The organism is Polyangiaceae bacterium (assembly GCA_015075635.1).
Classification (GTDB): Bacteria; Myxococcota_A; Polyangia; order Polyangiales; family Polyangiaceae; genus JADJKB01.
In genome coordinates, this window is record JABTUA010000003.1 from 857,208 (window position 1) to 972,550 (window position 115,343).

Here is a 115,343-nt window from a genome sequence, read left to right on the forward strand (position 1 = left end):
GGGGAGCATGCAGGGAAGGGAGGCTACGCCGTCGTGGTGCGGCGGACCGGGATGATCTGCACCCGGCGGCTCGCGCCTTCGCCGTCGCTCTTCGTGACCACACCCTCGAACTTGGCGAGGGCCAGGTGCACGACGCGGCGGTCCCGGGGGTTCATCGGCTCGAAGGTGATGATCTTGCCCTGCTCCACCGCTTGCTTGCCCAGGCGTCGCGCCATGCTGGCGAGGGAGTTGTCGCGGCGGCTGCGGTAGCCCTCGGCGTCCACCAGCACGTGCCGCTTCTCGAGCCCCGAGCGGTTGACCACGCGGTGGGTCAAGAATTGCAGGGCCATCAAGACCTGACCCTTCTTGCCGATGATGCGGCCGGCGTCGGGTCCCGCGATCTCGATGGAGATCTCGGGGCTCTCGTCGTCGTCCTTGGGGCGACGCAGACGGACTCGGCAGTCCATCTCCATCTCCTTGACGACCTGCGCCACGAACTCGAGCGCCTGCATGGCGCGCTCATCGTCCTCGGGAAGGTAGTCCGGCTCGCCGTTTCCGCGAGCCCTGCGCCGCCGACGTGGGGCGCCTTCGCCCTCCGCGGAGGCTTCCGCCCCGTCCGCTTCGTCGCCTTCGCCTTCGCCGTCGCCGTCGTCGCCGTCGGCATCTTCCTGATCGTCCGCCCACTCTTGGTCGAGCTCTTGCTCCGAGTCGCTCATTTGACTGGCCTTTCCATGGAGAGTGAAACGAGAGCCTCAGCTACTCGCTTCCTCCTTGATCTTCACGCCGATCTCCCGGCTTTTTTTTTCCGCTTCGCTCTTCAGCGTTTGGCGCTTCACGTAAGACTCGACGATCTGCTGCTGCGCGATGGTCAAGAGGCCGTTGGTGAACATGTAGACACCGAGGCCCGACGGCAGGAACAGCATGAAGACCGTGAACATCGCCGGCATGAAGTACAGCATCATCTTCTGCTGCATCGGGTCGCCCTGCATCGGCATCAGCTTCTGCTGAGCGAAGTTGGTGGCGCCGATGATGAAGGGCAGAATGAAGAAGCGATCCGGCTGCGACAGGTCCGGGAACCAGAGGAACGGGATGTTGAACAGCTCCACGGCGGTCTGCAGCGTCGTGTAGAGCGCGAACCAGACCGGCATGCTCGCGAGCTGGGGCAGGCAGCCCTTCAGCGGGTTCACGTTGTGCTTCCGCCAGAGCTCCATCTGCGCCAGGCCCTTGGCCTGGGCGTCGTCCTTGAACTTCTCGGTGATGGCGTCGAGCTCGGGCTTCAGCTCGCGCATCTTGATCATGCTCTTGATGCTGGGCACGGCCAGCGGGAACAGGAGCACGCGCGCCGCGAGAGTCAGCAGGATGATGGCGATGCCCCAGTTCGGCAGGATCGAGTGGACCTTGAGCAGGAACGCCACGAGCACCTTGGCGATGACGCTGAAGAAGCCGAGGTCGATCAGCTCGGTCAGGTCCCGCTTGCCGCCGCCGACTCCCGCCAGGACGTCGCGCTCCTTCGGGCCCACGTAGGTCAGCACCGCGTAGCGCGCGCTCTCCTTGGGGCCGAGCTCGACCGGCGCCCAAGCGAGGCGCGCTCGGTACATCGCACCGGCGCCCGGGTCCGAGCTCTTGGCCTTGAACCGAGAGACGTCCCAGCGGTCCTCGATCTGGAGCTGGCAGGTGGGCTTCGCGTCCCCCGGCGCCGCGACGGGCGCGATGGCATGGGAGAAGTAGGCGTTCGAGACGGCGGCGTATGCCGGGGGCTCCTTGGTCTCGTACCAGTCCCCCTGGTTCAATGGGCCCGAGAAGCCCTCGCCCTTGAAGCTGTCCGGCTCGAAATCCGGCGGGCGCATCCGGGTCGCCTTGTTCGCCTCCGACACGCACTCGACGTGCGTGATGAAGGGGCTCACGGCGAACATGCCGCTCTCGACTTCCTTGTTGGTACGCCAGGCGTCGGTGTGCACGGTCAGCGCGTGCTTGAGCTTCTTGTCCGCGAGGTTGGTGACGGTGGCCTCGGCCTCGAGCTCGTACGGATGCTCGGTGGCGCGCACGACGCGCCGGACCTCGACCTTCGCGTCGCGGTACACCAGCTCGCAGCTCTTGCCGTCCGCCTTCACCAGCTCGTAGTCGACCTCGTCGAAATCCAGCTGCCAGTCGTCGGCCGGGTGGAAGCGCTCGTTGCGGAAGTGGAAGCGGAGCTGCCGGCGGAGCTCCACGTCCGGCGTGGTGGAGAGATCGATCGACTTGCCCTTCTGCCGGTACTTGGCGGTGACCAGGTAGAAGTGCTTCAGCGAGGCGCCTTGGGTGGTCACCTGCGCGTGGAAGCGCGGCCCCCAGATGTCACACAGCTGCTCGGGCTTGCGCTCCGCCGGCAGCGCCGTACCCTCGAACTTCAGCGGCTGCTGCTCGGACGACCCTTCGCCGAACAGCTTCGGCAAGAAGGTGACCGCCAAGAGCACGGTGAGGCCGATGAACAGCCACCGCGCGATACCGCTTCGTTCCATGGAGTGCTCGGGGGGCGAGGGAGTTCTTCGGGAGCTCAGGCGGAATCAGCCGCTTGATCGCGCCTTTCGGGCGCGCCGCTGCCGGTCGGGTCGGCGGGAGGGAGTGCCGCATCGGGGTGGCCCTCCGGCAGAGGCGGCGGATCGTATCCACCCGGATGGAACGGATGGCAACGGGAAAGGCGCCGGAGGGTGAGCCAGCTGCCCTTGGCCGCCCCGTGCAGCTCGATGCAGCGCAGGCCGTAGCGCGAGCAGGACGGGTGGAAGCGGCAGACGTTGCCGAGCAGCGGCGAAAGCGTGAGCTGGTAGGCGCGGATCAGCAGGATCAGGAACCGCGCGATCATGGGCCCCGGGAGTCTCGCGCCTTTTCGCGGGCTCCGCCAGCCTCGGAGCCCGGGGCGGAGGGAGCAGCGGCGCGGCGCGCTCGGTCGGCGCGGGCGTCCTCCGTGCGCTTTTGGAGCACTCGGGCGACGGCCTGCCACTCGGCCACGACGTCGGCCAGCACTGCGTCGCCGGTGCTTCGCTTGACGATCACCACGACGTCGAGGTCGGCGCCGAAGAGCTCCGGCGTGGCGCGAAAAGCCTCGCGAATCAGCCGCTTCGCGCGGTTTCGTACCACCGCGCAGCCGACCTTGCGCGAGACCACGATGCCGAGTCGGGCGCCGTCCTGCTCGGCGCGCGCGCTCAGCAGCAGCACGAACCCAGGCGTGGAGACTCGCCGCGCCGTGCGCTGGATCTCCTGGTACTCCGCTCGCTTGCGCACCCGGCGGGTGGGCGGGACCCGACCTCGGGGTCGGAGCACTACTTCTTGTAGGTGGAGACGGCGAGACGCCACCGCCCCTTGCGACGGCGGCTCTTGAGAACGTCGCGCCCGCCCTTGGTGCTGTTGCGCTTGCGGAACCCGTGAGTTCGGGCGCGGCTGGTGTTGCTCGGCTGGAAAGTGCGCTTCATGGCGATACCCGCTTGGCTGCGGTGGGAGTCTGCCCCGGCTGGCCGGGCTGGGCCCGGAGGTCGAGGGGCCGGGAGTCAGCCACGCGCCCGGCTCCTAGTCAAGCCTGTCGCGAGACCCCTGGATTTCTGCGCAGGACCGCACGGTCCGCTTGCCCCGTCCTCAGCCGGGTGATAGTCCGTCGCCTCCCATGCGCGACAACATCCGCCTCGTGTCATCGGCCGGCACCGGTTTCACCTATTACACCACCAAGAACAAGCGCACGCAGACCGCGAAGCTCGAGCTGAAGAAGTACGACCCGGTCGCGCGCAAGCACGTGGTGTTCAAAGAAGCCAAGATGCCGCCTCACTCGAAGTGAGCGCGCGTCGAACCCAGAGCTAGCCCTACGGTTCGAGGGGCGCGCGCAGCCCGGTCGGATCCGGTGAGCGCCGCGCCCCCGCCAAGTCCGCCCGGACGGCCGCAGAAGAAATGCGCCACGGCGCCACGAACGCACGGCGCCCGACTTCTTTCGTTGGACCTGACGGGGACCCTCCGACCTAGAAGTCCTGAGCAGGTCCTGGGATCAACGCTCGGTGGAACAGGAGCATCGCAGCGGGCGAGGCGCTCTCGGGGTCTGACACCAAGATCTTCTTGTTCTTCTTCATTCGTGGCGTCCGTGGCGTCGTTGCGTCGTGGCGCAAATTCTCAGGTACCGAGACGCGTCAGAGCGCGCGCGCCCCGCCGGGACGCGCGCGCCGTTCGGCTCGGCCCGAGCTACTCGCCGCTCAGGATCTTGAACTCCACGCGCCGGTTCTTCGCGCGGGCTTCTTTGCTGTCGTTCGGGACCAAGGGCTTCGTCTCACCGAAGCCCTCGCTCTCGAGCCGCGACTGCGCGATGCCCTTGCCGGTCAAGTAGCGCATGCAGCTGGCCGCGCGGTCCTTGCTGAGCTTCATGTTCATGGCGTCGGCGCCGACGTCGTCGGTGTGACCGTACACGCCGATCTTGAGCGCGGGCCGCGCCTTCATCAGCGCCACGACCTCGTCGAGGATCGGGAAGCTCACCGCCTTGATGACGGCCTTGCCGGTCTCGAACTGGATGGGCTCGAGCAGCGCGACCTCGCCGTCCTCGGTGACTTTGGTCAGGCCGGGGCAGCCGTTCTTCTCTGCGATCTTGTTCTTGAGACCGGGCTCGAGCGGGCAGCGATCCTCGGTGTCGGGGATCTTGTCGTTGTCCGCGTCGTCCTCCGGGCAACCGTCGCTGTCGGCGATGCCGTCCTTGTCCTCGGGGTTGTCCGGGCAGGCGTCCGCCGTGTCGGGGATGCCGTCGTTGTCGCGATCGGAGCCCGCGGGGCAGCCGTCGCTCGGCTCCGGCGGCTTGCCGTCCTCCGGCACGTCCGGGCACTTGTCGATGTCGTCCGGATAGCCGTCCTTGTCGCGGTCCGAGGCGTAGTCGTCGACGTCCGGCCGGACGCGCACCTTCTTGTCCGGCGACTTCGGCTCGAAGTCGCTGATGTTCAAGTAGTGGCCGATGGAGACGAGCACGCGCAGATCCGGCGCGCCGTAGCCGCCGGTGAAGCGCGTGCCGGCGCCCATCATGGCCCAGGTCTTCTGCTTCTCACCCAGGCCGAATCGTGCCTGCGCCAGCCACTCGAACGCGGTGTTGTGCGCGCTCATGAAGGTGCTCTCGCCACCGGCCTTGGCGATGCCCGTGGTGCCGAAGATCTCGCCGCCCAGCCGGACGCGCCCGCTCCTGAGCGGGAAGTAGATGCCGCCGGCGAGCCTCATCTCGCTGGCCAGGTAGAGGTCGCCTTCCTGGCCGCCGATCGAGCGCTCGGGGCGGAAGTGCGGGCCCAGGTGGCCGGCGATCAGGAACTTGCCGGCGTCGTACTCCGTGGAGCCGAAGATCCAGCCCGTGGTCTGGTCGTCGCTGGTGAACGACTGCGGATCACCGGTGGGGGCCCAGAGGGCGCCGCCGAAGCCCAGGCGGAACTTGCGGTTGTTCGACTCGTAGGCCTTCACGCGCGCGTCGAGGCGAAGATCGTGGATGGTGAGCTTGCGCACGTCGAGGCCGTCGCTGGAGACTCCCCGCGTGGACGGGTCTTCGCCGGTGAACTGGTAAAAGGCGATGGGGAGCGCGACGTTGAAGCTGGCGCGGCCTGCGAGCTCCATGCCCACGCTCAGGTAGTCGATGATCTGGCCCTGGACCGGGTTCTGGATGCGCTCCTGCACCGTGCCGTTGTCGGTGACGGAGGTGTCGCGCAGCGGATTGAGCGTGTAGCCGAGGGCCATCATCCCGTAGAAGCGCGAGCGCTCCGCCATGTACGGGCGCCAGACCATGAAGCCGTCGTCCGGCGCGCCGGAGATCTGCGCGCGGTCGAGGTACCAGGTCCGGGTCTGGGCGGCCGCGGGGGCAGCCGTTGCCAGGGTTGCGAGCCCGGCCAAGAGGGCCAAGCCCTGCTTCGCGAAACGGGAGCCGGGAACAGCGAGAGTATGGAGGAAATCCAGCATGCGCACCCCGGCGGAAGCTACTCCGAGGGGCCGGCCATTGAAAGGAAGAATGCCCAGCCAGGCGGTTTTCCACGCGGGTTTTCAGCGCAGATCGGCGAAGACCTCGGTGACCCAGACGCCGTCGGGTCCGGTCACCGCGGCGATGCCCACCGAGTCGTAGCGACGCTCGAGCAGGTTCCCGCGGTGCGACGGGCTGGCCCAGATCGCTCGGTGCGCTCGCTCGGGGCTGGCCGCCCGGGCGACGTTCTCGCCGAATGCGGAGGGCTCGAGGCCCAGCGCTTCGAGGCGGGTCTTCACCGTCCCCTTGCCCACGTCGTGCCCGAGTGTCCGCTTGTCGCGCATCGCCTCGGCGTGCTCTCGGGCCGCCCGGTCCAGGTCCGCGTTCCGGGTCAACACGCCCACCCCTTCGGAGCGGCGCGCCGCGTTGACCATGGCGAACAGCGCTGCTGCAGGGTCCGCGACGCCGCGCCCAGCGTCCTCACCGGGAGCTCGGCTCGCGTGGAAGGCGGCTGGTGGGGTCGTGTCGGCGTGGATCAATGCCTCCAGCACGGGCCGCGGACCCTTGTCGATCTCCGCGAGCACCTGTACGAGCCAGGTGCCGGGGCTGCTCGGCGCGAAGCGCGCGCGGATCACCTTTCCGTCCAGCGAGGTCGGGAGCGCGCGGGGGGCGCCGTGGGGGCCGAGCACGACCACCTTGGCGTCGTGTGCAGTGACCAACATGCTGGCGGTCACGTCCACCCACTGGCCGGTGCGCGCGCGCACGGGGAGACGCTCCAGGTCGGCGAGCGCGTCGACGGCGACCAGGGTCACCGCCTCCTTTCCGGCTGCCTCGACGTGGGCGGCCCCGCAGCTGCGCTGGCCGCCGTCGCCGAAGCCGGCGAGCCAGCGCTGAGCGCGAGCACGCGTGTCCGCGGCGTCGAGCGCCGGTCCCGAATACGACCACGAGCGCGGCCATACATGCGGTGAGCCCGCGGTTCTGAGCTGATGGGCGAGCTCCGCTGGCTCCAGGGCGGGCTCGGTTTCGGCGCGCTCCGCCAGCCGCTGGGCGACCCGATCGAGCGCCGCGTCTTGGCGCGCGCAGAGCTCACCCAGCGTCCGAGCGAGGCCTTGGGCAGCGCTCGGCTCGGGCGAAAGCGTCACTTCTTGCCATCCCCCGCTGGCGCTGGCCGGTCCTGCATCGGACGCACGTGCGCCGGCCTGGTCGAGGTCCGGCGCCTCGAGCGCTGGCAGCGCAGGTTCTCTGGGCGCGCAGGCCCCGAGCCCGGTGAGGACGCAGAGGACGAGCCCGACGACGCGCACGCCCGAGAGCCTAGCCGGGCTCGCCGCCGGGCGGCGGATCTCGGCGGAAATTGCCGTGAAGTCGACCCCAAAGGGGCCCCCTGGTACGCTGGAAGCTGCCCGGGCGCGCATGAATCGGTTCTCGACAGCGGCGAAGGTTGGGGTGTTCGCGATCGTGACCGTGATCGCGAGCGTCTTCATCTACCGCTTCGTGAGCAAGCAGACCGCCGGCTCCGGGGGCTACGTCGTCTGGGCGCTGCTCAACGACGCGACCGGCATCCCGAAGAACTCCCAGGTCAAGGTCGCGGGCATTCCCATCGGGCAGGTCGAGAGCATTCGGCTCCAGGACGGCAAGGCGCGCATCGACATCCGCGTGCGCCCCGACGTTCCGCTCTACGAGGACGCCGCTGTCGCCAAGACCAGCTCCAGCCTGCTCGGCGAGTACTTCCTCGCCGTGGCGCCGGGCACCGAGGGCAAGCCGCAGCTCCAGAACGGAGACCGGATCAACGCGGTCATCGAGGCGGCGACCACCGATCAAATCCTGAAGGACGTCGCCGACATCACCAAGCAGGTGAAGAAGGTCGCCGACAGCCTGGCCGGCTCCATCGGCACCAAGAAGGGCGAGGAGAACCTCAAGGACACGCTGCAGAACCTGGCGGAGGTCACCGAGGCGCTCAACCAGACGGTGCGAGAGAACCGCGGCACCATCAAGAGCATCCTGAACAACGTCGAGCGCATAACCGCCAAGGGCGAGCCGGAGATCGATCGCATTCTGGAGAACGTTCGGGTCACCACCAAGGACGTGCGCGAGCTCCTGCAGAAGGGTGAAGAAGGCAAGGCTTCCCCGGGAGAAGTCCGTCAGATCATCGAGCGCGTGAACAACGCCAGCGTGAACCTGGAGAAGAGCCTCTCCAACATCGAGAAGGTCAGCGGCCGGCTCGAGCGCGGCGAGGGCACCCTCGGCCGCTTGACCAAGGACGAGAAGCTGATCGATGAGGTCGAAGGCGTCGTCGAAGGTGTCGGGGAGTTCGTGGGTGGCGTCAACCGCCTGCAGACCATCGTCGCGCTGCGCACCGACTACCAGTTCCTCTCCAGCACGGTGAAGAGCTACGTCGAGCTGCGCCTGCAGCCGCGCGAGGACAAGTACTACTCGATCGAGGTGGTGAACGACCCCCGCGGGCTCACGCGCTTCGAGCAGATCGACGTGGACACCACCAACCCGAACGACCCACCGCACTACCGCGAGGTCCGCACCGTCACCACCAACTCGTTCCGCTTCTCGCTGCAGTTCGCCCAGCGCATGGGTCCGTTCGTCGGGCGCTTCGGCATCAAGGAGTCCACCGGTGGCGTCGGCCTCGACACGCTGCTGTTCGACGACCGGTTCGAGCTGCGCCAGGACTTGTTCGGCTTCGGTGAGGTCATCTTGCCGCGCTGGCGCGTCTCGCTCGGCTACGAGTTCGTCTCGCGCCTCTGGCTCTTGGCCGGCATCGACGACATCTTGAGCCCCGACCGGCGCGACTACTTCATCGGCCTGCAGCTGAAGTTCAACGACGAGGATCTCAAGACGATCCTGCCGTTTGCGCCGGGACCGTGAGACCTCTTTAGCGCCGGCGCGTCCTCTGCCGCCGGCTCAATCCAGGGTCAAGCTCAGGCCCAGCATCGGAATGAACGTGTGCACCGTCGCCTCGACGTCCGTCTCCCTCACGCTGAGCGGTGCGTACATGAGCCTCGCTACGAGACCCAAGCTGAGCTCCTTGCCGACGAAGCGATCGTAGCCCACACCGATCAGGTAGCCGAAACCGCTGGGATCGGGCGACGGGTCGCCGCCGTCGTAGCCTTCGGCGCTCTCGCCGTCCTTGTCGACGTTGAGCTCCGAGGGGCCTGCGGCGAAGAACACTCGGGGGCCTTCGCCACGGGTCAGGTAGCAGTCGATGTGCGGTCCCCAGAACACCTGGTCGATGTCGACACCAGTCATGTCGATCGGACCGGATCGCTCGTCGCGCGCGGCGACGGCGTGGGCTCGGTCGATGGCCAGCATGCCGCCGAGCGTGCACGTCTCGGTGATTGCGCCGCCGGCCGCGAAGGACCACGACAACGTCGTCGCGCTGACGCGCCGATCGCTCCTGCCCTCGGCGCGTCCGTAGGCGGCGAGCCGGCCGATCCCGAGGTCGAAGCGCCCGCGAAACCCCTCGTGGTGGTAGGCGGAGGCGCGACGCTGCTCCTGCTTCGCGGCTCGGGTCTCCACCGCCCACGCGGACTCGGGCTGAACGAGCCCGAGCAGGATCGACAGCGCGAGCCCGCGCTTCATTCGGGGCGCGTCCTGCGCCGCGAGCCACGGCGCCCGAGCCAGAGGCCGAACAGCGAGCCGAAGGCCAAGGCCGTGTTCGAGCCCGTGAAGAGCGGGCCGCGGCAGGGAGGGTTCACGCTGTTCTCGGTCGAGAGCTGGTTCACGACGGTGGTCTGGGTCGCGTGCGGCGCGAGCTTCCTGTCGACCTTCAACGCGTTCTGCGACAGCTCGAGCTCGAGCCGGGTCAGCCAGACGTCTCCCGGCGCCATTCCGACCAGCGCAGCCGCGAGATCCGTCCACTTTTCGCACTCGAGCTCCTGCTTGGACACCTGCGCGGCGTTCAGCGGGTCGCACTTCGTGGGGTCCACGGGGTCGCAGTCGTCGATCACCTCGAGGCCGTAGTCGAGGGCGGCGAGCGCCGCCACGCAGCTCGTCGGAGAGTCCTCGTTCGCTCTGGCTTGTGCGAAGTAGAGCTCGCCGAGGCGCTGGACGCCGCCGCCCCAGTACGACGGTTGGTCGCCCGCGTTGAACGACGCCGTGCCGCTGCTCGGCGTTTGCAGCGTGATCCTGAACGCATCCCTCGCGGCGAAGGGCGTGATGTAAGAGGCGCCCTCGGCCTTGGCGAGGGTCGCGCCGCGCAGCGCGGCGTAGTTCGAGCTCCCGGCCGCGTAGTCCCAGACCAGTTGCTCGGTCGGCACAACGAGCTCCTGCAAGCTCGGGATCGCGTAGCGGGCCGTTCCGATGACGTACAGGGTCATCGGCACGCGCTCGCCGGCACCGGTGCCCGCGAGCCGCATGGGCAGCTCTGGATCGCCGCCGGGCGTGATCACGCGCACGGGTGTCATGGCTTCTGCGCCCGCGCCGGGCAAGAGCCGCAGCGCGATGAAGTCGAAGCCCTCGGCGACGTAGTCCGCGATGATCGGGCGTACCGCGTCCGGGACGACGTAGCCGTGCTTCTCGAGCCAGCTCTCCAGCGCCTTCGGATCCGTCGAGGACAGCGTCACGGTCTCGTAGGGGCCGACACTTCCGTGGTGGACCACCGTCACCGTCGGCGGAGCGACCTGGCCGCCGCCCGCCGAGACCTCGCTGCTGCTGTCCGAGGAGCAGCCGCTCTCGTCTGGCTCCGCCTCTGCGCACACGGGCTCGATCTCGTAGACGCGGGTCGAGGTGAAGGCGTCGAGGGCCTCGAACCAGGCGTCGGTGCTGCTCTCGAGGTACGCGCCCTTCTTCACTGGCAACACCCAGGAGAACTCGCCGGGTGGACCGTCGAAGGCGAGCTGGTGCCAGAGCACGGTGCGTTCGGGGCTGATCGCAAAGGCCACCTTGTGGCCGCTCACCGTCGTCTTGTCGCTGGTTGGCCCGTAGAACGGCGCGGCGCACGCCTGGGCGGCGCGCGGCGCGAGGGCGGGTACCAGCGAGATTCCGGCAGCGAGAAGGATCGGGGCGAATCGCATGAGCTCCTCCGAGTGGAGCGGGGAGCAACGACCGTGCCGGAGCGGCGTCGGCAGCGCTTGCCCGACTCTAGCCCTGTTTCCGTCGGTTTGTGCCAGCTTGTGTCGCCGCCGAGCGCGCGTGGAGCGATCCCGTGACAGCCCTGCCGGAGTGACGGCGCTGCCGCCTGACGCGCTTGGCGGTCGGGGCGGACTCGCGCAGCGCCCGCAAGAGCTGGGGTCCCGGCGCGCCGGGCATCGAGCGATCGAGCAGGATGACGTCAGCCGGCTCGCGCGCCAGCTCCGCGAGCGCAGCCGCGCCGTCGCTCGCGGTGCGTACCCGATGCTGCGCCGAGAGGACGGACGGTCCGCTCGCCGCGTCGGGCACCGGTCGAGCTGCGGGCCCAGCGCCTCGGATCTGGCAGACTACGGGGGTGGGCCCCAGCAGAGTCTCGTGCGCTGCACTGTCGTTGCTCTTGCTGAGCGCCGCGTGCGGAGACGACTCCGCGCTACCCACTCAGTCCACCAAGTGTCGAGCGCTCGGCTGGATCGCGGAGACGGACGCCGAAATCGGCGTTGATTCGCTGGTCATGCTGGATGCCGCCGGCGAGCTCGCCGCCCGGACGGCGACGAGCGAGGTCATCGCGGCGCGCAAGGCCGACGTGTCGGCGAGCGAGCTCGCGGTCTACGGCCTGCTGCTCGAACAGGCCAAGCCCCCGTTCGCAGCGGCGTCGCTCGAGGGCGTGCTGCCAAACGCCGGCACGCCCGACCCGAAGATGCCTGCGCCAATGAACCCGAGCGGCGGCAGCCTGATCGAAGCCTGCCTGCAGGCGGCCCTCGACTGCCAGACTCCGCCCGAGTGCGAGAGCTACGCGAGCGCCACCGACAGCTGGGGCTTCGTGCTCACACACCAGGCGGTTTGGCTCCTGTTCGCGCATTGGCGCTCGTGCTCCGTGCCGGTGGACCTGGAGGCTCGGCGCCGATCGGTGGCGGCGAGCATCGTCAAAGAGGCGGCCATGGACCCCACCCCGGGAGACCTGTACGCCGAGCGGCTGGCGGTGCTGGGGCACCTGGGCTTCGGCCAGAGTTACGACCCCACGTGGATCACCTCGCTCCGCGCGCAGGCTCAGCCCTCGGGGTGCATCCGCGCGGTGGAGCACGGTGAATGCAGCACCCACACCACCTCGCTCGCCGTGCTGGCGCTGACACACGCCGGCGACATCGAGGAGTGCCGCTGACGCAACGCCCACACACGCGGACCGCGAACCCTCGCGAGAGCACGGTGCGCTCTTGCGGCTCGATCCGGCTCCCGAGCCTCACGTGACGACGCTGTAACTTTTCGCTCAGCTCGGAAAGCGCTGCCGGCCGCGAGACCGATGTCGGTTGTTGAGTGACAGCGTGTGTGCCGCACGGGTACTGTAGTCAAAGCTGGGCCGCGTTTTGTCGGCCTGTGCCGTGACCCCGGAGGGCCCGAAATGGCGAGAAAGACCAAGCGGAGCGCGAAGGCCGTCCTGGCGCTGGCCGTGTCCCTGGCGACGGGGTTGTACGCAGGTTGCACAGGCACCATCACCGAGCCCGGAGCGCGGGACGGCGAGGTCGGGCCCGGCGGCACGCCCGCCAGCAAGGACCAAGACGCCGTCGCGCCCGCGGCCCGCGTGTCGCGGCTGACCCACCAGCAGTGGCAGAACAGCGTACGGGATCTGTTCGGCATCCCGGCCTCGACGCCCATCGAGGCCGAGCTGCCGCAAGACCCGAAGACCGCGGGCTACCTTTTCGACAACGACGCTCAGTCGCTGAGCGTCGACCAGGCACTCTGGGGCGCCTATCAGCGCGGGGCCGACGCGGTGGTGGAGCTGGTCGTGGGCGACGCGGCGCTGTTCGCGAAGCTCCTTCCTCCAGACACCGGTGATCCCGATCAGAGGGCTCGCACGTTGATCGACGAGCTCGGCAGCCGGGCCTATCGACGACCGCTCGCGCAGGCCGAGAAGGACGAGCTGTTCGAGGTCTACCAGGGCGCTGCGGCGCTCTTTTCTGGAGTACCGGCGCTCGAGGCCGGCGTGCGACTGGTGCTGCAGGCGCTCTTGCAGTCGCCGTTCTTCTTGTACCGCATCGAGTCGAGCACGAAGGTGGTGAACGGCGTCGTGCCGCTGGACGGCTACGAGATGGCCAGCCGGCTCTCGTACACGCTCCTCGACACCATGCCGGATGCGAAGCTGTTCGCCGCGGCAGCCGCCGGCGAGCTGTCGAGCGTCGCCAACGTCGAGGCGCAGGCGCGCCGGCTGCTCGACGATCCGCGCGCGGCAAACGTGATCGCCGCGTTCCACCACGCGCTGTTCGACGGGGACAAGATCGAGAGCATCAAGCCGCTGCCAGCGCTCTTCCCGGACGTCTCGACGGAGCTCGCCGCCGCGGCGATCGAGGAGAACGAGCGCTTCGTGCGCGACCAATTCGCGCAGGGTGGAGGCTTCCGCGAGCTCCTGACCTCGACGACGACGTTCGTGAACGCCGACCTGGCCCAGATCTACGGCCTCAGCGGCGGCTTCGGCCCGAGCTTCCAGAAGGTGGAGCTCGACCCCAAGAAGCGCCGCGGGATCTTCACCCAGATCGGCTTCTTGGCCGCCAACGCCACCTCCGCCGATCCCGATCCGATTCACCGGGGGGCCTACCTGGCGCGGCGCATCGCCTGCCTGCCGGTCAGCGCGCCGCCCGAGGCGGTCGAGCCGCTGCCGGCGGCGGCCGAGGGCACCACCAACCGCGAGAACGTCGCGTCCTACACCGAGAAGGAGGGCAGCGTCTGTGCTGGTTGTCACAAGGACCACATCAACCCGTTCGGGTTCGCCTTCGAGAGCTACGACGCGGTGGGGGCGTGGCGCGACCAAGACAACGGCCACCCCGTCGACTCGTCCGCCTCGCCGCTGATCGACGAGATCCCCACGTCCGTCTCCGGCGCCGTCGAGCTGGCCGAGAAGCTGGCGGCCAGCCCAGGCGTGCACGAGTGCTACGCGAAACACTGGCTCGAGTACGCCTTCGGGCGCAAGCGCACGGTGGGCGATCAGAAGACGATTCGAGACGTCGGCGAGCTCAGCCGCAGCGGTGGCAGCATCAAGGACGTCATCGCGAAGCTGACCGTCAGCCGAGCGTTCATGAATCGCAGCAAGGAGGAGCTCCCATGAAGATCTCGCGCCGACTTCTGCTGAAGGGTCTGGGCGGCGTCGCCCTCACGCTCCCGGTCCTCGAGTCGCTGGGCGGTCGGGAGGCCAAGGCGGCCAACGAGGTGCTGCCGTTCGCCATCTTCCTGCGCCAGGCGAACGGAGTCGCGGCCGCGACGTCGAGCGGTGTCCTGGGCGCGGAGCCCGAGCGCTTCTGGCCCAAGAACCTCGGGGCGCTCACGGCGGAGAACGTGAGCGGTCGCGCGCTCGAGGAGCTCGAGCCGTATCTGGACCGATTGCTGGTGGTCAAGAACGTCAACATGAAGGGCTACGACTTCGGCGACGGTCATGCCCGTGGAGCGCTTCAGGGTTTGACCGCACGCGGGCCGACGGTCGACGGGGCAGCCGGCGACTCCGAAGCGGCCGGCGAGAGCATCGACCACCGCATCGGGCGCGAGCTGAACCCGGGCGGCCGCGACTCGCTGTTCCTGTACTCCGGCAAGAGCGGCGGCTGGCTCGGCGGTCCGTGCATCTCCTACCGCGGCCCGGCGCAGCGGCGTTCCGCGCTGCACAACCCGTGGACCGCCTACCAGACCATCGTCGGCGGAGACACCAGCCTGTCGCCGGAGGCCCGCGCCGAGATCGTCGGGCGGCAGAAGAGCGTGAACGACCTGGTGCGCGGCCAGCTCCAGAGCCTCATGGCCCGGCCGGAGCTGTCGTCGAACGACAAGCAGCGCCTGCAACTGCACTTCGACAGCGTGCGCGACCTGGAGGTCGCGCTCACCTGCCGCCTGACCAAGGACAAGGAGCTCCTGCTCCAGGGTGAGTCCGCCGGCTACGACAGCGCAGACGGCAACGAGGTGCTGTCGACCGCCCGCCTGCACATCGACATCGCCGCGCTGGCGCTCGCCTGCGGCTACACGCGCTCGGTCGCCATTCAGATCGGCAGCGGCAACGACGGCAGCACGCGCTATCCCGACCCGGACAGCGGTGGGCTGATGGCGGACAACTTCCACTACATCTCGCATCGGCGCAAATCCCACGACTCGAGCGGGACCGTCATCGACGGCTCGGATCTGCTGCACAGCAAGGTCGACCGTCACTTCGCGCAGCTCTTCAAGTACCTGCTCGACCGGCTGAGTGCGTACGACATGCCGAGCGGCAAGCCGCTCCTGCACCACGGAGTCGCGGTCTGGTACAACGACAACTCCGCTGGTCCGTCTCACGGCGCGACGAACGTGCCCTTCGTGCTGGCCGGCAGCGCGGGCGGATTCCTGAAGCAGGGCCAGTACCTCGAGGCCGACAGCGACCCGAAGAGCTTGAACCACGCGCGGATGCTCGGCACCATCGGCAGCGCTGCGGGCCTGCGCAAGCAGAGCGGCGACCTGATCGACGACTTCGGCGACCCCGCGCTCCCGCGCGGTGTGCTCCCCGCCTTGATCGCCTAGGAGGCTTTTTCGCGCATCCCGGGATTCGGCTTGACAGGTGCGCCGCTCGGGGCCACCGATTGAGGCTCAGGGATGTCGGAGATCGACCGCGAGAGCCTGAAGGAGCGGGTGGGGACCGTGCTCCGGCAGAGGTACACCCTGGACGGTCTGCTCGACGTCGGCGGCATGGCCGCGGTCTACGTGGGGACGCACCGCAACGGACGGCGCGTCGCCATCAAGATCTTGCACGGGAAGTTCGCGGCGAGCTCCGACATCTGTCAGCGCTTCCTGCGCGAGGGCTACGTGGCCAACGCCGTCGAGCACCCGGGGGCCGTGGCCGTGCTCGACGACGACAAGGCCGAGGACGGCGCGCCGTTCCTTGTGATGGAGCTCCTGAAGGGGGTCACCCTCCAGGAGCGCATCGAGGAGGTCGGCGCCTTGCCCCCGGAAGAGGCGCTCTACGTGGTGGACCAGGTGCTCGACGTGCTCGCTGCCGCTCACGAGAAGGGCATCGTGCACCGCGACATCAAGCCCGCGAACGTGTTCTTGACCCGCGACGGTCCGATCAAGGTGCTCGACTTCGGCCTCGCCCGGATGCGTCGCGAGTCCTTCTCCGTGGATCCGACTCGCGACGGGCTCGTGCTCGGCACGCCGAGCTTCATCGCGCCGGAGCAGGCCAGAGGTCAGAACGACCTGGTGGACTGGCGCACGGACATCTGGTCCGTCGGCGCCATCGCCTACACCTCGCTCACCGGTCGTTACGTGCACGAGGAGTCGACCAGCGTGAAGCGGTTGGTCGCGGCAGCGACCAAGCCGGCGCCCAGCATCGCGGCGGCGCTCCCCGATCTGGCCAGGCACGTCGTCGGGCTGGTGGACACCGCGCTGGCGTTCGACAAGGAGCAGCGCTTCCAGACCGCGCGGCTGATGCAACGGGCGACGCGCGCTGCTTACCAGGCCATGATGAGCGGACCGGTCAGCGACGAAGGCATCAGCACCAAGCCCTCCTGGGCGGATGGTCCGTCCACCGATCCGGAGCGGCGCATCGGCGGGCTCGCCAGCGTGACCCTGATCTCGGAGCAGCCGGCCGACGCCGGCGCTCACTCCATCGACGTCAGCTTCGAGGAGGCGATCCCGCTGGTCTCGCCCCAGAAGCCCAAGGTGTCGCCGGAGCCCACGCTGATCTCCGGCAACCCCGACGCGGACGTGGTCACCGACAGCATGATCGCCAGCGCAGAGGTCGTCACCGAGAGCATGCTCGTGGACTCCGGCGTGATGAAGTCCACCGACCCGGGCGGGCCGGTGTTCGAGGACTCGAAGAAAGAGTCCAAGTAGCGACTACTTCTCGCGCGGGCCCGGGCCACCGAACGTGCTGTGCCCGGCACACAGCGCCTTCGAGTAGGCGAGGCGCTTGGCCTCCTCCGGGCCGAAGGTCTGCGCGAGATCCGCCTCGAAGGCGCCCATCTCCCCGGTCAGGCCCCAGAACAGGTCGAACACGGCGTGTTGTTCCTTGCCCGGGACGGGGGGCGGCTTCTGGCCGGCGCGGATCTCGGAGACGAGTCGCATCGCCTCGCTCACGCTGGCGCCCTCTTGCTTTCGCATCGCGTCCACTACCACGTGCGTGCAGGTGTCCGGTCCCAACACGTCCACCACGTCGGCGTTGCCGATGGCCTTGGCGCAAAGCGGCCGAATGGTCTTCCAGATGCGCTCGTAGGAGCGCTTGTAGGCGGCGTCGATGGGCTCGACGTCGTCGGGCGCGAGCCCCAGCTCCTCCAGCCGCTCCGGACCGGGCTTCCAGCCGTCCGGCTTGAAGCACGGATGGCGGTATTTGATGGTGCCGTCCTTGGCGAGCTCGCTCCAGTCTTGCTGGTCCAGATCGAACTCGTGGCGACCGCGGGCCGCGCCGCCGTCGGTGCGCTTGGCCAGCTCGCGCTCGGCGCTCGAGAGCTGCTCCTCCAGCTTCGTCTTCTCCTTCTCGATGCCCTTCAGGCGCCGGTTCAGCTCGGAGATGTCGCGCGCCAGGTTCTCGTTGGCGGTCGCCAGCGCTCCGCCCGCCGAGCCCTCGAGGCTCTCTTCGGCGTCGGCCAGCTCCTCCGGGCTCACCTTCTTGGCCCCGGGTCCGAGCTTGCCGGCCTCCCCCGCAGAGAGCCCGACGCGCTCCCCGGCGTGGGAGAGCTGCACCTTGCCTTCGTACACCGTCACCACCGCCACCGCCGCGAGCGCTGCGCTGCCCGCCGCCACCGCCAAGTCCCTGCGCTTCATCTCGTGCTCTCCCTTCGGGGCCGCCGTGCCCACGCGCACCCGGAAACAGGTGCCCAGGACGCTGACGTCGCCTGCAGGGGTTTTCACGACGAACGGGCCGCCGGGTTCCACGCGGTAGAACACTTCGCCGGCGGCCTGGCTGATTTCACGCCCGCGCCAGTCGATCTTGGCGCCGGCCTCCAATACGGCCGTGGCCTCGTTGCCGAGCCGGAGCTCGGTGCGCTCGCGGGCCAGGTGGCCGCCGCTGCTCACCGGGCGCATCGAGAACCAGAGCAGCACCGCCGCCGCTGCCGCGACGAGCACGCTGGCGACGGCCAGGGTCGGGCCGCGGCGGCGCCGCGGGGCCCGCTCCTCGAGCGCGCGCTCGACGACGCGCTCCGCGAATCCCTGCGGCGGCTCGTCGACGGGCCAGGCCTCCTCCAAGCGGTCGCGGTCCATCAGCGGTCCTCCTTGAAATCCGCGAGGGCTCCTTGGAGCTTCTCGCGCGCGCGAAACACGCGGGTCTTGATCGTCCCGACCGGAGCGCCCAGCGCCTCGGCGATGTCTTTCAGCGAAAAGTCGTGGAACTCCGCCAGCACGAAGGCCGCGCGCTGATCGTCGGGCAGCGCTTCGATGGCCCGCGCCAGAGCAGCTCGGAGCTCTAGCTGGCGCGCCAGACGCTCCGGCGAGCTCGTGTCGCTGGCGACGTCGGGGACCACCGGCTCGGGTCGCCTCTTCTTCCTGGCGTCGAGGGCCAGCCGGGTCGCGATGGTGAGCAGCCAGGTCGAGACCCGCGCCGGACCGTCCGGGTCGAAGCCCGGCAGGGCACGGAAGGCCCGGAGGAAGGTCTCCTGGGCGAGATCTTCGACCTCCCGGCCGCGGCCCATGAGCCGGGAGAGCAGCGCGAAGACCGGGCGCTCGTAGCGCACCACGAAGGCGCGGAAGGCGATCGGGTCCCCGTTCCGCGCTCGGGCCAGCGTGGCCGGATCGAGCTCGCGCCCTGGCACCGCCGGCGCTGCCTCGCCCGAGAGAGCCATGGCCGCCATCATCCCGCCGTTCCACGAGCCGGGGCGGGAAAGGTTCCGGCCCTCAGTAATCGGCCCAGCCGAGCACCTTCGCTGCGACCAGGGCCGCCTGGGCCTCCTTGTCGCCGACCGCGCGCTCGGCCGGGCGGGGCGCGGTGATGCGCGAGAGCGCCTGGCCGACCGTCACGCGGTCGGCCGCCAGCGCCGGTACCATGCGCAGTGAGACGGGGACGGTGCCGACCTCGATGGGATCGAAGGCGGTGTAGTGCCGGGGCCCTGGCGCCAGCGGGGTCTCGGCAATCGGCAAGAGCGCGCGCGGCTCCCCCCCCGCCTGCACGATGGCGCCGGCCATGATCGGGCTCGCCAGGTCGAGATCGAGCGGGAACTCCACGTGCCCAGGATCCGTGCCCCGGTAGAACACCGCCGACCCCCGCTTCCAGCCGCAGAGCGCCGCCACGCGGTCGCGTCCCTGGTCGCGGATGGCTCGGAACACGTCGACGGCCTCGACGTAGCCCAGGCCGACGACGGTGTCGCCGAGGCGCCCGCCGAAGCGTGACAGCGAGCCGAGGGCGGTGTCGAGCTGCTCCCGGCTGATCGCTCGCCGGCGGACCAGGTACTCGCCGAGCAACTCGCTCCGATCGGTGGAGGCGACGTGGTGCAGGCGACCCGCGCGGAGGTAGAGCTCCTTGCGTTGCGGGGCGCCCGTGCGGTCGGCGCGCTCGACGAACAGCGCGCCCGTCTCGCGCTCGCGGCGCATCTGTGCCAGGACCTCCATCATCGGAGTGTCGCCGAGCAACGCGCGGTAGTCCGGCGTGCCGGGAGCGTGCAGGTCGCGCGTGGTCTGCGTGGTCGAGGGCAAGAGGTGGCGCGCCAGCTCGACGTGCTCGCGGATCCTGCAGAAGGGACCGTCGCCGAATGCGACCTCGTCGTCTCCCATCAGCTCGCCGGTCGCGACCAGCTCCAAGAGGCGCGGCAGGCTCAGGGCCTCGAGCACGCGTCCGTCGGTGCGCCGGACCCGCGACACCTCGACGTTTTGGGCTGGGCGAGCGGGCGCTGCGCCCAGGCGCGGGGCAATGGGCGGGGTGCGCCGCCCGGAGACCGGAACCGGGGGAACGGACTCGGGCATCTTCTCCGGGCTGGGCGTGGCCCGGCGCGCGACGGCGCGCATGCGATCGACGCTGTCCTTGATCTGGCGCGCGAGCCGCTTCGAGTCACCCGCCTCGCGGACCAGGTTGGCGAGCTCGAAGCGGAGTTCCTTCGCGCTGGGGAGCTCATAGGGCCCGAGCGCTTCGGCGAGCTCGTCCCCCGTCGCGAAGCGATCCGAGGGCGCGCGCGCCAGCGCGCGCTCGCAGACCGCGAACAGCCCGGGGGGCATCAGCGCCGACTGGCTGCGGAGCGGCTCGATGTTCGCGTCGCGGATGGCGAGCAGCACCGCCAGCTGCCCGCTGCCCGGGAAGACGCGCTCGCCGAGTAGCATCTCGCCCAGGATGGCCGCCAGCGCGAACAAGTCCGCTCGATGGTCGAAGGGCTCGCCGGCGATCTGCTCCGGCGCCAGGTAGCCGAACTTGCCCTTCAGGCCCGGATCGCCCGACGGCGGGCGGACCTGCTCGCTCACCCGCGCGATGCCGAAATCGCCGAGCTTCACCTCGCCGTCGATCGACAGGTACACGTTCGACGGAGTCACGTCCCGGTGCACGATGCCCAAGGGGATGCCGTCGGCGTTCTGAGCGGCGTGGACCGCGGACAGCGCCGCCGCCAGGCAGCGCGTGATGTAGACCGAAACGCCGAGCGGGAGGCGTCGCTGCTCGCTCTCGGCGTGCCGGAGCAGGCGATACAGATCGACGCCCTCGACGTACTCCATGGCCAGATAGGGCTCGTTGCCAACCATGCCGGCGCCGAACACCGTGACCACGTTCTGGTGGGAGATGGCGCGATTGAGCTCGGCTTCGTGGTCCAGCACGTCGAACTGGCTCTCGTTCCGCCCCGCGAGCAGGCGCTTCACCACCAGCTTGGGTGCCGGCAAGAGGCCCGTCTTCGGACGCGCCAGGAACACCTCCGCGCTGCCCCCGACGGCGATGCGCCGCTCGAGCACGAAGGGGCCGAACGGCGTGGCAGGCTCTCGGGCGTCCCCGCTCATGCTCGCGAGCCATTATGCGGTCTCCCAGGCCTTGGGCGCCACCCGTGTTTTGCGCTAGAGATCGCCCCTGTGTCGCGTCTTTTCGCACTGCTGGCTCCCATCGCGCTCGCGGCAGTGACTCACTTCGCGACGACGAGCTGCAAGCGCGCCCCCGCGGCGCCGTCCGGGCCGCCAACGACACCGACCTTGCGCGTGTTCGTGGTGACCAGCCTCGCCGGCGCGCTGGAGCCCTGCGGCTGCGTGAAGGACATGCTGGGCGGCATCGATCACGCCGCCGCGTTGACCCGGGCGAAGCGCGACTCGGCCTCGTCGACGCTCTTCGTCGGCGCGGGCCCGACGCTGTTCATCGACCCCGCGTTGAAGGACGACCAGCGCACGCAGACCATGTGGAAGGCCGAGGCCATCGCGGAGTCGCTCAGGGACATGGGGCTCAGCGCTTGGGCGCCCGGCGCCAACGACTGGGCCGCCGGCGCGGCCGAGCTCGACCGCCTGCGCCGCACTGCGGGCGCGGCACTGCTCGCTGCGAACCTGGCCGGCCAGAGCGGAGGCGCCCAGAGCGTGAAGGTCGTCGAAGCCGGCGGCCACAAGGTCGGCATCGTCGGCGTATCGCTCCCCTTGCAGTCCGGTGTCGCGCCCGCGGGTGTCGAGGTCATGGACGCGAAGACGGCGCTCGAGGAGGCCAGGAAGTCGCTGGACGCGCAGGGCGCGCAGATCCGCATCGCGCTGGTCGCCATGCCACGCGGCGAGGCGCTGCGGCTCATCGAGACGGTGGGCGGATTCCAGCTGCTGGTGGTCGGTAAGCCCGTGGACCGCGGCGAGGTCAACGACGGCCCCGTGCCGCCCGCGGTGCTGGGCGAGACGCTGGTCGTGCAGACGCCGAACCACCTGCAAGGCGTGGCCATCGTGGACCTGTTCGTGCGCGGTGACGATGTTCGCTTCAAGGACGGCTCGGGCCTGGCGGAGGCGGAGAAGCGCGACAATCTTCGCCGGCGCCTCGGAGATCTGGACCGCCTGATCGCCGAGGCGGAGAAGCCGGGCAGCGCGGTGCGTGCAGAGGATCTCGCCGCGCGGCGCAAGGACCGCGAGGCCCTGCGGCGCGAGCTCGAGCAGCACAAGGCTCCCGAGGTGCCGGCAGAGGGCAGCTTCTTCCGCTACGAGCTCGCGGAGGTTCGCGAGAGCCTCGGTGAAGACGCCGCCGTGGCCGCGCGCCTGAAGGCCTACTACAAGCGGGTGAACGACCACAACAAGACGGCGTTCGCCGATCGCAGACCGGCGCCGGTGGCGGAGGGCAAGAGCGGCTACCTGGGCGCCGAAAAGTGCGTCAACTGCCATGGCGAAGAGCACAAGTTCTGGTCGAGCACGCCCCACGCGACGGCCTACGCGCCGCTCGAGCGCCAGGACAAGCAGTTCAATCTGGATTGCGTCGGCTGTCACGTGACCGGCTACGACAAGCCGGGCGGCTCCACGGTCACGCACGTCGAGGGCCTGAAGAACATCCAGTGCGAGGTGTGCCACGGCCCGAGCTCTCGTCACGCGGACTCGCCCAACGACAAGAGCCTGATCATCCGGGCGCCCGCCAAGACCTTCTGCGCCACGGAGTGTCACCACCCGCCGCACGTCGGGAGCGACTGGAAAGTGGAGCACGCCTGGCCGCGCATCATCGGCCCCGGCCACGGCATGTGATCAGAGCGCCGCGGTCTCCAAGAACCGACCCCGACGGTAGCTCAGCACGTAGACCGCCGCGAAGGCCACGTAGGTCCAGGCGATGACCTGCCACAAGCGAGCGAGCGGAAGGCCCAGGCCGAACACGACGAGCCACGCCGCGGGCAGCTGGAAGGCGAAGACGACGGCGCTGTCGAGGCCCAGGGTCTGCTTGGTCGCTCCCGCTCCCTGGATGGCAGCTCCGAGCACGATGCCGATCCCGAGCCCGACGTAGCTGAACCCGACGGCGGCGACGTAGCTCTGTCCGACGTCGATGACCCGCGCGTCGCGATCGAAGAAGGCGATGATGTCGTGGCCGAACGCGCGATAGGCGAGGGCGAGCAGCGCCATCATGGTGGCGTTGTAGAGCGCGGCGTACCAGCCGCTCTGCCGGGCGCGCTCCGGAGTGCCCGCGCCAAGGTTCTGGCCGACGAAGGTCTGCGCCGCGCTGCCCCAGCCCAGGCCGACGAACAGCGCCATTGTCTCGAGCCGGAATACGATGCCGAGGGCGGTGGTGGCGGACTGATCGCTGGAGGTCGTGTACGCCCTGGCCACCAGCGAGTGCATGACCAGCATGGCCGCGATGCGCACGACCAGCTGAGTGCTCGAGGGCCAACCCACCCTCCACAGCGAGCTCATCGCGGGCAAGTCCGGCCGAGCTCGGGAGTCTTTGCCGAACAGACCGAAGCGGCGGGTCAGGATCAACCAGAGCGGGATCAGCACCACGACGCGGGCGAGCACGGTCGCCCAGGCGGCGCCCATCAGCTCCAAGCGCGGCAGGCCCAGCGCGCGCGCGATGGGCGGGCCCCAGCTGAACACGGCGGGCGCCTCGCCCGGGCCGTAGACCAGGAGCACCGCGAACAGGAAGTTCAGGACGTTGGCAGCCACCAGGAGCGAGGCCGGAGTCTTGCTGCTGCCGAGCGCGCGTTGCAGCGTGGTCAGGTGCAAGAGCAGGAAGATGGTGAAGCTCCCCCCGAGCATCACGCTCAGGTACTCGGCTCCCAGCTCCGCTACGCGCCCCTTCGCGCCCACGACGTCGGCCAAGAGGAAGCGCGCGCCGAGCACTCCGGCGAGCGCGAACGCCAGGCTCAGGCCGAGCACCAGGAGCAGCGACTGCCACGCCGCGGCGCGTACGCCGGCCACGTCGCCTGCGCCTTGCCTGCGGCTGACGATCGCGCCGGTGGCGACGCTCAGCCCGTAGCTCACGATGGTGCCGAGCGCAGCGAGCTGATCGCAGATCCCGATGGCGCCCAGGGCTGGGCCGGCGGTCTCGTGCGGCAAGCGCGAGATCAGGTAGGCGTCCACCAGGTTGAACGTGACCTGGAGTCCCATGCCCAGCGCCAGAGGCGCGCCGAAGCGCGCGACCTCGAAGGGGATGGCCCCTTTCCGGATGCGCTCGCCACCGTCAGTCATCGCAAGTCCTGGCTCGCTCGAAGCAGGTGTCGGGGACTCGCCGTCGTTTGCGCAGGAGCGCCGTCTCTTCGACGAAACGCGTGGTGACCGGGTCGTGGTAGCCGCTCGGGGCTGCTTCCCGCCCGAGGCCGTACCAGCGCGACACCCGCGCCATGAGCAGCTCGCGCACCCACTTGCCGAGGAGCGACGCGAGCATGACCAGCGGATCGTGGGCGTCAGCGTCCTGCACGAAGTGGAGCTCTCCGACGCCTGGGAAGCGATAGGCGCTGCGCGCGCGCTCCTGCTCGAGCACCACGTGCAGGTAGCCCGCGAGGGGGCCGAAGAAGCGGGAGTAGTCGCCCATGCCGCCGACCTTGCCGCACACCGCGAACACGTCGGCGCCGGCGCGCTCTCGGTGGGCCAGAACGAGCTCCTCCATCGCGTGCAGGTCGCAGTGGAAGCGGTTCTTGCCCGCGTCTTTGGCCACGTTCAGCCGCTCCGTGCAGATGACGCTGCTCTTCGCCGAGATCAGCTTCACGCCCCGACGTTCGAGCTGACCCAGCACTCGTGACGCGCTCGACACGAGCTCGGCGTCGGCGACGAACGCTTCGCTCTCGAAGGCCCAACACTGGCTCTCCACGTGAGACGGGCACGGCGCGCGCAAGCGCGACTGCCCTTCCAGCGAGAGCTCCTCGAACAGCGCATTCGGTCCGGTGGCCCCGGGGTGGAGCGCCCGCGCCCACGCCTCGCCCAGCGCGACGTCGGCGTGCGACATGCGCTCCTTGCTGTCGCCGATCAGCTCGGCGATGGCCTTCGGCAGCTTGCGCCCGAGCAGGCGCTCGCCGCGCTCGTCCACCTCCGCCAGGACGGCGGTGACCACCAGCGGCCCGAGCCGCGCGCCCAGCCCGTTCTCGTCGGTGCCGATGCGAAACCGGGCAGCCACGGGGGCGGAGTGTATGTCAGCGCGCCCTCACTTGCATGCTTCGTAGCAGCAGGCCCGGGGCTCGCTGGAGCGCTCGGTCTTGGTGCGCTTGGAGCTGAATGCGGCGTTCGGCGTGCGGCCCGGAGGTTTGAGGCGCTTGCCTTCCGGTCGTGGGTTGAGAGGCGACCGCAGTGATGCGCGAACACTTACATTGACGAAGACGGAACTTCGTGGAGAATCGACAACGATGGGGGCGCGTTTGCGCATCCGCTGGAGGGAGCCATGCATGAGCCGCAGAGCCGCAGAGCCGCAGAGCCGCAGAATGGCCGATGGGTCCTCGCCGCCGTCATCGTTCTGATGGTGGCGCTCGCGCCTTCTCGTGCTCTCGGGCAGATCAACGTCGCGCTGACCGAACCCGGCGGGTGGACAGTTCGATTGGGGCGCGTTCCGTATCAACGTCGATGCCATCCGCAACATCCAGCCGGGGCTCTTGCCGCACCAGTCCCTCCCGGGAGCGGCGATCGACGCGCTGGACCTCAGCACCCACGAGTACTTCCACGCCCTGCAGGTCGCGTGGGGGCGAGAGGTCCCGACCAGCAACGTCCACATCAACGGCTTCATCAGCGAGGGGCTCACCTCGTCCGTCGAGCACAACCTCTGCCTCGCCGGCTTCCCCGGCGCGAGTGGCTACCCGGCGACGGACGTCCGCCGTACCTGTGTCTCGGCGGGGAAGCTGGAGACGAAGCCGAAATCCCGGGGGCCTTACACCAGCGACGAGCTGTTCACGATCCCCGCGCTGGACATGCTGAAACGCGAGTACGAGTCGGCGCTGTTCTGGCGGTACCTGCAGGAGCAGTTCTCGTACACGGTGGGGCAGCCTCCTCATCCGTCGGGACCCCCCTCTGGAATCGAGCGCAAGACCTCGACGCTCGACCAGCGCTCATCGGACGAAGGTATCGATCTGGTCGGCCAGATGTTCCTCGGTTTCGCGGAGCAGTCCTCCGCCAAGCTCTCGACACCCACGGCCATCAACAAGGTGCTCACCGGTCTCCTGGGCCGGAGCCTCGGCGATGCCATGTTCGACTTCCACACCGCGCTGGTGCTCAAGGAGTACACGGACACCGACCCGCGCTGGCGCTTCGAGTGGACGCACGGCTACGGGTTCCACAGCGCCATCCCGCTCTCGGACGGTAAGCCGTTCGTGATCGGTCCGCAGCTCACCAACAACACCTGCGACGTTGCCCTCAACGACCCCTGCGACAATTTGCCGCGAGCGTTCCGAATCATCGACACCTGGCAGCCCGGGCCGACGAAGAAGGAGCTCCCGGCGGGTGCCGGCGTCTCGAGCGTTCAGCCGGCCGGCGTCGGAGCGCGCGGTGCCGCGTTCCTGTCGGTGCGACCTGCGCCGGGTTGGGTCGGCAAGAAGCTCTACTTCCGGCGGAGGTGCTCCCGGAGTCCAACGGGCCTCGCATCCGGGTGTTTCTGAATCGACCGCCAGTCGTCCACCCAGCTCGTCCCCAAGCCGGTTTGTCAGCTCGGATCGGACGGCGAGTGTCCAGGGTGCAGCTCTCGACCGGCTCGCTCTTCTTCGGCGTCCCGGTGACGGTCGGGGCGAGCACGGAGGAAGTCGTCGGGTGGTCAGCGGCGGCTGGGGTCCGTCGAACTTCACCTGGTCGTTCGGCCCGGTCTCGGAGCAGCTCGCCATCGTCGATCCCGTTCAGGCGACTCCGGCGTTCGCGGGCAACAAGTTCGCGCGCAAGAAGTTCCTGGTGAAGCTGAGCTACCGCGATGCGGAGAACCACCCCATCCCGCTGCAGAACGTGTCCCCGAGGACTATGACGTCAGCGTGCCCAACTGCGCGGCGGCTGGCACGACGGGCTGCAAGCTGGAGCCGTGGGTGGACTTCTACCCGTTTCGCTGACGGGCGGGAACGTGCTGATGGTCACGTCGCTGCCGGCGGCGTTCTACCCGGCAGTCGCGAGCGATCTGGACCTCCAGGTATCCATCAACGGCACCAAGGCGTCGGCGCCCGGAGCGATCAAGATCGGGCTCGGGTCGGAGGCCGTCGTGTTGGCCCTCGACCGGAGCGGCAGCATGCTGGGCGATCGACTCGAAGCGGCCAAGGTCGCTGCACAGGTTCTGGTCGACTCCTTCGCCCCTGCGAGCGGATTCCCGACCACTTCCGCGGGCGTCGTCACGTACGGGAACGACGCCACCACGCTGCCGATCGGGCCGAGTGGCATGGAGTTCGTCGGGGTCGGCAACGTGGCCGCGATCAAGTCGGAGATCGGGAAGGTCTCCGCATTTGGCGCGACCAGCATCGGCGACGGGCTGCTCGAGGCGCAGTCCCTGTTGGCGCTCCGCTACGACCCGCCCGCGACGCTGACCGCGGACCGCCATCTGATCGTCGTGCTGTCTGACGGCAAGAACCCGCCGCCGCCGATCCAGCTGCATACCACCTCGCAGCCCAACCACCCGCGGGCGACGGCAACGGTCCGTGGCCGAGTCTCCCCTGGGCAGGAAGCCGCGCGGCGGAGTGCCCGGCCTCCGGCTCCCCGTCGTTTCGAGCATCGCCTTCGGACAGGACGCCGACCTCTCGGAGCTCGATCACCTGGCGCGGCTCACCGACGGTACCCTGGTGTACGCGCCGAATCCGCCGACGTCGCTCGCGCTCGCGACCCTCGATGTCTCCGACGCGATGCTCTCGGCCTACGGAACCAGCTCCTGTTTCGAGCGGGTCGTGTCGCGGCGCGCGGTTGGCGGGCGGCTCCGTTGTCTTTCCCGTCGATGCTGGCGCGCACGAGCTGCGGGTGACCGTCGTCTCGACGGAGGCCGAGGTCGCAAAGGCAAGCTCGTCTCGCCGTCAGGCAACGAGTACGTGCCACTGCTGGTGAACGCCGCCGAATCCACGGCGACCTACCGTGTCCCAGATCCGGAAGCAGGGTCGGATGGCCTTCACTCGACCGGGGGAGAGACGTCGGAGCCGAACGTGCTGGTCGAAGCCAGCCTCGACTCCGAGGCGCAGATGTTCGCGACCGTGGACGTGGCAGACGTCTTGCCTCTTGGTGACGCGGGCGGCGCGGGTGAGCTCACCGCATGGGTGGGCTTGGACGTGGCGCTGCGCGCCGTGGTCATCGACCAAGCGCCCCTCACTCGCTGTGTCGTCGACGCGACGGTGACGCTCCCGACGAGGTGACGCGTGTCGCGCTGCGTCTCCACGACGACGGCAAGCACGAAGATGGCCGTGTCGGAGATGGCATCTTCGGAGTGCCGTTCCACCAGACCAGCCTCCCGGGCATGTACGCGGTTCGGCTCTTCGCCACCTGCGCAGTGGAGCCGGGCGACGCTCGAGTCGTTCGAGAGCGGCAGCAGGCGTTCGTGCTGGCGCGGCTGCCGGATCTCGACGCCGACGGCCTCCCGGATCGCTGGCAGCTCCGCTACGGGCCAGCGGTGGAAGCGGACTCGGACGTGGACCGGGATGGCCTGACAGCGGCCGGCGAGTTCCAGGCCGCAACGAACCCGCCCCTCAGCGACACTGACGGCGGCGGTGAAGCGGATGGGTCCGAGGTCGCAGCGGGCAGGATCCGCGCGATCCGTCCGACGACGCGATTGACTCGCCGGTCGTTGACCCACGAGCAGGGAACGGGTGGTGTTCCTTCCCGCGGGCATGGGCGCGGCGGAGACCGCCCTGACCGTCGAGCGTGCCGGGGACGAGCGTGGCCCCTTCGTTCCGGTCCTTGGCGCTCGAGATGGAGAGTCGCCGTTCGTGGTGGTCCCCGCGCCGAACGGTCAGCGCGTCTGCTATCGCATGCGCGCCGAGCGTGGACCCGTGATCAGCGGCTGGTCGGACGTCGAGTGCGCGACGCCCAACGTCGATCCGGTCCCGCCGGTCGTGCGCGTCACGAGCGGCCGGGTAGTGTCTCGAACCCGCGACGTGAGCCTGGAGCTCGAGCTCGAGGATCCCAGCTCGGCTACCCACGTCCACCTGACCGTCGAGCTCGGAACCGTGGTCTCCGGCGTGGTCGAGCTGCGCTACTCGTTCGCCGGCACGCCCATCGACAGCGTGGCGTGGCAACCGGCGGTAGCCCACTTGGACCTCCGCCTACCAGACGTCCCGGCAGGAGAGATCCACGTGCAAGCGCGCGACCTCGCCGGAAACGTCAGCAAGGTAGTGAGGATCGGGTTCCGCCGCTTGCTCGACAGCCGCGTCGATCGGGCGATCGCCGACGAGGAACGCGCCGAAGACCAGCTCGATGCCGGCGATCTTGCTGCAGCCAAGGCAGAGATCGTGGCCTCGCTGCTGAAGCTCGACGAAGCCGTGTTGGCCTCCCTCGCGCGGCTGTCCCAGTCGAAAGGCGCGAACCTGGACGAGGTGCACGTGCTCACGAGACTGGTGAAGGTGAAGACGCTGAAGCTGACCTGTGTCGCGCTGCTGAAGGCAAAGACCCTTCACCTCGCCAACCAGCGACTCCAGGAGGCGCTCGCCCTCGAGCTCGAGCTCGCCGAGTTTGCCGAGGAGCGGGGCTGCCGCTGTGAGACGTTGGGCGTGTCTCGGCACCGCAACCGCGCTCGCGTGCCTGAGCTGCGGCGAATCGGCCGACAGTAACGGCGATGGCGGAACTGGCGGCGCGCCGCCGAGTTGCTTCGATCTGGTGTTGACACCGGCGGTGCTGGTGAGCCTGGCCGTTGGCACTGGGTTTCGGACGCGCTCCCTGCCGCGCTCTTCTCCAGCCCCGGCGGCCTGAGCGTCGCATGGGTCGCGTATCGCTTCCAGCCGGAAGGGAAGACAGGCAAGTATACCTCGGAAGCGACGGAGCAACTCGTACTTCACGACCGTCGCTCCTGACGGTGCCGTATCGCATGAGACCTACGCGCTGCTGCCTGACAGCGCCCTGTTCCCCGAGGGCGAGATCAGCTCGGTCGCCGCGAGTCCCGACGGAACACTCGCGGTGGGATACGGGTTCCGAGAGGCAGGGATCTGGCGTCAAGAGGTAGCCTTGCTTCGAGCTGGTGAGGGCGAGCCCTTCGCGCGCGTGAAACTCCCGACCGCAAGCGCGGCAGACGACGTGGGCTTCCAAACGCACGCCGCCTGGGATGGCGAAGCGTTCGCGATGCACGCCTACGGCATCCCGCCGCAGTTCAGCCTGTTCGTGGCGAGGGTCAGCGCCGAAGGAGAGTTGCTGCTCCCGTTCACGCGCTACGGGGAGACCGTCAACGTCGGCTACGGCCCGCTGGGGCACAAGACGGCTACCAGCGCGGAGAGCGGGCGGAGCTATGTCCTCGATGGTGGGTACTCGGTCTTGCTGAGTGGGCACCTCCGCGATGGTGACCGGCTGCCCGGAACCGAGGGCGGCGCGAAGGTGGTCGACATCGAAGACGTCTTCGTGGGTGGCACGACTCCCGTGGCGGTTGCGGCGGACCCGACGGGCGCGTGGCTTTCGGCCAAAGCGGGAGGTGCTGAGCTGGCCATCCCCGTTCAGCGCACGAACCTGGACGGCGCTCCGCAAGGTCCACCGCTCTTGCTCGACCCATTCGTTGGCGGCGGGATCGTGAGTATGGCGATGCTCCCGCTGTCAGATTCGTTGGTCTTGTTGCTGGGGTCGGGGACCAACATTCATCGACAAGATCTCGCGGGCGGCAAGCTGAGCAAGCCCGTGGCGCTTCTCGACGGGACCAAGTGGGGGGACATCGACATCCGCCAGATGTCCGCCGTCCAGTGGAACGGCGAGACCTGGCTCACTTATCACCAGGCATCGTACGCGATCCACGTCCGTCTGCTGAAGGCCACGCCAGGATGCGTGTACGTCGCCGAGCCGCCCGGCTTGCCCGACGGGACTTGACCGATTGCACGCCTTTCGCCGCGGGTGTTCGTCGATGCGACGCGCCCCAACTCGGAGCGACGCGAGGGAAGCGATGCGCCGGAAAAGACCGGCAGAGGTCCGGTCGAGACGTCCCACGCCGCTCGGGCGGTCGTTGCGGGCGCTGCCCGCGCTATGTCAGCGCGCCCTCACTTGCATGCTTCGTAGCAGCAGGCCCGGGGCTCGCTGGAGCGCTCGGTCTTGGTGCGCTTGGAGCTGAACGCGGCGTTCGGCGTGGCCTTGCGGCGCCCTTTCGCGGGCGTCTTCTTCAGGCCCATCGGGCACTCGGCGAACGGCGGCGGCGCCGCGTGGGAGATCGAGGTCGGGGCCTCGAAGCAGAACAACGGCTCCGCGTTCTGGCAGGGGACCGGGGGGGAGGCTGACGGGACCTTGGCGCACCAGGCGTAGCAGCACTGCCTCACGCTGGCTTCGAGCGAGGGATCGCGCTTGGCGCCTTTGGGCGGCGCCTCGAACGCCCCGGCCTCCCTGGCCTCCGGGCGCCGCGGCAGCTTGTCTGGGCAGCTCTTGGCGCCGAGCTCCGAGAGCGCGATGCACAGGGCCTCGCGCGTCAGATCGCGACCGTTGCACTTGACCGCCGGCGCTCCCGACTTCGCCTTGGCGGGTGCTTGGTCCAGGTCTTCGACGGACTCGTCCTTGCTCTTGGCCTTCGGCTTCGGCTGCTCCTCGGGTTCGGGCTCTCTTCGGGCCGCTTCCTTCGGCTCCCACTCGAGCCACTCGCCCTCCGGTGGTGGGTTGACCCGGCGCTCCGAGGTGCAGGCGAGCGCCACGAGCAAGAGCCCCGAGCTCCATCGACTGGCGCTGCTCTGCCTCACACCTCGGGCCACGTCTCGGACTCTCTCGCGACAATCGCAGCAAATCAACCGGGTGCTGATCTTCCCACGTCATCCGGCGCTCGCGATCCCCGGCAAGGGCGCGACCGCCCGCGGGCGCCGAGGTTCTTCCTGACTGGGTCCAGCGCGCGGAAGCTCCGACGGGAGCAAGCCAACCTCCTGCCGGGCCGGGTCAACACCTACAGTTTGGGACCGCTCACGCTGAGCGAGATCGGGGATGATCTCGACGAGTAGCGCTTGCTCTCCACAAGGGCGCTGCCGGACATCTACGCGACGCGCGACGAGCTCGAGCGGAAGAAGACCTTGCGCTCCTACGTCTCGAGTTACTCGAGGGAAGAGGTGCAAGCCGAAGCGCTGACGCGCAACGTGGAAGGCTTCGCGCGCTTTCTGCGAGTTGCCGCGGTCGACTCGGGGCACTTCTTGGACCCAAATCGCCGGCCGCCGTTCCGCGCTCGACGGTCCAGCGTTTCTTCGTCACAGGCCCTGTCCTGGTAGAAACGGACCTCGAACTGCGCGTTTCCCGTGCCTTGCACGAGGGAAGCTTGAAGATCGACTTCGTCCCCGGCGGCCGCCTTCTCGTTCACGACGAAGAAGTCCTCCTCCGTGGTACAGAGCTGACCCTCGATCGGGCGGTGGGAGTTCGAGTCCGCCGCGATGAGATTCGCCGCCGCGCTGTTGCCCAGGAGATTCAGCTTCGTCGGGTCGTTGGGCTCACCTGGCCGGTGGAGTGGACTGTCCGTGCAAGTTGCCGCCCCAGCACGCCACGCTGCCGTCCGCGCGGACTGCGCAGGCGTGATCCAGGCCGATGTCCATCTGCACGAAGCGACCGGAGGGCGGCTGGCGAAGCTGCGGGTAGCGCCCCGTACACTCGAGGGTCCCGTCGCGGTGGATGACACAAGTGGAAGTATCCCCGCAGTGGACCTCTTGGGCGATCTGATTGTGGAGGTGGCCGAAGGTGTCCGGCGCACCCCAGCAGGCCACGACGTCGTCCACGTTGCGCGCGCACGAGTGCTGCGTCCCGCTCGCAACGGAGACGAAAGCGCCGGGGGGCGGCGTCGCTTGCCCGTCGCCGTTCAGCCCCCAGCAGGCCAGCGTGCCGTCTCGCCGGATGGCACAAGCATGTGTCCCCGAGAGCGCGACCTCGCGGAACTTGCCCTGCGGCGGATCCGTCATCCCGTAGCTCGGCTCGCCCCAGCAGGCGAGCGCGCCGTCGAGTCGAACGGCGCAGGCGTTCCCGCCCCACACGGAGACGCGCGAATACCGTCCCGCCGGGAACGCGCCGACCCCCATCAGCTCTTCCTTGGGCCAGCAGGTGAGCGTCCCGTCGCGCTCGAGCCCGCAGGCCGAGGTCGACACGTCCACGTCGGCAAACACCTTGTCCGGAATGATGTCGCTGATCGGCATGATGTTGCCCCAGCAGCTCAGGTGCCCGGCTGCGTCCAGCAAGCACGATTTTCCGGCGCCCGCTGACACCCGCGGGTAGCCCGAGTACGGGGGCCCGGAGTCCACACGCCCGTCGTCGATGGGGCTGCGGCTGCACGCGACTCCGGCCGCTGCCAGCAGGCACACGAGAATGGTCCTGGATGCCATCATTCGACTCCTTTGTTCCCCGGAGCGCGGGACTTGTACTTGACTGTCAGCTTGTATTTCGACTTGCAGGTGCCGCCGGGCTTCATGCGGATCCCCACGAACAGGCGCCGGTACTTGGGGTCGGGGCACGGGGCCGTGCAGCCGCCTCCACCGGGAATGGAGAAGGTAAAGGTGTCGGATTGCAGGGCCTGTTCTGGAGGCGTGTTCAGCGGTGGGTAGACCTGCCGGCTCGGTGCGCAGGTCTGGATCTGCCCTTCTTCGAAGTCACAGGCCTTGTCCTGGTAGAAACGGACCTCGAACTGCGCGTTTCCGCCCGTGAGTTCCGCCTGAAAATCGACTTCGTCCCCGGCAGCCGCCTTCTCGTTCACGACGAAGAAGTCCTCCTCGGTGGTACAGAGCCCTCCCTCGATCGGGCGGTGGAAGTTCGAGCCCGCCGCGATGAGATTCGCGGCCGCGCTGTTGCCCAGGAGATTCAGCTTCGTCGGGTCGTTGGGCTCCAGCTCGCTGCCCCGGCCGAAGCCGTACTCACCGAAGGCACGTCGCACCTTCTCGTCGATCTCCAGGCTGGTCGCGGGCCACTCGGTCTTCGCGAGCTGTTTGGCGTTGCCGGCCAGGATCTCGATGAAGTCATGGAAGGTCTTGGCGTGATTCTTCGAGTCGATCAGGGTGTAGAGCAAGAGCCTCCTCAGCCGCTCGAATCCCACCCGCTCCTTGTCCTTCTGCGGCACGCCCACTGGGTCGTACAGGGCGTCCTTCGGGCTCCCGCCGGCCGTCTCTGCGACGTTCGTCTTGGCCCAGGAGTGGCCACCCGTCACCAGCAGCCGGCAGACCGCCCCGACGAGCGTGCTCTTCTCCTCGTAGTCGTCATCGGTCGGCCGTAGGCCGGACCAGTGGGAGAAGCGGAACGGCTTGACCGGCCAGTCCGTGGGCGAGCTCTCCTTGGGGTTGAAGAGGTTCGGGTACCCAGGCTTCGTGAGATTCAACGCGTCCTTGTAACTGCCTGCCCAGAACGAGAACTCGGGGTGGCCCATGACCGGGTCGCTGTAGCCGAGGTGCGGCGGGTGGTTGACCGGATCGGCCTCCCACTCGTCCTTCATGTCGCGCAGCGCGGCTGCCGCGAAGCAGTCGGCGATGCCCTCGCCGATGGACTTCTCCTCGGTCTGGTTCGCTGCGTGAGGAAGAGTGTCGCGGTACACGGAATGACCGAACTCGTGGGCGAGCACCATCGGGTCGGCAGCGGTCTTGAAGTGCGGGCCACCGCTCATGACGAAGATGACGCCGTTCTCGTCTCCCATCGGCGTCTTCAGCTTGCTGAAGGCAGCCCCCACGGTTGCTCCGCCAGGGTCCTTGGTCGTGCGCCAGGCAACGAACCTCGCCGGCTGGCCGCTGCCCTCGCGGGTGGCGTAGCCGGCCTTCTTGAAGAACCGCAGCGTGCGCTCGCCCCAATAGTGGATGTTCACGGCTTCCGGCACGAGCGGATCGGTCCCGACCCAGACGTTGTCGTCGTCGATGAAGGTCCTGCCCGCGTCGAATCCCGGCCCGACCGTCGGGTCATCGCGGAACGTCACGATGTCGTTCGCGTTCACCATGCGATCCCCGAGCCACTCGTTGCACGAGACCATCGCGAAGAACGACGGAGAGTGGAGCGGGAAGTGCGTCGTCGAGAAGCGTCGCAAGATCAGATCGGTGTCCGGCCCCTGTCCATCCTCAGCTCCGCACATCACGGCCTGCATGATCGCTTCGCCGACGAACAGACTGGGAGTGGCGAGCTCGTGTGGCACGAGTCCCACGTGAAGAGTCGGGATCTTGCCGAAGGGGATGACCTCCACCGGCTCTCCCGTCGCTGCGTCCACCAGGACTTCCGCCAGCTCTCGCTGCACGGCGTCGTTGGTGACGACCCGGACGGAATAGGCGATGCGGTCGTTGCCCCGTCGAACCTCTGACGCGCGGCGCGCTCCGCTGATGAACCCGGGGAGTCGTAGGACGACCAAGGGGACCGGATCGTCGGGAGCGAGGACCGGAACCGCGACCTGATCGGCCAGGGCCGACAGCGCGGTCTCGATGGCTTCGGCCGGCGCGATCTCCACCTCGGGCGGCTCCAGATCGGGTTGGAAGGTGCTGACCACCCTGCTGATTGCAGTGCCGCTCGCGTCCAGGTGGATGGACACGCGGCCGCCGCGCACCACGGCGGTGACTCCTCGCGTGAAGCGTTGCTCGAACGCCATCACCCGTCGCCGCAGATCGCCGTCCAGCGGCTCGAGCAGGTCGCGGGCGGGCTCGACCCCGAGGAGCGCCGAGAGCTCGGCGCTGGCGGCGAAGTGGCGGATCAGGCGCGCCCGCTCCGCGTAGAGGCGCGTGGCGATCGCGGGAGGGATGGGACGCGCCGCGGCTCGCCCGAGCCACAGGCTCGCCCACCGGCTCAGCCCAGGGATGGGAACCGGCGGCTCCCACTCGATGGTGCGGACGTTGTCACCCGTCTGATCTGCCGTGGCGGGGGGGGGGGGTAGCGGACGCCGGGCGCACGGCCAGGAGCGGGACGAACAGACCAGCGCCAACCCACGCCCAACGTCCATGCTTCATCGCCGCCTCCGATGTCAATCCGCCCTGGAGTGGGAGTGTAGCGCCCGAGCTGGCTCTCGATCCATGTGCGAATTCGCACACGCTGTGGTCGGCTGTGGCAGCTACCGCGTTTCTCGCTCGCAGAGGCGCTCTCCGGAGCTGTGATCGGCGACCGACTCGCGGGGCCTCACCCTGCGGAGCAGCCAGCCCGCGCGCGGCAAGTCGGCTGGTGCCCGCGCGGGCGGCGACTCCGTTCCACGAGCTTCTCGCGCTCCTGCTTGCGCTTGCGCTCATCCTCGACCTTCTCGGCGCGGAGCTCCGCCTGCGCCTCTTTTCCGGCCGCCTCCCAGAGCCGCCAGATATCCTCCTTCTCGAGCTCCGCGACGCCCGGCACGAGCTCCGCTCCCGTGACCTTCTCGTAGACCTTGGTGAGCTCGATGGCGCGCTTCAGCGCCTGCTGCCGCCTCGCTGCGCTCGGGCCGTCCACGCGCTCGGAGTGACTCTGGTCGAGCTCCTTTCTCAGCACCGTCAAGGCAACCGTCCGCAGCGCGTCCTTGTGCCGCTGCACGGCGGGAGGCACGCGGCGACCGAGGTCGCGGGCGACGCAGATCAGATCGACTCGCGCGATGCAGTCCGCGAGCTCGAGGAGCTGCACCAAGGCGCGGGCGTACTCGCGGCTCTGGGCGTCACCTGGGGAGGTGGGAGACGCCAAGCGCTCCAGCTCGAAGCGGGCGCCCTTGGCGTAGGCCTGATCCGCCGCCGCGAGCACCGCCCGCGTGAGCGCGGCCTGCGCGTTCAGCCGGGCCTCTTCGGTCTGCCAGGGCTCGGCCACGACGCTGGCCAGCTCGTCCAGCCCCTGGCTCCGGGTCACCCGGCGCCGGTGGAGCTCGTCCAAGAGCTCTCGGGCAGCGCCTGCGCTCGAGTCCAGGCGAATCAGCGCCTGGGCCTCGGAGCGCGCGTCGGCCTCGCGCCCGGCGGCGAGCAGCGTCACGGCGCGGTCGATGCTGGGCGCCTTGGCGCCCCACGAGAGGCCCATGCCGAGCAGCGCCGCCAGCGCCGTGCCGAAGGCGAGCGCCAGGCGGCGAGGGTTTCGCGCCGGGGCGAGCAGCGTGAGCTCCGCCGTGCCGACGCCGGCGGCGACGGCCGCCCCGAGCGCCAGCGGGCCGAGCAGGGGCAGGTTGCCATGGGCGATGAACCAGGCGTCGCGGCTGGCATACACCAAGAGCGTGACGAAACCCAAGGCGCCGGTGGTGGCTCCGGCGCCGAAGCTGAGCCAACGCCGCCGCGCGATGGGCTCGAAGTCGCTGTGCTCGAGCACGTGGCCGTCGTGGACCGACACGTCCACGAAGCCCGGGCGCTGCGCGAGCGAATAGGCGACGCGCACCACCGAGCTCGCGAGCTTCTGCACGCGGATCGACTCGATGCGATCGAGCCGGGTGTCGACTGGCGCCAGGAGCTTCGCGGGGCAGGCCTCCGGCGCGAGCTCCGAGTCCGACTCGAGCTCGCCCGGCAGGCTCACGTTCGGCGCGTCGAAGTCGGCAGGCTCGAGCAGCCTCGCGTAGGTGTCGGGGCCACGCGGATCGTCGCTGACGACCGCCTGGCGGAGCTCGCTCGTGACGGTCAGGCGGGCGAGCACGCGGCCGCTGCCGTTGCACGTCGGGCAGCCGATCCCGTGACCTTCACAGCCGGCGCACGGGCTCTCACGGCGAGACGCCGCCTCGAGCTCGCTCGGGTCCTCTGCCCACACCTCGGCGAGGCTCGGGTCGGGCAGCGGAGACAGGAAGGAGCTCGCGCCCGGGATCGCCGGCTCGGTGACCAGCACCGCCTGCCGCCGGCGGATGCGGTTGAGCGCTCGCACCAGCGTCCGCCGCTCGAGGGTCGTGCCGGTCACGCAGGCCCGAAACGCCGCGCCCGAGAGCCCGCGGCGGCTCGCGGCCTCGGCCGCCCGATCGACGGCGACCCCGACGTTCACCGGGGCCTCGAGCTCGTGAGGTGCCCGGTACGGACTCGTGGGTCGTCCGCCACCCATGGCAGAGAGCTTAGCCCACTGCCTCGACGCGTTCAGCCGCCGGCGACCGGCGGGATCACCGCGACGACGTCGCCGGCAGAAATCGGGTCACCGGCGTCGGCGAAGGTCTCGTTGATGGCGAAGCGAACGCCCGTCAGTCGCCCCTCGAGCTCGGGGCGGGCGGTCAGCAGGCAGCGCACGAAGCCGCTGAGGTCGCGCACGCCGTCGGCGAGCGCGAGCTCCTCTTCGGCCCGTCCCACCAGGTCGCGCACGCCGGCGAAGTAGAGCACGCGCACCGTGTTCATCGCTTCTGCTCGAGGTACCGGCGGAGCCCGTCGCTGACGCTGAGCAGGTTCGGGGTGATCTTCTTCACCAGGATGTCCTCCACCGCGGACGCGACCCGCTTGGACAGGAGCTTCGGCACGCCCTTGAGCTTCGCGCCGTCGATGACGAGCTCGCCGCGGATCTCGAGCCGCGTCTTGCCGTCGGACTCCACGAAGTGGTTCTTGCCCGCGCAGGACACGGCCTCGGTGAAGGCGTGGGTCTCGATGCGCCAGCTGCAGGTCCAGTCGTCCTCGTTCCAGCTGGCGTAGTCCGACCAGCTCAGCATGCTCTCGCTCAGGAAGGCGCGGGCGGCCGCAGGGATCTCGCCGCCGCCGTGCCACTCGTTCAGGAGCTCGGTGCGCTTGCCCTCGTCCTTCCGGGTCTTGACCTCGATGCGGCGGATGTTCGGCAGAAACTCCACCAGATCGACCAGGTGGTCGCGGTAGGTCGCGAAGACCAGAGGGCGCGGATACGAGAGGCTGGCGTCGGCGCTGAGGAGCATTCACAGGCCGTAGGCGAATCCGAGCGACGGCGCAATCACCGGCGCGAAGTCCGGCAGCATGGCGCGGCCGGCGACCTCGATGACCATCGCCGCCTCCGGCGACACGGCATAGTGCACGCCGACACCCGCGCCCGCGAAGAACTGCCCGCTGGTCTTGTAGACGTCGAGCTTGTGCTTGCGCCGGCCGCCGACCCCGTCGTCCTCGAGCACCTCGGTCGAGAGGCGGGCGGACACCTCCGCCAGGCCGCCGTTCGCCAGCACGTAGGGGCGGACGCCTGCTCGTGCGAAGGGATCGTTCCCGAGCCAATAAGCGCCTCGCGCCTCGGCGTGGAAGGGCATGTACTTCTTGCCGCCGGCCCGCTCCGGGGTTCCGGCGAAGGCGTAGCCGACCCGCGCGCCGAGCGTCAGCGCGGTGCCGATCAGGCGATCGTACCCGGCCAGCACTCGCATCGAGCCGAGCCCGACGCCGCCCTTCAGGGTGTTGCCGTCGCCGGCGAGCGGCGTCCCAGTGTAGGGCACGTCACCCTTGAAGTAGCAGGCCAGCGTGCCCTCCTGCTGGGCCTTCGGGCTGCAAGCGTCCGACACGTTGGAGAGCACGGTGAGGTCCGGCGAGAAGCCGAGCGACAGCCAGTTTCGCTTGCGCGGCTTGTCGTCCTTCGGCTCCTCGTCTTCCTTCGGCTTCTCCAGGCTGGATTCGTCCACGCAGGCGAGGTTCACGCAGACCTTGGCGCCGGGGCAGTCGTCGTTGGTCTCGCAGGAGAGTCCCTGCACCGGCCGCGGGCAACCCTCCGGCGGAACGCTGCCGGGCAGCGACGGCTGGCGCCCGCTGATGGCGGCCTTGAGCTTCACCTTGCGCGGCTCGGCCTCCGAGCCCGCGCTGGCGACGCGGTCCAGGTTCGAGTCGAACGCGGTCACGAAGTAGACGAGCTCGCCCTCCTTCTCCACCGCCGCGCAAGGGATGAGCCCGCCGAACCCGCCCTTGTGCTTGGCGATGGGCAGCTCCCGCCACTCCGAGTCGGCCGGGCTCTTGTAGCGAACCACGACACGCGACACCTTCACACCGCTCGGCACCTTCACGTAGACCGGGACCGGGTGAAACGTCGCCTGCTCGCTCCACGGCTGCTCCTCGAGCACGGCGACGCTGGCGCTGCCGGCTGGCGCGGGCGCCTCGCCCGCGCCTTTCGTCTCGGCTTTGGCCCTGTCGAAGGCCTTCTGGACGTCGGCGGTCAGGTAGGCGCTCTGCGGCTTGGCCTTGGGGTCCGCCTCCAACATCTTCTTGAACGCGGCGACCGCGTCTTCGTGAGCCGACAGCCCGGCGGAGTACACCGTGCCCAGCGCCCCGTAGATCGCCGCGAAGGTGTCCTTGCTGCACTTGCCCTTTTCGCAGCTCTCCAGCGCGCTGCGCAGCTTCGCCACGGCGGTGCTCATGTTGGTGGCGAGGTAGTCCTCCTCCATCGCCTCGCGGATGACCTTCTTGGCTTGATCGTCGGCCTTGGCCGCGAGGCACAGTGGAGCTAGCAGGAAGCAAGCGGCGAGGACGGATCGGGCCAGTCGCGCCGAGGCAGGGGCAGACATTTTCTGGCGAATGCTAGCCTCGACTCGGGCGGTCTTGCCATGATCAGACGACCCTTGGGTGTCACCATCATCGATGGCTGGCGAAAACCCACGGAAACTGCCGGCGGGACCGGCGGATGCCTCCTCATTCCGAGCCCCACATCGCCCATGGTAGAAGCACGCTCTCTCGGAGGGCGTCGATGTCGGACGAAAAGCACAAGCTCGGTAAGGACGTGTACATCGCCTTGGCGGCCGTGGGCTGGGCGGACGGAAACCTGGACTCGGAAGAGGCGGATGCCATCGTCCGGACCGCCATGGACGAGGGGCTCGGGCTGGCCGAGGTCGAGGAGATCGAGAAGGCCACGAAGTTCCCGGTGGAGCTCGGCGAGATCGACCGCCGCGGCATGTCCAAGGAGGACAAGCTCTTCGTCTACGCGGTGGCTTCGTGGATGACCTGGCTCGACGGTGACGTGAGCGAGGCGGAGGTCGCCGCGCTGGCGAAGCTCGGCGACGCGCTGAAGATCCCCGAGAAGCCCCGGGAGCACGCCGACGCCATCATGCGCGAGGTCGCGCACCAGTCCGAGGACATCCGCCCGATGCGCTACGACCTCGGTGCGCTCCGGCGCATCATCCACGAGCGCCTGGAGGGGGCGCGCGCCGCCCGGGGCGGCGAGCAGCAGAGCGAGGGCTGAGCTGGTGCGTCCGAAGCTCCTGGCTGCGTCTCTTTTGGCGGCAGCGGCGTGCGCTGGCTGCAAGAAGGAGCCGGCTCCTCCTGCGCCGCCGTCAAGCGCGTCGTCGTCGGCGGCGCTCCCAGCGCCGAGCGCGTCGGCTCCCAGCGCGGCCACCCCCGCGGGAGACAGCGCCGGCGTGGTGCGCCTCCCGGCGGAAGTCGGCGCCGGCGACGAGCTCGGCTACTCGGTGGGCAGTGTGGGCGATCGCGTGGTGGTCACCTCGTTCAAGCGCAGAGGAAAGACCGAGGACTCCCACCCGGGCTCGGTGTTCGTGTTCAAGGACAGCGGAGGAAAGCTCGAGCTCGAGGCCGAGCTCGTCGCTCCTGGCTCGCACCAGCTCGGCAACGCCGTGGCCTTCGACGGCAGCGTGATCCTGGCCGGAGCCCTCTACGACGACGGCAAGAGCAAGGAGACGGGTGCCGCCTACGTGTTTTCCCGGGATGACAAGGGCTGGTCCAAGGGCGAAAAGCTCAGCGCGAGTGACGCGAAGAAGGACGACTCTTTCGGCATCGGCGTGGCGCTCGCCGGCTCGACGCTGGTCGTCGGCAACAGCCGCGAGGCGGGCGGCGCGCTCTACGGCTTCGAGCGCGGGAAAGCCGGCTTCGGGTTGAAGCAGACGCTGCCCTTCAAGCACCAGAACGGCCCGGCGGAGGTGATCTCCGCGTCCGGGGACCTGGTGGTGGTGGGCGCACCCTACTCGGGCAAGCTGAACGAGCAGGGCTTGGTGATCGTCTACCGGCGCGGCAAGGCCGGCTTCGAGCAGGTCGCCGAGCTCGTCGAGACGGAGGCCGCGGAGACGCAGCACTTCGGCAGCACCGTGACGGTGGCGGGAACGACCCTGGCCGCGACCAGCGACAAGCAGATCAGCCTGTTCAGCGAGACCGACGGGGCCTGGAAGGAGAGCGCGCGCTTCACGCCGCCGCTCACCACCGGGCTCGCCGACGCCGCTCTGGCCCTCGGCGACGGCCTCTTGGCCGTGGGCTTCCCGCTGGTCGAGGCGGGACGCGTGCTGCTCTACAAGAAGCGGGACGGCGGCTGGAAGCTCGAGCGGACCGTCACGGCGCCGGACGGCAAGAACGAGGACTGGTTCGGCTACTCGTTGGCGATCTCGAACGAGCGCCTGGTGATCGGCGCGCCGCTCGTCGCCGAGCGTACGGGCGCGGCCTACGTGCTGAGGCTGTGAGTCGGGCCTTCTGATTCGGGTCGAGCCCGGGTCAGTTGCAGCGCCAGATGTAGCTGGTCAGAAAGCTCGACTGCGAGCAGGTCTGGCCGCTGGTCGTGCAGGTGCCGTTCGGCTTGCAGATCTCGCGCTCCCACTGGCCACCGCACGTGCTCTGGCACTTGAGCGTGGTGTAGGCGTTGGCCTGCTGCGAGAAGGTGCCGCAGCAGATCTGACCACCGCTGCAGTCCTCGGGCCCGTCGCAGCTGACGGTGGTGGCGTCGCAGTTGGCGCCGGTGCACGCGCAGGGCGTGGCCTTCGGCGTGCAGTACTCCTGCCCCGGGTTCAAGAGGCAGCAGTTTTGTGCGGCCGAGCAGACGATGACGTTGGGACTGTTGTCGCAGTAGACCTCGCCCGGAATGCCGCCGTCGGCGCTGACGCCGCCGGTGCCGCCCACGCTCGCATCGGTGATGCCGCCGGTGCCGCCGGCCGCAGTGCCGCCCGTTCCACCGCTGCCGCCGGCCGCAGTGCCGCCGGTGCCGCCACCGCCGGTGCCGCCGGTGCCGGTGCCGCCGCATTTCGTGGGCGTGCCCACGCCGAACTGCGAGGGATCGACGCAGCCCACGCCGATGAAGGTGTCGAGGACGCCGCACATGCCGCTCGGCTTGCAGCAGCCTTGCAGGGTCAGGCCCTGGACGGTCTGCGGCGGGCAGGTCGGATCGAGCTTGCCCTCCTGTCCGAGCTCGATGCACTGCCCACCGATGAAGCTCGAGCTGATGCCGCACTTGTCGCCGACGCAGCACGAGTCGACCTGGCCGATGGGGACGCTGGGGGGCGGGCAGAGCTCGCCGCCGCAGACCACGCCCGTTCCACCCGTCGCGCCGGTGCCGGCGACGTTGCCCGTGCCGCCCGTCGGCCCAGTGCCGGCGACGTTACCAGTTCCACCCATGTTGCCGCTGCCGCCGTCGGTGATGCCGCCGCCGGTGCCGCCGATGATGGTGCCGCCGGCGCCGCTCGAACCGCCGGCGCTGGCGTCCGGCCCCTGGTAGTCGATGTCGGTGACGCCGCCGCAGGCCACGAAGACCGCGAACGGAAGTGAGAACAGGGAGAATCGCAGGGCACGCATCTCGGCTCCATGCGAGCGGGGAGGGCGCGCTCGCGGCCGGAAGACTACGCCAAAAGCTCGGTCTTCGCGACGGGGTAGCCGCTGGGACGCTGGACCGCGTAGGAAAGCGCCAAAATCTCGATCAGGACCACGCGGTACACTTGGTGGACGTCGTCCACGTCCACTTCGTCGGCGTGCGCTTCCAGGGTGGCGTCCACGTGCTCGTGGACGAACTCCACCAGGTCCGGCTGCTCCATGCCGATGACGTCGTCGCTGTCGAGCGCCTCCGCCGGATCCGCCCGCCGCAGCTCCTCGTCCAGGGTCAGGAGCTCCTCGGTGGCCGTGAGCTCGTCTTCGCGGATCTCCGAGACGTGCTCGCCGTGGATCTTCTCGAACGAGAGCCACACCGCCAGGGCCAGGAAGTAGCCCAGCGCCAGCGCAGTCTCGTCCAGCGGCTTGCCCAGCGTCTCCGCGACGCGCGCTGCGAGCGCCGGCTGGCTGCGCTCGAAGCGCTCGAACGCCGCGTCGAGCTGCTCACGCGCCGCGTCGTCGTCGTCCGCCAAGCTCTCGCGCACGGAGTCGAGCGCGTGAGTCGGAACCCGCGCGTACGAGGGGACGGGACGGATGGCTGAGCTACGGACCCACACTCTACGGCTCGTTCTAGCACGCCGACCGGCGCCGCAACCCCAAATTTGCTCGCCTCACACTTGTCTTCGACCTGTCGCTGGCCGAGATTCCGTGCGCTTCGCCGAGACTTGACGCGTGGTGCCGAACGAAGAGAACCAGGGGCCCGAGGGGACGCCCGAGGGTGACGCAGCCGAGCCGCCCGTGCGGGCTCTGCGGCGCGTGCGGCGGTGGATGCTCTGGGCGCTGGCGCTCTTGCCGGTCTTCCTGCTCGGCGCATACTTCCTCGATCGCGCGCGCCACTCCGAACGCGCGCTCCGCGGTGTCATGCTCGGGGAGACCCACGTAGGCGGCATGTCGGCGGCCGAGGTGGAGCGCGTGGCCGGCGAGCTGGGCGTGAAGCTCGGCGAGCACCCGCTTCGGATCCGCGTGCGCGGCGCAGAGCTCGAGCTCGAGCCGAAGAAGCTCGCGCTCCGGATCGACGCCCCGGAGACCGCGCGCCGAGCGCTCGCTCTCGGAAGGGGCGCGGGGTTCTGGTCGGAGCTTCGCTTCTGGGTCGCGCGTTGGTCCGCGCCCGCTCACCTGACCCCCGCTGCCGAAGTCGACCGGAGCGCGCTCTTGGCGTCTTTCGACGAGTGGGAGCGGCGTCATGTGGACCTGCCGTTCAGCGGCGGTGTGCGCGTGGAGGGCGGCGCGGTGGTCGCCGATCCACCGCGCAAGGGCCACGTCATCGACCGCGAGCGCGCGACGGAGGAGCTGGTGACCGCACTCGCGACCTGGCCGCGAGGCATGCTGGAGCTCCCGCTCGCGGAGCGGGAGGCGTTCACGGTCGCCGGCGCCGTCGAGGCCGCAGTGACGCGAGCCTCCGGGCTGGTGAGCGAAGCCATCACCCTGACCGCGGAGGGTGAGCTCTCGTTTCGCTTCGAGAAGGACGACGCCCTACGCGCGCTGAGGAGCGGCGAGCCGACGCCCGCCGAGCCGCGCGTAGCGCTCGGCTTCGACGCCGGCGTCGTCGAGGAGAAGCTCGCCCCGCTCAGGGCCAAGCTGGAGGCGCCGCCCCAGGACGCGCGCTTCGTGGTCGAAGGGCAGGACCGCGTGCGCATCGACCCGGGAAAGAACGGCACGCTGCTCAGCTCGGCGAAGGTGGCTCGGGCGCTGCTCGAAGCCGCCGCGACGCCCACGCGCAGCGGGCCTTTGCCGCTGGACAAGGGCGCCCCTCCCGAGGTGACGACGGAGGCGCTCGAGGCCCTGAAGATCACCAAGCTGGTGGGCCGATTCACCACGCATCATCCTTGCTGCCAGCCGCGCGTGGACAACATCCACCGCATCGCGGACATGCTGCGGGGCCAGGTGGTGAAGCCCGGCGACAGCTTCAGCGTGAACGCTCTGGTTGGGCCCCGGACCGCGAAGAACGGCTTCAAGCCCGCGCCCACCATCGAAGAGGGGGAGATGGTGGACTCGCTGGGCGGTGGCGTGAGCCAGTTCGCGACGACGCTCTTCAACGCGCTCTTCCTGGCGGGCTACGACATCCTGGAGCGAGCTCCCCACACCTTCTGGTTCGCGCGCTACCCCATGGGCAGGGACGCGACGCTCTCATGGCCCAAGCCCGACGTGGCGTTCCGGAACGACACCGAAGCCGGCGCGTTGATCTGGACGGAGTACGGCGACGACCACATCACGGTGAAGATCTTCGGCGACACCGGCGGGCGCAAGGTCCGCTTCAAGGTGAGCCCCCAGCAGAACCTGGTGAAGCCCCCCATCGAGTACATCCCGGACCTGACCCAGCCACCGGAGAAGGACAAGACGATGGAGGCAGGTCAGATCGGCTGGACCGTATTCGTCACCCGCGAGATCGAGCTCGGGGACGGGACCAAGAAGGAAGAGAAGCGGAAGGTCGTCTACAAGCCGCGCACGCGCCGCGTGATCGTGCATCCGTGCAAGGTGCCGAAGGGCGAGCCGGGGCACACCGGCGAGAAGTGCCCGGAGCCGGACGGGGGAGAGGCGCCCGCCGAGCCGGCCGAGTGAGTCACTCCACGACGACCAGCTCGAGCTCGAGCGTCACGCGCTCGGCGCCGCGGAGGAGCACGACCTTCACGCGCTCGCCCGGCTTGCGGCCGTCCAGCAGGTTGTAGAGATCGTCGTAGTCCTTGACGGGCTCGTCGGCGACTCCCACCACCACGTCGCCGAGCGTGAGCCCGTCGGCGCTGCGTCCCAGCCCGCGCACTCCTGCCTTGTCGGCGGGGGACCCCGGGATCACGGCGAGCACGACCACGCCCGGCAAGCCCAGCCGGCGCTCGATGCGGCGCTGCGGGTCGATCTGCACGCCGAGCCCCACCTGCTCGACTCGTCCCTTCTCGACGAGCTGTGGCACGACGCGCCGGATGGTCTCCACCGGTACGGCGAAGCCGATGCCCGCCGAGGCCCCGCTCTTGGAGAAGATCATGGTGTTCATGCCGATCAGGCGCCCGGCGCTGTCGAGGAGCGGTCCGCCGGAGTTACCGGGGTTGATGGCGGCGTCGGTCTGGATCATGTCGCGGATGGTCACGCCCCCGACGCCCTCGACCTCGCGGCCCAAGGCGCTCACGACACCGGTGGTGAGCGTGTGATCGAGGCCGAACGGATTGCCGATGGCGATGGCCTTCTGACCCACGCGCAGCTTGCTCGCGGGCGGCGGGAGCACGATGGGCGTGAGCTCTGGCGCCGGCGCTTGGATGCGCAACACGGCGATGTCCTTGCGCGGCTCGCTGCCCACGACCTGCGCCGCATAGGTCTTCTGGCTCTGGAGGGTGACCGTGAGAGCGCGCGCGTTGGCCACCACATGGAAGTTCGTCACGATGTGCCCCTTCGTGTCCCACACGAAGCCGGTGCCGGCGCCGGAAGGCACTTCGGTCGCGCGTCCCGCCCAGTAGTCCACGACGAGCTGCTTCTGAGTCACGAACACCGCGCTCGGAGAGACGCGTTCGAACACCTCGATGCTGTTGCGCTCGTCTTCGGTGCGGAAGTCGGCCGGCAAAGCTGGCGCCGGGGGCGGGACTGACGCTGGCGGAGGCGGGGGCGGGGCGGCCGTGGCGGGCTCGGAGGGTGAGCTCGTGGCCGCCTCGCCCGACGAACGGCAGCTCGGAGCGAGGCAGAGCGCGAAGGCGATGACCAAGCCGGCTCGAATGCTGGGGCTCATGGCGGCGGATGATAGTTGGGCTCGCGCCGTTCGGCTCGCTCGGATTGACGCGACCCCGCCGCGGAACGACCCTCGGGTCTTGCCCCGCAACGTCATCTTCGTCGCCCCGTTCCCGTCGCCCGCGACGATGCGCTTCGTGCGCGCCGTGTCCCGGCTCGACGACGTGCGCCTGCTCGGGATCGTGCACACGCCGCCGCCCGCCGAGGAAGGCCCCGTCTACCACGACATGGTTCGGGTGACCGAGCCGACCAGCTTGAGCGACGTGCTCGAAGGCGTCGAGATCCTGAGCCGGAGGCACGGCGCTCCGTTCCGCATCGTCGGCATCCTGGAGATGATGTTGGTGACGCTGGCGCACGCCCGCGCGCGCTACGGAGTGGCCGGCACCGACCCGAAGACGGCGCAGCTGTTCCGCGAGAAGGCACGGATGAAGGACGCGCTCCGCGCGGCCGGCCTGCCCGTGGCGCGCCACCGGCTGCTCGGCTCGGAAGAGGGCGCCCGGGACTTCGCGGCCGAGGTCGGTTTTCCCATGATCCTGAAGCCGCCCGCGGGCATGGGCGCGAAGGCGACGTTCCGGGTCTCGTCGTGGGACGAGCTCTTGCGCGCGCTCCAGGGGCTCGGCGTCGGGCCCGGCTCACCCGTGCTCGCCGAGGAGATGCTGCGAGGCAGCGAGCACAGCTTCGAGACCATCACCATCGGCGGCGAGCCGCGGGTGTTCTCGATCTCGAATTACCAGCCGGGCTGCCTCGAGGTGCTGGAGACGCCGTGGATCCAGTGGGCCTGCGTGCTGCCGCGAGAGGTGGACACGCCGCTCGCGGCGCGCGCCAAGGAGCTGGGCTTCGCTGCCGTGCGCGCCCTGGGTCTCGAAGACGGCATGACCCACATGGAGTGGTTCCAGCGCAGCGACGGCTCGCTGGCCATCGGCGAGATCGCGGCCCGCCCGCCGGGCGCGCAGCTGTTGCACATGACCGGGGTCGTCCACGACATCGACGTGTACCGCGCCTGGGCGCGGGCGGTCGTGGACGGGGAGCTGGACGCTCCCTGGGAGCGCAGGTGGGCAGCCGGCTGCGCCTACGTGCGGGGCATGGGTCGCGGGCGCGTGGTGGCGGTCACCGGCGTGCACGAGACCCACGAGGCGGTCGGAAAGTACCTGGTCGAAGCCAGGCTCCCGAGCATCGGCGCCCAGAAGAACGACAGCTACGAAGGCGACGGCTACGTGATCGTGCGCCACGAGAGCACTGCGAAGGTCCAGGAGCTGATCGCGACCATCCTCCGGACCTTGAAGATCCACTACGCGGATTGAGCGCGCCCTTCACGAACGCCAAGGCTTCGCCGTCGCGGTGAAGCCGTACCAAAGCTGCTCGTGTTCGGCGAAGCCGCGCTCCGCGGCGAGGGCCTGGAGCTCGACGCCGTACGAGAGCTGCCGGAGCTCCGCAGCCTGGAACAGCGTCCAGGCTTCGTGTCGGTCGAACCAGGTCCCGTGGTGCGAGCAAACGTCGAGTCGCACGCGGACGCCGTGCTGGTCTTCGGTCGTCATCAGGGCCACGAGCTCGGCCGCGCAGTCCGGACACTCGAGGCGCGGGTCGTTGGTCACCGAGGCCGGCGCTCGATAAGCGGGGCCCGTCGCCGCGGTGGAGAGCTGCTCCGCTCCCGCGTCGAGCGCGAGGAGGGTCTGGCGCGCGAGCTCGGAGAGCGTGCCTCGGATGAGCGACTGGCAGCCGCGATTGTCGAGCCAGATCCCAGAGCAGCGCGGGCACTCGCGGATCGCCATGTCCGGTGCCTGGCGAAGGCAGAGCGCCACGCGACAACGAGGGCAAGCAGTGGAGCCGATCACGCTCCTCACGAGAGCGCGATTTCGCGGGCTGAGCAACCTTGGCTCCTGGTTCAGCCCCGCCGATCGTGCGAAGCTCGGGCGCCGGATGAGCTCCCGAGCGTTGACGGATGGGGCGCGATCCTTCGGTTTGACCGAGGTCGCGGGGCGCATCGCCGGGGTGCGCTGGCGCTGCTGCTCCGCGGGCAGCGCGTCGCGCTCCGACGCCCCATCGTCGCCGAGTCCGAGCGCGGCCACCGGGCCATGCTGTTCGACGACGGGCTCAAGCCGACGACCGGCTGCACACGCTCGAGCTCTTCGACTTGGGCGCCGACCCGGGTGAGAACGAGAACCTCGCCGACTCCCGCCCCGCGGACGCGGCCGAGCGTCGCGCTCGGCTCGATGCGTTCTTCGCGGCGCGGCGCTCGAGGCGGTAGTCGGCGCCCGCGCTCGAGCACGGGCAAGGCGGTCCGAGTCACCCCGACACCAGCGGACTTCGGGTGGAAACCTACATCGTCCTCGTGTCATCCTTCTCGTGTGCGGGACGGGAGGAGTTCGATGCCATCGAAGCTCAGGATCCATTCGCTCGTCATCTCTTCCGTGGCTGCGGCAGCCTTCTTCGCCGGCGCGTGCGGGTCTGACGGGGGAAAAGCCAATGACACTGGCAAGTGCACCCAAGGCGACACGCGCGCTTGCCTCGGCCCCGGCCAGTGCAACGGCGCGCAGAGCTGCGTCACGAACGGGGTTTGGAGCGCGTGTGACTGCGGGGGCGTGGGCGGCGCCGCGGGAGTTGGCGGCGGAGCGACAGGCGGTGCTGCTGGGGGCGGCGGTGCAGGTGGTAGCGCGGGCACCAGCGCGGGAGGCAGCTCCGGCGATTCCGGGACAGGATGCACGAGCGGCCCGAACGATGACATGGACCAAGACGGCTTCACGGTCGCTGCAGGTGACTGCAACGACTGCGACGACGAAGTGGGGCCTGGCGCCATCGAGGTCGGCGGCAACGCGAAGGACGACGACTGCAACGGTCAGATCGACGAAGCGTTCGTGCCCTGCGACGACACGGTTGCCCTCGACGAGAAGGACTCGCTCACGGCGGCGAAGAGCATCGAGCTCTGCAAGAAGGCCACGGGGCAGAAGGATTGGGGCCTGGTGAGCGCGAAGTGGGTGCTGCCGGACGGCATCGCGGTCCCGACGACGAACGAGGCGGAGTTCCATCTCGGACACGGCGTGCTCGGCGCGTTCGGAGCGAGCGGCAAGGTGCAGGCAGGCAAGAAGCTGCTTGCTCTGTCGAGCGGCACCGCGCGCCAGCCGAGCGACGCTGGCTACCTCAGCCCTTCCGGCTGGGACAAAGGCATCACCTCGGGCAGCCCCGCGGGTTTCCCGAAGGAGTCACCCGCGTGCCCGGCCGTGATCCCGGGCGCTCCACACGACGGAGTCGCGCTGGAGGTCGAGGTGCGGGTGCCGACGAACGCCGTCGGCTTCAGCTTCGACTCGGCCTTCTACACGTTCGAGTGGCCCGATTACGTGTGTGGCACGTATGGCGACTTCTTCCTCGCGCTCCTGTCCCCGATCCCGAGCGGGCAGAAGGATGCCAATGTGCTGTTCGATGCGCAGGGCAACCCGATGAGCGTGAACTCGGTGCTGATCGACGTGTGCTCCTGTACGGGCGGCCCGCCCTGCACCGCGGGCGGCAAGACCTACTCCTGCGCGCAGGGGGCGACCTTGCTCGCCGGCACTGGCTTCGAGGGTCATGCCGCGACGGGCTGGATGGTCACGACCGTTCCGGCGAGCGGCGGCACGACGGTGACCATGCGCTTCACGGTCTACGACTCGGGCGACGGGCTGCTCGACTCGACTGCACTCGTCGACAACTGGACCTGGATCACCTCGGGTCCGGCACCCGCCGGGCCGACGACGAAGGTCAAGCCCTGAGAAGCGGCGGGTAGATGAGCTGGGATCGCTGAACCTGCGAGCAGACCGGCGCTCAGCTCGACAACTGCGGCTGGTGCTTCGTCGATCCGTCGCAAGGTGTCGGCACCCCGGCGCTCGTCGAGAGCTGCTCTCCGCCGCGTCAGCTGATCTTCAGCGGTATCGACGCCCCGAAGTCGGGCGCCACGCTCTCTGGCGTGCGTCGACGCGCCGTGAGTTGGATCCGGAACCGCGCCTCGCGCCCCCGACAGCACCCGGACGAAGCCCTCGCGCCCAGGGCGCGAACGTGAGCCTTGCAGCACCCGAAGCTCAGGTGTATGTCGAACGTATGTCGCAGAAGCAGTCGACCACGGTGCGGTTGGATGCGGAGGACGTGGAGGCGCTGGCACGTGCGCGAGCGGATGGCCTCTCGTCCTCCGAGCTGATCCGGCGCGGCCTGCGCCTGGTCGCGGCGAAGTACTACCGGGGCAAGCGGAGACCACCTTCCACGGGGCTCTTCGTCTCGACCTCTGAGAGCCTCGGTGGCGAAGCTCTGCTGTTCAAAAAGACCCGGCGCTGATGGCGCGCGCGCTCGTCGCGGACACGGGAGGGCTATTGCGTGCGCTGGCCAAGAGGCCGGACGGCAAGCCGACGTGGCCGAAGTTCGAGGTGGCGCTGCGAAGCGCATCCCGCGTAGTCGTGCCGGCGCTGGTGCTCGCGGAGGTCGATCATTTCCTTCGCGACCACCGGCCCGCGATGCACCGCTTGCTGGAGGAGATCTTCGATCCGGCGACCGCGTACGAGTACGAACCGCCGGACATTCACGACATCCTGCGCGCGCTGGTGTTCGATCGGAAGTTCGCGAGCCTGGAGCTGGGCATCGTGGACGCGAGCGTAGCCGTGGTGGCCGAGCGGCGGCGCATCTATCGCGTGCTCACCATCGACCGCGACGACTTCGGACCGCTGAGAGTGGGTGACCGCTTCGAGCTCGAGCTCGAGCTAGTGCCGTGATCGCGCGTGCGGCGTCGGACGCACCGTAGCGGCCCGCTGCGCCTCATCCAGCTTCCCCTCGCCGGTCGCGCGCCCCGGCCCAAAGTGTTCCCCGCGAGTTGACCCGACCGACGCGACCTCGAGCCGGCCACCCGGCTTCAGCCGCGCTCTGCACGCGCCGCCGGGGCTACCCGCCGTCGGCCGTGCCGCCGTCAGCTGGCGGCGGCCAGTCTATCGAAACCAAGTACGCGCTGTTCGAACCACCATCTGGTTTGAGCACCCAAATTCCAACGATGCCCTTCGTGATCGGTTGCGCGTACAGCACCCAGTCCACCGGTTGGCGAAGGCGCTGGATTGCGCCGCCTGCCTTCTGAAACCAGACGGGTGCTGACGCTTGCCACGCTAGGTCTGTGTCTGGCGTGGGAGTGCTTGTTTCTTGAAAAGAATGCCAAAGCACGACGTCGCCGACAGCCCGCGTGAAGGTCTTCAGACCCGGCTTAGTGGGGGAGTCGAACGTGACACGGGTCTCTTTCCCGGACGCGACGTCGAGTCGGTAGATCTCACTGCCCGCGATAGGCTGGAAGAAAGTGCTCTTTTCACCGCCCGGTCCCGGGTGGCGAAGATCCGACCACACGATGGTCTTGCCGTCGTCCGAGATCCCTCCCATCGCCGCTCCGTTCTGCGTGTCGCCGACGGGGCTGATCTGGCCCTTGTCGAAGTCGATGAGGTCAATCCACCCTTCGCCGGCGCAAGTGGCGAACCCGGTTTCGCTGCCCTCCATGAAGAAGCAGCCACCGCCCGACACCATCTTCAGCTCGCCGTTCCGAACGTCGAACCGATAGAAGCGGCTCGGGGGCGCGTGGTCCCAGTACAGGTACGGTCCAGCGAAAGCTGTCGTGCCCGAACCGTCGCCTGCCTGGAGCTTCGGTGCCGCCCAAACCAGCTTGCGTTCTCCCGTCGTGAGGTCCCGCACGACCATGATTGTCTGATCAGGCTTCGAGATTGCATAGAACGTCCGCTTGCCGGCGAGAGAAGGGAGTGCGGCGCCGAATGAGCCTGGCCAGTCCTGGCCGTCGTCAACGAGATACTCGACGCCGGATGCTAGGTGGACGGCCTGCACGCGCCCAGGAGCCACCTGAAAGACGGCCCAGTCATCGTTGGCGCGCGGGCGCCGTGGCGAGATGCCGTCGGGCTCCGAGCTCGAGATCACCTTGCAGCGCACTCCGCAGTCGACCTTCAGCGCCGGGCCGGGCGGAAGCACCGGGAAGCTCGCCGGTGTGGTCTTATGCCAGACCGGGTCCCACGGTGGCACCGGGTTGTCGCCGGGCGCATCGCCGGGCGCGCCACCGGTGGCAAGCACGTCAGCGTCGGCGTCCGCGGCCGCGTCCGGCTCGTGGCTCTCGACTCGCTGGTTGCCGCACGCACCGAAGCTCGTGAGTGCCACGTACACTGCTGCCGCGCCGCCAGCGGCTGCAAGGAGCTTCTTCACGGCCCGACCCACGCGATCTCGACTCGTCCGCCGGGCTTCAGCCGCGCTCGGAATGGTCCGCTCTGCTCGCTGAGGACCCAGTCGCCGACATCGTGCTTGCCCGCGGGCGTCAGCGTGGCCCCAAGCGACACCGCGTCTTCCTTGTTCCCCAAGAGGCCGCCAGGGACGAGGTAGGACACGCTGCCGGTCGACTTGACGCCCCGAATCACGCCTTGAGCCTTCAGGCTGTCGTGTACGGCCAGCACTCCGTCGCCGTTCCACCGGAGCCGTATCAACGCGAGCCCGCGCGCGAGCTCGATCTCTCGACCGTCGAAGGCGAGCCTGCGCGGGAGGTCCGGCCCGCAGAATGCGCCGCAACCGGCCTTGTCGAGCACCGCGCACTTCTTGGAGTGCGCCGCCGAGGTGCTGCGCGGCACCAGAGTCCACCCGCTCGGGGTCGACTCGAGGAAGCCCTCGCTCGCGATTTCGAGAACGCCCTCCGAGCTCGTCCGGAGCAGAGCGGCCCCCGCCGTCGTCGCGACGACCCACTGGCCTTCGCCGACGCCCACCAAGTCCGGGGGCACGCCGCAGACATCCACGGGTGCGCCCAGCGCGGTCGATGAGGCGGTTCCCCCGAGCATCCTGCTGATCCCGGCGTCCGTGGCCGCTGCGAGCAGCCCATCTTGCTCCGCGAGCGCCCGGACTGGAGAGCCCAGCGGAATCGAGGTGATCTTCTCGGCCTTGCCGGAGAGCAGCGTCCAAAGGTCCACGTCATTGCCCCGCGCCACCCAGAGCGAGGAGCCTTCGAGAGCGATGTCGCTCGCTCCGGTGCCCGGGAGCTGGGCGAGCGCGGCCGACGTCTCGGACAGCCTCGCGCGGCACGTGCTGTCGCAGAGCGCGCCGGGCGCCCGCCACCACTCGGTTCCCGTGGCGCAGCGGCGCGCCTCCGTCCCGTCCTCGCAGCGAGGGAAGGACGCTGCGAGCGTCCTGGGGTCAGCATCGACCCAGCCGCCGCCTTCGGCGATGCGCACGCTGTGCGTTACCTGATCCGATGCTCCGATCTGGCCGACGGTCCACCACAGCGCCTGGCCGCTGGCGCCGCTGGCCAGCAACATGGAACCGCGGTCAATCGCCTGGCTTCCCGGCGGGAGCGCCACGTCGCGCGCGATGCGAGAGGCATCGCTGACGCCCACGCGCAAGGACCAGACGTCGCTGTGCGCGACGCCCCACGCGTCGGCGCCGCCTGCGTAGATCAGCCCAGCGCCCTGAGCATCCCATCCGAGAAACGGTCCCGAGCGACGCGGGAACGGCTCGCCTGTCAGCCCCGTGTCTGCAATCGTCCCGCTGCGCCAGTCGATCGCCACGACGTCGCCGCGCAGCTCCGTACCGTCATGGCCCCCAGCTCTGTACAGGGCGGTGTCGAAGAGCGCGTAGCCCGCGCCGCTGCGCCCTGGCAGGGAAGGATCCACGGGGAGCTCGGTCCACTCGAAGGTCTCGAGGTCGAGGACACGGAGCCACGCCGCTGTTTCAGCGTCCGGCTCGCCAAACGCGACAATGGCGTTGCTCCCGGTCTCCAGGAACACGTCGGCGAGCGCAGTACCCGGCAGAGCGGTGCCCGTCCGGGTCACGACATAGCGCGCTCGCGCCCCCGTCGTGCTCGCGGCGCTCAGTGCCCACAGCCGGTCGGCTCGTCCCGTCGCGCCGGATCCGGCCACGAGCACGAGCCCCGGACGCGCGCCGTGACGCGCGCCGCCCGCGGCCTCGGGGGCGAGCACCGCGAGGCGCCAGGGAACGGGTCCAGAGGCGATGGCCGCCCCTGCGGGCGCTGCTCCGCCGGCCGCGATGCCGAGCCCGCCGCAGTCCCCTGAAACCAGGCAGTCCAGCCCGCCGAGGATGCTCCCGTCCGGCGACGTGACCTGAATCGGCTGAGCTCGCCCGCCGGCTCCGAAGCGAAGCAGCGCCGCGAGCGTCAGGTCGCCGGCGCGCACGAGCACGGAGTCGCGGTCCAGCGACTGGAAGCAAATCCAGGGCGGCCAGCAGCCAGGGCCATACGCCATGTGGATGGCGTCCGACGCCGGTGAAGCGTTCACGAAATCCGGGCAGGTCGGATCCTGGTTGATGGCCAGGTGGGGCTCGATTGGCTGGATGAAGCGCTCCGTGAAGGTGGTGCGGAGGTTCCCGGCCCGTTCGTTGCCGACTTGAAGCGGCACTGTCGCGCCTGTAGTGGACTCGCGATCCGGGTTCGGATCCGCCTGATTGCCGACCACGCGGGTGAGCTGGGGGTGAGCCGGGTAACGGTGCGGCTTCGCGTCGGTGTCGACGGGCTTTCCATCCGCGCCGGTCAAGCTCAGGAACGTCCGCGTCGCGAACGTGAAGCGCAGCCCCGGCTTCGTTTTCAGGTATGGCTTCTTGGTGACGATGTCGATCCCGGTACTGAGCCAGTCGGAGGGGAAGTGTGCAGGGTACGTCTTCGCTTCCTGCACCCAGGCCCACGACATGTCGTAGGGCTTGGGCCAGAACGCCGGGTCTGACGGCGGACAGCTCGCGGAGGGCCCGATCGGGCAGATGACTGGTGGCGGAACCCCCGCGCGCGCCGGAAGCGGTCGACAATACGGTTGGCCCGCGAGCGTCTCGTGCGCGCAGCCTTTCCGTTCGACCCGTAGCCACTGCCTTCCAGTGTCGGGAAAGGAAGGCAGCGGCGACACCTGCCTGCAAGAGCCAGTCTCTCGGTCCAAACAGGCCGCCTTCCCTGTAGAACCAAACTCGGGGCAACCGCAGCGCCGGGCATCGAGCAGCACGGGCTGAGCTTGCTCGAGCGTTGCCTTCAACCGGTCGACGTAAGTGGAGCTCGTGCCGGTGAGCGCCGGATCGTTCGCGCTCACTCCGCGCGCGGGCGTGACTGACAGGAACACCTCGTTCTTGCCGAACAAGCCGAGGGGTGGACAGGGGTCACCCTGGACCTCGTCGGGTTCGGTCGTGTCCTCCTTCATCGCCGAGGCTTCGTACGGATCGCACAGCGTGCCTCGCGTCAGGAAGCCAGGGTTCTTCTCGCTCGGCGTGTAGCTGCCGAGGAGCGGGTCGTTCTGCTGGGCGTAGCTCGCGAATGCAGGCGAACCGGTTCCCGGGAAGCTCGCCCTTTCGCCCCATTCGTTCACGTTCGCGAACTTCTCCGCCACGACGCCGGGCGTGGAAGGGCAGAAGTCGGCGCCGTTCAGCTGGCCGTCCGAGTCCGTGTCGGCCCAACCGCGCCGCTTGTAGTCCACCGCAAAGCCTGGCCCGGATTGGTACCCGGTCGCGGCCAAGGCGGGGAAGCCTTTGCCGCCCACATACAGGTCCCGCAGCTCCGAGGGATCGCAGTCGTTGCCCGCGCCGTCGCCGTCGCTGTCGAGGTGAGCTCCCAGGAAGAATGGCGGCTTCTTTCCCGGGCATAGGTCGCTGTGGTTCGGAACGCCGTCGCCGTCGGAGTCCAGCGTGGTGCTGTCCAGGCCCGCCATGATGTGCCGCAACGGGCTCGAACACCCGGGCGAGCTGCAACCCGGAGGGAGATTGCCCGCCAGCCCCTGGCCCGTCCCGCAGAAGTTGCTCCCGCTCTGAATGGAAGCTCCCGGGTACAACTGACCAATCGAGCCGATGAACTTCGACGGCCCGCTCGTGTTCTTTCGCGCAAGGCATGCACTCGCGGGCGGCGAGTCCGCAGATGGCGGAGGATTGCAGTTGATGTCCCGCAGGCTCTTGACCGTCGGGCACGCGGTCGGGTCGGAGGGTGCAGCGGCGCAGGCCGGGAATGCCGTCGGGTCGCAGGCGCACACCGCGGCGTACATGGCGGTGTAGCCCTGGCACAGCTCATCCCTGTCGGAAACGAGCGGGTTGGCCGACGGGTCGATGACCGCACCCACGTTGGTTGGGACTGGCTTGTCCTGGGCGGTGGGGTAGGCCCAGTGGAGCACGGGGTTGACGACGAGTGCCCCCGTCTTGGTGGTCTTCTCAACGGCCTCGTAGACGTCAACCCAACCGGAGCAGCCGAAGAGCGCGCAGATCGCCCCTGCGATTGGGTCTAGGACTTGACCCTTCTGCCTTCCCCAGGTTCCGTCTGGCGGGTTCAGGTAGTAGTGGTGCTTTCCCCACGACGCGAACACGATGGGGTGCGTAGCGGAGCCGTTCACCGTGCCGAGTCGGAGGGTCTCGACTTGGGCGGGGGGCCTGCACTCGATCAAGCGGAAGTATGGGAAGAGAACTTGGTCTATCAGGTCGGTTGCGACCGAGCACGAAAGCGCCGAGCTGTCGGTGCCCGCAAGGTCCCGGTGCCAGCCTTCGACACGAAGGAGCTGCGCCTCGGTGCGCCCGTCCGACCCGGTGACCAACTCCACTTCGACCTCGATGGACATCGAGTCCCCATCGTGCTTGTTCTCGCCTTGTCCGCAGTAGCCGATCGGCACGGGTACGTTGGGGATGTACACGACATTGTCGAAGTAGCCGCCATCCTTGCCGAAGAACGTTCCGTACTTGATGTGCACCACGTTCGGGTTCGCGCCGTCGGGATAGGCGTTGAACACGGTGAATGGCTCGCGTCCGCCTGGAAACTTGATGTCGACGGCCAGCGCCGGCTCATCGGGCGTGAAGTGAAGCTGCGGCGCAAAGCAATCCGCGAGCGCCGACTCGATCTCGTCGTCGAGACCGTCGTCGTCCTCGTCGATGCTGCACTCCCACGGCTGCGGCGTTGCACGGTGGGGAACCCAAGGAGAATGGTGTAGGGGACATACCCCGTTTCCGCCCAGGAGCTTCCCGGCCCGCGCGACGCCCGGTGTCAGGACCGCAAGCACGGCGGCGGCCAGGGCAAGCCAAACCAGCAGGCGCCGCAAGCGTGCTGCGTGCTGCGTGCTGCGTGCTGCGTGCTGCGTGCTGCGTGCTGCGTGCTGCGTGCTGCGTGCTGCGTGCTGCGTGCTGCGTGAGCATGAGCCGACCCTCCCGGTTGGTACGATCGACGCTATCGAGTCGAGCGCGCGCCGGTCAAGCTGGGCACGCTCGCATGTCCGCGCGGGTGCGCGCTTCCCCGACATGACCTTGCGTCATGTTCGTCCCCGCACTTGCGTAGCCCTCGCGGTACGTTGGGCAGCGGAGCGCGCAGCCTGTCGAGCCGCGCGAGGTAGGCTCGCGTCCGCCGGTCGACGCGCCCTGAGTTGGACCCCGAGCGCGCCTCACGCCCCCGACAACACCCGGAGCTGCGAGCTCTCCACCCAGGCCTCCGTCGAGCCCCACTCCACGCGCACCAGCTGGCCGCGGCGCTCGCGCACGAAGAGGCTCGTGCCCTCGGGCATGGAGACGTGCTCGGGCACGCCGCCCTTCTGCACCAGCGGCTTGCCGGTCTCGTCCAGCAGGCGCGCATCGCCGACCACCACCACGGCGGGGCGCGAGCTCAGGCGGAAGTGCCGCGCGCCGAGCGCGAGCGAGCCGCACACGCAGAGCAGCATTGCGCCGGCGCTGGCCACGATGGTCGCGGCCAGGCGGCGCCGCTCGACGCGATAGGCAAAGCGCGCGCCGAGGCCCAGCGAGGCCAGGAGCGAGCCGAGGGCGGCGAGCGCGGCCCACGCGCTCTCCGGCAAGAGCGCGACCAGCGCGCGGGAGAGCGTGGTCTTGGCGATCACGGGCTCGGCGCCCTCGCGGGCGCGGCGCCGGGCGATCTCGCCGCGCACGCGCTCCAGGGCACGCTCGGCGTCGGCGTCGTCCGGACGCAAGAGCAGGCTCTCCTCGAGCGCAGCGACGGCGCGGCCCAGATCGCCGGGGCGCGCGACCGGCGAGCGCGCGCGGGCCACGTAGGCGGCGGCTCGGTTGTAGCTGGCGTCGGCGTGGCTGAAGCCGCTGTCCGCCAGCGACTCCAGGCGATCGATGGCGTCGTCGTAGGCGCCGCGCTCCAGGCTCTGCACCGCCTCGGCGAAGGCCTTCTCCTGAGCTGCGTCGGCTCGGCCCGGCGACGGTGAGCAGAGCAGCGCGCCGGCGAGCACCAAAGCGATCGCTCGCCCTCTCATGCGCCGCGCCCCAGCGCCTTCACGATCTTCGCGGCGCGCTCGACTAGCTCTTCGGCGCCCGTCGCCTCGGCGGCGCCGGTGAAGCGCAGGTCGTCGCAGCGCTCGAGCAGGGTCACGACGTTCTCGCAGAGGCCCGCGTCGAGGCCGCGCGCTTCGAGCTCGTTCGCGAGCTCGGCCTTCAGCACCGCGCGAGCGCCGAGACCGGTCGCGCCCTCCACGGCGAGCAGCACGGCCTTCTCGGCCTGGCTGGCGGCGCGGCCCGCGTCGCCCTGCCCGAGGGCGGCGCGCGCGTCGGCGAGGGCGCGCGCAGCCAGCGAGCCGTGGCTCTGCTTCTGCTCTCGCCAGCGCGTGCTCAGGCGCTTGCTCAGCTGTCGGCCGGCACCGGCCATCACCACGCCGAGGGGCGCCAGGAACACCACCGGCCAGAACCAGCCCGCGTCCGTCAGCGGCGCTCGCGCTGCCGGTGCGCCGCCCAGCACCTTGCGCGGCGCGAGGGCACCAGCCAGTGCGTCGTCAGCCGCCGGCTCGACCGGTGCTTTGCCCGGACGAACCTTGATGCTTCCGAGCGCTGCCTTCGCGATGTCGTAGGACTCCCTCTCGGGGTCCCAATACGGAAGCGTGAGCTCGCCGAGATCGACGTCGCCCGGAGTGTCGATGCGCACGACGTAGGTGTACTTGCGCCAGCCGCCGACGCGCGAGCCGCGGGGCTCGATCTCCTCCACCGTCGTGGGCTCGAGCCAGGTCACCCCGGTCTGCTGCGGCGTCTTGAGCGCGAGCGGCAGGTTGCCGGTGCCCTCGAGCTTGGCCACCACGCTGACGGCGTCTCCGGCCGCGATCTCCCGGGGCTCGATGTTGGCGGAGAGCGCGAAGCGCCCGACGTCACCCGGCTTGTAGCCGGCTGGGCGTCCCTGAAGCGGGGGCTCGACCACGTCGATGGCGATGGGGACGCTCGTGCGAACCAGGCCTTTGTGCGCGCCAGAGCTGGGGTAGCCGCGCCCCTCGAAGCCCATGCGCATGGCGCCGATGGTCAGCCTGCCGGTGCGGATGGGGAACAGCGCGAGCTCGCGGATCTTCTTCGCGTGCCAGATCTCGTCGCCGATGGGCACGCGGTGCATCGTCTCTGCGTAGGAGCTCTCCAGGATGGTCTGGGCCAGGAACGCCTCGCGGCTCGGCTCCGAGGTGTTGGTCTCGCGAAACGGTCCGCGGCCGCCGTAGGCGAAGATCTTCAGCGTGATCTGCTCGCCGACGACGGCTCGGGTCGGCGTGGCGACGGCGCGCAGGAACGCAACCGGCTCTTCGGGCTGCATCACCCTGAGCTCCTCGGGGAAGGGCGGCAGGTCCTGCGGCGGCGGGTCGTCGCCGAGCAGCCCCGGGATCTGAGGCAAGCCGAAGCCGAAGGGATCGAGCGGATCGCGGTGGCGCGGGCGCGGTGACGTGCCCGGCGGCACGATCTGGACTTCGATCACGTCGCCGCTCGAGCGCTGGGTGCCGATGAGGACACTCGGTGGTCCGATGCGGAAGCGGCCGGTCTTCGACCCCGTGAGGGTCCAGGTGGCGCTGATACCGAAGCGTTGCAGGAAGCTGCCGCCCTGAAGCGTGACCTGCTGCTGCATCGCGACGCTGGGACCGTGGACGGTGAAGCCTGACGGCACGGGCAGCGACGGACTCTGCGGCAGCGTGGAGCCCTTGTCCGTCATCGCCGTCAGGGTGACGGTGAAGGTCTCGCCGGCCTCGACGTGTCGGCTCGAGATCTGGGTCTTCAGCGTCGCGGTGGCCTGAGCCAGCCCGCTCTGCGAGAGCGCGAGCAGCGCGACCAGGAGGCAGAGCGAGACGAAGAGCCTCACTTGTCCTCCATTCCCGTCCGCGTCTGGCGCTGAAGCGCGCGGTTCCGCGCCGCCTGCTGCTGCAAGGTCGGCGCGCGCTCGAGCATGTCGAGCATGCGCTCGTCCTGGTTGATGCTGGAGCTCTCCTGCTGATCCGGCGGCGCTCCCGCGTCGGGCTGATCCTGCGGCCCCGCGCCCGAGTCGTTGCCGGCCTCCTGACCGCCGTCCTGATCGGCGCTCTGGCTCTGGCCGTCGTCGCCGGAGTCGCGTCCGCTGTCGCTGCCGCCGTCTGGGCCGCCGCCGTCGTCGCTCGCGTCGTCACCCGCGTCCGGCGAGCTGCCGTCGCCGCCCTCCGGGTTCTGGTCCTCGCTCGCGTCGCTCGAGTCGGGCTCGGCCTCTTGGCTCGCGTCCTGCTTCGCCTCCTCGTCCTCGGCGCGGCGCAGCGCGATGGCGCGGTTCCAGGCGGCGTCCCGCCCGATGCCGTCGCCGGCGTCGTCCGGCAGACCCGGGATCAGCTTCAGCGCGCGGTCGTAATGGTTGACCGCGACGCGGTAGCGACGGCGCAGGAACTCCAGGTTGCCGGCCAGGTAGTGGGCGCGGGCGCGGAGATCGATCGCCACCTTCTGATCGAGCGCGACCAGCTCCACGATTTTCAGCGCGCAGTCCACCTGGTCGCTGCGCTCGGCCAGCGCTGCTTCTTCTGCCGGCGTGAGCCCGGCGTCGCCCGCGGACTCCTCGTCGCCGAAGCGCTTGCCGAACGTCTCCGCGATCTCGAACAAACCCAGGGCCAGATCGAAGCTCGCGTTCGAGCGCTGGCGGAGCCCGTCGTTAGTGCCGATCTGCCCCTGCTCGCACTTGCCGGTCGCCAGGTACTCCGCGAGCAGGCCCACGGCGGCCTGCGCGTCGCCGGCGTCGAGGGCGGCGATGGCCTCGTCCACCCGAGGCGCGTTGCGCTCGAAGAGACGATCGACTCCGCCGTCGCAGCCCAGGGGCAGAGCGAGGGGAAGCGCCGCTCCCGCCGCGACGGCCGCCAGGGTCTTGCGCTTGCGCTTCACCCGGGTCTTGTGCGGCGGCGGCGGCACCTGGGTCGGACGCGGGCGCCGCGGCGTCTCGGGGATGAACGTCTCGGCGAGCAGCAGGCCGAGCGAGAGCAGGAGCGGCCACAGATAGACGTCGGCGTACACCGTCTCCACGCGCTCGCTGAGCTCGCCGGTCATCATCTTGCGCAGCGAGGCGGCGATGGCGCGGATGCCGGTGGCGCCGGCCTCGCTCCGGGCGACGTTGCCGCCGCTCGCCGCGGCGATCTTGCCGAGCTGGGCCTCTCCCGCCGCGGAGAGCTGCGTGGTCACCGGCTTGCCTTCGGAGTCGGTGCGCCAGCCGCTGATCTCGCCGGCCTCGTTCACCTCCGGCAGCGGCTCGGGAGTGCGCCCGCCGATCTGGACGACGTGGACGGTGACCCCGTCCTGCGCCGCGGCCTGCGCCACGCTCACCGGATCGCCCTCGAGGTCCTCGCCGTCCGTGACCAGGACGATCACCTTCTTGTGGGAGCGCGACAGCGGGTCCCGACCGAACAGCTCCCGCGCGGACTCCAGCGCGCGGGCGATGGCGGTCCCACCCACCGGCATGTCGTTCGGCGTGAGCTGCCGGAAGAACTGCGCGACCGCGCTGCCGTCGCTGGTCATCGGGAAGGCCATGGGCTCGCCGGCGAAGGCCACCGCTGCGAAGCGGGCGCCCGGCAGGTCGGCGATCAGCTGCGCCACCTCGGTCTTGGCCCGAGCGATGCGCGACGGCTTCACGTCGCGCGCGTGCATGCTCTTCGAGTAGTCGAGCACAACGATCACGTCGAGGTTGGTCGCCGGGATGATGCGCGTGCCACGGCCGTATTGCGGTTGCGCGGCCGCGAAGAACCCGAACGCGACCGCCAGCACGAGGAGCGCGCCCTTGAAGGCGCGACGCGCGCTGGGCTTGGCGGTGAGCAGGCCCTCGACCAGCTTCTCGTCGCCGAAGCGGCGCACCGAGCGGATCAGGAGCAGCCCGCCGGTCACCAGGAGCACCGCCACCACGACCGCGAGGCCGGTCCCGAACAGCCAGAGCGGCTGGGCGAACTTCACGGGAACCTCCTGAGCAGCAGCGCGCGCAGGATGGCGTCCAGGGCGATCAGGAGCACGCCGGGCAGGAGCAGGAACCGGTACATGTCCTCGAAGCTGGCGATGCTGGCCTCGAAGCGCGTCTTCTCCAGCTTGTCGAGCACGTCGTGGAAGCTCTCCTGGAGCTTGGTCGCATCGCTGGCCACGTAGGTCTCGCCACCGGTCTCCTCCGCGAGCTTCTTCAAGAGCTCGGGGTTCACCGGGAAGGGCACCGTGACGTAGCGCGGCTGGCCGAACAGATCGAAGCCGTCCTGCACCTCGGCGACCTCGCCGCTGCCGATCTGGATGGTGAAGAGCTTCGCGCCGACCAGCTTGGCCAGGTGAGCCGAGTACTCTGGCGAGATCTGCCCTGCGTTGTTGTCGCCGTCGGTCAGCAGCATGACCGCCTTGCTGCGGGCCTGGCTGCGGCGCAGCCGCGCGACCGCGACGCCGGTCGCGTCGCCGATGGCCGTGGCGCTGCCGTCGATGAGCTTGAGCGCCATCTTGGAGACCAGCGCGTCGAGCAGGTGGTAGTCCAGCGTGGGAGGCGAGAGCACGTAGGCTTCTTTGCCGAACACCACCACGCCGATGCGATCGGTCTTGCGCCGCGAGATGAAGTCGCGGATGACGGCCTTCGCCACGTCCAGGCGGGTCGGACGGATGCGCCGATCGCGCTCCCGCGGCATGAACTTCTGCAAGTTCTCGGGCACGTTGTCGATCACGGCCTGCATCGACCCGGACAGATCCAGGACCAGCACGATGTCGATGCCGCGCTCGTCGGTGATCTCCGGGTGCAACGTGTTGATGGGCCGGGCGAGCGCCAGGATGAACAACCCGACGCCGACGGAGCGGAACACGCCCGGCACGTCGCGCAGCCACACGTGCCAGCCCACCGGGCCTAGGGTGAAGGGCAAGAGCGTCCCCACCCGGAGCCGCGGCGTGCGCCGGTCCTCTCCCCAGGTGGCGCGCCAGAACACCAATGGCACCAGGACCAGGAGCGGCAAGAACCACCAGTTCTGCCAGCTCGCGTTCAAGAGCTCCGGCCCTCGCGCGATGGCGGGGTAGGCGATGCCCGCGCCGAGCGCGCCGATCAGCGCCAGCGTCACCACGCCGATGCGCTGCCACAGGCGCGAGCGCGGACCCGGCGCGCGGGGCCCAGGACGGCGCGGCGACGGCGGAGCCTTGGGCGGCGTCATGGCGCACCAGCTCCTTGTCCAGGCTGCGCCTCGGGCGGAGGCGGCGGGGTAGCGCTGGGCGGCGGCAGCGGCGGTTCGGTGATCAGCGGGACCGTGCGCCGAACGATTTGCTCGGCGCGCGCCAGAGCCTCCTCGCACTCCTCGGCGCTGGGCGTGAGGCGGGCGAACTTCACCAGATCTGCGTGGCGCAGCGAGGCCTCGATCTCCGGCAGCACCACGATGGGTGGCACCACCCGGCGCAGCACGCTCATCATCTCGCGGGTCGTGCTCTCCAGCCCGTCGAAGCCATAGCGATCGCCGCAGTACTTGCGCACGATGTGGGAGACGCGGGCGTAGTGCTCGGCGTAGCGCTCGTTCTTGATCAGCTCGCGTGCGCGCAGATCACCCAGCTCCTCGAAGGCCACCTCCCACGGGGGGCGCGGCGGCGGCGGCGGCGGGACGGGCTTCGGCCGGGCGCGCCAGCGGCCGATGAGCCACGCCACCAGCGCACCGACGAGCAGAGCCACCAGCGCCGCGAGCGTGACCTGCTTGGCCGCGGTCCAGACCTCGCGCTCCGGACGCGGCGGCGGGTTGTCCTTGGGCTGAGCGTCGGGCGTGCTCGCGATGGGGTCGTCGATCACGATGCTGTGCGGTGCGGTGCACAGCGTGACGAGCTCGCCGCTGGCGCGAGCGATGGCGATGGGCAACGGCGGCAGCTCCAGCACGCTGCGGCCTGGCTTCGGTGGCAGGGCCACGACCGGCACCTTCACCGTGCTCTTCGCCGTGTCCCCGCTGGGCGTGACCTGGATGCTCGGTCCCGCGCCGCCGTCCGCGTCCGGGATGGCGAAGCCCGCGCGCTCGAGCGCCCGGGCGGCGTCGCTCTCCAGCTCGATACGAAAGCCGTTCGGCAGGACGGTCTCGCCCTTGCCGTGCTCGACCACCACCTCGAGGGTGGCGGCCCAGCCGCTGGTGCCCTTGTCCGGGAAGCGCTCCTCCAGCTTCGGACGAGGCTTGCCCTCCGGCCAGCGCTCGATGCAGGTCGCCGTCACGCGCTCCGGCGCGCCCGTGCCGGCGTCCGCCAGCCCGTGCGACGACCACGCGCACAAGGCCCAGAGCAGGCGCCGAGCTCTCACGGGCGGGGCTGCCTCCGGCGGGGTGCGCTCTCTCCGTTCATCCCTGCGAAGCTCCTCGGAAAAACCGGCGCTTGCTATAGCTCGACCCGCTTCGGGGAGACAATCTCGGCGCCATGCGTATTCCGACGCGCGGGATCGACCGGGGGTTTAGCATGGGCGCATGGCTGGGCGCCTGCGCACACGGCTCGAGCAGCTGGGTTTCCGGCTGCGCGAGCCCGTCGGCAACTTCGCCCTGCTCGGCCTGATCCGCGAGGCGCCGTTCGCGCTGCCGTCGGCCTATCTCGACCTGCTCCGGGCCACCAACGGCGGGGCCGGGAGCGTGCGCGGGCTGCCGGTGCCGGGTCTTGGCGCCATCTACCTGACTCCGGCCGAGCAGGTGCTCTCGGAGCACCGCGGCTGGGGCGTGGACGAGCACGCGCCGGATCAGCTCCTGTTCGCGACGGACGGAGAAGGCCGCTTCTACCTGTTTGACGACAGCCCCGCCGGTCGCGTGCGGATCTGCCGCAGCGCCGAGGTGCCGAACCCGGCGTCGTGGCAGGTCGCCTGCGAGAGCTTCGACGAGCTCGTCGCCGCGCTCGGGGCGCCGCCGGAGCCGGAGGCCCCGTGAATTCGAGCGCGCGTCAGAGGCACGGCCCGGGGTTGCACGAGCAGTAGTTGCCGGCGCAGTGGCCGCCCGCACAGGGACACTCCCCCGCCAGGCCGCAATTGGCCGTGCAGCTCACCGTTCCGCCGCACCCGTCCGACGCCGTGCCAGCGCACTGGCTCGAGGGGCAAGGATCGGGGTTCGGCACGCAGGCGGTACACACGTTGTTGGTACAGGTGCTCGGCGCGGTGCAGGTGCCGCAGTTGAGCGTTCCCCCGCAGCCGTTGGGGATGCTGCCGCAGTTCTTGCCTTGAGCGGCGCAGCTGGTCGGCGTGCAGCCGCAGACGTTGGCGGTGCCGCCGCCGCCGCAGGTGTTGGGGCTCGTGCAGGTGCCGCAGCTCAGGTTGCCGCCGCAGCCGTTGGAGATGGTGCCGCAGTTCTTGCCCTGGGCCGCGCAGCTGGTCGGCGTGCAGCCGCAGACGTTGGCGGTGCCACCGCCGCCGCAGGTGTTGGGGCTGGTGCAGCTGCCGCAGCTCAGGTTGCCGCCGCAGCCGTTGGGAATGCTGCCGCAATTCTTGCCTTGCGCGGAGCAGGTCGTGGCCGTGCAACCGCAGACGTTGGCGGTGCCGCCGCCGCCGCAGGTGTTGGGGCTGGTGCAAGTGCCGCAGCTCAGGTTGCCGCCGCAACCGTTGGGAATGCTGCCGCAGTTCTTGCCTTCGGCCGCGCAGCTGGTCGGCGTGCAACCGCAGACATTCGCCGTTCCGCCGCCGCCACAGGTGTCCGGGCTGGAGCAGCTGCCGCAGGAGAGCGTCTTGCCGCAGCCGTCGGAGATGGTGCCGCAGTTCTTGCCCGCGGCGGCGCACGACGTCGGCACGCAAGGGTTCGAGCCGCACTTGTTGGCGCCGCCGCCGCCGCACGACTGGCCGCTGGGGCAGGAGCCGCAGCTCACGGTGCCGCCACAGCCGTCGGAGATCGTGCCGCAGTCCGCGCCGACGTCCGCGCACTTGGTTGGCGTGCAGCCGCACTGGTTGTTGGTGCACACCTGCGGCAGCTGGCAGCTGCCGCACACGATGTTGTTGCCGCAGCCGTCGGAGATGGTGCCGCAGGCGGCGCCCTGCTGGGCGCAGGTCTTGGGCGTGCAGCCGCAGGCGTTGGCCGCGCCGCCGCCGCCGCACGTCTCCGGCGCCGTGCAGGTCCCGCAGTCGAGGACTTTGTCGCATCCGTCGGACACCGTTCCGCAGCTCGCCGCCAGATCGGCGCAGGTCTTCGGCAGGCAGGGCGTGGTCCCGCAGCGGTTCGGCCCGCTCCCGCCGCAGAACAGCCCCGGCTCGCACTCGCCGCAGTCGAGGCTGTCGCCGCAGCCGTCCGGGATGCTGCCGCACTCGGCGTTCGTGGCCTTGCAGCTCACGGGTACGCAGCCGCCGGCGTCGCCGCCGTCGGTGGAGATCTGCCCGTCCGTGCCCGCGTCGCCGCTCTGCCCGGCGTCGTTCTGCCCGCTCGGCGAGCCCTTGAGGTCGTCCAGGGACGAGAGGCTGCACGAGGCCGCGAGCACGGCGGCGAAAGTGGACGCGAGCGCTCCGAGCACGACGCGCTTCGACGACGAACCCATCCGGACATACTACGCCGCGGCGAGCACGTTGGCCAGTTGCTCAGCGCCGCAGTCGCCGCGCGCGCCGCGCGAACAGATCGCGCAGCGGCTTCACGTACGGTTGATCGGTGCGGATCACCACGTGATCGAGGCCGAGCTTCCGGAACAGCTTGACGTGCTCCGCGCGCATGGCGCGCATCTGGTGCGCGTAGTGAGCGCGCACCCGCGGGCTCGAGGTGTCCACCAGGACGCTCTCGCCGGTCTCGAAGTCCTCGAAGGTCGCCAGGCCCACGTCGGGGAGCTCCTCGTCGCGCGGATCGAGCAAGAGGCACGGGATCACGTCGTGCCGGGCCGCCGCCAGTGCCAGCGCGCGCTCGTAGCCGCTGGCGTAGAAGTCCGAGAGCACGAAGGCCACGCTGCGGCGGCGGGCCACGTTGTACAGCGTCTCGAGCGCGACCCCCAGATCCGTGCCGGTGCGCTCCGGCTTCGCGCCCAGGATCTCGCGCACCACGCGCATCACGTGCTTCTGCCCCTTCTTCGGCGGCACGATCTTCTCGATCTGGTCGCTGGTCAGGATCAGCCCCACGCGGTCGTTGTGTTTGATGGCGCTGAAGGCGCACAGCGCCGCCACCTCGGCCGCCAGTGCGGCCTTGCTGGAGCGCCGGGTGCCGAAGCTCTCGCTGGCCGATAGATCGACCACCAGCATCACGGTCATCTCGCGCTCTTCGACGAACACCTTGACGTAGGTGTCGTTCATGCGCGCGCTGACGTTCCAGTCGATGCTGCGCACGTCGTCGCCGGGCTGGTACTGGCGCACCTCGCGAAAGGCCAGGCCCTGGCCCTTGAACACCGAAGTGTAGTTCCCCGACAGCTGCTCGGTCGCGAGCCGGTTCGTCGTGATCTCGATCTTGCGCAGGGCCTTGATCAGCTCTTTGGGGATCATGGCGAGAGCTCCAGCTTGGCGCTCTCGTACTCGCGACGCAGGCGCGCGACCAGCTCGGCGGCGCTGGTCACTTCGTGGAGCACGCCGATGCCCTGGCCCGAGCCCCAGATGTCGCGCCAAGCCTTGGTGCGGCCGGACCCGAAGCTCATCTTCGAGGGGTCGCTCGGCGGCAAGGCGTCCGGGTCCAGGCCAGCGGCGGCGATGGACGAGCGCAGGTAGTTGCCGTGTACGCCGGTGAACAGGTTCGTGTAGACGATGTCCGCCGCCTTCGACTCGACGATGGCCTGCTTGTAGGAGTCCGGGGCGTTGGCCTCCCGCGTGGCGATGAACGCGGAGCCGACGTAGGCGAGGTCGGCGCCCAGGGCGCGAGCCGCGAGCACCGAGCGTCCGTTGGCGATGGCGCCCGCCAGCACCAGCGGGCCCTGCCAGAATTGTCGGATCTCCTGCACCAGCGCGAAGGGCGAGAGCGTGCCTGCGTGCCCGCCCGCCCCGGCGGCCACCGCGATCAGGCCGTCGGCGCCCTTCTCCAGCGCCTTCTTGGCGTGGGTGATGTGGATGATGTCGTGCAGCACGATGCCGCCGTAGTCGCGGACCGCGCGGTTCACGTCCTCGCGGGCGCCGAGCGAGGTGATCACGATGGGCACGCGGTGTTTCACGCACAGCTCGAGGTCGTGCGAGAGTCGATCGTTCGATTTGTGGACGATCTGGTTGACCGCGAACGGCGCGGAAGGCGCCTCCGGGTGCGCCGCGTCCCACTCCGCGAGCTCGCGCGTGATGCGGCCGAGCCACTCGTCCAAGAGCTCCGGCGGACGGGCGTTCAGAGCCGGAAAAGCGCCGACGATGCCGGCCTTGCACTGCGCGAGCACCAGCTCGGGCGTGGAGATGATGAAGAGCGGTGCGCCGATCACGGGCAGGGCGAGGCGGCCCTCGAGGAGCTTGGGGAGTGACATCGCGCGGGGAGGCAAGGCTAGCTGACGGGTCGGTCCGTATCGAATGGAATCGCAGCATGCGGAGGCCCCTCCGTCATCCCTCACTCGCAGGCGGCCGTGAAGTCATCCTTCGGCGCTGGGATGCGCGCCTTGCCGGTAGCGAAGAACGACTGCATGAAGCACGAGTATTGGTACTTCACGTCGTCGCGCCGCGAGTAGATGGCGTGGCCGTCGAGCGTCTCCCCGGGCAACGCCTTGGGCGCGAACTGAAGCACCGCACCGGTGTAGGCCGTCCCGCTCTCGCTCTTCAGGTTGTTCTCCAGCGGAAGCGACACGATGCCGTCGAGGTCGGCCAGCCCGAGGGCGTCCTGCATGCTCGTCCACTGGGCCTCGCCCGCCTGCGGGTGGCCGTAGGCGAGAGCCATGGCGTCGTAGGTCTCGGTGGCGAAGTACGAGTCCTGCGGCGCGCAGGGCTCGTAGATGGACCGCACCGGATGGCCTTCGAGCGGGCGCCGAGCGATGCGCCCCACGTACACGACGGGATCGGCGGCTTCGAGCGCCGCCGCGCCCAGGCCGATCACCGGGTGCACGAAGGACAGCGGCTCCGTCCCCGCCAGCACGAGCTTGATCAGCGCCGGGAACTTCCCGCCGGACAGCGGCGTGTGGAAGATGAAGTGCGTCCAGTGGCCACCGGCGCCCGTCGGAACCAGCGCGCGGAGCTGAGGTAGCGTGGCGCCGACGATGTTGGTGTACATGCCGCCCATCGACTGGCCGGTCACGCCGATCTTGTCCACGTCGAAGCGGAAGTGCGTCGCCCCGGCCGGCAGCGTCGGGCCGGTGCAGGCACCCAGGGCGCTCGGCGAGATCTCGAGCTTCTCCAGCGCCTCGAGGAACAGCCCGAGCTCGAGCGACCCCTGGCGGAAGGTGTCGCGGATCGCCGCCATGTTGTTGGCGTTGATGTAGGCCGTCTCGCTGGCTCCCGGGAGGCGCTCGGGGTTCAGCGGCATGGCCATGCCCGCCATGGCGAAGCCGCGCCCCGCGTACGGGAACGCTGGCCCGAGAGCCGGGCCCGGCTTGCCGTCGTCGGCGACCGGTCGAACCATCGCGATGCTGAAGCCACCGGAGCCGTGGATGTTGAGCAACAGGGGATAGCCCTTGGCCGGCATCTCCGACTTCGGCAGCACGATCTTGAAAGGAGCCTTCTCCTGGCGCTGCTCGACCGGCAGGCCAGATGCGCCGATGACGAAGCGCCCGTCGCTGTTGAACGGGGGTTTCCCGGTCTGAAACTGGGGGTATTCGACGCTCCCTGCGAGAATGCACAAGTCGGTGACCTCCGGGTCGTCGTAGATGGCAAGATCCGCCAGCGTCACGTCGTACTTGGCGACGACCTGGGTCGTCAGCTCGGCGAGCTCGCGTACCACGTCGCCGGTGGTGAACAGCGTCGCGGCGGCCACGTTGCCCGGGTCGATCTGGAGCGTGGCGAGCGTCTCCCAGAGCGGAGCGAAGGTGGTGTCGGCTCGCTTCTCGGCCTCGCCGGCGGGCGCGCGCTTGGCGAGGCGAGCCAAGACGGGGGGCACACCCAGCGGATTGCCGGCATCATCGTTCGCCGACCGCAGCACGACTGCGGCGTAGCTCGTATCGGGCCGGAGCACGAAGCCCGGCCGGGGCGCCACCGAGAGCAGGTGCTCGGGCACGTAAGGGTCCGCTGGCGTCGTCTGCGCGACGACGGGGAAGAGGCGGCCGCGTTCCGGCGAGCCCGGGTCCACGTCGAGCAACAAGATCGACGAGCCCGAGTCCGCGGCCACGACGTCGTCCAAGCTGCGCGGCGCGAGCGGGCCGTCGAAGCGGAAGTACACCACCGGAATGGTGGGAAATCCCCGCGCCTCGTGGGCGCTCTCCACGAAGCCGTCCACGATCCCCACCGCGTTGGGGTTCGGATAGCCCGTCACCTCCGGGTGGCCGTCGGCGTCCGTGCGCAAGTCGCTGGGGTAGGGCGCGTCGAAGAACTGAGCCGGATCGGACAGGTCGGCGCCGAGCTCGAACACGAGGCGCGTGCCCGGCTCGCCGGCCTCGGTTGCGGCGTCGTCTCCGCCGCAAGCGACCAAGAAGAGCGCCAGGAACGCCGGGGAGAGCCTCATCGATCCAGACGATAGCTCGCCTCGACCGGGTCCCGCCAGCGGGTCAGTCGTCGTCCGACGACACGATCGTCTCGAGATCAGCCAGATCGGACTTCGCCGACCGCAGCTTGCCGAAGGCCTCTTCGATGACCCGGCTCACCGTGGTCTTGTCGGCGCGCGGCGCCTGCAACAGCTCGCCGAGCAGGCGCTCGAGGTCCGCTTCCGCAGAAGCGACGTCGCGCTGGGCCCGCTCGATGCTGTTCAGGAGGAGTTCTTTGTTGCGCATCGCCGACCTCTCGCCCGACTCACACGGTCGGCAGGTTGTCCAAGTTGTTCTCGTTCGCGGCGTCGTTGGTGGTCACCAGGCCGGTGCCAGAGATGACACGGACGTACTTCCGTCGCTCCGCTTGCTTGACGTAGTAGCTGGACTTGTTGCCGTTGATGTCCTTGATGACGTCGGCTGTGCGCCGCGGTGACCACGGTTGTCCGGGGTTGCACAGCGCGACGATCTTTCCGGCGCGGTCCTTCTTCGTCATCCTGACTTGGCGATCCATGCTGTTTTCTCCAGGCAACGCGGCCAATGGCCGGCCTGCACTCACATCGGAGTGCGAAATCGATGTCGCTCGTGCTTCGACACCACGGGCTCCTTGGAAGCTCCGGAGTGAATGCGAGCCGGACTCTCGACCCGCAACATATACGCCTTGGAAGCGTTCGGCGCAACCCGCGCGCGCGTCACGATTGCATCAGCGGAGCCGGTTTCGACGACCGAATGCGGTCATTTGGAGGATGCGTCGGCTTTGCTCAGGCCACCGCAGGCTCTAGGCTGCCCGTGTGATGCGACGGTTCCGAAGGGTCTGCGTCTACTGCGGCTCGAGCAACTTGGTGGACGAGCGCTGGCGAGTGGTCGCGCGCGGCATGGCCGAGTGCCTGGCGCGACGCGGGATCGGCGTGGTGTTCGGCGGCGGCAGCATCGGCCTGATGGGCAGCCTGGCCGACGCGGCGCTCGCCGCTGGCGCCGAGGTCATCGGCGTGATCCCCAGGAAGCTCTTGGACCTCGAGCTCGGGCACCGAGGCGTGACCGAGCTCGTGGTGGTCGAGACGATGCACGAGCGCAAGCACCGCATGGCCGAGCTCAGCGACGCCTTCGTCGCGCTGCCCGGGGGCTGGGGCACGCTGGAGGAGATCTTCGAGGTGACGACCTGGACGCAGCTCGGCTACCACGAGAAGCCGGTGGGGTTGCTCAACGCCGACGGCTTCTACGACGGGCTCCTCGCCTTCCTCGACAGCGCCTGCGAGCTCGGCTTCATCCGCCCCCAACACCGGCCGATCCTGCAAGCTGCTCTGGACCCGGACGCGCTCCTCGAGCGGCTGGCGAAGGCCCCGCTGCCCCATCTCGATGGCGCTGTGCTGCGCGGTCCCGCGGGTCCGTGACTGTCGCACTAGCACCTGGCGACGCCGGCGTGCGAAGCTCCGTGCGGCCATGACCCGCCGCGGTGACCGAAGCACGCTCAAAGCCCGCGCCGCTCGAGCCGCGCTCAAAGCCCTCGGTGGTTGGCGCTTCGTCGGAGAGATCCCCGAGCCGCGGCGCGCGGTGTGCCTGGCGGTGCCCCACACCGACAACATGGACGGCCTGTTGCTCGTGCTCCTGGCGCAGTCGGCGGGGATGGCCATCTCGTGGATGGTCAAGGACGCCTGGGGAAAGCCGCCCGCGGGGTTGGTGGTCCGCGCCGTGGGTGGCGTACCGATCGACCGCTCCAAGGCCAACGGCATGGTGGGGCAGATGACCGAGGAGCTCGCGCGCCGGGAGGATTTCTACCTGGTCATTCCGCCGGAGGGCACGCGCAGCCGCACCGAGTACTGGAAGTCCGGCTTCTACCGCATCGCCCTCGGCGCCAAGGTCCCGGTGGTGCCGGGGTTCCTCGACTACCGTCACAAGGAGGGCGGCTTCGGTCCGCCCATCGAGTTGACGGGCGACGTGCGCGCCGACATGGACGTCATCCGCGCGTTCTACGAGAAGCAGCGCCCCGAGCCGCGGCACCCGGAGAAATTCGGTCCCATTCGGCTGCGTGAAGAAGCCGAATAGGGCGGCTCACTCTCCATCGCGGTGACGTCCACCACGTCGGCGTGGCCGCGGGTCTCGACCTCGATCTTGCCGAGCAGGGTTGCCACGGGGCCCGAGTCTACTTCCTCGCGGCGTTCACTCGCACGCCGCCAGCTCGCCCGCGGGCTTCGGGACTCGCGGCAGGCCAGCGGCGAGGCTCTCGAGAAAGCACTGGTATTGATGCTTCGGCGCCTCGGTCTGGAACACGACCTCGTGGCCGTCTTCGACTCCGTCCTCCGGGTGCTGCACGACGACCGCCGTGGCCTTGGGCTTGCCGCCGGCGCTCACGTTGCCGGCGGCCGGGAGCGCGATCTGAGCGCGACCGGAGAAGGCGATGACTTCCTCAAGGTGCGGCAGGTCGGCGAGCTCGGGCGTCGCGGCGTCGAGGGACTCGCCGGCGAGATCGAGCCCCAGCGAGAGGCTGGTCGCGTTGGCGATGCTCGGCATGATGTAGTGATCGACGATACCCTGGAGCAAGAGCACGTGTCGCGGCGCTCCCGCGGCGGGCTCGTGCACGACGGCCCGGCCGTACGCCGGCGGATCGGCGGGCTCGGCCGCCCATTGGAACAGCGAAAGCGCGGGGTCGCTCTCCGAGAGCGAGTGCTTACCGGCCACGCCCAGGAGCAGCTCGGCGAAGCCCTTCACCGGCACCGGCTTCTGCTTGTAGAGCACGTTCTCGATCCAGCTTCCACCGGCACCGCTCAGGATCCCCGCGCGGAACATCGGCTCAATCGCGAGCACCAGCGGTGCGATGGTCGCGCCCATGGAGTGGCCCATGAGCGCGAGCGCGTTCGCGTCGAGCTTGGCCGGCCCGCCGCTCGTGACCAGGTCCGGGCAGCTCGCGGCGTCGATCGCGAGCTTCGCGAGCACGCGGGCCTGGAGCGCGATCTCGGCGGCCGACTGGCGCACGTTGTCGCGCAGCGCCGCGGGGTTGGTCACGTTGAACATCAGGAACTGCTCGTCGCCACCGGTCACGTTGCGCAGGCCGCCGTGGGGGCCGTCGACGCTGACTCCGGCCCAGCCGGCGCGAGCGAACTGCAAGGCCGGGCCCGTCCCGGGGGCGATGGCCGCGCCGCCGGGCGTGGCCCGCACGCCGCGATCGACCAGCGGGCGATCGCCGCCGCCACCGGTACGGCTCATGATCACCACCGGGAAGCCCGCCGCCGGCATGGCCCGCCGGGGCAGCGTGACCACGATGCGAGCCGTCTCCTTTCCCTGCAAGAGCGGTGTCCCGTCCGGCGAGAGCTGCCACTCGCCGCCCTCCTCCTTGAAGGGCGGCGCGCCAGCCTGGAACACCGGCATCTCGAGCGTGCTCTCGAACACGCAGAAGTCCGGGAACACTTCCTTGGCCGCGAACGCCGCGACGCTCGGCGGCGGCGCCGCGAGCATCGCCTCTCGGACCGCGCCGAGGTCCCGCGTCGGGTCGTCGGTCGTGAACGCGGCGAGCCCGGCCAGCTCCGCCTTCGGGACGCCGAACGCGTCGAGCGCGCTGACCGCGGCCCGATGCTCGTCGAAGGCCGCCTCGCTCATGCCGTCCGGGAGCTCGTCGCGCAGGATGCGCTGGAGCGAAGTGGGCACGCCAAGCCGCGCGCCGCTCGTGTCTCGGACCTCCCGCGTGACGACGGCGGCGTAGCGCGTGTTGGCTCGGAGCGAGATGCCCTGGAGCGGCACGAGCGAGAGCAGGTTGGGAGCTGCGAAGGGTCCGGCGTCTTCCGCGAAGCGCACCCGGACCGGGAGCCGCCGCCCGCGGTCCGGGGAGGCGTCGTCGACGTCCATCAAGAAGACCCGAGCGTCGCCGGCGATGCTCTCCGCAAAGTCGCTCTCGACCTCGGGATCGAGCGCGCCGTCGAAGCTCAGGAAGATCCCGGCGGTGGTGCCGAAGCCGCGAGCGTCGCGCTCGAGGAGCGCGCGCAGCTTCTCCAGGAACACGGACGCCGTCGGGTTCGGGAACTCCGAAAGGAGCGGCCGCCCGTCGGGGCCCTGCCGGGTCGCGTCCGGGAACGGCGCCGAGAAGAATCCGCCGGCCAGCGTGTAGTCCGCGAGCACCCGCGTGCCGCCGCTGTCGCCGGGCTCGCGGTCGTCCGAGGGCGAGCACGCGCACGCGAGCGCTGCCACCAGCATGATCGAACCAGCCGTCGCCCCGCGCACGCTCCGAGCCTACCACGTGATAGGTTCGGTGCCCGTGGCGGAGTCCGAGAGCTACGCGCGGCTTCGAAGGGCGCTCGCCGGCGAGAGACTGCCGGCGGCGTTCGTGGACCTGGACGCGCTCGATCGCAATCTCGAGCGACACATGGCGCGCGTCGGCGCCCGACACAAGACCCTGCGCGTCGCCAGCAAGTCGGTGCGCGTCGTCGCCGTGTTGCGCCGCCTGCTCGGGCGAGGAAGCCCCACGCTCCGCGGGCTGATGTGCTTCGCCGCGCGCGAGGCCGAGTTCCTCGCCAAGGCGGGCTTCGACGACCTGCTCGTCGCTTACCCGGTCTGGCAAGAGAGCGATCTCGACGCGGCGGCTCGCCTGGCTCGGGAGGGGAAGATCATCCGCCTGGCGGCCGATTGTCGCGAGGGCGTCGAACGCGTGGCGCGCCGCGCGAACGAGCACGGCGTGACGCTGGGGGTAGTGCTGTGTGTGGACATGAGCCTGCGCGGGCTCGGCGGTCGCGTACACCTGGGCGTGCGCCGCTCACCGCTCCACAGCCCGGACCAGGTGCTCGCGCTGGCGAGGTACGTCCGCGACAGTCGGGGCGTTCGCCTCGACGGCCTGCTCGCCTACGAGGCGCAGATCGCCGGCCTCGGCGACGACAGCCCGTTCGAGCCGTGGCAGAACCCGCTGAAGGGCGCCATCCGTCGCGTCTCCGCGCGCGAGATCGCGGGGCGGCGCCGCGCCATGGTCGAAGCGCTGGAACGGGACGGGTTCAGCCTGCCGCTCGTGAACGGCGGCGGCACCGGCTCCCTCGACACCACCCTGGAGGAGAGCAGCGTGACCGAGGTCACCGCTGGCTCCGGCTTCTTCAAGCCGCACCTGTTCGACTACTACAAGAGCCGACACGTGCGCTCCCTCGAACCGGCGAGCTTCTTCGCGCTCGAGGTCACGCGCAGGCCCGCGCCGGACATGGTGACCTGTCTCGGCGGCGGCTACGTCGCGTCGGGCGCTCCCGGACCCGACAAGGTGCCGCTCCCGTGGCTGCCGCGCGGCCTCGCGCTCTTGCCCCACGAGATGTGCGGCGAGGTGCAGACGCCGCTCGCGCTCGGGCCCGGAGTCCAGGTCGCTCTCGGCGACCCCATCGTATTTCGTCCCGCCAAGGCCGGCGAGCCGTTCGAGCGCTTCACGGAAGTGCTGCTGCTCTCCGGCGACCGAGTCGTGGATCGCGTGCCGACCTACCGCGGCGAAGGTTTGTGCTTCTTCTGACGGCGCTACTGCGCGCAGCAGGCGGGAACGTAGTTGCCCACGCCGTAGCCGGGCAGCTGCTTGCATCCGCCGGGCATGGTGCTGCCGAGGGTGCACGCGCGACCGACCGCGCCCAAGCCCTTCTGCGTACACAGCGCATCGAACCCCGAGTAGCGCGTGCAGCCCGCTGGGCAACAGAAGTTGTTCGTGTGCTTCCACAGGCAACCCGCGATGTCGGGACCCGGGTATTCGCTCCCGACCGGCGTCCCGCTGCAGGTGACGGAGAAGCGCGGACCTCCGCAGCTCGGCTTGCCACAGGTCGAGCAATCGCTCCCGTTCGGCGTGCAGCCCGCGCTCGGCGACAGCGAGGGGCTCTTCAGCGTCGGACAGCTGGCCGTGCACGCCGCGCACGAGCCGCTCTGGCAGGTCGTGTCTCCCGTGCAAGTTCCGCAGAGGGCGCCGCAGCCATCGGAGCCGCAGCTCTTGCCCGTGCAGTTGGGTGTGCAGGCGGGGTAGCAGCCGGAGGTGTCGTGGAAGCAGCCGGCGCTGCACTTCAGCGTTCCCGCCTGGTTGTAGAGCGAGCAGGTCGCCCCGCCGAGATCGGCCCCGTCGCACTGCTCGAAGCCGTTCTTCTTGCCGTCCCCGCAGATGGCGCTCGCCCCGCCGGTCCCTCCGCTGCCGCCGAAGCCCCCGCTGCCGCCGGTTGCTCCGCTGCCACCAGTCGCTCCGCTGCCACCGGTCGCTCCGCTGCCACCGGTCGCTCCGCTGCCGCCGAAGCCCCCGCTGCCACCGGTTGCTCCGCTGCCAGCGGTTGCCCCGCTACCACCGGTTGCCCCGCTACCACCGGTTGCCCCGCTGCCGCTGGCGCCCCCGCTGCCGCTGGCGCCCCCGCTGCCGCTGGCGCCCCCGCTGCCGCTGGCGCCTCCGCCGCCGCTGGCGCCTCCGCCACCGCTGGCGCCGCTGGCGCCCCCGCTCGAGGCATCTGCCCCGGCGTCCGGGAGCGCACCACCGGAGCTGCCCGAGCCGCTACAGGCCAGAGCGGCCAGCACGGCGAGCCAGGCAAGGGGCTTTCGTAGATCCATGCCGCGACTCCTACGCTCGCCGAGGGCAAAAGTTCCCCGCTCACCTCCACACGAATCAGCTATTTTCCGGCGAATGGTCGCTGAGCCCAAGCCCGAGTGGATCGAACGGATCGAGGCCGAGCACGCGCAGCTCAGGCAGCTCCTGGAGGCGCTCGAGGCGAAGCTCGGCGCCGACGAGTCGAGCCCCGTCGCCTGGGGCGCCAGCGTGTGTGAGACCCTCGATGCCATCATCCCGGTGCTCGAGCGGCACTTCGCGCGCGAGGAGGCGGCGATCGCTCCGGACGCCGCCGCCAGCGTCTTCCCCAAGCTCGCGAAGAACCTCGGGATCCTGAACCGGCACCACCCCCGCCTGCTGGCCGCCTTTCGTGACGCCGCCGGGCTGCTCGGAACGCCCGACCTCGACGCGGAGAAGGTGGAGGAGGTAACGCGGCGCGTTCGTGCCAGCATCGAGGCCATGCGCGACCACGAGCGGGCCGAGGCGGAGCTGTTCGATCTGGTCGAGCTCCCAGAGTGAGCAGCTGCGCGTGGGCTCGGACATGAGCCGCGATACCCCGCTCCCCGACCGGCTCGTGATCTTCGACGGGGTCTGCGGGCTCTGCGATCGGACGGTTCAGTTCCTGCTCGACCACGACACCGACCGTTCGCTCTACTTCACCACGATGAAGGGCACGACGGCGGCCCGCGTGCGCGCGCGGCACCCCGAGCTCGAGGGCGTCGACAGCATCGCGTTCGTCGAGCGGAGCGGCGACTCGGAGAGAGTCTACCTGCGCTCCAGAGCGGTCTTCCGCATCGCGACCTACCTCGATCCCGGCGTCCGTTGGCTGCGAGTTTTCGGTGTCGTCCCCGAGCGCGTGGCGGATCTAGGCTACGACCTGGTCGCGTCGCTCCGTTATCGGCTCTTCGGCAAGCTCGAGGCCTGCCGCGTCCCGGACCCCTCGGTGCGCGAGCGCTTCCTCGGTTGACGTCAGCAGATGCTCGAAGAGCCCGTCGCCGCGGTGGCCACCGAGTCGGCCGAGCCGTATGCCTGTCCCAGCTGGCCGAGCATCGCGAGCCAGGCGTTGCCCGAGGCCGCCAAGGCTTCGAAGATGCCGCCTGCCGCTCCCGCAGCCGCGTTGCACGCGAAGTCGTTCCAGTTGGTCGGATCCGAGCTGGGAGTGCCGCCCGCGATCACCACGGTGGCGGCGATGAGCTTCTTGGCCTTGGTGAGCTCCAGCGAGAGCCAGGTCCCGCCCACCGTGCCGAGCGCGCCGCCGTAGCTGGCGATGGCGGCGAAGCGCTCGATGGCCTCGATGGCCAGGTTCGCCTCGGCCTCGTACTGCTGGATGTCGATGCCCTCGCCGCCGCCGTCCTCGAGCACGCCGAGCAGCGAGCCGGTCTTCGGCTCGACGTACCAGAACGCCACCGGCGTACCGGCGGCCGGCACGATGCGGTGAGCGTTGGTGTAGCCCGCCATCGCCACGCGCCAGCGCTCGTCGAGCGCCGGAGCGATGCCGGGCACGGCCGCCGAGATGTCCTGGAATGGCTCGAGCAGGGCCAGCGGCTTGCCGGCCAGCGCGCTCCTGGTGTTGGTCGGGAAGAGCTTCTCTTCGATCAGGGCGATGCGCGCGGTGGCCTCCAGACCTGCGACCAGCGCTTCGCGGCCTCCCGCGACCGCGGCACGGTGCGCGCCGAGCGGGATCACGTCCACGCGCTTCTGCACGCGTTTCGCGTCGAGCGGTGCGAGGTTGAACAGCACCGCGCGCAGCCCGGTCGGGAACAGCAGGCCGCCCGCAGGATTCGACAGCGGCGAGTGCAGCGCGAAGCACGCCGCCGCGTGGGAGGGCGGCGTCTTCAGCAAGGCCTCGTAGATCGCGGGTGTGTCGCCGGCCTTGGCGGCCTTCCACAGCGGCTCTAGGCCCAGCCGGGCCGTGATCAGGTCGTCCAGCACCACGGCCGCGGTCGGTGGCGCACCCTCGAAACGCACCTCGGTCACGCCGATGAGCGAGTGCTCGACCTGGTCGAAGAGGGACGCGGGGGTGCCCGGCAAGATCTCACGCACGCCGGAGACCACGCGCGTCACTTCGTCGTCACCGAGCTTCAGCGTGAGCAAGATGCCGCCGATCCGCACCGGGGGGACCAGCTCGGTGGCGGGCGGCACGTCGTAAGTCCCGCTGCCCGAGACGCTGCCCCCCGTCAGGCTCACCTTCACGTTGCGCTTGGCGGGACCCTGGGCCGGAGCGTCGTAGCGCAGGAGGTACGAGCTCTGCTGTCGCGCCTTCACGTACGCCAGCGTCTGCGTGCTGGCGGCGCTCTGGTCGGCCACCGAGAACACCGCACCGCCGGTGAGCTTGGCCATCTGGTCCAGCGTGGCCTGGGCAAAGCTGCCAACCTTCAAGAACACCGCCGGCGGTGCCTCCCCCAGCGCCGCCAATAGCTCGTCGTCCGGCGTGTCGGTCGCGTCGCCGTCGGTGATGAAGACGATGACCGAGGAGCCCATGCCGGCGGCCTCCGAGAGCGCGAGCCACAGGTCGGAGCCGAGCCCAGACTGCGCCAGGGCCGCGTCGTACACGTCCTGGGCGCTGCCCGACCAGACGCCCGCATTGGGGCTACCGCCGACGGTGTGGATGCGGAAGCTCGCTCCCGGCTCGCTGGCGAGCACGCTGGTCGCGATGTCCTTCAGCAGCGTGGCGGCTGGCACGCCCTGGAACTCCGCCGGCAGGCTCGTCGACTTGTCGAGCACGAACAGAACGCGGGGCGGCGGTGACTTGTTCTCGAGCAAGTTGAACGCCGGCGCAGCTCCTTCCTCTTCGAGCACGAAGGCGGAGGCGGGCAGGCCCTGCACGCTGGCGCCGCCCGCGTCCAAGGCCGAGACCCGGACCGACACCTGGGCGAAGCGCGTGGCGTTGGGCGCGGCCGTGATGCTCTTCACGCTCCCGAGCTTCTGCGCATCGGCGGGCGTGGTGTCGAGCTCGGTGCCGTTGAACGTGACCTTGCCCGCGTAGTCCACGACCAGCACGTCGCCCGAGCGGGTCAGCGCCGAGCCCGCATAGGTGTGCGCTTCGCGCTCGGCGTCGCTCATGTCGGGGCCGCGCAGCGCCAAGGTCGGGATGAAAGAGCGGAGGTTCTCCAGCTTCTCCGGCAGCACCTGAGAGATGTCCTCGGGCGGGACCATGAACACGTAGAGCGAGCGTCCGATCACGTCCTCGAAGGCGAGCTCGGCGCTCACCAGCGGCACGGGAGTCTTCGGGGCGGCCGTGGTCACGACCGAGAGCGTGGCGCTGAGCTTGGGCAGCGCCTTGGCCTCGGCGATGTTGCCGGGCTGGTTGGGCGTGCCGGAGTCACCGAAGGCGATCCCTGGCAGCACCACGTTACAGAGCTTGGTCTGCCCGGCGACCTCGACGGCGACCACGGGCATGCCGAAGGGTTGATCGAAGGAGAAGGGCGCTACCGCCAGGGTCGCGGGCAGCTTCGCCAGGATCTCCGCTGCGAGCGCCTTGGCCTGTGCGCCGTCGGCGTCGAGCTGCACGACGGGTGCCGGTTTGGTCTGACCCAGGAGCTCGAGCCAGCGGGAGACCTCCGCGTCCGTGGCTGCGGGAGAGAACGGGCGCTCGACGGTGCGCAGCAGCACCTTCTTCACCCAGTCGGGGTCGGCAGGCATGCTGGCGAGCCTCACCTGCGCGGGAAACCCGGCCTTGGTGAACAGCTCTGCAAGCAGCTCCGCCTTGTCGCGCGCCGTGCCGGTGCCCGAGCGCAGCGTGCCGCGCGACCCCCAGGCGCGCTCCACGTAGCTGCCGAAGTCCTCGGGCTGCGACGGCAGCGTCGCGATGCGGTCCCGCACGAGCGCGAAGATTGCCTCAGCGTCCTTCCCTGCGACCAGACGCTCGGCCTCCGCGATCAGATGATCGGGGCTCTTGCGGAGCGCGCTCTGGATCTCGCGCCAGACACCGAACGGCACGTCGGGTCCGGTGCCGCCGGTGCCGCCGGTGCCGCCGATGCCGCCGGTGCCGCCGCCGCCTTCGTCATCTCCACCGCAAGCGGCGGCGAGCAGAGCGAGCTGGAGGAACACGCGACGATTGAGGTCGAGCTTCATGGGTTCGAGAGAGGTAGTACGAACGTTCGCGTTCGCATCTCCCCTCGGGATGAAATCGCAGTGATCCTGGGCCAATGCGCCGACACTTTCGTGCGGCCAGCCAGCCGATCGGCGCCCGTCAGAGCGACGACACGCGCGTCATCAGCCGACCGCACAGGTCCGAGCCGGTGTCTCGCGCCCGTTCCAGCGTGAGCCCCTGGCGAAACAGCTCCGCCGAGGTGGTCTCGTCGCCAGTGACCAGATGACAGATGCCGAGCAGCTCGTAGTCCTGCGGCTCGGCGTGCTGCGACACCAGCTCGGTGAGCGGTGCGATGGCGGAACGGTGAGCCTCGATCAACTTCTCGCTCTTCGGACCGCTGTGCTTGGCGAGGATCAGGAGCTTGAGCGCTTGGCGCTGATCCTCGGGGCGGTTGGCGCGGAACTCGGGCAGCTCGAAGAGTGCCCGGTAGGCGTCGTTCGCACCGTCCGCGTCGCCGCTGCGAGCGAGGGTGACCGCTTCCTTGACCCGAGCGACCAGGATGTCTTTGCTCATGACGTGGAGGAGACTAACACGGCGCTCGGGTCAGCTCGCGCCGAACAGCGCCTTCACCCCGGGCCTGCCCATGACGATGAACGTGAAGACGCCGAGCAAGGTCCCGAGCGGCACACTCGTGCACATCAGGGCGGAAGCGACGAAGATGAGCAGGCGCCGCTTGCGGTTGCGCAGGCCCGAGGCCGCGAGGAAGTGGATGACGAAGAGCGCCGCCATGAAGATCCCCACGATCACGCCCATCACGAGGGTCGCGCCCGCCGCCACCGCCGCGCCCGTCGGATCGGCGCCGCTGCTGGTCGCGCTCACGCCGAAGATGCCGCCCAGCAACACGAAGTAACCGATGACGCCCAGGGTGCTGCAACCGAGCAGAGCGCTCCAGACGTAGTGCAGAACCGAGAGCAGATTGAGGTCGCTCTCGTCCTTGGCGCTCGGGGCGTACGGATTGCCAGGGAAGGGGCCGGGGTGCATTGCGCAAGAGCATACCCGACTCGAGGGACGTGTCGTGCAGTCGTCGCCGCGGCTCACGCGGGGCTTGCCCGAGCACGAGGAATGGCTCGACGACGAGAAGTACTGGGCGATGTGACGCTGGCGCGTCGTTGCCCTCAGAATCCAGGGTTGTCCACCAGGAACGCCTCCTCCGCGGGCGTCGTCTTCCGGCTCAGGATCGCGTTCCGGTGCGGGAAACGTCCGAACTTCGCCACGACCTCGACGTGGCGTCGTGCGTAGTCGCGGGCGAACTCGAAGAACCCCAAGTTCTGCGGGCTTCTCGTGCGTGCGCGCTCGACGAGCGCCTCGAACTTGGCGAGCATGTACTCCTGGATCGTCGAGCTCTCGACGTGCATCAGGGGCACGTAGAGGAACATGCGGCGCACCGTCGGAAGCGCCTCGTCGTGCTCGTATTCGCGGATTGCTGCCAGCGAGACCGCGAGGGCGAGCGGGTCGTGGGAGTACATGCGCGGGGTGTCGCGGTACATGTTCCGGGGCAGCTGATCGAGCAGGATGACGAGGGCGAGCAGGCCGTACGGCGCGCTCCGATAGGCTGCCATCACGTCGTCCAGGCGCCGGCCGTCCGCGGTGGTCTCGCGCAAGAGCGGCTCGAATCGGGTCCTGATGTCCGCGTCGGTCGCCGGGTCCTTCCCGTACCAGCGTCGATAGCAGGTGCGGAATGGCTCCGCGGCGCGGTCCAACGGGGCAGCGTCGTCGAGCGTGGAGAACCAGTACTGGAGGATCGTCGCGGCGTGTTGCAGCTCGTTCGGCTTCGTCGTCATCACCACGAAGACGGCGGCGCCGATCGAAGGACGCAGGAATTCGATCCGCTCCGACCGCGCAGGTGGTGCCTCCTGCAACCTCGCGGTTGGCAGTCGGCGAAGACGCGAGTGCTCCGAGTGCCAACCGTAGGTAGCGAGGCGCCAACCGCGGCTTGGCAGAAGTCAGCGGGGAATTCCGCTGCTACCCTCACACACATCATGCAACGAGGTGTGCTCGGGCTCTGCGCGATCGTTCTCTTCTCCAGCTTCGCGTCCAGCGCGCGAGCGGCGGACAAGTGGACCACCCCGCACCCCGGAGTGCGCCATCTGTATCGGACCAGCAGCACGCCGTGGCGGATCTTCGCGCTCGAGATCGATCTCTGCGCGCAGGGCGTGAGCCTCCGCGCGACTCAGTCGAGCGAGCGCAAGCGGACGGTGTCGAGCTTCGCCAAGCTGGTCGGCGCCGAGGCGGCCGTGAACGGAGACTTCTTCTCGTTCTCGACCTACGGCACGAGCGGCCTCGCGATGGGCAAGGGCGTGAAATGGTCGGACACCGCCGACGGCACCAGCGAGGGGTTCGTGGCGTTCGGCCCCGACCGGCACCTGCTGTCGCCGCTGAAGAGCGTCGTCAACCCGCCCGCGAGCTGGATGCGCGAGGTCGTGAGCGGCAAGCCCCAGGTGGTGACCGACGGCGTCGCTCAGGCCACGAACCCGACCGAGTTCTGCAGCACGCGCCACCCGCGAACGGCCGCTGGCATCAGCAAGGACGGGCGCAAGCTGATCCTCGCGGTGGTGGACGGTCGCACCAGCATCAGCGTGGGCATGCGCTGCACCGAGCTCGGCAGCCTGATGAAGGGACTCGGAGCCTGGAACGCGCTCAACCTGGACGGCGGCGGTTCGAGCGCGATGTACGTGTCCGGAGCCGGAACGGTGAACGACCCCTCGGACGGCGTGGAGCGCGTCGTCGCCAACCACCTGGGCGTCTTCGCAACCGGGAGCGGCGAGCCGGGCTCCTGCGATCGGACCTGGGAAGAGTCGGCGCTGGACGCGTTGGACTCGAGCACGACGACGGACGTGAACGGCGACGGGCGAGCCGACCTGTGTGCGCGCGGCGGCGCCGGCGTGACTTGCTCGCTCTCGACGGGATCGGCCTTCGCCGCCCCGATCAGCGGGCCGGCGCTCTCGGACGCCAGCGGCTGGAACGACGAGAGCAACTGGAGCACCCTCCGCATGGGGGACATCGACGGAGACGGCCTCGCCGACCTCTGCGCGCGAGCCAACGACGGTGTCCACTGCTGGCTCTCCGACGGTAAAGGTTTCCCGACCAAGGTCAGCGGTCCCGCGCTCGCCGACGCCCAAGGCTGGAACGGCGCCCAGTACTACGGGACCTTGCGCCTGGCGGACGTCACCGGCGACGGCAAGGACGATCTGTGCGCGCGCTCCAGCGCCGACTTCCGCTGCTACCCGTCCACCGGCACGGGCTTCGGTGCGCCAATCGTCACGACGGCGCTCTCCGACGCCAACGGCTTCGACGAGCCGAGCCAGTACGGGACCCTGCGCATGGGCGACATCGACGGAGACGGTCGGGTGGACGTCTGCGCGCGGGCCGCGGCCGGAATGCGATGCTATCGCTCGCAGGCGAGCGGATTCGCAGCGGCGATCGACGGCCCGGCCTGGAGCGACGCTTCGGGTTGGGGGTTCGTCGGGTACTGGAGCACGATTCGTCTCGTGGACGTCGACGCGGACGGCAAGGCGGATCTCTGCGCGCGTGGCGCGAAGGGCCTGGTCTGTCACCTGTCGAACGGCAACGGCTTCGGCGCCGCAGTGACCGGTCCGGCGTGGAGCGACGACAGCGGCTGGTCGCGCCACAAGCACTACTCGACGCTGCGCTTCGCCGATCTCGACGGTGACGGAGATCTCGACGTCTGCGCGCGCGCGGCCAAGGGCATCGTGTGCGCGCCCTGGGAGGGCTCCGGCTTCGGCGCCGCTATCGACGGCCCGGCGCTCTCGGACGCGGCGGGCTTCGGCGCGCTCCGCTTCTACCAGACCATCCGGATGCTGGACCTGAACTCGGACGGCAAGGCCGATCTCTGCGCGCGGGCGAGCGCCGGCATGCGCTGCTACCTGTCGAGCGGCAACGCCTTCGGCGCCGAGATCGTGGGTCCCGCGTGGGCCGACGCCACGAACTGGGACGAGCCCCGCTACTTCTCGACCATCCGCGGAGCGGGCCCGCTGGGTGGTCCGGGTGGAAGTGGTGGCACCGGCGGTACGGGCGGCGCGTCGGGAAACGGTGGAGTCAGCAGCGGTGGCGTTGCGGGTCTTGCTGGAGGTGGCGGCTCGAGCGGTGCGCCCGGCGCGGCAGGGACTACGGCCAGCGGCGGCGCGAGCTCGTCCGGCGGCGGCGCGAGCTCGTCCGGCGGCGGCGCTGGGGAGAGCGGTTCGGGCGGCGCAGAGCCGCAGGCTGGCAGCGACGAGGGCGGCGGCTGCGGCTGCCGTACCGGGACCGGGAGCTCACCGCTCGCGGCCTTCGGCGCGCTCGGGCTCCTCGCGCTGGCCCTGCGACGGCGGTCGTCGGCGCTTCGCCCGGGTCAGTCGGCGCGCAGCACGAAGTGCTCGAGCTCGAGGTCGTAGTAGCGGTCGGTACGCCCGAGATGCTTCATGCCGAGCCGGCGGGCGACGGCCTGGGAGCGCTGGTTGGGCGACTCCACGACGGCGTGCAGCTCGCGCAGGTTCAGCTGGGTGAACCCGCGTTGGACGAGCGCGCGGCCCGCCTCGGTGGCGAAGCCTCTCCCCCAGTGCCGGCGCGCCAGGTGCCAGCCGATCTCGATGTCCGTGCCGAGAGCGCCGTTCGTGCCCGAGGTGGGGAGTGGCTTGAGCAGGACGGCTCCGACCAGCTCCCCGCTGCTCTTGTCGAACAGCGGCCACGAGCCGAGCCCGTGGCGGAGCCTGGCGTTGCGCGACGCGACCTCCAGCAGCCGTGTGCGCATCTCGTCCAGCGTCTGCGCGGGCCCGGTGCCGATGTAGCGGACCACCTCGGGGTCGCCATAAATGGCGAATGCGCCCTCGAGGTGCAACTCGGGATCCCACTCGTGCGCGACCAGTCGCTCGGTTTCGAACGCATCCACGCTCCGGACGCTACCGCGCCGGCGTCAGTCGTCAACCGAGGTCGCTTCGCTCGAAGGCGACACGATCGACGTGCGTGCGCTGAAGGCCCCCATCCACTCTGTGGGCACGGGCGCCAGCCGCGGAGGCGGCAAAACGGCTGCGTTGACGGGAGCGGTGACTCGCCGTGGGCGTTCGCGGTAACGTCTCGACGTGGCCAGGACGCGCGTGATCGGTGCCTTCGCGGCGACGATCGCCGTCTCGGTCGCGGGACTCACGGCCTGCAAGCAGAAGGACACGAGCCAGAGCCCCATCGGTTCTGCGCCCCTGAAGCCCAGCGCGCTCCCGAGCGCCAGCTCGTCCGCACCTGCCGAGTGGACTTTGCCGAGCGTGAAGTCGGAGGAGCGGGACGAAGCTCCGGATGCGCCCCACGTGGACGGCGGCGCGTTCAAGGCCGGCACGCTCAGCGACATCGGGCCGGCCGGGCCCGCCAGCGCGAGCCGCTTCGGTGTCGTGATGATCAGCAAGCGTGACGAGGTGGTGCTGGCTCCGCCCGGGAAGACCAAGGGCTCGTTCAAGGGCATCACCCTGGTCGCGAGCTCGTTCGCCGAGAAGGCGCCGCCCCCCGCCATCGCCGGCGAATACGCGTACTTCGTCTCCAACGGCAAGCTGGCGCGGCGTCGCGTCCCCACGCTGGGGCCAGTGGAGGTGCTGGGCGACGCGCGGGACCACACCCGGGTCGCAGCGCTGCCGGCGACGGAGAGTCGTCCCGCTGCCGCCGCTTTCATCGTCAACCCGGACAAGCCCACGGGGAGCGCCACGGCCATGCTCTGGGTCGAGGGTGGAGACATCGTGCGGCTCTCACCCGACGGAACGGGCGCGAGTAGCGTGTCCATGGCCGAGAGCGGGGGCGAGGTCCTCGTCGCGGTCCTCGACGGGCGCACCGGCATGACGCCGGTCCACGTGCGCAAGGTTCAGTTCGTGGACAAGCGGCCAGCGCTCGGAGAGAACGTCGTCGCCTGGGTGGCGGGGCCGGCGCAGCCCACGACCGAGCTCACGCTGCTCGCGACCGACAAGGACGCCTGGATCTTCTCGCCGCTCGAGCGGGAGACGACGCGCTTCGGTCTCGCCGCGGTGCACATCGGCGGCACACCGAAGATGGGCTCGCCGGTCGAGTGGCGCATGTACCCGAACGGAGTCGATCCGGCGCCGGTGGCAGCCGTGCACGCCTGCGGTCGGGAGCTCCTAGTCTACACGCGACCGTCCACGGAGGCACCCGGCGCCGAGCAGGAGCTGCACCTGGCCGCGAGCGGCGACTCCGGTCTCGAAAGCTCGGACGTCCTGGCGAAGGCCCCGGGCATCCAAGCGCTCACGGCGAGCGGAGACGCGGACTCGCTCCTGGTCGTGTACGGCCATAGCTCGCGCACCTGGGCACTGAGCGTGCCGTGTCCGCACCCACCGAAGAGCAAGTGACCTCAGTCGGCAACGGGCCCGGCGCCGACCCACACGGTCCGCTCCGTAGGCTCCGTGCCTGGCGCAGGACAGGGTCTGAGCACGTATCGCTTGCAGGTGAGCTCGCAGGAGTCGCACTCGAACGGTGTCGTCAGGGCCGGCGGGCCCCCGTCGGCGTTCTCTTCGTACGCGGTGAGCCCCGCGCGGAGCAAGCCGCTGCAGCGAGGGCACAGTAGGCGCTCGCGCTGCTCAGAACCTGACATCCAACCTCACTGCGGGTGCGCGCACGCCGTCGGCGGCCGCGGCAACCGACACGGTGGCCTCCGCTGGACCGAGCACACGTCTCGGGCTCGCGAATCCCCATACGGCGAAAGTCACTCCTGCGAGCTGGGCGGTCCCGGCCATCACCAGCGCCCACGGGTTGCCCGAGTCCAGCGTGAGCCACGGTCCCGCTAGTGGGATCGCCAGCCGACCGGAGTCCTCTCCGAAGCTCTGGGCGACGGCTCCTCCCACGCATACGGCGTAGCTCCCGCCGAACAACACTCCGCCCGCGCGGACCGCGCGCCACTCCGGCTCCGACCGCGCTTCCGCCGAGGCCTGGCTGGCTTCGGGGATCGGAGCACCCGTCAGGTCGGCGACCACCAGCGTCAGCGGGAGCAGCAGGCCCGGCGTCACGCCCGAAGGGTACCAGCTGGGGCGGCGCTGTCGACGTCAGGTAGCGCGCAACTGCTCGTTGCGCCGAGCCGATGAGGGACCATGTCGGTCTCACCCGCGTCGCGCGAGCCACGAATTCGAAGCCACGATCCACAGACGCCTGAAGGCCCAGTGGTCCCTGCCCGGGGCCGCGCGGGGTCTCCGTCGGCCTCCTCACCAGCTCGAGACGGAACCGTCGGGAGCTTGGTCGCCCGTGTTTCCAAGCCGAAACAGGTGGCCCCGTCCGAATCCGTCGCTCGCCGCAGGCTGGATCGGTTCATGGCCGAGACCGCTGGGCCCTATCGGATCGGTGGCGAGACCGTCAGCGTCGCCCCCCACTTCCGTATGACGGGCGGGTATGGGCCATCGCGCGAAGTCGCCTTACGCCGCATCGAACACGCCCTCGGCCCCGACGACTTCCGGAAGCTCGCCTTCGTCGCGGGACGGGTGACCTCGGGCAAGGGCACTCCCAACGAAGTCCGCACGCTCACTCAGGCCCTCATCGATCGAGGAGCAGCTGGGGCGTTCGTCACAGGTTCCGAGGAAGCCGCGATTAGGAAGATGATGTGGGAGCACGGGATCGGCATGGACTGCTCCGGGTACGTCTTCCAGGCGTTCTTGAGCGTGCGTGCAAACGCAGCGGGAACGCCGGCGTCTCCGAGCACGTATTCCGTCGGGTCGCTCGAACGTCATCAGCTGCCGTCCCCCGGCCTTCGCAGAGTGCTGCCTTCCGAGGCCCGGGCCGGGGATCTGTTCATCCTCTCCGGCAACCCTGGTCACAAGACCATCGTCCACTCGAATCGCGAGGTGGTCACTACGGACCGGAAGCTGAACGTGAGCGGCCGCGTCATCCCCGAGACGTTCCTGCGCGCTGGCTTTCCCGACGGGTATCCTGCCACGCTGCGTGTCTTCGAGGTGGACTCGTCGTGGGGTGCAGGCGAGGCGGGGCACCCGGAGGCGGGCGTGAAGCGCGAGCTGTGGGTGCAGAACCAAGCCAACGGTCTGTGGGGCTACTGGAACAACGACGGCGCCTTCCGCGTCAGCGCGGGCCCCTACGACCATGCGATTGACGGCGTCTATCGCGGAAAGGACGAGCCCTGATGGCACCGCTTCGAGTCATCCTCACGTTGGTGGCTGCCACGCTGATCCTCGCCCCGAACGCGGCCTGGGCCAGGCCCACTCCCGCGCCGGGGCACGAGCTTTCCACCGTGAGCCTCGCGGTCCGCCACGCGACGTCGGCAGCTCCCTGGGCCTCGCCGACCGCCGAGCACCCACTCGGAACCGTCTTGGTTGCCTCCCTGGACGAGCCCCTGCGCACGAGCTCCCTCGACCCACCTTCCCGCGAGCGCATCCCTACCGTCCGCGAGATCGACGTCGCCCGTGGTGACATCATGGCTACGCAGCGGCTTGCGAAGAGCGTCACCGGATACGGCCTTCGTATCGCTGCCACTCCGCGCGGCGCCATCGTGATCTCCGGCGGCTCGGACGAAGACTACTCGCCGGCACGAATCTGGATCCTGGATCGAAGACTTCGCGTCAAGACATCGCTGGCGTTGGGTCGCGACGCAACCGACGGCAACGCCAGCGCCGACGGCGACACGGCCGTCTTGGGTTACCGCTTCTGGACGACGATCAACGGCGAACAGCGGCACCGGGAGGGAGTCGAAACCTTCAGCCTGTCGAGCGGGGCCCGCCTTGGGCGGACGGCGTTCGACCAGGGGCCGATGCCTCCGCGCGGCGAACGCTGGTCGCAGGTCGTTGCCAGCGGGTCGCGCGTCTACCTGCTCTCGCGGGGGGCCGGCATCGACGTGTACGCGTTCGCACCCAGCCTTCGCCGCCTTTTCGCGCAGTACCACCGCAAGATGTCGGACGAGTTCCGATGGGATGGACACGCCGCGCTCGTCGTCGGCATGCGCGGTGTGGTCGTTGCGGGTGACGACTGGGCCACGCACCTGTCCCGGGATCTCTCCCGGGAGGCACTCGTCGCCGCTTGGCCCGAGGAAGGGCTCGGCAACGACCGCGTGCAGCCGGCCCAGGGCAGCGCGGACGGGGCGACGGGGAGGTTGCTCCTCGACACGGGGTTCGTCGCCCCGACCCTGACGTCGCTACCGGAGCGCGTCGCCCAGTTCAGCCGCGAACCGTACTGTCCGCGTGGTACGTGCGAGGACGCCGTGCGCCCCTACTTCGACGACGAGCCCGTCGCGGCGTTCTGGCTCGCCGGTCGCGCGACGATCGTGACACGGGGCACTGCACTCCGGATCGTGGTCGTCGATCCCTGACTGACCTCCGGCCACCGCGGCCCCGTCGGGGCTTCCGCCATCACGACATCGGACCTCATCGCTGGGGTATGCGGGTGCCCGAGGCGCCTGGTATGCTCTCGCTCTTGCCATGAAGCGAATCGTTCTCGGTTGGGGGGCGCTGGCTTGGTTGGTGGTCGCGGCGTGCACCTCGGAGTCGACCAACGTCGCAGCCGCGGGAGGGACCGGGGGTGCCGCGGGTGCGAGCGGCGGAGGTGGTGGCAGCGGCGGCAGCGGCGGCGGCGTCACGGGAGGCGCTGGCGGTGGCGGCGGCGACGCCGCGACCTCCACGTGCACCGACGGGAAGAAGAACGGCGACGAGACCGACCAGGACTGCGGCGGGGGCTGTGGGCCTTGCGACAACGGCAAGGGCTGCAAGTCCGGCGCCGACTGCAACAGCAAGGTCTGTGACAAGAACCAATCCACCTGCAGCCCGCCGGACTGTACCGACGGCCAGACCAACGGTCAGGAGACGGCTCAGGACTGCGGCGGGCCCGCCTGCCCGAAGTGTGCCGACGGGAAGGCTTGCAGCGCGGGCTCGGACTGCGGGAGCGCCGTGTGCATCGCGAACATCTGCGCGACGCCCACCTGCGGCGATGGGGCGAAGAACGGCGACGAGACCGGCGTCGACTGCGGCGGCGCCTGCGTCACCTCGCAGAGCAAGACGTGCAAGGACGGCGACGGCTGTGTGGCCGCTGCGGACTGCCAGAGCGGGATCTGCATCGGCATACCCAAGACCTGCGCGGCACCGACCTGCGTGGACGGCGTCAAGAACGGCGGCGAGACCGATCTGAACTGCGGCGGGGGATCGTGTCCCGAGTGCGAGGACGGCAAGCAGTGCCTCGCCGCCGGCGACTGTACCAGCGGCGTGTGCACCGGCAACGTCTGCCAGGTGCCGAAGTGCGACGACACGGTGAAGAACGGCAGCGAAACCGACCAGGATTGTGGCTCTGCGTGCCCGAAGTGCGCCGACACCAAGGTCTGCGCGGCGGCGACCGACTGCCAGAGCGGCGTCTGTCTGGGCAACAAGTGTCAGGCGCCGACTTGCGCCGACGCAGTGCAGAACGGCACCGAGACTGGAGTGGACTGCGGCGGAAGCTGCAGCAAGGGCTGCGCCATCGGCGCGGACTGCACGGTCGGTGCCGACTGCTCGAGCGGCCTCTGCGCCAGCCAGAAGTGCGTGCGCTGGGCGAAGGACTTTGCGACCAGCAACTGGGAGACAGCCGTCGGCTTCGCCATGAGCGGCAGCGGGCGAACCGCCATCTCGGGATACCACTCCGGACCCGATCTCGACTTCGGAACTGGAAAGTTGAACGCCGGCTCCGACTCCAATGCGTTCGTCGCGGTGCACGACTCCGCGGGGTCACCGGTCTGGGCTCGCACCATCGGCCCCTCGGGCCAGTTCGAGGCCGCCGTAGCCGTGGCGATGGACGGCGCTGACGACGTGTACGCGCTCGTCCTGTACTCCGGCGAGCTCGACCTCGGCACTGCGGTCTGTCCCAAGCTGACGGTGAGCAGCTCGCCTTACGGCATGGCGGTGGTGAAGCTCGCGGCTGCAGATGGCGCGTGCATCGGTCAGACCTCGTTGCTCGGCGGTGTCGCGACGTGGGTGCAGCTGGACTCCTGGAAGCCGGGTGGCATCGCGGTCAACGCCGCTGGGGTCGTGGCCGTGACCGGTGCCGTGGTCACCAGCGGACCGGACACCGACATCTTCGTCGCCCGCATCGACGGCGGCAACGTCTGGCAGAAGACCTTCGCGAGCCCGGCGACCAACGATGCCGGGCTCTCGGTCGGCCTGAACGCGGCCGGCGACGTGTTCGTCACGGGCTACTTCCGCGACAACATCGACATCACCAGTCCGGCGCTGACGGCCGTCGGCGGACACGACCTGTTCGTCGCGCGGCTCGCGGCCTCGAACGGCGCGACGGTCTGGGCAAAGAGATGGGGCTGCGCCAACACGGCGCAAGGGTACGGGCCCGACCGCGGCGTCGCGTTGCTCGTCGATCCGAACGACGACGTCTTCGTGGGAGGCGCGGTCATCCCGGGCGCCTGCGACCTGGGCAACGGGACGCCCTTCGGTGGCGTGGGGGAGTCCGACGCCTTCGTCGCGAAGTACAAGGGGACCGACGGGAGCTACCTCTGGCACGCCTTCGCAGGGAGCAGCAGCGTGGACGCCGTGGGCGCCCTCGCGCTGAGCCCCGGCGGCAACTTGGTGCTCGGCGGACACACCAGCGGCTCCAGCATGAGCTTCGGCGAAGCCGTCGGCGCCGGCGGGTCCATCGACGGGTTCATCGTGATGCTCGGGCCGAACGGCCAGCACATCGACTCGCTCACGCTGTCGGGCGCCGGTGAGGAGCGCGTGGTGGGACTGGGCTTCAATCCGAAGGGGGGGCTGGTCGCCTACGGTGTCCACCAGAAGGACACGAACGTCGGCTTCGGATCACTGCTCGCGGGCAACAACGTCTACGACTTGTTCCTGGTGAGCTACGGCTCGACGCTGCCCTGACTTCGAGTCCCGCCCATGATGTGAGCTCGAAGCGCAGCTCGACCGTCACGCGGATGGGGTGCTCGGGCGCCGGCGGCCGCCTTGACCACAATCGTTCGAGCGGTGCCCCTGATGCAGTCGGAGAGGAATTGCTGGGCCTCGGCTAGCCGGAGCAGCGTGGTGCTCGCATGAGTGAAGCCGCGCGAGGGTGGGCTGCACGCCGCCCAGGGGCGGGACGCGGCCGCCGCGCTGTGCGCCCCGGCGCTCAGCTGCCGCGTCTGCGCCTCGGACCACCGGGCTTCCGGGTGCGACGCAGGACGAAGAGCCCGAGCCACGTGCCGAACGCGACGACCCCGGTGGAGTCGCTGGAGCGCGATAGACGACATCCGCCCTCGCCACCGCCCCCCGAGCGCGTGCCGCTGCGCTTCTGGAACCACTCGCCAGGCGCGACCGCCACCTGAAACCGACCCACGCCTCCGCTCGTGTGCTCGACCTTCAAGTAGTACTTGCCGTCGATGCCCGGCGTGTGGAGCTCGACGCGGGCGCGCCCGTCCGGCTGCGCGTCGCTTTCGAGCTCCGTCGCGCCGTCGGTGTCGTAGAGCGTCAGACGGGTCGCCATCGGTCCCGCGTCGTTTGCGATCAGCCCGCCGGTCATCGCGACGTACCAACCCTTCTTGTACCCGTTGAACTCGAGCCAGACCACGTCACCCGGGTGATCGATGCTGACCCACACGGGAGTGAGATCATTGCGTACCTGGACCGCTCCTGCGGGGGACTGCGGCATGGCGAAGCGGCCTTGCGCCTTCAACGTCAGCGAGGCTTCACGCCTGAACGACGACAAGGGAGCTGCCGGGTCCGCGCCGCCCGGGTCGTCACCAACTCCGATCGGATCGACGGTGGCGCCACCGGGATTCAGGGCGAGGACGTCGAGTGTGTAGTCGCCGTCCTCCACCACGTCCGCGATGACGGCAGTGTAGACGCCGTCCTCGGGCTGCTCGTCGGGCGCTTGACCGTCGTCTCGGAAGGCAACCCCGTGCGGCGCGGCCCCGGCTACGCTGCTCGTGAGCGTGCCCGTCACGGAGGCGCCGAGCACCGGCTGTGGTGCCGCCAGCCGAGCGCGCACGAACCAGGGCTCCGGATACTGCTTCCCGCCCACTGTATCCACAGAGAGCGAGAGGCGAGAGTCGCTCCGCGCCCAGATGTGGCGGTCGCCGGTGGAGGTCGATTGCGGCACCAGGCGCGGCGTGTACTTGCCCACCACGGGGCTGGCGATCACGTAGGAAGCGCCTTCCAGAGAAGGCTCGTAGCTGATCCCCGGAGGCAGGTTGGCCGGCGTGACCACGCCGGCGTCCGGGGTAACCAGCTCGAACACCGCCTTGTCGCCTTCCTTCCACGAAGCGCGGAACACGGTCGCTCCGTCTCGCTCGGAGAGCTCCGTCGGCGCCTCCAGCGGCGCGTTGCTCGAGGACGCGGGGTAGAGGCGCACGCCCACCGGCTCCTGCATCTTCAGCTCGGCTTCGATCAGGGGCTGGGACCAGCCCTTGGCGTTCCGGTGCGCGCCGCCTGTCTGGCGGGCCACGTCCTGCATCACGGACGAGCCGGCGTCCCGAACGGCGACGGTGAAGACCGGGATGTTCAGTCCGACGAGCTGACCCAACAGCCACGACTGAGTGGCCACCTCTCCGTCGGAAATCGCCACCACGTACTGGCTGTTGCCGATGGCGGAGCCCTCGAGCAGCAGGTCTCGCGCCTTCATCAGCGCCGCGTCGAGGCTGGTGTTGCCCGCCGGCGGGTTCTTCGCGAGGGCGTCGATGGCGGCGTTGATCTGCGCGCGCGCAGGAGCCTCTCCGCCCAGGGGGATCTTGGTCGGTGGAACCACGACCGTCACGTCGCTGGCAAACTCGAGCACGGCGATCGTGGTGCCGGCCGGCGCGCTGGTCACGTAGTCTTTTGCCGCTGCGACCGCGAGGCTCACCAACGGCACGTTGAGCGCGTTGGGTTTGGCCATGCTCGCCGAGCGGTCGATGGCCAGCACCGCGTAGTCGCCATCCATGATGATGGCCTGAAAGCAGCTCCCGTCGAACGTCGGGTACTTCAGCTTCGCTGGCACGCCTCCTTCCGCGATGGACGGAAAGCCGACGAACGCCGGCGAGCTCCGCGCCTCCCGCGCCAGGAGCTCCCGCGTAGGTCCTTCCACCAGCAGCCGCCACGCCGACTTCTGATAGTGGCGATAGTGCGCGGTCCGCCACTGGGCGGTCTCCGTGTTCGGCGCTCCCTTCGGCGGCGGATCGAGCTTGTCGCAGGTCAGGTACTTCGTGCGCTGATCGGGCGCGGGCGAAGTGATCTCCTTGAGCGTCCACGCCGGGTGATCTTCTCCGGTGTAGTCGGTGTCCAGGCTCAGCGCGGTGATACTGTGTGGATTCCCCATCAACGACTGGACCTGTACGTCGCACGGCCGGGGACGCAGGTAGGGCGGTTCGTTGGGCACCGCCTCTTGCGGCTCCGTGTACTCGTCGCGCAGGAACAGACCGTAGTGGCCGAACTCGTGCGCGAGCACCTTGCCGAAGACCGCCGCGCCGTACTGGTGCGCTGGGCCACCGCCGATCGGGTCGATCTCCCGGAACATGCGGATCTGTCCAGAGTCTTCGCGGAGCGCGCCCAGGGCGGCGTTCGCGCGCCCCTTTGCCTCGGCAACGACGTCCGCCTTGCCCCAGTTCCGTCGCTTGTCGAACACGAAGACCTTGCAGACCTTGAAGCGACCCTCGGTCGCCTCGTAGATCGTGTCCGCGAAGGAGCGCAGACCGGTCTCCAAGTACGCGCGATCGCCCTGACCTGCCGCGGTCTCGCTGATCTTCCAGCTGACGCTCATGACGAGGTCCACGGAGTCGTTCCGGATGGACCGTAGGCGATGCCGCTCCGCGCGGGCCAGGCCCGGAGACAGGGCAACGAGAACGAGCGAAGCCGTCAGAGGGCGTGTCCACCGCGCGAACATGGAACCAGAGACTAGCCAAATCAGTGCGTCCCACCAATCGGCAGAGGAACGATCGAGCTCTCGAGCACCACGAGCGCTGGGCTACGGTGCGCGTCGTCGCGCCGGGCCAGGGCGAGCGAGCTCGGACGAAAGCGAGCGCCGCGCCCTTGGACATTGGCCTTTGGCAGGGGGTTGCTGTCGTGATTGTGGCCGCCGGTGTCAGGCCGAAGGGCGCTACACTCGGGCATGCGGTCCATCCTCCCCGCTCTGGCGCTCGTCGCGGTATCCGGCACCGCCCGAGCCTACGACGCGAACCACGTCTTCATCACCAACCGTGGTGGCAACAACGTGCTCGAGCTGGACGAGAACCTCACCTACGTGAAGAGCTGGTTCGACGGCGCGGGGCTCAGCGTGCCGAACGGTATGGCCTTCGATCCGTCGGACCGCATCTACGTCGCGGACACCGGCAACGACCGCATCGTGGTGTTCGACGCCGCGGGCACGCAGGTCACCACCTGGAGCACCGCGGCGGTGCTCGCACCGCAGGTGGAGAGCCTGAACTTCAACGCCGCCGGCCGGTTGTTCGCCAGCGCGAACCCCGGCAACGGCACCGTCGCGAGCTGGAAGAACGACGGCGGCGATCAACAGGTGCTGGTCAGCGACAGCTCCTACGTGAGCCTCGGTAACGTCAACTTCTCCATGAAGGGCAACGTGCTGCTCGCCGACTTCTCGGGGACGCGCGGCGTGCGGGAGCTGAACCCCACGACGGGCGCGCTCATTCAGGAGTTCGGGCAAGGCAGCAGCAAACACGAGGACATGGTCGTCGACGCCGACGACAACGTCTTCGTCTCCGCCTTCACGCAGAACAAGGTGCTCAAGTTCGACGCGGCGCGGAACCTGGTGGGCACCTACTCGCCGCCCGGCTTGGTGCAGCCCACCGGCATCGTGCTGACCGCTGGCTGTCACCTGCTCGTCGCCTCGTTCGGCACCCACGAGGTCTTCGAGCTCGCCTACGACGGTACGTTCATCAAGAAATTCACGGTGCCGGGGCTCTCACTCCCGGAGAGCCTGGTGATCGCGAAGCTCTCGGTGGCCGGCTCCATCTCCATCGGCAGCCCGGTGCCCGACTGCTCGGGGCCGGATGCTGGAGCCGGCGGGACCGGCGGCGCCGGAGGCAGCGCCGGCGGCGGCGGCTCCGGCGGGTCGAGCGCCAGCGGCGGCGCTGCCGGCGCACCTGGTGGTGGCGCTGGCGCGGGCGGGAGCGGCGGAGGCAACGCCGGCACCGGCGCGGCCGGCGGATCGGGTGGCGCTTCGAGCGGCGGCGCGCCCGCGAACGGCGGGACGACCTCCGAGGACGACGGCGGCTGCGGTTGTCGCACGCGCCCGCGTGGCGCGGGCGTCGGCGCATGGGCGCTCGGTCTGCTCTTCGGGTTCGTGGCGCGCCGGCGCAGGCGACGCTCCCCGCCTTCGCCCCCATGAGCGCCGTCGAGCGGACGTCATCGAGAGGGGACGCCCTCGGGAGCGAGTGTCGTGCTCCGCTCCGAGCACGCTTCGCCTTCACGCGGCGACTGTCGCCGACCCGCGAGGCTCGCGCGCGGGCGGGCGCGAGCTCCCCGCCCGCACCCTACTCGACAGGTACGCGATCTCCTCATGCCGCGCCCGCAGGGCGTCGTCCGCCCAACGCACGGCCCCATCCAGCTCGCCTCCGGCCGTCTCGCGCCAGCGCTCCAGGACACGCCGAGCGAAGGTCCAGAAGCGGAGCTCGTTCTTCTCGATTGCCAAGACGAGGGCTGCGTTCGCGTTCATGCACGGAGCGTGGGTCGCGCGGTCGCATTCGTCGAACAGCAAATATTTCAGCGATCCATAGAGAGAACGGATGGTCGCGCGGACGAGCGACGCTCACATGTAGCGCATCGACACGGTCAAAGTGTAGTCGCCCTTGACGACGCGAAACGCCGCTGCCGCGAACTTCGGCGGGCCGAAGGTCGAAGGAGGTGCGTTGCGCGAGAAGGCGAAGCCCTCGCGCGGGATACCCAGGAAGGTGTTCAGCACCTTGTCCGAGTTCTCGTCATGGAACAGCGCCACGGCATAGGTGCCGGGCGCAACGCCCGCGAATCGGCACGTTCCACGTCGGCTCGCGACCTTGACGATGTCCCCCCTCAGCGCGTGCTCGCCGTCGGGGAAGTGCTTGTCCGAGGCGAACAGCGCGCACACGACCTGTCCCTTGTCGTTGCGGAGCCCCGTGGCGACCACGGTCACCACGCTCGGGGCCGGAGGTGGCGCGGCGATGCCCGCGTCTGCCAAGAGCGTTATCGCCAGGGCAAAGAGCAGGACCCGTTCACGCATGGCGGACCTCTATCGTAGGCAGGTGACAGACGTCCATGAGCCAGGCGACGAAGCGCGCGCGTGCGTCGTATCGCGCGATTTCCCTGCCGATTCCGGCGGCGCGCGCCTTCAGCGCGGCGTCCTCGAAGGCCCGCGAGACCGCTCGCTTCACCTCGGCGGCGCGCAAGGTCCCCGCTCGCAGCAAGATCCCGACACCGGCTCGCGCCATGGCGTCCATCGCCAGGTACTGATCGAGATTCGAGGCGATTCCCACCACCGGTTTGCCCGCTGCCAGCGCCTGGTAGCCCGTGGTGCTGCCGCCGTTGGAGACGACCACCGCGGCTCGACTCGCGGCGAGCTCACCCGGAAGGAGCTCTGCCCAGCGCACGTTGGACGGCGGCGAGGTGAGCTCCGTGCGCCCGGCCGTGGCCACCACGACCTGCACGGGCAGGTCCGCCAGCGCTTCGAGCACCAGCGGCAGGCGCTGCACCTTGCCGGAGGAGCCCAGCGTGACGTAGACCACCGGCCGGGCGGGATCGAGCTCCGCCCACCACCCCGGCGGTGCGCCGGGAGGCTGCCAGGGAATGGCGCCCAGGTAGTGCTCGTTTTGCCGCTTCTGCCGCAGCGGCGCGAGCACCGGCACGTCGGGGAACAACGCGTGGTCCCCGTCGAGCAGGAGCTCGAACAGGTCTTGGATGTCGGCGACGCCATGCCGGCGCCGCACTGCGCGGAACGGCTCGGCGAAGTGGGCGAACACCTTGGGCAGCGCACGCGGAAAGTAGCGCTCCGCGCGCGCCACTCCGACCAGTGAAACGATGGGATGGTCCGGCATGGGGATACGGTCTCGCACGGCGTGGGGGCTCCAGTAGGCGTTGATCAGGTTTGCATACGGCACCTTCGCCAGGCGCGCGCTGATGGCCAGGGACGGGCGCAAGTCCCCGACCACCACGTCCGGCCTGACCCGGGCCAGCACCTCGCGATCCTCTTCGATGGCGGCTTCCAGGCTACGGACGTCGTGGAAGGGTCGCCCCTCGTCCACGGCACGGAGCACCTTGTCCGCCGGCGGGCTCGTCACCGAGATGCGTTCGGCGACGAGCCCGTCGAAGACCAGCGGGTCGAAGCGGGAGGCCGCGAAGACCACTCGCACCTCCGGCGGCACGGCGCGAGCCAGCACCGCGAGGCGGACGACCTGCGCCAGGGTCACGCTCTCCGACACGAAGAGCGCGGTGAGGTCAGCCACTCGAGCCCCGCGCCTCACTTGGTGCTCTGGACGGCCCCGACCGTCCACGACTTGGCGTCGACAGCGAGGAGCTGGAACGCGTTGCTCGTGCCTCCGAGCTTGCCAGCGGCGATGCCGAAGGTGCGCTGACCTGCGGCGATGGTGAGCGGGAACTCGGCGACGGTCGCGGGTGAGCTGGTGGCCGCGACACCCAAGGTGAGCGCGCCAGGGTCGAGACTCAGGCCCTCGGCGGGCGAAGCGTCCTCGTACTTCACGTTCGCGAGCACCTTCGTGGTGACGTTCCCCCCCGACGCGGGGCCGATGTCCACCGCAGGGGCGTTACCGCTCGCGTGGACCACGCGCACCCGGCCCTTCGCGGAGTCATCGAGGGCGAAGCCCTCCTGGAGCGCGATCAATCCGAACGTGGGGGTGGTGGCGGTGAGCTCGCCGGCGGCGATGGCCAGGTACGATTGCCCGGCCTCCAGCGCCGGGGTCGTTGCGCTGGCCGCGGGCGCGGCGGAGGGCTTCGGCGTCGGGCCGGCCTGGGCCGGGAAGAAGTCGAGCGAATACGTCCCAGGCGGGACCTGGAGCGGCGCCATGGCGCCGAAGCCGGCGTTGTCCACGAGCTCGGTCGTGCCCGAGTAGATGTCCACGTTCCCGGCGTCGGGCGAGGCGTGCAGCGCGTACACGCGAGGGTTCTGCTTGATCGCCACCGTCGCGCCCCCCGAGGGGAGCACAGCGATGAGCTGGAAGCCCGCCTCCTCGCGCGCGAGCTTGCCGAGCTGACCGGCCGCGATCACGAAGAGCTCGGCGCCAGCGGGGAGCGGCGGCGTCGTGAACGCGGTGACCGTCTTCCCTCCCGCCGCGATGCCCACCTGAGCCGCCGCACCGGCGGGTAGGTCCACACCGCTCGCGCCGGTGTCTGCGAAGCGCGCGAGCCCCTCGATCTCGGCGTTGGCTGGGTCGTCGTTGCCGACGTCGATGTCCACCGTCGGCGCGTCGAAGCTCGCATGCACGATGCGGACTCGGGCGTTGCCGGAAGCCGGAGCGCCAAAGCCCTCCTCGAGCGCGAGCACGCGGAACCCGTCCTCGTCCTTGGAGGAGCCGATGTCGCCGGCTGCGATTGCCGTGTACTTCTCGTTCGCCGCGAGGGACAGCTCGGGTGTGGTGAACACGGGTGCTCCGCTAGCGGGTGAGCCAGCTGCACGAATGTCGATTTCGAGCTTGCCGGGCGGCAGCTCCAGGTAGTCGGTCGCCTTGCCGTAGGCCAGGTTCGTGACGATGGGCGTCGAGCCCCCCGCGGGATAGAGATCGACCGCCGGCGCCGAAGACGAGGCATGCACCACGCGGAGCTTCGCCATCTGTGTTCCGCCGTCTCCGCCACCGGTTCCGGCCATGCCCGCCATGCCCCCGGTGCCGCCGGTGCCGCCGGTGCCGCCGACCGAGCCGCCCGAGCCGCCTGAGCCGCCGTTGCCACCCCCGCCATCGTCGTCGTCACCACAGCCCGCAAGAGCGAGGGCCGAGGCCGCCAGGATTGCCGACAAGATGAAGATATTGCTGATGAAACCTTGGTTCTTGCGCGCGCGAGAAAGCATGCTCACCTCCGAATTAATGTCTAATCTAAACTTAGACATTAATTCGTCAACCCCCGGGGCACACCGGGTCCTGCCGAAGCGAGGGGTCAGGGCGGCACGATCCTCCTGGGAGGGCCTGTTGAGGCCATCGCTTCAGTAGATGCATCGAGGGCGCACGACCTCGCGGGGGGACCTCCGCCGCGCGTACAGGGGGCCAGTTGGGGCATGGGTGCTTGTCCTCGAAGCTCTCGGGAGTCGCCGGCGAGCGTTCGCTCCACCTGCACCAAAAGCGCGGCATCCACGCGAGATTGTGGCGCCGGAGGCGAGCGCAACGCGTGTCAGCGCTCGCCATGGGTCGCGGCCCAACTACGCTGCCGCGGTCCGCTCACGGCGGCGCGCCGTCGACCTCGACGATCCGGAAACTCACGCGGGCGTTCAGGTCGGGACGCTTCGGCGCGAGCGGCCGCTTCGCGGAGTAGCTTTTGACGCGGAGGGCACCGGGGCGCACTCGCAGGGCCACGAGCCGACGGCGCACGGCCTCCGCTCGCGCTCTTCCGAGCCCGCCGAGTCGCTCGGACGAATCGGCGTGCCCTTCGATTTCCACGACGAAGGGATGCGCGCGGAGCACCTCCGCGACTGCGTCCAGCGTGGTCTCCGAGTCCGTGCTCAACGCGGCGCTCTCCGGGGCGAACGGAATCACGGTGAGGATCATCGGCGTGGATTCGCCGTAGATGGGCACGAGAGCCGCCGCGTCGATCTGCGGGCCGTCCAGAGACGCATCCGCCACGACCGATTCGCTCGCGTCCGCGAGCCGCTCGGGCCCTGCGTCGCTCGGAGCCTTCTGGCCTTGCTGGGCCGTCCCGGGCCGTGGCGCGGGCGAGCAGGCCGCCGCCCCGAGAGTCACCGTGAACGCGAGCTGCGCGGCGCGAGAGAGGCGTACCGACGGAGCGCGAAGCTCCGGCACGTCGCGGAGCGGCTCCGAAGCAGCGCAGAACGGACAGGTCGGGTGTCCGTCGCGCAGGTGACGCGAGCAGCTCCTGCACGGCCGGAGCGCGCGGCTCACGGCACCTCGACCACCTCGAACACCCGCCGGACGATCTGCTCCGCGGTGACCTCTTCGGCCTCAGCCTCATACGAGAGGACCATGCGGTGGCGGAGCACGTCGGGCCCGATGGCCTTCACGTCTTCGGGGGTGACGTAGCCGCGGTGGCGGAGGAAGGCGTGGGCGCGGGCGGCGAGGTTCAGCGCGATGCTAGCGCGGGGGCTCGCGCCGTATTCGATCAGGGGGGCGAGCTCCTTCATGCCCTTCTTCTGCGGCTCTCGCGTCGCGAAGACCACGTCCACGATGTAGTCCTTCACGCGGTCGTCCATGTAGACCTCGCGCACGACCTTGCGGGCTTCCTTGAGCTGGTCCGGGGTGGTGGTCTGCTTGACCGTCGCCTGCACGACGCCCGTCATGCGATCCATGATCGAGCGCTCTTCCTCCCGGCTCGGGTAGCCGACCTTGATCATGAGCAAGAAGCGATCGATCTGCGCCTCCGGCAGCGGGTAGGTGCCCTCCTGCTCGATGGGGTTCTGCGTGGCCATGACCACGAACGGGTCGGGGAGCTTGTGCGTGGTGTCGCCGATGGTGACCTGGTGCTCCTGCATCGCCTCGAGCAAGGCGCTCTGCACCTTGGCCGGAGCGCGATTGATCTCGTCGGCCAGCACCAGATTCGCGAAGATGGGGCCGAGCTTGCTGGAGAACTCGCCGCGCTTCTGGTCGTAGATGACCGTGCCGATGAGATCGGCGGGCAGGAGATCGGGCGTGAACTGGACGCGCGAGAAGCTGGCGTGGATGGCCTCGCAGACCGTGCGCACCGTCAGCGTCTTGGCCAGACCCGGCACGCCCTCGAGCAGCACGTGACCGCCCGCGAGCAGGCCGATCAGGATGCGCTCGATCATGTAGCTCTGGCCGACGATGACCTTGCCGACCTCGGCCATCAGGTCGTCGATGAAGGCGCTCTCCTTCGCGACCAGCTCGTTCAGTGCGCGGACGTCCTGCATGAATCCTCGGGCCTGGGCCTATACCGCGACCGGCGAGCCCGAGACAATCGGGCTGACTGGGGCATTCCCCGGGGTACGTCGCAGCACCGGTGATTCAGGGGCACTGAAGGCCGGCGCCGCCGGTGAGGTAGCCGGCCACGACCTTGACCTTCGACGCCGCCGCCGTCGATCCGGCCCACGAGGTGCTGAGCCGCTGGCAGGTCTTGGTGAAGTGCGCCATCGAGACCTCGACGTCGCCGGGGCTCACGTTGGCGAACAGTCCGATGCCCGAGGTGCTGGTCACGGTGAGGTTCGTGTCCGGGACGTTGCTCGCGTTCAGGTAGAAGGGACCGGAGCCGGACTTCGGCGTGATCGAGTTGGTCACGTTGTCCTGACCCGTGAAGCTGCCCGGCGCGCCCTGGAACGCGGTGGTCAAGATGTGGCCCTTCGTCGGGTCGATGGTGATGCCGACCAGCGACGCCAGCGCGTTCGCCTCGGCAACCGTCGGCGCCATGAACTGGCCGACGCTCATCGGGCCGGCCACCGTCTTTACCGTGACCAGCGTCGGCAGGAAGCTCGCCTTGGTGTACTCGAGCAACACCTCCGCATTCGCGGGCACGCCGCTCAATGCGTAGGCGCCGGTCGTGTCCGTCTTCACGCAGGTCACCGCGGGGTTCTGGTAGAGGCAGACCTGGAGATCCGAGACTGCAGCGCCGCTCACCAGGCCGACGATGCTGCCGGTGATGGTCGTGGTCCCCGCGTCGCTCGTGGTGCCGCCGGTGCCGCCGGTGCCGCCGCCGTCCGCGCCGCCGGTGCCGCCGCCGCCGTCCGCGCCGCTGGCTCCGCCCGAGCCGCCGGCACCGCCGGTTGCACCGCTGCCGCCGCTGCCGCCCATGCCACCGCTGCCGCCGCCGTCGCTCCCGGCGCTGCCGCCGAAGCCGGCCGAGCCGCCGCCTCCCGTGGTGTCTTCCGAGGCTGCGCACGCGCCGAGCGCGAGCAGTGAGCCGAGCACGCAGGCCGGCGCCAACACGAACAGGCGTTTCATCGTCGTAGGGTCGCTTTCTGTGCTGCTCGCGTTCAACGACGGCAGCGTTGGGGGATGTTGACCGTGAGCTGGGTCCGGTCCGTCTTCAGCCGGCACTCGTCCTTGGCCTTCTGGCAGGCGCCGATCTCGGTGCGAAGCTTTACCGCAAACTCGTCGCGCTCGGCGACGAAGAAGCGATCCTTCTCCGAGCGACCCGGCCACTCGATCTCCCAGATGCCGACGCCCAGCTCGAGCTTCTGCACCTGAGTGCCGTCCTTCGGCAGCGCGACCTGCTGGGCCTCGCGCCGGTCCTTGCTGGCGACGTCGTTGCCTGCCACGGGCTTCAAGGTCAACGTGGTCGAGGAGTCCGCGGCCTGCCGCGTGGGCACGCAGGAGAGCTTCTGCTGCTCCACCTTGGCTGTGCAGGCGGTGACGCGGGTGGCTTCGTGCGACAGGCTGACGGTGCCGCGGCGCAGAGGCTCGAGCGAGCTCGGGGGCTGTTGCCCCGCGGCAGACACCAACGGCAACGCGACGATGGCAGCTAGGATCGTGGCTTTCAGCACGCGCATGGATGGTCCCTCCAGCGATGGGGCCGGCCGACCGCCGGCTCGATGGCGGAACGGCCCGGACGGCCGTCCCGACCCACGTTGGACGCACTAACCGCGCGGCCTCTTCACGCGGATTTCGGCCTGGCGCAACCCCGCGGGGGATGTTCCCAGAATGACTCCGCTTTCGCGGAGGCGAGGGCGATGCTAGCCCCATGCACGATGCAGGTGGGTCGGCTCCGAGGGCTCCTCGCGCTGCTCGAGTGGCTCGGGCCCTGGGCGCCGCCCCGGGCGCTGCCGCGCGGGATCCGGCGGGAGACTTGGGTCCTTCGCGAGGGCGATGTCCCGGGCCGCCGCGCGCGCTCGAAGGGCTCGCGGCCGAGGTCGGGCCAGCCCACGCGACTCGAAGCGCGGGTGTTCCAGCCTCGGGGCGAGCGCTCGGGTACCTTCCTGGTCGCGCCCGGGCTGCACTTCGACGGGCCCGACGACCCGCGGCTCGAGCGCTTCTGTCGCATCCTGGCGCACGCCGGCTTCCGCGTGGTGGCGCCAATCCTGCCCACCTACGCCGAGCTCGTCGTGCACGGGTCCGCCGTCGACGATCTCGAGCTCGTCGCGAAGGAGCTCGGCCGACACCTCGAGCCGGGCGAGCGCTTCACGCTGTTCAGCATCTCGTTCGGCTCGTGGCCCGCGCTGGCGGTCGCGGCTCGCCTGCCGGAGCACGTCGATGCCGTGGTCACCTTCGGCGGCTACGCGGACTTCGACGCTGCGGTACGCTTCTGCGTCGACGGCGTGATGCGGCGGCCGGAAGGGGACGTGCAGCTCGCGAGCGATCCGCTGAACCCGCCGGCGTTGTTCCTGAACCTGTTGCCGTGGCTCGAAGTGCCGGAGCGCGATCACGCCCCTCTGGCCGAAGCCTGGCGCGAGATGACCTACCGGACCTGGGGGCGCATGGAGCTCAAGGCGCCGGGACGGCTCGCGCCGTTCGCCGAGGCGTTGCTCGAACGCGTGCCGGAAGCGCAACGCGACTTGTTTCTGCTTGGCTGTGGTGTGCGACCCGGCGGCCCCGGCCTGGTGGAGGCCGCCCTCGCGCGCGCCGCCGAGGCCATCCACTTCGCGAGCCCGCGGCCCGCGCTGGGCGAGCTGGCGTGTCCGCTGGTGGTGTGTCACGGCCGCGACGACGACGTGATCCCCTGGAACGAAGCCGAGAAGTTGCACGCTGCGGTGGCCGGGCGCGTGCCCTCGCGGCTCCTGCTGACGGGTTTGTACGGCCACACCGCTGCCGGTCGCCCGACGCCGGCGGCCCTGGCGCGGGAGGCGGGGACGCTGCTCGAGATCGCGCGCGTGCTCGCCGCAGGCGGGCGGGTGCGCGAGCTGTTCTGACTCGACTTTCGCTGTCTTGGCACGAGCAGACGACCGAAGGAAGCACCCTCGGGTGTCGCGATCCGCCGCTGAGGTCGAGACCCAAGAGAACACCGGCGAGGCCGGCGCACTCCCGCCGCCAGGTGGGAGTTGTCGCCGAGCGTCTCCTGTCCGCGTCCCGACAAGAACCCTGAAGAACGCAGGGCGTGGCTGCGAACGCAGGGCGCCGAAGAGCAAGACCCGAGTCCGAACGGTCGACGCAACGGAGGTCACGGGGTAATACCGGAGCATGCGAGGCATCCTATTGGGGCTCTTGGTTGGACTCGGGGCGGCGGTGGCCTGCGGCGGCTCCACCTCGAGCGACGGCAAGTCCGGGGGTGCCGGCGGCAGCGGAGGCGCCACCACGGGTGGGACCAGCAGCGGCGGCAGCAGCAGCGGCGGCAGCAGCAGCGGCGGCAGCAGCGCGGGCGGCACCGGCAACGTCTCGGGCCTGACGGCATGCAGCGCGCCGGGGACCTGCGAGCTCTTCGCCACCAACTGCTGCGGCGGTTATTGCGACCCGAACGCGCCCCTCGGCGGCTTCACTGCCGTGAACGAGACCAAGCTGAACGAATTCGAGGCCGCGCTCTGCCCCGGCGACATCGCGTGTCCGGGTTGCGTCTCCTTCGACAACCCCAACTACCTGGCGCTGTGTCGAGCGGGACAGTGCACCGCCGTCAACCTGCGCGACGACTCGCTCAGTGCCTGTCAGTCGGACTCGGACTGCCGCGTGCGCTGGGGCAGCGACTGCTGCGAGGACTGTGGCGGCGGGAACCCCGATCAGCTCGTCGCTTACAACAAGGACAAGAGCCTCGAGGCCGAGGTGTGCAACCCGAACGATGGCGCGTGCCCGCCCTGTGCGCCGCCGCCCTACCCGAAGTCCATCCTGCCCTACTGTGGCCCCGACGGGCACTGCACGTACACCATCGTCGGGCCCTGACTCAGCTGTCGTCGTCCAGATCGGTCACGTACCAGCGCTCGGGATTGGCCAGCGTGCGCGCGAGCTCTGCGGAGGCCGAGTCGTAGAACAACACGCGTTCCTGCTCGCGCGGGCTGAAGCCACGGCTTCGGAGCAGCTCGCCGATCTCCGCCGAGGCGAGGCACATGAACGAAGCGCTCGACGCGCCGTCGGCGCGGAGGCGGGGGAGCAAGAGATCGAGCAGCGGCCCGAGCGAGGCCTGGTCGCCGAACAGATCGCGGATGTGCGCAGTCGTCCCTTGCGTCTCGACCACGGCGTACGCGGCGAGCACGCGAGCTTCGCCTCTCCGCGTGAGCGTGGCGAAGCGGCGCCGCCCGCGATGCCCCCCGAGGAAGCGCCAGCGGAGCAGCGCTGCGCCGCGCCAAGAGACGACGTCGTACTCGCATTTGCAGCGCTGCCACAGCTCGTCGAAGCGCGCGTCCGGTTCGTCAGCGAGGTCGAGGCGGTAGAGTAGGGCCGTGCGCAGTCGCCGCGGAGCGAGCCAGAGCGAGAGCGCTCGGTCGAGCAGCACGCCGCCGGCGGACGCGAGCGGCGTGGCGCCCAGGTACCGCTCCAGGTAGGGCCGATGACGCAGCACGCGCGCGAAGCGGGTCACGGGACCGAGCGCGGCGTAGCCGGCGCGGCGGAACACCCCGCGCGCCTTCGCGTTGGGGAAGCCGTAGGCGAAGTCGTGGCCGACCAAGGCGAGGCGGCGCCCCTCGCGCACCAGCGAGAGCGCCGGGCCGAGCGCCCGGTGCGCGGGGGCGACCGCCAGATCCACCAGGTGTCCCGCCGAGCGCTGCTCGGTCCCCACCTGAAAGCGGCGCCGAGCGATGCCGGCGGTCCCCACGATCACGGGGTCGGCTCCTGCGATGGCGGCGTCGAGCACGAGCACCCGAGCCGGCGGGTCCGGCGCGGCCTCGTACACCCAGTCGCAGCGAGCCCGCGAGTCCATCGCGAGCGTGAGGTTCTCTTGCCAGATCCGCGCGACGTCGCCGGCGACCGACCGCGGCTCCGCCTCGCGCACGGCGTAGGTCGCCGGGCTCTTCATGCGCCCTTCTTCACCTCGACGAAGCGCACGATGGCTTCGATCGAGTCGAGATTCTCCGGCAAGAGCTCGGAGTCTTCGATGCTGATGCCGTGCTCCTGCTCCAGGAACGAAACCAGCTCGAGCACGCCCGTCGAGTCCACGACGCCGAGATCGCGCAGTGATGCGTCGTCGGGCAGCTCTTGGCCGTCGGCGAGGTAGAAGTTCGCTCGGATGAACGCGCGGAGCGACTGTCGGACGTCGGTCATTGGAGTCCCACCTTGATGATCTTCCCGTTCGAGCTCTTGGGGAGCGAGTCCACGATCTGCACGTACTTCGGCACCATGAAGCCCTCGAGCCGCTTCTGGCACTCGCGGGTGACGTCGGCGGGCCGGAGCTCGGCGCCGCGCTCCAGGGCGACGAACGCTTTGACCGCCTGCCCCAGGATCTCGTCCGGCACACCGATCACCGCGGCCTCCTTGACGCCGGGGATGGCCGAGAGCGCCCGCTCCACCTCCCTGGGCGCCACCTTCTCGCCGCGGGTCTTGATGATGTCGTCCATGCGGCCGACGAAGTAGAGGAAGCCTTCGGCGTCGAGCTTCGCGTAGTCGCCGGTGTAGAGCACGAGCTCGCCGGGCAGCGGGCCCGGGCGCAGCTTCTTGGCGGTCTCCACCGGTTTGTCCCAGTAACCGCGCATCACCGTGGCTCCGCGCACCACCAGCTGACCGACCACGCCGGGACCCACCCGCCGGTCGTTCTCGTCCACGATCCAGAGCTCCGTGTTCGGGATGGCGATGCCCACGCTGTCCGGCTTCTCGTCGAGCATCTCCGGTGGCAGGTACGAGACCCGCTTGCACTCGGTGAGCCCGTACATGGAGAAGATGCGCGCGCCGGGGAACAGGCGGCGGATGGCCGCGATGTGCTTCGCCTCGAGGGCGGCGGCGGTGTTGGTCACGAAGCGCACGCTCCGGAGGTCGAAGTCTTCGGTGCCCTTCAGCTCTGCCAGCATCGCGTAGAGCGTGGGCACGCCGGGGAAGCCGGTCACGCACTCGGCTCCGACCGTCTTCAGCACCTCTGCCGGGTAGGCAAACGAGCGCAGCAGCACCAGGCGCGCGCCCAGCCTGAAGCACATGATCATCTGGTAGAGCCCGTAGTCGAACGACAGCGGCAGCACGCCGAGGACGACGTCGTCTTCGCGCATACCCAGGTAGGTGCTGATGGACGTGGCCGCCGTCAGCATGTTCCGGTGCGTCAGCATCACGCCCTTGGGATCGCCGGTGGAGCCGGAGGTATAGATGATCGCGGCGAGGTCTACGTCGATCGCCGAGCGCAGGGGCGGCTCCTGCTCCGGCTCCGGGCGGAGGGCGTCGGCCCACGCCACTGCGTTCGGGACGGCGTCGAGGGAGCCGACGCGACCGCTGACCACGACCGTGCGAAGGTACGGGCAGGCTCGGACCACGTCGGCGATGCTCCCGAGCGAACGCTGATCCACGATCAGCGCGCTGGGCCGGCAGTCGGACAAGAGGTAAGCGAGCTTGTCCGGTTTCGTCTGCGTGCCGACGATGCTCACCACGGCGTTGGCCTTCAGCACGGCCCAGAAGGCGATGGCGGCTTCGGCCCCGTTGTCCACGTAGACGATCACGCGGTCGCCCCGCACGACTCCGCGGCGCAGGAGGGCGTGAGCGAGCGCGTTCGAGGCGCGCTCCAGCGCGTCGTAGCTGTAGCGCTGGCGATCGCAGATCAGGGCGATCTTGTCGGGCGCGCGCCGGGCCGAGCTCCGGAGGTAGTCGTGCAGGAGCGGTACGGCGGACTGAAGCTCGGTCATGGCGGCACCCGTTCGATCAGCGTGGAGAGCTCGACCGGGGCGTGCTGGGGCGGCGAGCGGATGAGCTGCTCGTGCAAGAGCTGTGTCGAGAGCACGCCCACAACGGCCATGTTGTCGGTGTTCGAGAAGCGTTCGCCGCGGTGCTCGCGGCACTTCGCCCAAAGCCGGGAAACCACCGCCGGATCGAAGACGCCGGACGCGGCCAGCGCCGACGGGCTCATCGCCCAGTCGATCCAATCGGGCGCGCCCTCCGCCACGAACGCGGCGGCGTCGGGAGCGCGGTACGGCTGCTTCACGCGCCGGACGATCTCGGCCGGAACCAGCTCCTTCGCCATGCGCTTGAGCACGTGCTTCTCGTCGAGCACCGAGAGCTTCGCCGAGTCGGGCAAGGAGGCCGCGAGCTCGATCACGTCGCGGTCGAGGAAGGGGAAGCGACCTTCTACCGAGTGGGCCATGAGCATGCGGTCGCCCTGCGACGAGAGCAGGTAACCGGCGAGCAGCGTGCGCATCTCCAGGTACTGGTCCTGCGCGAGGGGCGACCAGGTTGGAAGGTCCGGTGGCAGCGACGACAAGAGCTCGCTCACGACGTCGCGGTCCACGCGGGCGGCCAGCTCCGGGGTCAAGAGTCGGCGCAGCGCGCGCGTCGTGCGCCAGCGCGTCTGGTGTGCGAAGCCCGCCTGGTGCGCGGCAGCCAGGTCCTGCCCGAAGAAGTGCTCCGCCATGCGACGTTGCGCCACCGGCGAACGGCCGAGGTAGGGGTACAGGCGCTCGAGCAGCCGCGGCCGCTGCTTCGACTCGGGACGCTTGGCCCAGAAGCGGCGGATCTTGCCCTCGCGGAACAGGTCGTAGCCGGCGAAGACCTCGTCGGCGCCCTCGCCGGTCAGCACGACCTTGATTCCCGCGCGCCGGACCTCGCGCGAGAGCAGGAACAGCGGCGCGGGCGCGGTGCGCAAGAGTGGGCGTTCGGCGTGGCGCACGACGTCGGGGAAAGCCCGGGCGATGTCCGACGCCGAGACCGTGAGCCGATGGTGGGTCGAGCCCAAGCGCTCGGCCATCAGGCTCTGGTAGGCCGTCTCGTCGTATTCGGCGTCCTCGAAGCGGATGGAGAAGGTGTGGAAGCCCTCGCCCTTCGCCCGCTGGCCCAGCGCCGCGACCAGCGAGCTGTCCAGCCCGCCGGAGAGGTAGCTCCCCACCGGTACGTCAGCGCGCAGCGTGCGCAACGTGGTGGCGTGCGTCAGCGCGTCGCTCACCTGCGCCAGGCTGTCCTCGATGCTCGGTCGCTCGGAGCGCAGCGACGGAGCGAAGCGAGGGGTCCACCAGGCGCGGTCAGTCACCTCTCCACCTGCGTAGACTCGCACGTGCCCGGGCTCCAGCTCGCTCACGTCCAGGAACACAGTGCGCGGGCTCACGCTGCTCCAGAAGGTGAAGGTCTGCTCGATGCCGACGGGGTCGAGCTCGCGCACGATGGCCGGCTCGGCCGCGAAGAGCGCCTTGACCTCGCTGGCGAAGTACAGGCGCCCGGCGTGCGTGAGGTAGTGCAGCGGGCGCACGCCCATGCGATCGCGGCACAAGACCAGGCGGCGCTCCAGGCCGTCCCAGAGGGCGAAGGCCCACTGCCCGTTGAAGCGATGGAAGGCCTCTTCGCCCCACTCTCGCCAGGCGACGAGCAGCACCTCGGTGTCGCTCTGGGTGCGGAAGCGGTGGCCGCGGGCGGCGAGCGCCTCGCGCAGCTCGACGTAGTCGTAGAGCTCGCCGTTGTACACGACGACCTGCGAGCCGAGCTCGTCGAGCATGGGCTGCTGCCCCGACGCGAGGTCGATGACCGAGAGCCGCGCGTGGCCCAGCGCGGCTTCTCCGTCGCGGAACAGGCCGAGCTCATCGGGTCCGCGGTGGCGCAGCGCGCCGATCATCCGCAGCATGGCGTCACGCCCGGGCGGCCGGAGCCCGGGAGCGAGGTTCACGATGCCGGCGATCCCGCACACGCTAGCCTCCGGCCAAGAGCAGCGGCTCGGCTCTCAGGTACTGTGCGACGCGACGCTTCTGCTCGATGTCGCGGTACACGCGCTCGATCTGCTCCGCGGCGAGACCGAGCGCCGCGCCGACCTCCACTGGGGCGATCTGGTGGTCGTGCCCGTACAGGCACAGATCCATCTTGTCGTAGGGCAGACAGAAGAAGAACTCCTCCTGCGTCTGTGCCATCGAGAAGGTGTCGGTGGTGGGAGGACGCGAGCGGATCTCATCCGGCACACCCAAGTACTCGGCCAGGGCGTAGACCTGCGTCTTGTACAGGTGGGCGATGGGCTTCAGATCGGAGGCGCCGTCGCCCTGCTTGACGAAGAAGCCCTGATCGAGCTCGAGACGGTTCGGAGTTCCGGCGACCGCGTAGCGCAGCCGATCCGCGTGGTGGTACTCGAGCATCTTGCGGACGCGCTGCTTGAAGTTGGTGGCTGCCACCAGCTCCAGGTAGGCGGTGCTCGACATGCGCGCGCTCTGCTGCACGCCGGTCGGGCTCTCGATGTTCAGACGCGTCACGCTCAGGCGGTCGCCGTCCAGGAGCGACGGCAGGGTCAGGCGCAGGCGGTAGCCCGGCCCGAACTCCGGGAAGACTCTACGCACGGCCTCCTCCTGGCGGCGGTAGCAGCCGGCCGCGGCCAGGATGGGCTCCGCGTCCTCGAGCAGCGTCGGGATGCCCAGCACCTCGGCGAGCTGCCGGGCCAGGCGCAGCGAGTCCGGCGAGGAGTCGCGTTCGGGCATCAACAGGCCGAGCGTCTGCTCCGGGCCGAGGGCCCGCGCCGAGAGCGCCGCGACCACGGAGCTGTCGACGCCGCCGGACAGGCCGAGCACGGCACCCTTGCGCCGGAGCACGTCGCGCACGCTCGTCCGGATGAACTCGACGATCTGCTCCGTGACGGCGCGGGGATCGATGGCGAGGACGTGTCGGGAGAACGTCACTGCTCGGCGCGGTGCAGCGACCGTGCCAGCGAACAAGGCGCCGATTTGTCGGGCCAACTGCCGAGTGCGGGCGCAATTCCTGCCGCGGAAGCGTGGGAGCGCGCAGGCTTGGTTGGCCCGAGGGGCGAATCGTGCGAAATTTCGTGCATGCGGCGACCTTGGACGGCTCTCCTGACCGTGGGCGCTCTCGGAGCAATGTTTGCCGCGTGCAGCGCCGGCGGCGACGGCGGCAGCGCCGGCAGCGGGGCGAGCGCGGGCACCGGGCAGGGCGGCAGCTCGGCGAGCGGAGGCTCGTCGAGCGGAGGCGCCGCGGGCATCGCGGGCGGCGGCACCTCGAGCGGTGGTGCGGCGGGCGGCGGCGCCGTCGGCGGTTCTTCGAGCGGAGGTAGCTCCGGCGGTGGCGCGGGCGACGCCGGTATTCCCGACGTCTCCTTCAGCTACGACGGTCCGGTGGACGACGACGCTGGCGGGGACGCCTGCGCCGCGGTCACCGTGAAGGCCGAGCTCGTGCCGCTCGACCTCTACGTGGTGCTCGACCGCTCGGGCTCGATGGTCAACCCCGCGCTCGGCCCGCTGCGCTGGCCGCCGGTGCGCGACGCGCTGAACGCCTTCTTCCAGAGCGCGAACACCGCCGGCATCGGCATCGCGCTCACGATGTTCGCGCACCCGACGAAGAGTCAGTGCTTGCCCGCGAGCTACGCCACGCCGCTGGTGGCCATGGCGCCGCTGCCGGGGAGCGCGAGCGGCCACGCGCTCACGCTGCAGTCCACCATGAACACCCACGCACCCGTGCTCGGCGTGGGGACGCCGACGCAGTCGGCGCTGACCGGCGCCGTCACCTTCGCGAAGGCCCACAAGAACGCGAACCCGTCGCACAGCGTGGCCATCGTGCTGGCCACCGACGGCCTGCCTGGGGCCGCCGGCTGCACCGGCGAGACTGCGGCCGGGGTTCAGGCGGCTGCCGCCGCTGGCTTCGCCGGCACGCCGTCGATTCGCACCTTCGTGATCGGCATCGATCCGGACACCACCATGTCCAGCAACCTGAACTCCTGGGCGACCGCGGGCGGCGGCCAGGCCTTCGACGTCGCGACGGCGGGCGGCTCGGCGCAGTTCCTGGCGGCCATGAAGAACATCCAGGGCAAGCTGATCGGCTGTACGTTCGGCATGCCCAAGTCGGACGCGGGGATCATCGAGCCCTCGAAGGTCAAGGTGCTCTACACGCCGGGCTCGGGCGCGCCGTCCGCGCTGCCCAAGGTCAACGACAAGACGGCGTGCAGCGGCCCGGGTTGGTTCTACGACAACAACGCGAACCCCACGACCATCGAGCTGTGCCCCGGCTCCTGCACCACGATTCAGGCGGACCCCAACGGCAAGATCGACATCGAGCTCGGCTGCCTGGGCTCCTGATCACTCCACTCCGAAGAGCGCGGCGAGGGCCGACGAAGTCAGGCCGATGGTCACGAACGCGCCGACCATCCAGCCCAGGCCGAGGAGCAGCCCCAGGACCGA

The 115,343-nt window shown here is 69.8% G+C and carries 95 protein-coding genes and 2 pseudogenes (1 of these 97 only partly in view); 35 read left to right on the plus strand and 62 right to left on the minus strand.

The window, feature by feature from the left end:
- Positions 1-23 precede the first annotated feature (23 nt).
- The 5 genes from HS104_34460 to rpmH are packed head-to-tail and all read right to left on the minus strand — an operon-like array spanning position 24 to position 3,425.
- Positions 24-695, minus strand: coding sequence for a KH domain-containing protein (locus HS104_34460; protein ID MBE7485058.1), 672 nt, complete (start codon positions 693-695; stop codon positions 24-26).
- Between the two features lie 36 nt (positions 696-731).
- A complete protein-coding gene (gene yidC / locus HS104_34465; protein MBE7485059.1) occupies positions 732-2,477 on the minus strand; it encodes a membrane protein insertase YidC in 1,746 nt (581 codons plus the stop codon).
- A 35-nt stretch (positions 2,478-2,512) separates the two neighbouring features.
- On the minus strand, positions 2,513-2,818 hold the full coding sequence (gene yidD / locus HS104_34470) for a membrane protein insertion efficiency factor YidD (protein MBE7485060.1): 306 nt from the start codon (positions 2,816-2,818) through the stop codon (positions 2,513-2,515).
- Positions 2,815-3,237 carry a ribonuclease P protein component gene (gene rnpA / locus HS104_34475; GenBank protein MBE7485061.1) on the minus strand — a complete coding sequence of 141 codons (423 nt, stop codon included), beginning with the start codon at positions 3,235-3,237 and terminating at the stop codon, positions 2,815-2,817. Before rnpA ends, yidD begins: the two co-directional genes overlap by 4 nt.
- A gap of 38 nt (positions 3,238-3,275) precedes the next feature.
- Complete coding sequence (rpmH, locus tag HS104_34480; GenBank protein ID MBE7485062.1) at positions 3,276-3,425, minus strand: 50S ribosomal protein L34; 150 nt, start codon at positions 3,423-3,425, stop codon at positions 3,276-3,278.
- Positions 3,426-3,613: 188 nt separating this feature from the next.
- On the opposite strand from rpmH, the gene rpmG reads away from it, so the two are divergent.
- Positions 3,614-3,781: a 50S ribosomal protein L33 gene (rpmG, locus tag HS104_34485; GenBank protein ID MBE7485063.1), complete on the plus strand. Its 168-nt coding sequence runs from the start codon at positions 3,614-3,616 to the stop codon at positions 3,779-3,781.
- Positions 3,782-4,176: 395 nt separating this feature from the next.
- Here the strand turns inward: rpmG and HS104_34490 are convergent, their stop codons facing one another.
- Complete coding sequence (locus HS104_34490) at positions 4,177-5,844, minus strand: OmpA family protein (GenBank protein ID MBE7485064.1); 1,668 nt, start codon at positions 5,842-5,844, stop codon at positions 4,177-4,179.
- A gap of 147 nt (positions 5,845-5,991) precedes the next feature.
- Positions 5,992-7,209, minus strand: a complete 1,218-nt coding sequence (locus HS104_34495; GenBank protein MBE7485065.1) for a CAP domain-containing protein — start codon at positions 7,207-7,209, stop codon at positions 5,992-5,994.
- A gap of 109 nt (positions 7,210-7,318) precedes the next feature.
- Here HS104_34495 and HS104_34500 point away from each other — a divergent pair, with 109 nt between their 5' ends.
- Positions 7,319-8,782 carry an MCE family protein gene (locus HS104_34500; protein ID MBE7485066.1) on the plus strand — a complete coding sequence of 488 codons (1,464 nt, stop codon included), beginning with the start codon at positions 7,319-7,321 and terminating at the stop codon, positions 8,780-8,782.
- 36 nt (positions 8,783-8,818) lie between these two features.
- On the opposite strand, the gene HS104_34505 is transcribed toward HS104_34500, so the two are convergent.
- The 3 genes from HS104_34505 to HS104_34515 all read right to left on the minus strand — a co-directional run bounded on the left by HS104_34505 (position 8,819) and on the right by HS104_34515 (position 11,293).
- Positions 8,819-9,496 (minus strand): hypothetical protein, encoded by a 678-nt coding sequence (locus HS104_34505; protein ID MBE7485067.1) that lies wholly within the window; start codon positions 9,494-9,496, stop codon positions 8,819-8,821.
- A complete protein-coding gene (locus HS104_34510) occupies positions 9,493-10,929 on the minus strand; it encodes a DUF2330 domain-containing protein (protein MBE7485068.1) in 1,437 nt (478 codons plus the stop codon). The genes HS104_34505 and HS104_34510 overlap by 4 nt, the downstream gene beginning before the upstream one ends.
- Before the next feature lie 67 nt (positions 10,930-10,996).
- Positions 10,997-11,293: a response regulator gene (locus HS104_34515; protein MBE7485069.1), complete on the minus strand. Its 297-nt coding sequence runs from the start codon at positions 11,291-11,293 to the stop codon at positions 10,997-10,999.
- 82 nt (positions 11,294-11,375) lie between these two features.
- Between HS104_34515 and HS104_34520 the strand changes: the two genes are divergently transcribed.
- From HS104_34520 to HS104_34535, 4 genes are all read left to right on the plus strand, one after another.
- Complete coding sequence (locus HS104_34520; protein ID MBE7485070.1) at positions 11,376-12,143, plus strand: hypothetical protein; 768 nt, start codon at positions 11,376-11,378, stop codon at positions 12,141-12,143.
- 237 nt (positions 12,144-12,380) lie between these two features.
- Positions 12,381-14,078 carry a DUF1592 domain-containing protein gene (locus tag HS104_34525; GenBank protein MBE7485071.1) on the plus strand — a complete coding sequence of 566 codons (1,698 nt, stop codon included), beginning with the start codon at positions 12,381-12,383 and terminating at the stop codon, positions 14,076-14,078.
- Positions 14,075-15,502, plus strand: coding sequence for a DUF1552 domain-containing protein (locus HS104_34530; GenBank protein MBE7485072.1), 1,428 nt, complete (start codon positions 14,075-14,077; stop codon positions 15,500-15,502). The genes HS104_34525 and HS104_34530 overlap by 4 nt, the downstream gene beginning before the upstream one ends.
- 72 nt (positions 15,503-15,574) lie before the next feature.
- On the plus strand, positions 15,575-16,813 hold the full coding sequence (locus HS104_34535) for a serine/threonine protein kinase (protein ID MBE7485073.1): 1,239 nt from the start codon (positions 15,575-15,577) through the stop codon (positions 16,811-16,813).
- A 3-nt stretch (positions 16,814-16,816) separates the two neighbouring features.
- Here the strand turns inward: HS104_34535 and HS104_34540 are convergent, their stop codons facing one another.
- The 3 genes from HS104_34540 to HS104_34550 are packed head-to-tail and all read right to left on the minus strand — an operon-like array spanning position 16,817 to position 20,881.
- Positions 16,817-18,178, minus strand: coding sequence for a FecR domain-containing protein (locus tag HS104_34540; GenBank protein MBE7485074.1), 1,362 nt, complete (start codon positions 18,176-18,178; stop codon positions 16,817-16,819).
- Positions 18,178-18,756: a sigma-70 family RNA polymerase sigma factor gene (locus HS104_34545; GenBank protein MBE7485075.1), complete on the minus strand. Its 579-nt coding sequence runs from the start codon at positions 18,754-18,756 to the stop codon at positions 18,178-18,180. The genes HS104_34540 and HS104_34545 overlap by 1 nt, the downstream gene beginning before the upstream one ends.
- Positions 18,757-18,808: 52 nt before the next feature.
- Positions 18,809-20,881 (minus strand): protein kinase, encoded by a 2,073-nt coding sequence (locus HS104_34550; protein ID MBE7485076.1) that lies wholly within the window; start codon positions 20,879-20,881, stop codon positions 18,809-18,811.
- 69 nt (positions 20,882-20,950) lie between these two features.
- Here HS104_34550 and HS104_34555 point away from each other — a divergent pair, with 69 nt between their 5' ends.
- Complete coding sequence (locus HS104_34555) at positions 20,951-22,564, plus strand: hypothetical protein (GenBank protein ID MBE7485077.1); 1,614 nt, start codon at positions 20,951-20,953, stop codon at positions 22,562-22,564.
- Here the strand turns inward: HS104_34555 and HS104_34560 are convergent, their stop codons facing one another.
- Positions 22,565-23,995, minus strand: coding sequence for an MATE family efflux transporter (locus HS104_34560; protein ID MBE7485078.1), 1,431 nt, complete (start codon positions 23,993-23,995; stop codon positions 22,565-22,567).
- Positions 23,988-24,932 carry a hypothetical protein gene (locus tag HS104_34565; GenBank protein MBE7485079.1) on the minus strand — a complete coding sequence of 315 codons (945 nt, stop codon included), beginning with the start codon at positions 24,930-24,932 and terminating at the stop codon, positions 23,988-23,990. The genes HS104_34560 and HS104_34565 overlap by 8 nt, the downstream gene beginning before the upstream one ends.
- A gap of 454 nt (positions 24,933-25,386) precedes the next feature.
- Between HS104_34565 and HS104_34570 the strand changes: the two genes are divergently transcribed.
- From HS104_34570 to HS104_34590, 5 genes are all read left to right on the plus strand, one after another.
- Complete coding sequence (locus HS104_34570) at positions 25,387-26,382, plus strand: hypothetical protein (GenBank protein ID MBE7485080.1); 996 nt, start codon at positions 25,387-25,389, stop codon at positions 26,380-26,382.
- 407 nt (positions 26,383-26,789) lie between these two features.
- Positions 26,790-27,710, plus strand: a complete 921-nt coding sequence (locus HS104_34575) for a VWA domain-containing protein (GenBank protein ID MBE7485081.1) — start codon at positions 26,790-26,792, stop codon at positions 27,708-27,710.
- A 76-nt stretch (positions 27,711-27,786) separates the two neighbouring features.
- Entirely contained in the window at positions 27,787-28,092 is a 306-nt protein-coding gene (locus HS104_34580) for a hypothetical protein (GenBank protein MBE7485082.1), read from the plus strand.
- A 453-nt stretch (positions 28,093-28,545) separates the two neighbouring features.
- Positions 28,546-29,502 carry a hypothetical protein gene (locus HS104_34585; GenBank protein MBE7485083.1) on the plus strand — a complete coding sequence of 319 codons (957 nt, stop codon included), beginning with the start codon at positions 28,546-28,548 and terminating at the stop codon, positions 29,500-29,502.
- Positions 29,503-29,929: 427 nt separating this feature from the next.
- Positions 29,930-30,736, plus strand: coding sequence for a hypothetical protein (locus tag HS104_34590; protein MBE7485084.1), 807 nt, complete (start codon positions 29,930-29,932; stop codon positions 30,734-30,736).
- A gap of 167 nt (positions 30,737-30,903) precedes the next feature.
- On the opposite strand, the gene HS104_34595 is transcribed toward HS104_34590, so the two are convergent.
- Positions 30,904-31,599, minus strand: coding sequence for a hypothetical protein (locus tag HS104_34595; GenBank protein ID MBE7485085.1), 696 nt, complete (start codon positions 31,597-31,599; stop codon positions 30,904-30,906).
- A 243-nt stretch (positions 31,600-31,842) separates the two neighbouring features.
- Here HS104_34595 and HS104_34600 point away from each other — a divergent pair, with 243 nt between their 5' ends.
- The gene (locus HS104_34600; GenBank protein MBE7485086.1) at positions 31,843-32,100 is read left to right on the plus strand and encodes a hypothetical protein; all 258 of its coding nucleotides are present in this window, start codon (positions 31,843-31,845) and stop codon (positions 32,098-32,100) included.
- Between the two features lie 216 nt (positions 32,101-32,316).
- Here HS104_34600 and HS104_34605 read toward each other — a convergent pair whose 3' ends face one another.
- The 6 genes from HS104_34605 to HS104_34630 form a co-directional block, all read right to left on the minus strand.
- Positions 32,317-33,195: a hypothetical protein gene (locus tag HS104_34605; GenBank protein MBE7485087.1), complete on the minus strand. Its 879-nt coding sequence runs from the start codon at positions 33,193-33,195 to the stop codon at positions 32,317-32,319.
- Positions 33,195-35,768 carry a hypothetical protein gene (locus tag HS104_34610; GenBank protein ID MBE7485088.1) on the minus strand — a complete coding sequence of 858 codons (2,574 nt, stop codon included), beginning with the start codon at positions 35,766-35,768 and terminating at the stop codon, positions 33,195-33,197. The genes HS104_34605 and HS104_34610 overlap by 1 nt, the downstream gene beginning before the upstream one ends.
- A gap of 173 nt (positions 35,769-35,941) precedes the next feature.
- Positions 35,942-37,783: a hypothetical protein gene (locus HS104_34615; GenBank protein ID MBE7485089.1), complete on the minus strand. Its 1,842-nt coding sequence runs from the start codon at positions 37,781-37,783 to the stop codon at positions 35,942-35,944.
- A 32-nt stretch (positions 37,784-37,815) separates the two neighbouring features.
- Entirely contained in the window at positions 37,816-38,067 is a 252-nt protein-coding gene (gene moaD / locus HS104_34620; GenBank protein MBE7485090.1) for a molybdopterin converting factor subunit 1, read from the minus strand.
- Complete coding sequence (locus tag HS104_34625; protein MBE7485091.1) at positions 38,064-38,588, minus strand: hypothetical protein; 525 nt, start codon at positions 38,586-38,588, stop codon at positions 38,064-38,066. Before HS104_34625 ends, moaD begins: the two co-directional genes overlap by 4 nt.
- Entirely contained in the window at positions 38,589-40,163 is a 1,575-nt protein-coding gene (locus HS104_34630; protein MBE7485092.1) for a hypothetical protein, read from the minus strand.
- 179 nt (positions 40,164-40,342) lie between these two features.
- On the opposite strand from HS104_34630, the gene HS104_34635 reads away from it, so the two are divergent.
- Together HS104_34635 and HS104_34640 are read left to right on the plus strand one after the other, a co-directional pair.
- Positions 40,343-40,834: a TerB family tellurite resistance protein gene (locus HS104_34635; GenBank protein MBE7485093.1), complete on the plus strand. Its 492-nt coding sequence runs from the start codon at positions 40,343-40,345 to the stop codon at positions 40,832-40,834.
- A 4-nt stretch (positions 40,835-40,838) separates the two neighbouring features.
- A complete protein-coding gene (locus HS104_34640) occupies positions 40,839-42,056 on the plus strand; it encodes an FG-GAP repeat protein (GenBank protein ID MBE7485094.1) in 1,218 nt (405 codons plus the stop codon).
- A 31-nt stretch (positions 42,057-42,087) separates the two neighbouring features.
- Here the strand turns inward: HS104_34640 and HS104_34645 are convergent, their stop codons facing one another.
- Together HS104_34645 and HS104_34650 are read right to left on the minus strand one after the other, a co-directional pair.
- Positions 42,088-43,158 (minus strand): hypothetical protein, encoded by a 1,071-nt coding sequence (locus HS104_34645; GenBank protein ID MBE7485095.1) that lies wholly within the window; start codon positions 43,156-43,158, stop codon positions 42,088-42,090.
- A gap of 44 nt (positions 43,159-43,202) precedes the next feature.
- Positions 43,203-43,784: a hypothetical protein gene (locus HS104_34650; GenBank protein ID MBE7485096.1), complete on the minus strand. Its 582-nt coding sequence runs from the start codon at positions 43,782-43,784 to the stop codon at positions 43,203-43,205.
- A 118-nt stretch (positions 43,785-43,902) separates the two neighbouring features.
- Between HS104_34650 and HS104_34655 the strand changes: the two genes are divergently transcribed.
- Positions 43,903-45,786 carry a VanW family protein gene (locus tag HS104_34655; GenBank protein ID MBE7485097.1) on the plus strand — a complete coding sequence of 628 codons (1,884 nt, stop codon included), beginning with the start codon at positions 43,903-43,905 and terminating at the stop codon, positions 45,784-45,786.
- 1 nt (position 45,787) lies between these two features.
- Here the strand turns inward: HS104_34655 and HS104_34660 are convergent, their stop codons facing one another.
- The gene (locus HS104_34660; protein ID MBE7485098.1) at positions 45,788-46,936 is read right to left on the minus strand and encodes a trypsin-like peptidase domain-containing protein; all 1,149 of its coding nucleotides are present in this window, start codon (positions 46,934-46,936) and stop codon (positions 45,788-45,790) included.
- A gap of 79 nt (positions 46,937-47,015) precedes the next feature.
- On the opposite strand from HS104_34660, the gene HS104_34665 reads away from it, so the two are divergent.
- Complete coding sequence (locus HS104_34665; GenBank protein ID MBE7485099.1) at positions 47,016-48,236, plus strand: ATP-grasp domain-containing protein; 1,221 nt, start codon at positions 47,016-47,018, stop codon at positions 48,234-48,236.
- Positions 48,237-48,245: 9 nt separating this feature from the next.
- Here HS104_34665 and HS104_34670 read toward each other — a convergent pair whose 3' ends face one another.
- The gene (locus HS104_34670; protein MBE7485100.1) at positions 48,246-48,734 is read right to left on the minus strand and encodes a zf-TFIIB domain-containing protein; all 489 of its coding nucleotides are present in this window, start codon (positions 48,732-48,734) and stop codon (positions 48,246-48,248) included.
- A gap of 609 nt (positions 48,735-49,343) precedes the next feature.
- Here HS104_34670 and HS104_34675 point away from each other — a divergent pair.
- From HS104_34675 to HS104_34685, 3 genes are all read left to right on the plus strand, one after another.
- Positions 49,344-50,675 (plus strand): hypothetical protein, encoded by a 1,332-nt coding sequence (locus tag HS104_34675; protein ID MBE7485101.1) that lies wholly within the window; start codon positions 49,344-49,346, stop codon positions 50,673-50,675.
- A gap of 283 nt (positions 50,676-50,958) precedes the next feature.
- A complete protein-coding gene (locus HS104_34680) occupies positions 50,959-51,231 on the plus strand; it encodes a ribbon-helix-helix protein, CopG family (GenBank protein ID MBE7485102.1) in 273 nt (90 codons plus the stop codon).
- Positions 51,231-51,662, plus strand: coding sequence for a type II toxin-antitoxin system VapC family toxin (locus tag HS104_34685; protein ID MBE7485103.1), 432 nt, complete (start codon positions 51,231-51,233; stop codon positions 51,660-51,662). Before HS104_34680 ends, HS104_34685 begins: the two co-directional genes overlap by 1 nt.
- Positions 51,663-51,828: 166 nt before the next feature.
- On the opposite strand, the gene HS104_34690 is transcribed toward HS104_34685, so the two are convergent.
- The 7 genes and pseudogenes from HS104_34690 to HS104_34720 form a co-directional block, all read right to left on the minus strand.
- The gene (locus HS104_34690) at positions 51,829-53,130 is read right to left on the minus strand and encodes a hypothetical protein (protein ID MBE7485104.1); all 1,302 of its coding nucleotides are present in this window, start codon (positions 53,128-53,130) and stop codon (positions 51,829-51,831) included.
- Positions 53,127-57,929: a hypothetical protein gene (locus HS104_34695; protein MBE7485105.1), complete on the minus strand. Its 4,803-nt coding sequence runs from the start codon at positions 57,927-57,929 to the stop codon at positions 53,127-53,129. Before HS104_34695 ends, HS104_34690 begins: the two co-directional genes overlap by 4 nt.
- Before the next feature lie 375 nt (positions 57,930-58,304).
- Positions 58,305-59,132 carry a hypothetical protein gene (locus tag HS104_34700; GenBank protein MBE7485106.1) on the minus strand — a complete coding sequence of 276 codons (828 nt, stop codon included), beginning with the start codon at positions 59,130-59,132 and terminating at the stop codon, positions 58,305-58,307.
- On the minus strand, positions 59,129-60,976 hold the full coding sequence (locus tag HS104_34705) for a BatD family protein (GenBank protein ID MBE7485107.1): 1,848 nt from the start codon (positions 60,974-60,976) through the stop codon (positions 59,129-59,131). Before HS104_34705 ends, HS104_34700 begins: the two co-directional genes overlap by 4 nt.
- A 1,076-nt stretch (positions 60,977-62,052) precedes the next feature.
- Positions 62,053-63,066: pseudogene (locus HS104_34710) on the minus strand (VWA domain-containing protein).
- Entirely contained in the window at positions 63,063-64,277 is a 1,215-nt protein-coding gene (locus tag HS104_34715) for a VWA domain-containing protein (protein MBE7485108.1), read from the minus strand. Before HS104_34715 ends, HS104_34710 begins: the two are co-directional and overlap by 4 nt.
- Positions 64,274-65,389 (minus strand): hypothetical protein, encoded by a 1,116-nt coding sequence (locus HS104_34720; GenBank protein ID MBE7485109.1) that lies wholly within the window; start codon positions 65,387-65,389, stop codon positions 64,274-64,276. The genes HS104_34715 and HS104_34720 overlap by 4 nt, the downstream gene beginning before the upstream one ends.
- A gap of 160 nt (positions 65,390-65,549) precedes the next feature.
- On the opposite strand from HS104_34720, the gene HS104_34725 reads away from it, so the two are divergent.
- Entirely contained in the window at positions 65,550-65,996 is a 447-nt protein-coding gene (locus HS104_34725; protein ID MBE7485110.1) for an SMI1/KNR4 family protein, read from the plus strand.
- Positions 65,997-66,009: 13 nt separating this feature from the next.
- On the opposite strand, the gene HS104_34730 is transcribed toward HS104_34725, so the two are convergent.
- The 6 genes from HS104_34730 to HS104_34755 all read right to left on the minus strand — a co-directional run bounded on the left by HS104_34730 (position 66,010) and on the right by HS104_34755 (position 72,103).
- Positions 66,010-67,581, minus strand: a complete 1,572-nt coding sequence (locus HS104_34730; protein MBE7485111.1) for a hypothetical protein — start codon at positions 67,579-67,581, stop codon at positions 66,010-66,012.
- 40 nt (positions 67,582-67,621) lie between these two features.
- The gene (locus HS104_34735; GenBank protein MBE7485112.1) at positions 67,622-68,503 is read right to left on the minus strand and encodes a DUF58 domain-containing protein; all 882 of its coding nucleotides are present in this window, start codon (positions 68,501-68,503) and stop codon (positions 67,622-67,624) included.
- Positions 68,500-69,453, minus strand: a complete 954-nt coding sequence (locus tag HS104_34740) for a nitronate monooxygenase (GenBank protein ID MBE7485113.1) — start codon at positions 69,451-69,453, stop codon at positions 68,500-68,502. Before HS104_34740 ends, HS104_34735 begins: the two co-directional genes overlap by 4 nt.
- An 80-nt stretch (positions 69,454-69,533) precedes the next feature.
- Positions 69,534-71,570 carry a hypothetical protein gene (locus HS104_34745; GenBank protein MBE7485114.1) on the minus strand — a complete coding sequence of 679 codons (2,037 nt, stop codon included), beginning with the start codon at positions 71,568-71,570 and terminating at the stop codon, positions 69,534-69,536.
- 43 nt (positions 71,571-71,613) lie between these two features.
- A complete protein-coding gene (locus tag HS104_34750) occupies positions 71,614-71,835 on the minus strand; it encodes a hypothetical protein (protein ID MBE7485115.1) in 222 nt (73 codons plus the stop codon).
- Positions 71,836-71,854: 19 nt separating this feature from the next.
- Positions 71,855-72,103 carry a DUF3892 domain-containing protein gene (locus HS104_34755; GenBank protein MBE7485116.1) on the minus strand — a complete coding sequence of 83 codons (249 nt, stop codon included), beginning with the start codon at positions 72,101-72,103 and terminating at the stop codon, positions 71,855-71,857.
- A 280-nt stretch (positions 72,104-72,383) separates the two neighbouring features.
- Between HS104_34755 and HS104_34760 the strand changes: the two genes are divergently transcribed.
- Positions 72,384-72,980, plus strand: a complete 597-nt coding sequence (locus HS104_34760; protein MBE7485117.1) for a TIGR00730 family Rossman fold protein — start codon at positions 72,384-72,386, stop codon at positions 72,978-72,980.
- A gap of 49 nt (positions 72,981-73,029) precedes the next feature.
- Entirely contained in the window at positions 73,030-73,632 is a 603-nt protein-coding gene (locus HS104_34765) for a 1-acyl-sn-glycerol-3-phosphate acyltransferase (protein MBE7485118.1), read from the plus strand.
- Positions 73,633-73,746: 114 nt separating this feature from the next.
- On the opposite strand, the gene HS104_34770 is transcribed toward HS104_34765, so the two are convergent.
- The gene (locus HS104_34770; GenBank protein ID MBE7485119.1) at positions 73,747-75,798 is read right to left on the minus strand and encodes a hypothetical protein; all 2,052 of its coding nucleotides are present in this window, start codon (positions 75,796-75,798) and stop codon (positions 73,747-73,749) included.
- 34 nt (positions 75,799-75,832) lie between these two features.
- On the opposite strand from HS104_34770, the gene HS104_34775 reads away from it, so the two are divergent.
- Positions 75,833-77,053 (plus strand): alanine racemase, encoded by a 1,221-nt coding sequence (locus HS104_34775; GenBank protein ID MBE7485120.1) that lies wholly within the window; start codon positions 75,833-75,835, stop codon positions 77,051-77,053.
- A gap of 5 nt (positions 77,054-77,058) precedes the next feature.
- On the opposite strand, the gene HS104_34780 is transcribed toward HS104_34775, so the two are convergent.
- A complete protein-coding gene (locus HS104_34780) occupies positions 77,059-78,114 on the minus strand; it encodes a hypothetical protein (protein ID MBE7485121.1) in 1,056 nt (351 codons plus the stop codon).
- Positions 78,115-78,187: 73 nt separating this feature from the next.
- On the opposite strand from HS104_34780, the gene HS104_34785 reads away from it, so the two are divergent.
- Positions 78,188-78,628, plus strand: a complete 441-nt coding sequence (locus HS104_34785) for a hemerythrin domain-containing protein (protein ID MBE7485122.1) — start codon at positions 78,188-78,190, stop codon at positions 78,626-78,628.
- Positions 78,629-78,650: 22 nt separating this feature from the next.
- On the plus strand, positions 78,651-79,076 hold the full coding sequence (locus HS104_34790; protein ID MBE7485123.1) for a DUF393 domain-containing protein: 426 nt from the start codon (positions 78,651-78,653) through the stop codon (positions 79,074-79,076).
- A gap of 2 nt (positions 79,077-79,078) precedes the next feature.
- On the opposite strand, the gene HS104_34795 is transcribed toward HS104_34790, so the two are convergent.
- The 4 genes from HS104_34795 to HS104_34810 form a co-directional block, all read right to left on the minus strand.
- Positions 79,079-82,183 (minus strand): VWA domain-containing protein, encoded by a 3,105-nt coding sequence (locus tag HS104_34795; GenBank protein MBE7485124.1) that lies wholly within the window; start codon positions 82,181-82,183, stop codon positions 79,079-79,081.
- A 118-nt stretch (positions 82,184-82,301) separates the two neighbouring features.
- Positions 82,302-82,715 (minus strand): hypothetical protein, encoded by a 414-nt coding sequence (locus tag HS104_34800; protein ID MBE7485125.1) that lies wholly within the window; start codon positions 82,713-82,715, stop codon positions 82,302-82,304.
- Positions 82,716-82,745: 30 nt separating this feature from the next.
- Positions 82,746-83,183 carry a hypothetical protein gene (locus tag HS104_34805; protein ID MBE7485126.1) on the minus strand — a complete coding sequence of 146 codons (438 nt, stop codon included), beginning with the start codon at positions 83,181-83,183 and terminating at the stop codon, positions 82,746-82,748.
- Between the two features lie 134 nt (positions 83,184-83,317).
- Positions 83,318-83,983 carry a DUF924 domain-containing protein gene (locus HS104_34810; GenBank protein ID MBE7485127.1) on the minus strand — a complete coding sequence of 222 codons (666 nt, stop codon included), beginning with the start codon at positions 83,981-83,983 and terminating at the stop codon, positions 83,318-83,320.
- 198 nt (positions 83,984-84,181) lie between these two features.
- Here HS104_34810 and HS104_34815 point away from each other — a divergent pair, with 198 nt between their 5' ends.
- A complete protein-coding gene (locus HS104_34815; protein ID MBE7485128.1) occupies positions 84,182-86,593 on the plus strand; it encodes a phosphodiester glycosidase family protein in 2,412 nt (803 codons plus the stop codon).
- Here the strand turns inward: HS104_34815 and HS104_34820 are convergent.
- Positions 86,551-87,087 (minus strand): GNAT family N-acetyltransferase, encoded by a 537-nt coding sequence (locus tag HS104_34820; GenBank protein ID MBE7485129.1) that lies wholly within the window; start codon positions 87,085-87,087, stop codon positions 86,551-86,553. The genes HS104_34815 and HS104_34820 overlap by 43 nt on opposite strands.
- Before the next feature lie 190 nt (positions 87,088-87,277).
- On the opposite strand from HS104_34820, the gene HS104_34825 reads away from it, so the two are divergent.
- Positions 87,278-88,537 (plus strand): hypothetical protein, encoded by a 1,260-nt coding sequence (locus tag HS104_34825; GenBank protein ID MBE7485130.1) that lies wholly within the window; start codon positions 87,278-87,280, stop codon positions 88,535-88,537.
- Positions 88,538-88,765: 228 nt separating this feature from the next.
- Here the strand turns inward: HS104_34825 and HS104_34830 are convergent, their stop codons facing one another.
- On the minus strand, positions 88,766-89,191 hold the full coding sequence (locus tag HS104_34830) for a hypothetical protein (protein MBE7485131.1): 426 nt from the start codon (positions 89,189-89,191) through the stop codon (positions 88,766-88,768).
- Between the two features lie 297 nt (positions 89,192-89,488).
- Here HS104_34830 and HS104_34835 point away from each other — a divergent pair, with 297 nt between their 5' ends.
- The 3 genes and pseudogenes from HS104_34835 to HS104_34845 all read left to right on the plus strand — a co-directional run bounded on the left by HS104_34835 (position 89,489) and on the right by HS104_34845 (position 91,786).
- On the plus strand, positions 89,489-90,310 hold the full coding sequence (locus HS104_34835; protein MBE7485132.1) for a hypothetical protein: 822 nt from the start codon (positions 89,489-89,491) through the stop codon (positions 90,308-90,310).
- The gene (locus HS104_34840) at positions 90,310-91,488 is read left to right on the plus strand and encodes a hypothetical protein (GenBank protein ID MBE7485133.1); all 1,179 of its coding nucleotides are present in this window, start codon (positions 90,310-90,312) and stop codon (positions 91,486-91,488) included. The genes HS104_34835 and HS104_34840 overlap by 1 nt, the downstream gene beginning before the upstream one ends.
- A 196-nt stretch (positions 91,489-91,684) precedes the next feature.
- A pseudogene (locus HS104_34845) lies at positions 91,685-91,786 on the plus strand (dicarboxylate/amino acid:cation symporter).
- Positions 91,787-94,256: 2,470 nt separating this feature from the next.
- Here HS104_34845 and HS104_34850 read toward each other — a convergent pair.
- Positions 94,257-96,860, minus strand: coding sequence for a VWA domain-containing protein (locus tag HS104_34850; protein MBE7485134.1), 2,604 nt, complete (start codon positions 96,858-96,860; stop codon positions 94,257-94,259).
- 348 nt (positions 96,861-97,208) lie between these two features.
- On the opposite strand from HS104_34850, the gene HS104_34855 reads away from it, so the two are divergent.
- Positions 97,209-98,441 carry a hypothetical protein gene (locus HS104_34855; GenBank protein ID MBE7485135.1) on the plus strand — a complete coding sequence of 411 codons (1,233 nt, stop codon included), beginning with the start codon at positions 97,209-97,211 and terminating at the stop codon, positions 98,439-98,441.
- 78 nt (positions 98,442-98,519) lie between these two features.
- Here HS104_34855 and HS104_34860 read toward each other — a convergent pair whose 3' ends face one another.
- The 8 genes from HS104_34860 to HS104_34895 form a co-directional block, all read right to left on the minus strand.
- Positions 98,520-98,768, minus strand: coding sequence for a hypothetical protein (locus HS104_34860; GenBank protein MBE7485136.1), 249 nt, complete (start codon positions 98,766-98,768; stop codon positions 98,520-98,522).
- 93 nt (positions 98,769-98,861) lie between these two features.
- Positions 98,862-99,308 (minus strand): DUF2141 domain-containing protein, encoded by a 447-nt coding sequence (locus HS104_34865; GenBank protein ID MBE7485137.1) that lies wholly within the window; start codon positions 99,306-99,308, stop codon positions 98,862-98,864.
- Positions 99,301-100,527, minus strand: a complete 1,227-nt coding sequence (locus HS104_34870; protein MBE7485138.1) for a glycosyl transferase family 1 — start codon at positions 100,525-100,527, stop codon at positions 99,301-99,303. The genes HS104_34865 and HS104_34870 overlap by 8 nt, the downstream gene beginning before the upstream one ends.
- A gap of 14 nt (positions 100,528-100,541) precedes the next feature.
- On the minus strand, positions 100,542-102,101 hold the full coding sequence (locus HS104_34875; GenBank protein ID MBE7485139.1) for a DUF4397 domain-containing protein: 1,560 nt from the start codon (positions 102,099-102,101) through the stop codon (positions 100,542-100,544).
- 364 nt (positions 102,102-102,465) lie between these two features.
- A complete protein-coding gene (locus HS104_34880; protein ID MBE7485140.1) occupies positions 102,466-103,143 on the minus strand; it encodes an OmpA family protein in 678 nt (225 codons plus the stop codon).
- On the minus strand, positions 103,140-104,126 hold the full coding sequence (locus HS104_34885) for a MoxR family ATPase (GenBank protein MBE7485141.1): 987 nt from the start codon (positions 104,124-104,126) through the stop codon (positions 103,140-103,142). Before HS104_34885 ends, HS104_34880 begins: the two co-directional genes overlap by 4 nt.
- 94 nt (positions 104,127-104,220) lie before the next feature.
- A complete protein-coding gene (locus tag HS104_34890; protein ID MBE7485142.1) occupies positions 104,221-105,150 on the minus strand; it encodes a hypothetical protein in 930 nt (309 codons plus the stop codon).
- 32 nt (positions 105,151-105,182) lie between these two features.
- Positions 105,183-105,698 carry a hypothetical protein gene (locus HS104_34895; GenBank protein MBE7485143.1) on the minus strand — a complete coding sequence of 172 codons (516 nt, stop codon included), beginning with the start codon at positions 105,696-105,698 and terminating at the stop codon, positions 105,183-105,185.
- Positions 105,699-105,902: 204 nt separating this feature from the next.
- Here HS104_34895 and HS104_34900 point away from each other — a divergent pair, with 204 nt between their 5' ends.
- Both HS104_34900 and HS104_34905 read left to right on the plus strand, forming a co-directional pair.
- Positions 105,903-107,054, plus strand: a complete 1,152-nt coding sequence (locus HS104_34900; protein ID MBE7485144.1) for an alpha/beta hydrolase — start codon at positions 105,903-105,905, stop codon at positions 107,052-107,054.
- Positions 107,055-107,322: 268 nt separating this feature from the next.
- Positions 107,323-108,012: a hypothetical protein gene (locus HS104_34905; protein ID MBE7485145.1), complete on the plus strand. Its 690-nt coding sequence runs from the start codon at positions 107,323-107,325 to the stop codon at positions 108,010-108,012.
- Position 108,013: 1 nt separating this feature from the next.
- Here HS104_34905 and HS104_34910 read toward each other — a convergent pair whose 3' ends face one another.
- Genes HS104_34910 through nadE form a run of 5 tightly spaced genes read right to left on the minus strand, consistent with a single transcriptional unit; the run spans position 108,014 to position 113,834 of the window.
- Positions 108,014-109,081 (minus strand): hypothetical protein, encoded by a 1,068-nt coding sequence (locus HS104_34910; protein ID MBE7485146.1) that lies wholly within the window; start codon positions 109,079-109,081, stop codon positions 108,014-108,016.
- The gene (locus HS104_34915) at positions 109,078-109,326 is read right to left on the minus strand and encodes an acyl carrier protein (protein ID MBE7485147.1); all 249 of its coding nucleotides are present in this window, start codon (positions 109,324-109,326) and stop codon (positions 109,078-109,080) included. The genes HS104_34910 and HS104_34915 overlap by 4 nt, the downstream gene beginning before the upstream one ends.
- On the minus strand, positions 109,323-110,882 hold the full coding sequence (locus tag HS104_34920) for an AMP-binding protein (protein MBE7485148.1): 1,560 nt from the start codon (positions 110,880-110,882) through the stop codon (positions 109,323-109,325). Before HS104_34920 ends, HS104_34915 begins: the two co-directional genes overlap by 4 nt.
- Positions 110,879-112,864, minus strand: coding sequence for an asparagine synthase (glutamine-hydrolyzing) (gene asnB / locus HS104_34925; protein ID MBE7485149.1), 1,986 nt, complete (start codon positions 112,862-112,864; stop codon positions 110,879-110,881). The genes HS104_34920 and asnB overlap by 4 nt, the downstream gene beginning before the upstream one ends.
- Before the next feature lies 1 nt (position 112,865).
- A complete protein-coding gene (gene nadE / locus HS104_34930; GenBank protein MBE7485150.1) occupies positions 112,866-113,834 on the minus strand; it encodes an NAD(+) synthase in 969 nt (322 codons plus the stop codon).
- A gap of 147 nt (positions 113,835-113,981) precedes the next feature.
- Here nadE and HS104_34935 point away from each other — a divergent pair, with 147 nt between their 5' ends.
- Complete coding sequence (locus HS104_34935) at positions 113,982-115,241, plus strand: VWA domain-containing protein (protein MBE7485151.1); 1,260 nt, start codon at positions 113,982-113,984, stop codon at positions 115,239-115,241.
- On the opposite strand, the gene HS104_34940 is transcribed toward HS104_34935, so the two are convergent.
- A protein-coding gene (locus HS104_34940) for a hypothetical protein (protein MBE7485152.1) crosses the window boundary here: on the minus strand, positions 115,242-115,343 show its 3' portion. The gene runs 189 nt beyond the window's last position; the window shows 102 of its 291 coding nt (coding positions 190-291); the start codon falls outside the window, past its right edge; its stop codon occupies positions 115,242-115,244.

Excerpts from the sequence above, each read along its gene's own strand:
- HS104_34460 (MBE7485058.1), bottom strand. The coding sequence starts at position 695 with ATGAGCGACTCGGAGCAAGAGCTCGACCAAGAGTGGGCGGACGATCAG.
- yidC (MBE7485059.1), bottom strand. The coding sequence starts at position 2,477 with ATGGAACGAAGCGGTATCGCGCGGTGGCTGTTCATCGGCCTCACCGTG.
- yidD (MBE7485060.1), bottom strand. The coding sequence starts at position 2,818 with ATGATCGCGCGGTTCCTGATCCTGCTGATCCGCGCCTACCAGCTCACG.
- rpmH (MBE7485062.1), bottom strand. The coding sequence starts at position 3,425 with ATGAAGCGCACTTTCCAGCCGAGCAACACCAGCCGCGCCCGAACTCAC.
- rpmG (MBE7485063.1), top strand. The coding sequence starts at position 3,614 with ATGCGCGACAACATCCGCCTCGTGTCATCGGCCGGCACCGGTTTCACC.
- HS104_34500 (MBE7485066.1), top strand. The coding sequence starts at position 7,319 with ATGAATCGGTTCTCGACAGCGGCGAAGGTTGGGGTGTTCGCGATCGTG.
- HS104_34505 (MBE7485067.1), bottom strand. The coding sequence starts at position 9,496 with ATGAAGCGCGGGCTCGCGCTGTCGATCCTGCTCGGGCTCGTTCAGCCC.
- HS104_34510 (MBE7485068.1), bottom strand. The coding sequence starts at position 10,929 with ATGCGATTCGCCCCGATCCTTCTCGCTGCCGGAATCTCGCTGGTACCC.
- HS104_34525 (MBE7485071.1), top strand. The coding sequence starts at position 12,381 with ATGGCGAGAAAGACCAAGCGGAGCGCGAAGGCCGTCCTGGCGCTGGCC.
- HS104_34530 (MBE7485072.1), top strand. The coding sequence starts at position 14,075 with ATGAAGATCTCGCGCCGACTTCTGCTGAAGGGTCTGGGCGGCGTCGCC.
- HS104_34535 (MBE7485073.1), top strand. The coding sequence starts at position 15,575 with ATGTCGGAGATCGACCGCGAGAGCCTGAAGGAGCGGGTGGGGACCGTG.
- HS104_34540 (MBE7485074.1), bottom strand. The coding sequence starts at position 18,178 with ATGGACCGCGACCGCTTGGAGGAGGCCTGGCCCGTCGACGAGCCGCCG.
- HS104_34545 (MBE7485075.1), bottom strand. The coding sequence starts at position 18,756 with ATGGCTCTCTCGGGCGAGGCAGCGCCGGCGGTGCCAGGGCGCGAGCTC.
- HS104_34550 (MBE7485076.1), bottom strand. The coding sequence starts at position 20,881 with ATGAGCGGGGACGCCCGAGAGCCTGCCACGCCGTTCGGCCCCTTCGTG.
- HS104_34560 (MBE7485078.1), bottom strand. The coding sequence starts at position 23,995 with ATGACTGACGGTGGCGAGCGCATCCGGAAAGGGGCCATCCCCTTCGAG.
- HS104_34605 (MBE7485087.1), bottom strand. The coding sequence starts at position 33,195 with ATGGCATCCAGGACCATTCTCGTGTGCCTGCTGGCAGCGGCCGGAGTC.
- HS104_34610 (MBE7485088.1), bottom strand. The coding sequence starts at position 35,768 with ATGGACGTTGGGCGTGGGTTGGCGCTGGTCTGTTCGTCCCGCTCCTGG.
- HS104_34615 (MBE7485089.1), bottom strand. The coding sequence starts at position 37,783 with ATGGGTGGCGGACGACCCACGAGTCCGTACCGGGCACCTCACGAGCTC.
- moaD (MBE7485090.1), bottom strand. The coding sequence starts at position 38,067 with ATGAACACGGTGCGCGTGCTCTACTTCGCCGGCGTGCGCGACCTGGTG.
- HS104_34625 (MBE7485091.1), bottom strand. The coding sequence starts at position 38,588 with ATGCTCCTCAGCGCCGACGCCAGCCTCTCGTATCCGCGCCCTCTGGTC.
- HS104_34630 (MBE7485092.1), bottom strand. The coding sequence starts at position 40,163 with ATGTCTGCCCCTGCCTCGGCGCGACTGGCCCGATCCGTCCTCGCCGCT.
- HS104_34635 (MBE7485093.1), top strand. The coding sequence starts at position 40,343 with ATGTCGGACGAAAAGCACAAGCTCGGTAAGGACGTGTACATCGCCTTG.
- HS104_34645 (MBE7485095.1), bottom strand. The coding sequence starts at position 43,158 with ATGCGTGCCCTGCGATTCTCCCTGTTCTCACTTCCGTTCGCGGTCTTC.
- HS104_34660 (MBE7485098.1), bottom strand. The coding sequence starts at position 46,936 with ATGAGCCCCAGCATTCGAGCCGGCTTGGTCATCGCCTTCGCGCTCTGC.
- HS104_34685 (MBE7485103.1), top strand. The coding sequence starts at position 51,231 with ATGGCGCGCGCGCTCGTCGCGGACACGGGAGGGCTATTGCGTGCGCTG.
- HS104_34700 (MBE7485106.1), bottom strand. The coding sequence starts at position 59,132 with ATGAGAGGGCGAGCGATCGCTTTGGTGCTCGCCGGCGCGCTGCTCTGC.
- HS104_34715 (MBE7485108.1), bottom strand. The coding sequence starts at position 64,277 with ATGACGCCGCCCAAGGCTCCGCCGTCGCCGCGCCGTCCTGGGCCCCGC.
- HS104_34725 (MBE7485110.1), top strand. The coding sequence starts at position 65,550 with ATGGCTGGGCGCCTGCGCACACGGCTCGAGCAGCTGGGTTTCCGGCTG.
- HS104_34730 (MBE7485111.1), bottom strand. The coding sequence starts at position 67,581 with ATGGGTTCGTCGTCGAAGCGCGTCGTGCTCGGAGCGCTCGCGTCCACT.
- HS104_34735 (MBE7485112.1), bottom strand. The coding sequence starts at position 68,503 with ATGATCCCCAAAGAGCTGATCAAGGCCCTGCGCAAGATCGAGATCACG.
- HS104_34740 (MBE7485113.1), bottom strand. The coding sequence starts at position 69,453 with ATGTCACTCCCCAAGCTCCTCGAGGGCCGCCTCGCCCTGCCCGTGATC.
- HS104_34745 (MBE7485114.1), bottom strand. The coding sequence starts at position 71,570 with ATGAGGCTCTCCCCGGCGTTCCTGGCGCTCTTCTTGGTCGCTTGCGGC.
- HS104_34750 (MBE7485115.1), bottom strand. The coding sequence starts at position 71,835 with ATGCGCAACAAAGAACTCCTCCTGAACAGCATCGAGCGGGCCCAGCGC.
- HS104_34755 (MBE7485116.1), bottom strand. The coding sequence starts at position 72,103 with ATGGATCGCCAAGTCAGGATGACGAAGAAGGACCGCGCCGGAAAGATC.
- HS104_34760 (MBE7485117.1), top strand. The coding sequence starts at position 72,384 with ATGCGACGGTTCCGAAGGGTCTGCGTCTACTGCGGCTCGAGCAACTTG.
- HS104_34765 (MBE7485118.1), top strand. The coding sequence starts at position 73,030 with ATGACCCGCCGCGGTGACCGAAGCACGCTCAAAGCCCGCGCCGCTCGA.
- HS104_34780 (MBE7485121.1), bottom strand. The coding sequence starts at position 78,114 with ATGGATCTACGAAAGCCCCTTGCCTGGCTCGCCGTGCTGGCCGCTCTG.
- HS104_34785 (MBE7485122.1), top strand. The coding sequence starts at position 78,188 with ATGGTCGCTGAGCCCAAGCCCGAGTGGATCGAACGGATCGAGGCCGAG.
- HS104_34790 (MBE7485123.1), top strand. The coding sequence starts at position 78,651 with ATGAGCCGCGATACCCCGCTCCCCGACCGGCTCGTGATCTTCGACGGG.
- HS104_34795 (MBE7485124.1), bottom strand. The coding sequence starts at position 82,183 with ATGAAGCTCGACCTCAATCGTCGCGTGTTCCTCCAGCTCGCTCTGCTC.
- HS104_34800 (MBE7485125.1), bottom strand. The coding sequence starts at position 82,715 with ATGAGCAAAGACATCCTGGTCGCTCGGGTCAAGGAAGCGGTCACCCTC.
- HS104_34805 (MBE7485126.1), bottom strand. The coding sequence starts at position 83,183 with ATGCACCCCGGCCCCTTCCCTGGCAATCCGTACGCCCCGAGCGCCAAG.
- HS104_34810 (MBE7485127.1), bottom strand. The coding sequence starts at position 83,983 with ATGACGACGAAGCCGAACGAGCTGCAACACGCCGCGACGATCCTCCAG.
- HS104_34815 (MBE7485128.1), top strand. The coding sequence starts at position 84,182 with ATGCAACGAGGTGTGCTCGGGCTCTGCGCGATCGTTCTCTTCTCCAGC.
- HS104_34835 (MBE7485132.1), top strand. The coding sequence starts at position 89,489 with ATGGCCGAGACCGCTGGGCCCTATCGGATCGGTGGCGAGACCGTCAGC.
- HS104_34840 (MBE7485133.1), top strand. The coding sequence starts at position 90,310 with ATGGCACCGCTTCGAGTCATCCTCACGTTGGTGGCTGCCACGCTGATC.
- HS104_34850 (MBE7485134.1), bottom strand. The coding sequence starts at position 96,860 with ATGAGCGTCAGCTGGAAGATCAGCGAGACCGCGGCAGGTCAGGGCGAT.
- HS104_34855 (MBE7485135.1), top strand. The coding sequence starts at position 97,209 with ATGCGGTCCATCCTCCCCGCTCTGGCGCTCGTCGCGGTATCCGGCACC.
- HS104_34860 (MBE7485136.1), bottom strand. The coding sequence starts at position 98,768 with ATGAACGCGAACGCAGCCCTCGTCTTGGCAATCGAGAAGAACGAGCTC.
- HS104_34865 (MBE7485137.1), bottom strand. The coding sequence starts at position 99,308 with ATGCGTGAACGGGTCCTGCTCTTTGCCCTGGCGATAACGCTCTTGGCA.
- HS104_34875 (MBE7485139.1), bottom strand. The coding sequence starts at position 102,101 with ATGCTTTCTCGCGCGCGCAAGAACCAAGGTTTCATCAGCAATATCTTC.
- HS104_34885 (MBE7485141.1), bottom strand. The coding sequence starts at position 104,126 with ATGCAGGACGTCCGCGCACTGAACGAGCTGGTCGCGAAGGAGAGCGCC.
- HS104_34890 (MBE7485142.1), bottom strand. The coding sequence starts at position 105,150 with ATGAAACGCCTGTTCGTGTTGGCGCCGGCCTGCGTGCTCGGCTCACTG.
- HS104_34895 (MBE7485143.1), bottom strand. The coding sequence starts at position 105,698 with ATGCGCGTGCTGAAAGCCACGATCCTAGCTGCCATCGTCGCGTTGCCG.
- HS104_34905 (MBE7485145.1), top strand. The coding sequence starts at position 107,323 with ATGCGAGGCATCCTATTGGGGCTCTTGGTTGGACTCGGGGCGGCGGTG.
- HS104_34910 (MBE7485146.1), bottom strand. The coding sequence starts at position 109,081 with ATGAAGAGCCCGGCGACCTACGCCGTGCGCGAGGCGGAGCCGCGGTCG.
- HS104_34915 (MBE7485147.1), bottom strand. The coding sequence starts at position 109,326 with ATGACCGACGTCCGACAGTCGCTCCGCGCGTTCATCCGAGCGAACTTC.
- HS104_34920 (MBE7485148.1), bottom strand. The coding sequence starts at position 110,882 with ATGACCGAGCTTCAGTCCGCCGTACCGCTCCTGCACGACTACCTCCGG.
- HS104_34935 (MBE7485151.1), top strand. The coding sequence starts at position 113,982 with ATGCGGCGACCTTGGACGGCTCTCCTGACCGTGGGCGCTCTCGGAGCA.